This is a genomic window from Aurantiacibacter sp. D1-12 (assembly GCF_028858515.1).
GTDB lineage: Bacteria > Pseudomonadota > Alphaproteobacteria > Sphingomonadales > Sphingomonadaceae > Alteraurantiacibacter.
The window spans coordinates 1-110,757 of record NZ_JAPJZJ010000004.1 but is presented as its reverse complement, the minus strand read 5'-3'; the positions used below and the strand labels follow the sequence as shown (position 1 = coordinate 110,757).

Annotated in this window: 125 protein-coding genes, 2 tRNA genes and 1 pseudogene (1 of these 128 only partly in view); 71 read left to right on the top strand and 57 right to left on the bottom strand. The window is 61.0% G+C overall.

Translation table 11 applies throughout. From position 1 onward, the window contains the following. The 5 genes from OOZ52_RS10465 to OOZ52_RS10445 all read right to left on the bottom strand — a co-directional run. Positions 1-458, bottom strand: the 5' portion of a protein-coding gene (locus tag OOZ52_RS10465) for a gamma carbonic anhydrase family protein (protein ID WP_274698466.1). Its footprint begins 112 nt before the window's first position; only the first 458 of its 570 coding nucleotides appear in the window; its start codon is at positions 456-458; its stop codon lies off the left edge, out of view. Further along, positions 455-2,656: a fused MFS/spermidine synthase gene (locus OOZ52_RS10460; protein WP_274698465.1), complete on the bottom strand. Its 2,202-nt coding sequence runs from the start codon at positions 2,654-2,656 to the stop codon at positions 455-457. The genes OOZ52_RS10465 and OOZ52_RS10460 overlap by 4 nt, the downstream gene beginning before the upstream one ends. Continuing rightward, positions 2,656-3,198 carry a GNAT family N-acetyltransferase gene (locus OOZ52_RS10455; protein ID WP_274698464.1) on the bottom strand — a complete coding sequence of 181 codons (543 nt, stop codon included), beginning with the start codon at positions 3,196-3,198 and terminating at the stop codon, positions 2,656-2,658. The genes OOZ52_RS10460 and OOZ52_RS10455 overlap by 1 nt, the downstream gene beginning before the upstream one ends. Positions 3,199-3,202: 4 nt before the next feature. Then, positions 3,203-4,198, bottom strand: coding sequence for a porphobilinogen synthase (gene hemB / locus OOZ52_RS10450; RefSeq protein WP_274698463.1), 996 nt, complete (start codon positions 4,196-4,198; stop codon positions 3,203-3,205). Between the two features lie 63 nt (positions 4,199-4,261). Beyond that, positions 4,262-5,875, bottom strand: a complete 1,614-nt coding sequence (locus tag OOZ52_RS10445) for a M23 family metallopeptidase (RefSeq protein WP_342454955.1) — start codon at positions 5,873-5,875, stop codon at positions 4,262-4,264. A gap of 176 nt (positions 5,876-6,051) precedes the next feature. Here OOZ52_RS10445 and OOZ52_RS10440 point away from each other — a divergent pair, with 176 nt between their 5' ends. The 6 genes from OOZ52_RS10440 (at position 6,052) to OOZ52_RS10415 (ending at position 11,544) form a co-directional block, all read left to right on the top strand. Continuing rightward, positions 6,052-8,727 carry a helicase-related protein gene (locus OOZ52_RS10440; protein ID WP_446698123.1) on the top strand — a complete coding sequence of 892 codons (2,676 nt, stop codon included), beginning with the start codon at positions 6,052-6,054 and terminating at the stop codon, positions 8,725-8,727. Between the two features lie 7 nt (positions 8,728-8,734). After that, on the top strand, positions 8,735-8,992 hold the full coding sequence (locus OOZ52_RS10435; RefSeq protein ID WP_274698462.1) for a S4 domain-containing protein: 258 nt from the start codon (positions 8,735-8,737) through the stop codon (positions 8,990-8,992). A 57-nt stretch (positions 8,993-9,049) separates the two neighbouring features. Next, positions 9,050-9,388 (top strand): ferredoxin FdxA, encoded by a 339-nt coding sequence (gene fdxA / locus OOZ52_RS10430; protein ID WP_274698461.1) that lies wholly within the window; start codon positions 9,050-9,052, stop codon positions 9,386-9,388. A 278-nt stretch (positions 9,389-9,666) separates the two neighbouring features. Continuing rightward, positions 9,667-10,200 carry a CarD family transcriptional regulator gene (locus OOZ52_RS10425; RefSeq protein ID WP_274698460.1) on the top strand — a complete coding sequence of 178 codons (534 nt, stop codon included), beginning with the start codon at positions 9,667-9,669 and terminating at the stop codon, positions 10,198-10,200. Between the two features lie 161 nt (positions 10,201-10,361). Next, a complete protein-coding gene (locus OOZ52_RS10420; RefSeq protein ID WP_274698459.1) occupies positions 10,362-11,135 on the top strand; it encodes a head GIN domain-containing protein in 774 nt (257 codons plus the stop codon). 145 nt (positions 11,136-11,280) lie between these two features. Further along, positions 11,281-11,544: a hypothetical protein gene (locus tag OOZ52_RS10415; RefSeq protein ID WP_342454953.1), complete on the top strand. Its 264-nt coding sequence runs from the start codon at positions 11,281-11,283 to the stop codon at positions 11,542-11,544. 26 nt (positions 11,545-11,570) lie between these two features. Here OOZ52_RS10415 and OOZ52_RS10410 read toward each other — a convergent pair whose 3' ends face one another. Continuing rightward, positions 11,571-12,530 (bottom strand): L-threonylcarbamoyladenylate synthase, encoded by a 960-nt coding sequence (locus OOZ52_RS10410; protein ID WP_274698457.1) that lies wholly within the window; start codon positions 12,528-12,530, stop codon positions 11,571-11,573. A gap of 22 nt (positions 12,531-12,552) precedes the next feature. Continuing rightward, positions 12,553-14,016 (bottom strand): PQQ-dependent sugar dehydrogenase, encoded by a 1,464-nt coding sequence (locus OOZ52_RS10405; protein ID WP_274698456.1) that lies wholly within the window; start codon positions 14,014-14,016, stop codon positions 12,553-12,555. Positions 14,017-14,092: 76 nt separating this feature from the next. On the opposite strand from OOZ52_RS10405, the gene OOZ52_RS10400 reads away from it, so the two are divergent. Together OOZ52_RS10400 and OOZ52_RS10395 are read left to right on the top strand one after the other, a co-directional pair. Further along, complete coding sequence (locus tag OOZ52_RS10400; protein WP_274698455.1) at positions 14,093-14,572, top strand: GAF domain-containing protein; 480 nt, start codon at positions 14,093-14,095, stop codon at positions 14,570-14,572. A 133-nt stretch (positions 14,573-14,705) separates the two neighbouring features. Then, complete coding sequence (locus tag OOZ52_RS10395; protein WP_274698454.1) at positions 14,706-15,668, top strand: glycine zipper 2TM domain-containing protein; 963 nt, start codon at positions 14,706-14,708, stop codon at positions 15,666-15,668. A 74-nt stretch (positions 15,669-15,742) separates the two neighbouring features. Here OOZ52_RS10395 and OOZ52_RS10390 read toward each other — a convergent pair whose 3' ends face one another. From OOZ52_RS10390 to OOZ52_RS10365, 6 genes are all read right to left on the bottom strand, one after another. After that, positions 15,743-16,702: a ParB/RepB/Spo0J family partition protein gene (locus OOZ52_RS10390; protein ID WP_274698453.1), complete on the bottom strand. Its 960-nt coding sequence runs from the start codon at positions 16,700-16,702 to the stop codon at positions 15,743-15,745. After that, positions 16,699-17,475, bottom strand: coding sequence for a ParA family protein (locus OOZ52_RS10385; protein WP_274698452.1), 777 nt, complete (start codon positions 17,473-17,475; stop codon positions 16,699-16,701). The genes OOZ52_RS10390 and OOZ52_RS10385 overlap by 4 nt, the downstream gene beginning before the upstream one ends. Further along, the gene (gene rsmG, locus OOZ52_RS10380) at positions 17,472-18,095 is read right to left on the bottom strand and encodes a 16S rRNA (guanine(527)-N(7))-methyltransferase RsmG (protein WP_274698451.1); all 624 of its coding nucleotides are present in this window, start codon (positions 18,093-18,095) and stop codon (positions 17,472-17,474) included. The genes OOZ52_RS10385 and rsmG overlap by 4 nt, the downstream gene beginning before the upstream one ends. Beyond that, positions 18,092-19,945 (bottom strand): tRNA uridine-5-carboxymethylaminomethyl(34) synthesis enzyme MnmG, encoded by a 1,854-nt coding sequence (gene mnmG, locus OOZ52_RS10375; protein WP_274698571.1) that lies wholly within the window; start codon positions 19,943-19,945, stop codon positions 18,092-18,094. Before mnmG ends, rsmG begins: the two co-directional genes overlap by 4 nt. 77 nt (positions 19,946-20,022) lie before the next feature. Beyond that, positions 20,023-21,297, bottom strand: a complete 1,275-nt coding sequence (mnmE, locus tag OOZ52_RS10370; protein WP_274698450.1) for a tRNA uridine-5-carboxymethylaminomethyl(34) synthesis GTPase MnmE — start codon at positions 21,295-21,297, stop codon at positions 20,023-20,025. A 10-nt stretch (positions 21,298-21,307) separates the two neighbouring features. After that, entirely contained in the window at positions 21,308-21,571 is a 264-nt protein-coding gene (locus tag OOZ52_RS10365) for a DUF6489 family protein (protein ID WP_274698449.1), read from the bottom strand. A gap of 68 nt (positions 21,572-21,639) precedes the next feature. Here OOZ52_RS10365 and OOZ52_RS10360 point away from each other — a divergent pair, with 68 nt between their 5' ends. The 4 genes from OOZ52_RS10360 (at position 21,640) to OOZ52_RS10345 (ending at position 23,516) form a co-directional block, all read left to right on the top strand. Next, positions 21,640-22,338 (top strand): dienelactone hydrolase family protein, encoded by a 699-nt coding sequence (locus tag OOZ52_RS10360; RefSeq protein ID WP_274698448.1) that lies wholly within the window; start codon positions 21,640-21,642, stop codon positions 22,336-22,338. Continuing rightward, positions 22,335-22,733 (top strand): nuclear transport factor 2 family protein, encoded by a 399-nt coding sequence (locus tag OOZ52_RS10355; protein WP_274698447.1) that lies wholly within the window; start codon positions 22,335-22,337, stop codon positions 22,731-22,733. Before OOZ52_RS10360 ends, OOZ52_RS10355 begins: the two co-directional genes overlap by 4 nt. Before the next feature lie 92 nt (positions 22,734-22,825). Beyond that, on the top strand, positions 22,826-23,074 hold the full coding sequence (locus OOZ52_RS10350; RefSeq protein ID WP_274698446.1) for a hypothetical protein: 249 nt from the start codon (positions 22,826-22,828) through the stop codon (positions 23,072-23,074). Continuing rightward, the gene (locus OOZ52_RS10345; RefSeq protein ID WP_274698445.1) at positions 23,049-23,516 is read left to right on the top strand and encodes a hypothetical protein; all 468 of its coding nucleotides are present in this window, start codon (positions 23,049-23,051) and stop codon (positions 23,514-23,516) included. Before OOZ52_RS10350 ends, OOZ52_RS10345 begins: the two co-directional genes overlap by 26 nt. A gap of 7 nt (positions 23,517-23,523) precedes the next feature. Here the strand turns inward: OOZ52_RS10345 and rho are convergent, their stop codons facing one another. From rho to hemE, 3 genes are all read right to left on the bottom strand, one after another. Next, a complete protein-coding gene (gene rho / locus OOZ52_RS10340; RefSeq protein WP_274698444.1) occupies positions 23,524-24,780 on the bottom strand; it encodes a transcription termination factor Rho in 1,257 nt (418 codons plus the stop codon). A 189-nt stretch (positions 24,781-24,969) separates the two neighbouring features. Next, positions 24,970-25,413, bottom strand: a complete 444-nt coding sequence (locus OOZ52_RS10335) for a CopD family protein (protein WP_274698443.1) — start codon at positions 25,411-25,413, stop codon at positions 24,970-24,972. 12 nt (positions 25,414-25,425) lie between these two features. Continuing rightward, positions 25,426-26,454 (bottom strand): uroporphyrinogen decarboxylase, encoded by a 1,029-nt coding sequence (hemE, locus tag OOZ52_RS10330; protein WP_274698442.1) that lies wholly within the window; start codon positions 26,452-26,454, stop codon positions 25,426-25,428. A gap of 303 nt (positions 26,455-26,757) precedes the next feature. Here hemE and OOZ52_RS10325 point away from each other — a divergent pair, with 303 nt between their 5' ends. From OOZ52_RS10325 to OOZ52_RS10280, 10 genes are all read left to right on the top strand, one after another. Continuing rightward, positions 26,758-27,603, top strand: a complete 846-nt coding sequence (locus OOZ52_RS10325; protein WP_274698441.1) for a pyruvate, water dikinase regulatory protein — start codon at positions 26,758-26,760, stop codon at positions 27,601-27,603. Further along, complete coding sequence (locus OOZ52_RS10320; RefSeq protein ID WP_274698440.1) at positions 27,600-28,178, top strand: Maf family protein; 579 nt, start codon at positions 27,600-27,602, stop codon at positions 28,176-28,178. Before OOZ52_RS10325 ends, OOZ52_RS10320 begins: the two co-directional genes overlap by 4 nt. Next, the gene (gene aroE, locus OOZ52_RS10315) at positions 28,175-29,035 is read left to right on the top strand and encodes a shikimate dehydrogenase (RefSeq protein WP_274698439.1); all 861 of its coding nucleotides are present in this window, start codon (positions 28,175-28,177) and stop codon (positions 29,033-29,035) included. Before OOZ52_RS10320 ends, aroE begins: the two co-directional genes overlap by 4 nt. After that, complete coding sequence (gene coaE, locus OOZ52_RS10310; RefSeq protein WP_274698438.1) at positions 29,032-29,643, top strand: dephospho-CoA kinase; 612 nt, start codon at positions 29,032-29,034, stop codon at positions 29,641-29,643. The genes aroE and coaE overlap by 4 nt, the downstream gene beginning before the upstream one ends. A 24-nt stretch (positions 29,644-29,667) precedes the next feature. Continuing rightward, entirely contained in the window at positions 29,668-30,354 is a 687-nt protein-coding gene (dnaQ, locus tag OOZ52_RS10305; protein WP_274698437.1) for a DNA polymerase III subunit epsilon, read from the top strand. A gap of 55 nt (positions 30,355-30,409) precedes the next feature. Continuing rightward, positions 30,410-30,979, top strand: a complete 570-nt coding sequence (hpf, locus tag OOZ52_RS10300) for a ribosome hibernation-promoting factor, HPF/YfiA family (RefSeq protein ID WP_274698436.1) — start codon at positions 30,410-30,412, stop codon at positions 30,977-30,979. A gap of 116 nt (positions 30,980-31,095) precedes the next feature. Further along, positions 31,096-31,557, top strand: coding sequence for a PTS sugar transporter subunit IIA (locus OOZ52_RS10295; RefSeq protein ID WP_274698435.1), 462 nt, complete (start codon positions 31,096-31,098; stop codon positions 31,555-31,557). Next, positions 31,544-32,017 carry a PaaI family thioesterase gene (locus OOZ52_RS10290; RefSeq protein ID WP_274698434.1) on the top strand — a complete coding sequence of 158 codons (474 nt, stop codon included), beginning with the start codon at positions 31,544-31,546 and terminating at the stop codon, positions 32,015-32,017. The genes OOZ52_RS10295 and OOZ52_RS10290 overlap by 14 nt, the downstream gene beginning before the upstream one ends. 18 nt (positions 32,018-32,035) lie before the next feature. Next, entirely contained in the window at positions 32,036-32,362 is a 327-nt protein-coding gene (locus OOZ52_RS10285) for a DUF1491 family protein (RefSeq protein WP_274698433.1), read from the top strand. Positions 32,363-32,587: 225 nt separating this feature from the next. Then, on the top strand, positions 32,588-33,244 hold the full coding sequence (locus tag OOZ52_RS10280; RefSeq protein ID WP_274698432.1) for a cell wall hydrolase: 657 nt from the start codon (positions 32,588-32,590) through the stop codon (positions 33,242-33,244). Positions 33,245-33,516: 272 nt separating this feature from the next. Here OOZ52_RS10280 and xth read toward each other — a convergent pair whose 3' ends face one another. From xth to OOZ52_RS10265, 3 genes are read right to left on the bottom strand one after another with little or no spacing between them, the layout of a single operon-like run. After that, positions 33,517-34,302 carry an exodeoxyribonuclease III gene (gene xth / locus OOZ52_RS10275; protein ID WP_274698431.1) on the bottom strand — a complete coding sequence of 262 codons (786 nt, stop codon included), beginning with the start codon at positions 34,300-34,302 and terminating at the stop codon, positions 33,517-33,519. Between the two features lie 11 nt (positions 34,303-34,313). Further along, complete coding sequence (locus OOZ52_RS10270; RefSeq protein ID WP_274698430.1) at positions 34,314-34,640, bottom strand: HesB/IscA family protein; 327 nt, start codon at positions 34,638-34,640, stop codon at positions 34,314-34,316. Positions 34,641-34,671: 31 nt separating this feature from the next. Then, on the bottom strand, positions 34,672-35,100 hold the full coding sequence (locus tag OOZ52_RS10265) for a CBS domain-containing protein (protein ID WP_274698429.1): 429 nt from the start codon (positions 35,098-35,100) through the stop codon (positions 34,672-34,674). 113 nt (positions 35,101-35,213) lie between these two features. Between OOZ52_RS10265 and OOZ52_RS10260 the strand changes: the two genes are divergently transcribed. Then, positions 35,214-35,516 carry a hypothetical protein gene (locus OOZ52_RS10260; protein ID WP_274698428.1) on the top strand — a complete coding sequence of 101 codons (303 nt, stop codon included), beginning with the start codon at positions 35,214-35,216 and terminating at the stop codon, positions 35,514-35,516. Here the strand turns inward: OOZ52_RS10260 and OOZ52_RS10255 are convergent. From OOZ52_RS10255 to OOZ52_RS10240, 4 genes are read right to left on the bottom strand one after another with little or no spacing between them, the layout of a single operon-like run. Further along, the gene (locus tag OOZ52_RS10255) at positions 35,513-35,842 is read right to left on the bottom strand and encodes a (2Fe-2S) ferredoxin domain-containing protein (RefSeq protein ID WP_274698427.1); all 330 of its coding nucleotides are present in this window, start codon (positions 35,840-35,842) and stop codon (positions 35,513-35,515) included. The two genes, OOZ52_RS10260 and OOZ52_RS10255, sit on opposite strands and share 4 nt — an antisense overlap. 44 nt (positions 35,843-35,886) lie before the next feature. After that, a complete protein-coding gene (locus OOZ52_RS10250; RefSeq protein WP_274698426.1) occupies positions 35,887-36,360 on the bottom strand; it encodes a DUF2497 domain-containing protein in 474 nt (157 codons plus the stop codon). Continuing rightward, a complete protein-coding gene (locus OOZ52_RS10245; protein WP_274698425.1) occupies positions 36,361-37,764 on the bottom strand; it encodes a TolC family outer membrane protein in 1,404 nt (467 codons plus the stop codon). Positions 37,765-37,808: 44 nt separating this feature from the next. Continuing rightward, on the bottom strand, positions 37,809-38,411 hold the full coding sequence (locus tag OOZ52_RS10240) for a protein-L-isoaspartate O-methyltransferase family protein (protein WP_274698424.1): 603 nt from the start codon (positions 38,409-38,411) through the stop codon (positions 37,809-37,811). Between the two features lie 145 nt (positions 38,412-38,556). Between OOZ52_RS10240 and OOZ52_RS10235 the strand changes: the two genes are divergently transcribed. From OOZ52_RS10235 to OOZ52_RS10225, 3 genes are all read left to right on the top strand, one after another. Further along, complete coding sequence (locus tag OOZ52_RS10235; protein WP_446698125.1) at positions 38,557-40,071, top strand: fumarate hydratase; 1,515 nt, start codon at positions 38,557-38,559, stop codon at positions 40,069-40,071. Between the two features lie 125 nt (positions 40,072-40,196). Beyond that, positions 40,197-41,390, top strand: coding sequence for a sensor histidine kinase (locus OOZ52_RS10230; RefSeq protein ID WP_274698422.1), 1,194 nt, complete (start codon positions 40,197-40,199; stop codon positions 41,388-41,390). Positions 41,391-41,417: 27 nt separating this feature from the next. Next, on the top strand, positions 41,418-42,158 hold the full coding sequence (locus OOZ52_RS10225; protein WP_274698421.1) for a LytR/AlgR family response regulator transcription factor: 741 nt from the start codon (positions 41,418-41,420) through the stop codon (positions 42,156-42,158). Between the two features lie 100 nt (positions 42,159-42,258). Here the strand turns inward: OOZ52_RS10225 and OOZ52_RS10220 are convergent, their stop codons facing one another. Next, on the bottom strand, positions 42,259-42,558 hold the full coding sequence (locus tag OOZ52_RS10220) for a UrcA family protein (RefSeq protein ID WP_274698420.1): 300 nt from the start codon (positions 42,556-42,558) through the stop codon (positions 42,259-42,261). Between the two features lie 235 nt (positions 42,559-42,793). Here OOZ52_RS10220 and OOZ52_RS10215 point away from each other — a divergent pair, with 235 nt between their 5' ends. From OOZ52_RS10215 to OOZ52_RS10205, 3 genes are all read left to right on the top strand, one after another. After that, positions 42,794-43,063: a hypothetical protein gene (locus tag OOZ52_RS10215; RefSeq protein ID WP_274698419.1), complete on the top strand. Its 270-nt coding sequence runs from the start codon at positions 42,794-42,796 to the stop codon at positions 43,061-43,063. 52 nt (positions 43,064-43,115) lie between these two features. Then, positions 43,116-43,973, top strand: a complete 858-nt coding sequence (locus OOZ52_RS10210) for a metallophosphoesterase family protein (RefSeq protein ID WP_274698418.1) — start codon at positions 43,116-43,118, stop codon at positions 43,971-43,973. An 84-nt stretch (positions 43,974-44,057) separates the two neighbouring features. Then, positions 44,058-44,450: a response regulator gene (locus OOZ52_RS10205; RefSeq protein WP_274698417.1), complete on the top strand. Its 393-nt coding sequence runs from the start codon at positions 44,058-44,060 to the stop codon at positions 44,448-44,450. Positions 44,451-44,536: 86 nt separating this feature from the next. Here OOZ52_RS10205 and rpsI read toward each other — a convergent pair whose 3' ends face one another. From rpsI to OOZ52_RS10180, 5 genes are all read right to left on the bottom strand, one after another. Then, positions 44,537-45,061, bottom strand: coding sequence for a 30S ribosomal protein S9 (gene rpsI / locus OOZ52_RS10200; protein WP_274698416.1), 525 nt, complete (start codon positions 45,059-45,061; stop codon positions 44,537-44,539). Further along, positions 45,061-45,540 (bottom strand): 50S ribosomal protein L13, encoded by a 480-nt coding sequence (gene rplM / locus OOZ52_RS10195; RefSeq protein WP_274698415.1) that lies wholly within the window; start codon positions 45,538-45,540, stop codon positions 45,061-45,063. The genes rpsI and rplM overlap by 1 nt, the downstream gene beginning before the upstream one ends. 196 nt (positions 45,541-45,736) lie before the next feature. Continuing rightward, positions 45,737-46,474, bottom strand: a complete 738-nt coding sequence (locus tag OOZ52_RS10190) for a hypothetical protein (RefSeq protein ID WP_274698414.1) — start codon at positions 46,472-46,474, stop codon at positions 45,737-45,739. Positions 46,475-46,476: 2 nt separating this feature from the next. After that, positions 46,477-46,809, bottom strand: coding sequence for a divalent-cation tolerance protein CutA (cutA, locus tag OOZ52_RS10185; RefSeq protein ID WP_274698413.1), 333 nt, complete (start codon positions 46,807-46,809; stop codon positions 46,477-46,479). Then, a complete protein-coding gene (locus tag OOZ52_RS10180; RefSeq protein ID WP_274698412.1) occupies positions 46,806-47,861 on the bottom strand; it encodes a COX15/CtaA family protein in 1,056 nt (351 codons plus the stop codon). Before OOZ52_RS10180 ends, cutA begins: the two co-directional genes overlap by 4 nt. A gap of 117 nt (positions 47,862-47,978) precedes the next feature. Between OOZ52_RS10180 and OOZ52_RS10175 the strand changes: the two genes are divergently transcribed. The 4 genes from OOZ52_RS10175 to OOZ52_RS10165 all read left to right on the top strand — a co-directional run bounded on the left by OOZ52_RS10175 (position 47,979) and on the right by OOZ52_RS10165 (position 50,340). After that, positions 47,979-48,347, top strand: coding sequence for a MerC domain-containing protein (locus OOZ52_RS10175; protein ID WP_274698411.1), 369 nt, complete (start codon positions 47,979-47,981; stop codon positions 48,345-48,347). 21 nt (positions 48,348-48,368) lie between these two features. Next, positions 48,369-48,578 carry a sulfur carrier protein ThiS gene (thiS, locus tag OOZ52_RS12845; RefSeq protein ID WP_446698122.1) on the top strand — a complete coding sequence of 70 codons (210 nt, stop codon included), beginning with the start codon at positions 48,369-48,371 and terminating at the stop codon, positions 48,576-48,578. 54 nt (positions 48,579-48,632) lie between these two features. After that, positions 48,633-49,433, top strand: coding sequence for a bifunctional sulfur carrier protein/thiazole synthase protein (locus OOZ52_RS10170; protein WP_446698121.1), 801 nt, complete (start codon positions 48,633-48,635; stop codon positions 49,431-49,433). A 379-nt stretch (positions 49,434-49,812) separates the two neighbouring features. Further along, a complete protein-coding gene (locus tag OOZ52_RS10165) occupies positions 49,813-50,340 on the top strand; it encodes a hypothetical protein (protein WP_274698410.1) in 528 nt (175 codons plus the stop codon). Here the strand turns inward: OOZ52_RS10165 and OOZ52_RS10160 are convergent. From OOZ52_RS10160 to OOZ52_RS10145, 4 genes are all read right to left on the bottom strand, one after another. Further along, the gene (locus OOZ52_RS10160; protein ID WP_274698409.1) at positions 50,337-51,836 is read right to left on the bottom strand and encodes a hypothetical protein; all 1,500 of its coding nucleotides are present in this window, start codon (positions 51,834-51,836) and stop codon (positions 50,337-50,339) included. The two genes, OOZ52_RS10165 and OOZ52_RS10160, sit on opposite strands and share 4 nt — an antisense overlap. A 156-nt stretch (positions 51,837-51,992) precedes the next feature. Continuing rightward, the gene (locus OOZ52_RS10155) at positions 51,993-53,792 is read right to left on the bottom strand and encodes an AMP-dependent synthetase/ligase (RefSeq protein WP_274698408.1); all 1,800 of its coding nucleotides are present in this window, start codon (positions 53,790-53,792) and stop codon (positions 51,993-51,995) included. A 107-nt stretch (positions 53,793-53,899) separates the two neighbouring features. Next, complete coding sequence (ggt, locus tag OOZ52_RS10150; protein ID WP_274698407.1) at positions 53,900-55,624, bottom strand: gamma-glutamyltransferase; 1,725 nt, start codon at positions 55,622-55,624, stop codon at positions 53,900-53,902. A 10-nt stretch (positions 55,625-55,634) separates the two neighbouring features. Then, on the bottom strand, positions 55,635-56,666 hold the full coding sequence (locus OOZ52_RS10145; protein ID WP_274698406.1) for a quinone-dependent dihydroorotate dehydrogenase: 1,032 nt from the start codon (positions 56,664-56,666) through the stop codon (positions 55,635-55,637). Positions 56,667-56,946: 280 nt separating this feature from the next. Between OOZ52_RS10145 and OOZ52_RS10140 the strand changes: the two genes are divergently transcribed. The 13 genes from OOZ52_RS10140 (at position 56,947) to OOZ52_RS10080 (ending at position 67,049) form a co-directional block, all read left to right on the top strand. Beyond that, a complete protein-coding gene (locus OOZ52_RS10140) occupies positions 56,947-58,761 on the top strand; it encodes a DUF885 domain-containing protein (RefSeq protein ID WP_274698405.1) in 1,815 nt (604 codons plus the stop codon). 154 nt (positions 58,762-58,915) lie between these two features. Then, positions 58,916-59,791, top strand: coding sequence for a helix-turn-helix domain-containing protein (locus OOZ52_RS10135; protein WP_274698404.1), 876 nt, complete (start codon positions 58,916-58,918; stop codon positions 59,789-59,791). A gap of 102 nt (positions 59,792-59,893) precedes the next feature. Beyond that, positions 59,894-60,316, top strand: coding sequence for an SUF system Fe-S cluster assembly regulator (locus OOZ52_RS10130; RefSeq protein ID WP_274698403.1), 423 nt, complete (start codon positions 59,894-59,896; stop codon positions 60,314-60,316). Next, complete coding sequence (gene sufB / locus OOZ52_RS10125) at positions 60,313-61,809, top strand: Fe-S cluster assembly protein SufB (RefSeq protein WP_274698402.1); 1,497 nt, start codon at positions 60,313-60,315, stop codon at positions 61,807-61,809. The genes OOZ52_RS10130 and sufB overlap by 4 nt, the downstream gene beginning before the upstream one ends. Further along, the gene (locus tag OOZ52_RS10120) at positions 61,806-62,003 is read left to right on the top strand and encodes a hypothetical protein (protein ID WP_274698401.1); all 198 of its coding nucleotides are present in this window, start codon (positions 61,806-61,808) and stop codon (positions 62,001-62,003) included. Before sufB ends, OOZ52_RS10120 begins: the two co-directional genes overlap by 4 nt. Next, a complete protein-coding gene (locus tag OOZ52_RS10115; protein ID WP_274698400.1) occupies positions 61,996-62,496 on the top strand; it encodes a DUF559 domain-containing protein in 501 nt (166 codons plus the stop codon). Before OOZ52_RS10120 ends, OOZ52_RS10115 begins: the two co-directional genes overlap by 8 nt. Continuing rightward, entirely contained in the window at positions 62,496-63,245 is a 750-nt protein-coding gene (gene sufC / locus OOZ52_RS10110; RefSeq protein ID WP_274698399.1) for a Fe-S cluster assembly ATPase SufC, read from the top strand. The genes OOZ52_RS10115 and sufC overlap by 1 nt, the downstream gene beginning before the upstream one ends. Then, entirely contained in the window at positions 63,238-63,996 is a 759-nt protein-coding gene (locus OOZ52_RS10105) for a SufD family Fe-S cluster assembly protein (RefSeq protein WP_274698398.1), read from the top strand. The genes sufC and OOZ52_RS10105 overlap by 8 nt, the downstream gene beginning before the upstream one ends. Then, positions 63,993-65,180 carry an aminotransferase class V-fold PLP-dependent enzyme gene (locus OOZ52_RS10100; protein WP_274698397.1) on the top strand — a complete coding sequence of 396 codons (1,188 nt, stop codon included), beginning with the start codon at positions 63,993-63,995 and terminating at the stop codon, positions 65,178-65,180. Before OOZ52_RS10105 ends, OOZ52_RS10100 begins: the two co-directional genes overlap by 4 nt. Continuing rightward, the gene (locus OOZ52_RS10095; protein ID WP_274698396.1) at positions 65,180-65,683 is read left to right on the top strand and encodes an SUF system Fe-S cluster assembly protein; all 504 of its coding nucleotides are present in this window, start codon (positions 65,180-65,182) and stop codon (positions 65,681-65,683) included. Before OOZ52_RS10100 ends, OOZ52_RS10095 begins: the two co-directional genes overlap by 1 nt. Then, on the top strand, positions 65,680-66,180 hold the full coding sequence (locus OOZ52_RS10090; protein ID WP_274698395.1) for a GNAT family N-acetyltransferase: 501 nt from the start codon (positions 65,680-65,682) through the stop codon (positions 66,178-66,180). Before OOZ52_RS10095 ends, OOZ52_RS10090 begins: the two co-directional genes overlap by 4 nt. Continuing rightward, complete coding sequence (locus OOZ52_RS10085) at positions 66,177-66,539, top strand: HesB/IscA family protein (protein WP_274698394.1); 363 nt, start codon at positions 66,177-66,179, stop codon at positions 66,537-66,539. Before OOZ52_RS10090 ends, OOZ52_RS10085 begins: the two co-directional genes overlap by 4 nt. A gap of 66 nt (positions 66,540-66,605) precedes the next feature. After that, positions 66,606-67,049, top strand: a complete 444-nt coding sequence (locus tag OOZ52_RS10080) for a hypothetical protein (protein WP_274698393.1) — start codon at positions 66,606-66,608, stop codon at positions 67,047-67,049. Here OOZ52_RS10080 and OOZ52_RS10075 read toward each other — a convergent pair. The 3 genes from OOZ52_RS10075 to OOZ52_RS10065 form a co-directional block, all read right to left on the bottom strand. Beyond that, positions 67,046-67,990 (bottom strand): hypothetical protein, encoded by a 945-nt coding sequence (locus tag OOZ52_RS10075; protein ID WP_274698392.1) that lies wholly within the window; start codon positions 67,988-67,990, stop codon positions 67,046-67,048. The genes OOZ52_RS10080 and OOZ52_RS10075 overlap by 4 nt on opposite strands. A 78-nt stretch (positions 67,991-68,068) precedes the next feature. Continuing rightward, on the bottom strand, positions 68,069-68,509 hold the full coding sequence (locus tag OOZ52_RS10070) for a hypothetical protein (protein WP_274698391.1): 441 nt from the start codon (positions 68,507-68,509) through the stop codon (positions 68,069-68,071). A 1-nt stretch (position 68,510) separates the two neighbouring features. Further along, positions 68,511-69,218 (bottom strand): EI24 domain-containing protein, encoded by a 708-nt coding sequence (locus OOZ52_RS10065; RefSeq protein ID WP_274698390.1) that lies wholly within the window; start codon positions 69,216-69,218, stop codon positions 68,511-68,513. 92 nt (positions 69,219-69,310) lie between these two features. Between OOZ52_RS10065 and OOZ52_RS10060 the strand changes: the two genes are divergently transcribed. After that, positions 69,311-70,306 carry an adenosine kinase gene (locus OOZ52_RS10060; protein ID WP_274698389.1) on the top strand — a complete coding sequence of 332 codons (996 nt, stop codon included), beginning with the start codon at positions 69,311-69,313 and terminating at the stop codon, positions 70,304-70,306. A gap of 3 nt (positions 70,307-70,309) precedes the next feature. Here the strand turns inward: OOZ52_RS10060 and purD are convergent, their stop codons facing one another. Continuing rightward, the gene (purD, locus tag OOZ52_RS10055) at positions 70,310-71,602 is read right to left on the bottom strand and encodes a phosphoribosylamine--glycine ligase (protein WP_274698388.1); all 1,293 of its coding nucleotides are present in this window, start codon (positions 71,600-71,602) and stop codon (positions 70,310-70,312) included. On the opposite strand from purD, the gene xseA reads away from it, so the two are divergent. From xseA to OOZ52_RS10035, 4 genes are read left to right on the top strand one after another with little or no spacing between them, the layout of a single operon-like run. Continuing rightward, positions 71,601-73,055 (top strand): exodeoxyribonuclease VII large subunit, encoded by a 1,455-nt coding sequence (xseA, locus tag OOZ52_RS10050; RefSeq protein WP_274698387.1) that lies wholly within the window; start codon positions 71,601-71,603, stop codon positions 73,053-73,055. The genes purD and xseA overlap by 2 nt on opposite strands. 60 nt (positions 73,056-73,115) lie before the next feature. Further along, entirely contained in the window at positions 73,116-73,319 is a 204-nt protein-coding gene (locus tag OOZ52_RS10045) for a DUF2093 domain-containing protein (RefSeq protein WP_274698386.1), read from the top strand. Next, on the top strand, positions 73,316-74,242 hold the full coding sequence (locus OOZ52_RS10040) for a M23 family metallopeptidase (RefSeq protein ID WP_274698385.1): 927 nt from the start codon (positions 73,316-73,318) through the stop codon (positions 74,240-74,242). The genes OOZ52_RS10045 and OOZ52_RS10040 overlap by 4 nt, the downstream gene beginning before the upstream one ends. Before the next feature lie 12 nt (positions 74,243-74,254). Beyond that, entirely contained in the window at positions 74,255-75,217 is a 963-nt protein-coding gene (locus OOZ52_RS10035) for an esterase-like activity of phytase family protein (protein ID WP_274698384.1), read from the top strand. Between the two features lie 68 nt (positions 75,218-75,285). Here the strand turns inward: OOZ52_RS10035 and rpmB are convergent, their stop codons facing one another. Beyond that, the gene (gene rpmB / locus OOZ52_RS10030; RefSeq protein ID WP_274698383.1) at positions 75,286-75,576 is read right to left on the bottom strand and encodes a 50S ribosomal protein L28; all 291 of its coding nucleotides are present in this window, start codon (positions 75,574-75,576) and stop codon (positions 75,286-75,288) included. 114 nt (positions 75,577-75,690) lie between these two features. On the opposite strand from rpmB, the gene OOZ52_RS10025 reads away from it, so the two are divergent. Beyond that, entirely contained in the window at positions 75,691-76,146 is a 456-nt protein-coding gene (locus tag OOZ52_RS10025; RefSeq protein ID WP_274698382.1) for a nucleoside deaminase, read from the top strand. Positions 76,147-76,155: 9 nt separating this feature from the next. Here OOZ52_RS10025 and OOZ52_RS10020 read toward each other — a convergent pair whose 3' ends face one another. The 15 genes from OOZ52_RS10020 to OOZ52_RS09950 all read right to left on the bottom strand — a co-directional run bounded on the left by OOZ52_RS10020 (position 76,156) and on the right by OOZ52_RS09950 (position 88,936). Then, positions 76,156-76,740, bottom strand: coding sequence for a hypothetical protein (locus OOZ52_RS10020; protein ID WP_274698381.1), 585 nt, complete (start codon positions 76,738-76,740; stop codon positions 76,156-76,158). A 43-nt stretch (positions 76,741-76,783) separates the two neighbouring features. After that, positions 76,784-77,491, bottom strand: coding sequence for a ribonuclease T2 family protein (locus OOZ52_RS10015; RefSeq protein WP_274698380.1), 708 nt, complete (start codon positions 77,489-77,491; stop codon positions 76,784-76,786). Beyond that, positions 77,488-77,898 (bottom strand): hypothetical protein, encoded by a 411-nt coding sequence (locus tag OOZ52_RS10010; protein WP_274698379.1) that lies wholly within the window; start codon positions 77,896-77,898, stop codon positions 77,488-77,490. The genes OOZ52_RS10015 and OOZ52_RS10010 overlap by 4 nt, the downstream gene beginning before the upstream one ends. A gap of 45 nt (positions 77,899-77,943) precedes the next feature. Then, entirely contained in the window at positions 77,944-78,822 is an 879-nt protein-coding gene (gene nadC / locus OOZ52_RS10005; protein ID WP_274698378.1) for a carboxylating nicotinate-nucleotide diphosphorylase, read from the bottom strand. A 90-nt stretch (positions 78,823-78,912) separates the two neighbouring features. Next, entirely contained in the window at positions 78,913-79,323 is a 411-nt protein-coding gene (locus tag OOZ52_RS10000; RefSeq protein WP_274698377.1) for a DUF3035 domain-containing protein, read from the bottom strand. Between the two features lie 30 nt (positions 79,324-79,353). Next, positions 79,354-79,872 (bottom strand): signal peptidase II, encoded by a 519-nt coding sequence (gene lspA, locus OOZ52_RS09995; RefSeq protein ID WP_274698376.1) that lies wholly within the window; start codon positions 79,870-79,872, stop codon positions 79,354-79,356. Next, positions 79,869-82,670, bottom strand: a complete 2,802-nt coding sequence (gene ileS / locus OOZ52_RS09990) for an isoleucine--tRNA ligase (protein WP_274698375.1) — start codon at positions 82,668-82,670, stop codon at positions 79,869-79,871. Before ileS ends, lspA begins: the two co-directional genes overlap by 4 nt. 60 nt (positions 82,671-82,730) lie before the next feature. After that, a complete protein-coding gene (locus tag OOZ52_RS09985; protein WP_274698374.1) occupies positions 82,731-83,810 on the bottom strand; it encodes a glycerophosphodiester phosphodiesterase family protein in 1,080 nt (359 codons plus the stop codon). After that, positions 83,807-84,733 carry a bifunctional riboflavin kinase/FAD synthetase gene (locus OOZ52_RS09980; protein ID WP_446698124.1) on the bottom strand — a complete coding sequence of 309 codons (927 nt, stop codon included), beginning with the start codon at positions 84,731-84,733 and terminating at the stop codon, positions 83,807-83,809. The genes OOZ52_RS09985 and OOZ52_RS09980 overlap by 4 nt, the downstream gene beginning before the upstream one ends. Continuing rightward, complete coding sequence (locus tag OOZ52_RS09975; protein WP_274698372.1) at positions 84,730-85,914, bottom strand: dipeptidase; 1,185 nt, start codon at positions 85,912-85,914, stop codon at positions 84,730-84,732. The genes OOZ52_RS09980 and OOZ52_RS09975 overlap by 4 nt, the downstream gene beginning before the upstream one ends. Continuing rightward, positions 85,911-86,402 carry a dihydrofolate reductase gene (locus OOZ52_RS09970; protein WP_274698371.1) on the bottom strand — a complete coding sequence of 164 codons (492 nt, stop codon included), beginning with the start codon at positions 86,400-86,402 and terminating at the stop codon, positions 85,911-85,913. The genes OOZ52_RS09975 and OOZ52_RS09970 overlap by 4 nt, the downstream gene beginning before the upstream one ends. Next, positions 86,399-87,457, bottom strand: a complete 1,059-nt coding sequence (locus OOZ52_RS09965) for a 5-(carboxyamino)imidazole ribonucleotide synthase (RefSeq protein ID WP_274698370.1) — start codon at positions 87,455-87,457, stop codon at positions 86,399-86,401. The genes OOZ52_RS09970 and OOZ52_RS09965 overlap by 4 nt, the downstream gene beginning before the upstream one ends. 17 nt (positions 87,458-87,474) lie before the next feature. Next, a complete protein-coding gene (purE, locus tag OOZ52_RS09960) occupies positions 87,475-87,960 on the bottom strand; it encodes a 5-(carboxyamino)imidazole ribonucleotide mutase (protein ID WP_274698369.1) in 486 nt (161 codons plus the stop codon). A gap of 4 nt (positions 87,961-87,964) precedes the next feature. After that, entirely contained in the window at positions 87,965-88,651 is a 687-nt protein-coding gene (gene gpmA / locus OOZ52_RS09955) for a 2,3-diphosphoglycerate-dependent phosphoglycerate mutase (protein ID WP_274698368.1), read from the bottom strand. Positions 88,652-88,696: 45 nt separating this feature from the next. Further along, complete coding sequence (locus OOZ52_RS09950; protein WP_274698579.1) at positions 88,697-88,936, bottom strand: hypothetical protein; 240 nt, start codon at positions 88,934-88,936, stop codon at positions 88,697-88,699. Between the two features lie 136 nt (positions 88,937-89,072). Here OOZ52_RS09950 and OOZ52_RS09945 point away from each other — a divergent pair. From OOZ52_RS09945 to OOZ52_RS09935, 3 genes are all read left to right on the top strand, one after another. Then, positions 89,073-89,147 (top strand) — tRNA-Thr (locus OOZ52_RS09945). A gap of 221 nt (positions 89,148-89,368) precedes the next feature. Beyond that, positions 89,369-89,833, top strand: a complete 465-nt coding sequence (locus OOZ52_RS09940; RefSeq protein ID WP_274698367.1) for a PH domain-containing protein — start codon at positions 89,369-89,371, stop codon at positions 89,831-89,833. Next, positions 89,830-91,437 (top strand): PH domain-containing protein, encoded by a 1,608-nt coding sequence (locus tag OOZ52_RS09935; protein ID WP_274698366.1) that lies wholly within the window; start codon positions 89,830-89,832, stop codon positions 91,435-91,437. The genes OOZ52_RS09940 and OOZ52_RS09935 overlap by 4 nt, the downstream gene beginning before the upstream one ends. A gap of 9 nt (positions 91,438-91,446) precedes the next feature. Here OOZ52_RS09935 and OOZ52_RS09930 read toward each other — a convergent pair whose 3' ends face one another. Then, positions 91,447-91,737 (bottom strand): GNAT family N-acetyltransferase, encoded by a 291-nt coding sequence (locus OOZ52_RS09930; protein ID WP_274698365.1) that lies wholly within the window; start codon positions 91,735-91,737, stop codon positions 91,447-91,449. Positions 91,738-91,787: 50 nt separating this feature from the next. On the opposite strand from OOZ52_RS09930, the gene OOZ52_RS09925 reads away from it, so the two are divergent. Then, positions 91,788-92,783, top strand: a complete 996-nt coding sequence (locus OOZ52_RS09925; protein WP_274698364.1) for a threonine aldolase family protein — start codon at positions 91,788-91,790, stop codon at positions 92,781-92,783. Further along, complete coding sequence (locus OOZ52_RS09920; RefSeq protein WP_274698363.1) at positions 92,780-93,745, top strand: DMT family transporter; 966 nt, start codon at positions 92,780-92,782, stop codon at positions 93,743-93,745. Before OOZ52_RS09925 ends, OOZ52_RS09920 begins: the two co-directional genes overlap by 4 nt. Here the strand turns inward: OOZ52_RS09920 and OOZ52_RS09915 are convergent. Next, positions 93,742-94,518, bottom strand: a complete 777-nt coding sequence (locus tag OOZ52_RS09915) for an SDR family NAD(P)-dependent oxidoreductase (RefSeq protein WP_274698362.1) — start codon at positions 94,516-94,518, stop codon at positions 93,742-93,744. The two genes, OOZ52_RS09920 and OOZ52_RS09915, sit on opposite strands and share 4 nt — an antisense overlap. 52 nt (positions 94,519-94,570) lie before the next feature. Between OOZ52_RS09915 and pepN the strand changes: the two genes are divergently transcribed. The 9 genes from pepN to OOZ52_RS09870 all read left to right on the top strand — a co-directional run bounded on the left by pepN (position 94,571) and on the right by OOZ52_RS09870 (position 104,246). Beyond that, the gene (gene pepN / locus OOZ52_RS09910) at positions 94,571-97,225 is read left to right on the top strand and encodes an aminopeptidase N (RefSeq protein WP_274698361.1); all 2,655 of its coding nucleotides are present in this window, start codon (positions 94,571-94,573) and stop codon (positions 97,223-97,225) included. Further along, complete coding sequence (gene pgeF / locus OOZ52_RS09905; protein WP_274698360.1) at positions 97,218-97,892, top strand: peptidoglycan editing factor PgeF; 675 nt, start codon at positions 97,218-97,220, stop codon at positions 97,890-97,892. Before pepN ends, pgeF begins: the two co-directional genes overlap by 8 nt. A gap of 205 nt (positions 97,893-98,097) precedes the next feature. Then, complete coding sequence (petA, locus tag OOZ52_RS09900) at positions 98,098-98,667, top strand: ubiquinol-cytochrome c reductase iron-sulfur subunit (protein ID WP_274698359.1); 570 nt, start codon at positions 98,098-98,100, stop codon at positions 98,665-98,667. A gap of 18 nt (positions 98,668-98,685) precedes the next feature. Then, the gene (locus tag OOZ52_RS09895) at positions 98,686-99,981 is read left to right on the top strand and encodes a cytochrome b (protein WP_274698358.1); all 1,296 of its coding nucleotides are present in this window, start codon (positions 98,686-98,688) and stop codon (positions 99,979-99,981) included. A 29-nt stretch (positions 99,982-100,010) separates the two neighbouring features. Further along, on the top strand, positions 100,011-100,877 hold the full coding sequence (locus tag OOZ52_RS09890) for a cytochrome c1 (RefSeq protein ID WP_274698357.1): 867 nt from the start codon (positions 100,011-100,013) through the stop codon (positions 100,875-100,877). Positions 100,878-100,884: 7 nt separating this feature from the next. Beyond that, entirely contained in the window at positions 100,885-101,421 is a 537-nt protein-coding gene (locus tag OOZ52_RS09885; RefSeq protein WP_274698356.1) for an adenine phosphoribosyltransferase, read from the top strand. A 95-nt stretch (positions 101,422-101,516) separates the two neighbouring features. Continuing rightward, positions 101,517-103,436 (top strand): cation:proton antiporter, encoded by a 1,920-nt coding sequence (locus OOZ52_RS09880; protein WP_274698355.1) that lies wholly within the window; start codon positions 101,517-101,519, stop codon positions 103,434-103,436. A gap of 17 nt (positions 103,437-103,453) precedes the next feature. Next, positions 103,454-104,104, top strand: coding sequence for an OmpA family protein (locus OOZ52_RS09875; RefSeq protein ID WP_274698354.1), 651 nt, complete (start codon positions 103,454-103,456; stop codon positions 104,102-104,104). 68 nt (positions 104,105-104,172) lie between these two features. After that, positions 104,173-104,246 (top strand) — tRNA-Gly (locus OOZ52_RS09870). A 307-nt stretch (positions 104,247-104,553) separates the two neighbouring features. Here OOZ52_RS09870 and OOZ52_RS09865 read toward each other — a convergent pair. Continuing rightward, positions 104,554-106,032, bottom strand: coding sequence for a DUF4403 family protein (locus OOZ52_RS09865; protein WP_274698353.1), 1,479 nt, complete (start codon positions 106,030-106,032; stop codon positions 104,554-104,556). Beyond that, on the bottom strand, positions 106,032-106,880 hold the full coding sequence (panC, locus tag OOZ52_RS09860) for a pantoate--beta-alanine ligase (RefSeq protein WP_274698352.1): 849 nt from the start codon (positions 106,878-106,880) through the stop codon (positions 106,032-106,034). Before panC ends, OOZ52_RS09865 begins: the two co-directional genes overlap by 1 nt. Before the next feature lie 69 nt (positions 106,881-106,949). Between panC and OOZ52_RS09855 the strand changes: the two genes are divergently transcribed. The 5 genes and pseudogenes from OOZ52_RS09855 to OOZ52_RS09835 all read left to right on the top strand — a co-directional run. Further along, complete coding sequence (locus OOZ52_RS09855; protein ID WP_274698351.1) at positions 106,950-107,786, top strand: division plane positioning ATPase MipZ; 837 nt, start codon at positions 106,950-106,952, stop codon at positions 107,784-107,786. A 2-nt stretch (positions 107,787-107,788) separates the two neighbouring features. Next, the gene (locus OOZ52_RS09850; protein ID WP_274698350.1) at positions 107,789-108,073 is read left to right on the top strand and encodes a J domain-containing protein; all 285 of its coding nucleotides are present in this window, start codon (positions 107,789-107,791) and stop codon (positions 108,071-108,073) included. Between the two features lie 32 nt (positions 108,074-108,105). After that, the gene (gene pgmG, locus OOZ52_RS09845) at positions 108,106-109,533 is read left to right on the top strand and encodes a phosphoglucomutase/phosphomannomutase PgmG (protein ID WP_274698349.1); all 1,428 of its coding nucleotides are present in this window, start codon (positions 108,106-108,108) and stop codon (positions 109,531-109,533) included. 12 nt (positions 109,534-109,545) lie between these two features. Then, positions 109,546-110,412, top strand: coding sequence for a hypothetical protein (locus OOZ52_RS09840; RefSeq protein WP_274698348.1), 867 nt, complete (start codon positions 109,546-109,548; stop codon positions 110,410-110,412). Positions 110,413-110,421: 9 nt separating this feature from the next. Beyond that, positions 110,422-110,757: pseudogene (locus tag OOZ52_RS09835) on the top strand (hypothetical protein); the annotation flags it as partial.

Below are 110,757 nucleotides of genomic sequence, written 5' to 3'. Positions count from 1 at the left end.
TTTGCCGGACGGCCGATCCAGATTTCGCCGGGGCCGATTTTCTTGTTGGGACTGAGCAGGGCTCCGGCGCCCAGCATGCCGCCCTCGGCAATTCGTGAGCCGTCCATCGCGACCGCTCCCATGCCGACGAAAGCGCGGTTTTCCAGCTGGCAACCGTGGACCACGGCCATGTGGCCGATCACACAGTCTTCGCCAACGATTGTTGACTCGCCATCGGTGTCTGGGCGGGGGCCTTCGACGTGGAAGACGCTGCCGTCCTGCACATTGCTGCGTGCGCCGACTTCGATTTTGTGAATGTCTCCGCGCAGCACGCAGTTGTACCAGACGCTCGCTTCGGGCCCTATGGTGACATCGCCAATGATCCGCGCACCGGGTGCGACAAAGACGCTGTCGTGGATCTGCGGGTACACGCCATCGAACTCCATGATCGTGGCACCGGGGAACCTGTCATCGTTCACAGGAAGTTCTCCCAGACGAGGTAGGGCAGGATCGATGCGTAGTCGTCAGTCCAGACGGGGCCTTCGGGGTCCTCCAGCTCGTCCCAGCCGCCTTCGGATGCCAGAGCCTCCACCCGAGCCGGATCGCGTGACAGCGCAACCCAGCTCGATGCGAAGAGCTCGTCCTCCTGCCGCTCTCCATCGCTGCGCAGGCGTGCGGTCAGGCCGCGCGATTCTGCCAAGCGGGCGATCACCGGCTGCAAGCGGATGTAATTGTTGGAGATGTGCATCACCAGCAGCCCGTCATCGGGAATCGCACGCAGATAGATATCGAGCGCCTCAGCGGTCAGCAGATGGAGCGGAATGGCATCAGAGCTGAAAGCATCGATGACCAGCACATCGAAGCTGTCGGCTTGCATTTCTTCCAGCTCAAGCCGCGCATCGCCAATGACAATCGGGCTGTCCGGCGCGCAATCGGAAAGGTAGGTGAACTGGCCGTTGTCCGAATAGTCGAGCACGACCGGATCGATCTCGAAGAAGGTCCAGTCCTGCCCCGGCTGTTTATAGCAAGCGAGCGTTCCGACACCCAGGCCAACGACGCCCACGCGGGCATTCGCGCCGAACATCGTCTCCGCCATCATAAGGCTGCGGCCAACGCCCGAATTGCGCCCGTAATAGGCGGTCGGCATGCGCCGCGCTTCTTCACCCGCGCGCTGCACACCGTGTATGGTCGTGCCGTGCATCAGCAGCGTATCGCCATCGGGCTCCTCACGCAGCGAATAGATCCCGAAATAGCTGCGTTCACGCATGCCCTCCGCGCTTGTCTGCAGGTTGGACAGCCCGCCAAGCGAGAGCAGCATGGCTGCGCAGCCGAGCACGTAAGACCAGCGCCGTGCGGCAAGCAGCATGGCGATCAGCAGCACACCGATGAGCGCCGCCCACTGGCCGGCAGTGAGCTGCGACTGCGACAGGCTCGACTGGAAGATCGCGAGCGAGGCGTTGAACACGATGATCACCGTCACCGCGAGCAGGATCAGCATGATGCGCGGATTGCTGAAGCGGTTGCCCAGCAGCTTGCGCCAGGCCCCCAACGGCAGGAGCGCCGCCGCGCCAAGGATCAACAAGGGATGCTCCCACGTCCAGTCGAACACGACCGGCGCTATGAGGGCGGTGAACAGTCCGCCCAGCGCACCGCCAGCGGACATGATCAGGTAGAACTTGGTCAACTGCGATGGCGGAGGGCGATGCTCGTACAGCTTGGAATGCAGGGCTACAGCGACGACGAAAAGCAGGATGATACTCGCCGCAGCCGCCAGGAGATCGGCGCGACCAGCGGCGAACATCGCGATGCTGCCATCGACCAACAGGATCACCGGGGCAATGAACACGAAAACGCCCGCAATTGCGCGCTTCTCCGCAAAGGCGATGGAGAAGCTGAGCAGATAGAGCCCCAGCGGGATCACCCACAGCAGCGGCATCGCCATAATATCGGTGGTGAGGAAGGTCGTGGTCGAAAGCATCAGGCCCGATGGAATCGCGGCGAGCGCCAACCACAGGCCAATGGTCTTCCAGCTGGTCGAGGCATCGCCTTCCCCCTCGCTTGCAGCGGTTTCTGCCGCAACGGGTGCCTCAACACCACTACGCGCCATGACTGCCGTGATCACCAGGACGATGAGCAAGGCGTATCCGATCGCCCAGTAGAGGCTCTGCTGCCCGATCGAGAAAAGCGGCTCTGCCAGCAGCGGGTAGGTGAGCAAGCCACCAAAACTGCCCAGATTGGATGCCGCGTAGAGCGGATAGGGGTTGCCGGCCTCCGGATGCGCGGCAAACCAGCGTTGGATAAGCGGAGCCTGCGCGGAAATGGCGAAGAAAGCAGGGCCAACCGTCAGCAGGAACAGCCACGGCACCCAGAATGCCTCCAGGCCGGGCGCAGGCGGGGCGATATCGGCCAGCGCCAGCGGCAAGGTCAGTCCGCCGAGAGCAAGCACGATCACGTGCACTATACCCTGTGTCCTCAAGGAGAAGCGCCCGATAAAGTGGGCATAGGCATAGCCGCCCAAAAGCAGCGCCTGATAGACGAGCATCGCGCTGTTCCAGACGTTGGGCGCGCCACCCAATCGCGGCAGCGCCATGCGCGCCACCATCGGCTGCACCAGAAACAGCAGGAAACTGCCCGCCAAAATGGTGATCGTGAACAGCCAGCGGCGCGAAGAGGCCATCAATTCATTTCCTTCACATATACGACGTGCGGCCTGAGGGGATCACCTTCTGCCACATGGCTGTGCTCGAAATCGAGAGCCGGGCAATGCTCCATCCCGATCCGCGTCATCAAGGCGCGACTGGCGGTATTGGTTTCAGCCGTAATCGCGACAATACGCTCCCCGGGCTTGTGATCGCGCGCCCAGCTGACACATGCCTCTGCCGCTTCAGTAGCGTATCCTGCGCCCCAACAATCACTCGCCAGGCGCCAACCGATTTCCAGTTCGCCGACAATCGTGCCTTCATAGCCGCGATCAAGCCCGCAGAAACCGATGACGCGGCCATCCTCCTTGCGCTCGACAGCCCAATAGGTGTGCCCTCCATTGCGCTTCGCCCGGTTTTGGAGGTCTGTGATGAGGTTGGTGGTATAGTCCATGTCGCGCAACGGCCCGAGCGTTGCCATGACCTGTGGATCGCAATGCAACCGGTGGAAGTCCTGTGCATCACTCTCGCGCCAGTCGCGCAGCACCAGCCGCTCGGTTTCATGTCGAAACTCGGTCATCGGCTCAGCCACCAAGCAGTTTCGCGGCCAGAGGCGCATGATAGGTCAGCACGCCCGAGCAACCCGCACGTTTGAACGCCACCAGCTTTTCCATCAGCAACGCATCGCGATCACCCACGCCGGCGGCTGCGCCTGCTTCGATCAGGGCATACTCGCCGCTCACCTGATAGGCATATACCGGCACGTCGAACCGCTGCTTCACGCGCCAGATGATATCGAGATAGGCGAGACCCGGCTTCACCATCACACTGTCCGCACCTTCAGCGATGTCGAGCGCGACCTCGGCCAACGCCTCGTCTCCATTGGCCGCATCCATCTGGTAGGTCTTCTTATCGCCGACCAGCCGTCCACCACTGCCCACGGCATCGCGGAACGGACCGTAGAGGGCAGAGGCATATTTTGCCGAGTAGGCCATGATCTGCACGTTGGGATGGTTGCCCATCTCCAGCGCCATGCGAATGGCGTGGACACGGCCATCCATCATGTCTGATGGCGCGACAATGTCCGCGCCAGCTTCTGCCTGGTTGAGCGCCTGGTCGACCAGCACCGCGACGGTGTCGTCATTGGTGACATAGCCGGAGGCATCCACCAGCCCGTCCTGCCCGTGCGAGGTATAGGGATCGAGCGCGACATCGGTCAGCACGCCGACATCGTCTCCGCAGGCATCCTTCACCGCCTTGATCGCTCGGCACATTAGGTTGTCGGGATTGAGCGCTTCGGCCCCGTCATCGCTGCGCTTGTCGGCTTGCGTGTTGGGGAACAGCGCAATGCAAGGAATGCCGAGGTCGACCGCTTCCTTCGCGCGCTTCGCAATGCCGTTCACCGACCAGCGCGATACACCGGGCAGGCTTGCTACGGGATCTTCGACCCCTTCACCTTCGGTCACGAAAAGCGGCCAGATTAGGTCGGCCGGCGTCAGCACGGTTTCGCGCACCATCGCGCGGCTCCACGTAGTGGCGCGGGTGCGGCGCAATCTGGTGTTGGGGTAATGCCTGTTCATGGGCGCTGGTCCTGCCGGAATTCTGCCATGTGGGCAATGCGCAACCTGTGCCGTCCAGCCCGCCTAGTCGATTCTCTGACGGTTCTCGATACGGTCAATCTCGCGCACCGGCTCTTCACGCGTTGAGGAGTCGGGCGGAAGATCGGCAAGGGCGGCTCCCGCCTCGACCATCTGCAGACGCACCAGCTGTTCACGGAAATTGGCGAGCTGCGCGCCCGAAAGCTGCGCGCGAGTGACAAAGCGCACGCTCAGCGGATCGATATTCTGACCGTTGCGGTACATCTCGTAATGCAGGTGCGGCCCAGTCGAGAGGCCCGTCGAACCGATATAGCCGATCACCTGCCCACGCGTGACGCTTTCACCGTTGCGAACGGCAATCCGGCTCATATGCGCATAGCCTGTCGAAAGCCCGCCCGCGTGGCGAATTCGGACAAAGTTGCCGAGGCCGCCGTTGCGTCCGGCATAGTTCACCGTGCCATCGGTCGCGGCATAGATCGGGGTGCCATGACGTCCGCGGAAATCGACACCGGCGTGCATGCGGCGATAGCCGAGGATCGGATGGCGGCGCATGCCGTAGCGGCTGGAGATCGCACCCGGCACCGGAGCAATCAGCCCTTCGCGCATCGTGCCTTCGCCTGCCGCGTCATAGAAGCGGCCTTCGCGGCCAAAGCGCATCAGCTGCACGCGTGGGCGGTCTTCACGAATGATCGCAGCGTAAAGCAGGTCGCCGACTTCGATCTCACCCGTAGCGGCGCGGCGATAGTCGACGATCATGTCAAATTCGTCATTCGCGCCGATATTGCGGTCGAGATCGTATTCCTGGCCAATGGTGCGGAGGAATTCCTGCACCGAGCTGGGCGGCGCACCCGCAGCGCGAGCCGAGCGGTACAGGCTGTCGCCCACGCGGCCACGCACGCGCAGCGGCGTCGCATCGACCATGATCGGGCGCGGATCGATGACCAGCTGGCCATCGCGGCGGGAAACGTTGAGCTGCAGATCGAACCGCGCGCGGAAGGACAGCGCCTCTACCGGGCGCGGCACATCGGGGTTGGCGCGGCGTCCGAGTGTGATGTCGATCTGCGTGCCAGACGTAATGTCGTCCAGCGGCATCGCCCCGTTGACGAGGCGCGTAATCTGGGCCGCCTCTTCCGCGCTGATGCCGGCGCGACGCAGCATGCGATCGAATCCGTCGCCTTGCGTTAGCGTGGCGACCAGATCAAGGCGCGGGCGCTCGGGAGCGCTTTCCAGCTCTGCCACGGCAAAGGTCGCGCCCATACGGCGGCCGCTATCGGCGCCAAGAGCCAGCGGCATGATCATCTGGCTGCGGAATTCATCGCGCACCGCATCGTCAATCCGCATCGAAGGAGCGGCTTCGACCGAGGAAAACCCCGGCCAGGCGGCAAGCGCTATAGCCGAGAGTCCGACAAGCGTGACAACACCGCGCAACCAGCGGCGCGAACCGATGTCATCGGCCAGGTCAGGCGCAAGATCGGCAGAGGCGAGGGCATCGGAAGCGCGGGCGCGCCATCCCTCATAGCGGTCAGCAAGCGAGTTTCCGCGGGCAATCCGGCGCGGACGGGAGGAACTGCCGGACCCGGCCATTTGCGCAGACGACAAATCGGCTGGCGGATAATCGCCATCCGGTTTGTGATCCTGGCCTTCTGGGTCCTTGAACAACGCGCCCTCCTTAGTGGCTCGCGCGAAAACAGCTTTCCAGCCGGAAGCGGCGCGACCCGGTTCCGACTGTGCGTAATTGCGACAAAGAGTGGCTGCATAAAGTAAATTTCGCTTTAACGTCGACCAGCCGAGTCTGGCGCGCGATGAGGCGTTTGGCCGACTAAGGGATTGCCCTGATGCTTGCACGCAGCGCTCTGAATCGGCATGGCGAGCCCATTGTGACGCTTCCCCACGCCGACAGCCGAATCCGCGCCGTGCTCGGCCCCACCAATACCGGCAAAACGCATCTCGCGATCGAGCGGATGTGCGGCCATTCCTCCGGGATGATCGGCTTTCCGCTGCGGCTGCTGGCGCGCGAGGTTTACGACAAGGTCTGCGCGATCAAGGGCGAGAGTGCCTGCGCACTGATCACCGGCGAGGAGCGGATCGAACCTCCCAACGCGCGCTATTTCCTTTGCACGGCAGAGGCGATGCCGCGCGATGGTGGTGGAAAGGCTTTTGTCGCGCTCGACGAGGCGCAGATCGGCGCGGATCGCGAACGCGGGCATATCTTCACCGACCGGCTGCTGCATGCGCGCGGGCGTGAAGAGACCATGCTACTGGGTTCCGCGACGCTGGAGCCGATGGTCCGTCAGCTCGTTCCCCAAGCCAGCATCGAGGAACGGCCGCGCTTCTCCATCCTGAGCCATGCGGGATCGTGCAAGCTTTCCCGCTTGCCACCGCGCAGTGCCGTGGTCGCTTTCTCGGTCGAGCAAGTTTACCAGGTCGCCGAATTGCTGCGCCGATTCCGTGGTGGTGCGGCGGTGGTGATGGGGGCACTCAGCCCGCAGACGCGCAACCGCCAGGTCGAGCTCTTCCAGTCGGGCGAGGTCGACTACATCGTTGCCACCGATGCCATCGGCATGGGCCTCAACCTTGACGTGCATCACGTCGCCTTTGCCAGCCTCAGGAAATTTGACGGCGTTCGCCAGCGTCGCCTGTCCCCGGCGGAGATGGCGCAGATCGCGGGGCGTGCGGGGCGTCACCAGACCGATGGTACTTTCGGAACGATGGCCGGCGCTCATGGTGGGCGGGGACGCAAGCAACCGATCGAATTCTCCGAAGAAGAGATCTACGCAATCGAGAATCACCAATTCGCGCCGGTCGCCAAGCTGTTCTGGCGCGAGCCGCAGCCGCGCTTCGACACGCTCGATGTGCTGATCGGTGATCTCGAAACCAAGCCGCAGGAAGAAGGCCTCGCACCTGGTCCTGAGGCAATCGATCTGGCTGTCCTCAAGCGGCTCGCTGAGCAGGACGAGATGGCGGCAAGCGTCACGACGTCAGGTCAGGTGCGTCGTTTCTGGGAGGCTTGCCAGCTTCCCGACTTCCGCCAGCAGGGTGCAGACCATCATGCACGCTTTGTCGCCCGGCTCTGGACGGACCTGCAGCACGGCCATATTGGCGCGGACTTCGTTGCGCGGCGGATTGGCGAACTCGGCAATGTGTCGGGCGATATCGACACGCTGCAGGGCCGGCTCGCCGCGATACGCAGCTGGGCCTATATTTGCCAGCGTCCTGACTGGGTCTTGGCGCGCGATGAAATGGCAGCACGAGCTCGAGCGGCGGAAGCCAAGCTTTCCGACGCGCTGCACCAGAAATTGACCGAGCGTTTCGTCAATCGCCGAACCGCTGTATTGATGCGCGGAATGGGAAAGGATGCAGGACTTTTGCGAGTAAATCTGGAAGACGATGGCCGGGTAACGGTCGAAGGCCAGCCGATCGGCCATCTCGATGGCTTCCGCTTCGTGGTCGATCCCGATGCGAGTCATGAGGATCGCAAGTTGATGCTCGCCGCGGCGGAAAAGCACATGGCCGCTCTGCTGGCGCAGAAGGCGAGCAAGCTGGTGGCAGACGAGTTGGGGGAGCTGGACGTTGCTGATGGCGCGATCATGCGCGATGGCAAGCCGGTTGCTACGCTCGAACGCAGCAAAAACATTACCGCACCGCGCATCGTCATGGCGAAGGAACTGGGCCAGCTCGATCCTGCACAGAAGAACCGTCTGGAAGAAGCATTGCAGGTCTGGTTGGGCGAAAAGCTTGCGCCGCTCGCTCCGCTTGCTGCGCTGGAAGAGGCGGCAGAAGATCCCGAAGCGGGGAGCGAAGTGCGCGCGCTCCTTCTGACACTTGCAGATCGCAATGGTACCGTCTGGCGTGAAGATGCAGGATTGCGGCATGTACCCAAGGAGAAACGCCCTTTCCTGCGCCGTCTTGGCGTCAACATCGGTTCGCTTGATGTCTATGTGCCCGCGCTGCTCAAGCCCGCGCCCCGCGCGCTGCTCAAGGCGCTGGGTGTCGATCCGCGTCCCATTCATGAATCGATGGCTGCGGTGATCGACAGCGCCAAGCCCATGCCCGCAGGCTATCGCCGAGCGGGCAAGCAAGCGATCCGTGTCGACATGGCCGAGAAGCTGTTCCGTACCGCGCATGAACAGCGCGCCAAGGCGCAGGTTGCGGGCGACAAGGGCGCGAAAGGGTTCCCCATCGATGTCGCGCTCGCCACCAGCATGGGTCTTTCCGAAGAGAATTTCCGCAGCCTGATGAAGGATGCCGGGTTCCGCCAGGGTCAGCAGGAAGCCCTGGCGGAGGGCATGTATGGCCCAGAACGCCCAGTGCCGTGGACATGGCGCGCACCGCGCAAGGATTCTGCACCCTCACGGTCACAGCACAGCAGAGGGCCTGCACCTAAGGGCAAGGGGGGCAAACGCCCTGACAAGCGCGGGACGAAGGGCAATCGCCCCACCCACAGGCAGCCGGCAAACCAGCCTGCAACGGGCAAGGCGCTCGCAGGCCTCGCCGATCTGTTGAAGAAGTAAACAGACTTTGCGGCTCGATCTGCTCTTGGTGCGCCTGCGCTTCGCCAAGAGCCGCAGCGTGGCGCAGCACTGGATCGAGGAAGCGCACATGCGCTGTAATGGAGAGCGGGTCACGCGCGCCGACCTGCCTGTTGCAACAGGTGACGTGCTCACGCTGCCCATCGGCTACACCGTCCGCGTGATCGCCATTGAATCCCTTCCTGCAAGACGCGGCCCCGCGGCCGAAGCGCGCTCGCATTACCGTGAGCTTGATCGCAATGCTTGACGCGTTCGTTTCAATCGCCATAGGACTTCGGCAGCAACCACAAGGGATATTCGCCACATGACCTATGTCGTCACCGACGCCTGCATCAAATGCAAATACACCGACTGCGTCGAGGTCTGCCCGGTAGATTGTTTCTACGAAGGCGAGAACATGCTCGTCATCAACCCCAGCGAATGCATCGATTGCGGCGTGTGTGAGCCCGAATGCCCCGCCGAAGCGATCCTGCCCGATACCGAAGACGGCCTCGAAAAATGGCTGGAGATCAACACCAAGTTCTCTGCCGAATGGCCCAACATCACCGAGAAGAAGGATCCGCCTGCCGACGCAGACGATCACAAGGGCGCAGAGGGCAAGTTCGAGAAGTTCTTCAGCGAAGAGCCCGGCGAAGGTGACTAAAGTGCAGGCTTTTCTTGCAGGCTGACCGCTCGGCCCCTGCCGAAAACAGTCCCGATAAAGAACAGCTGCGCGCCACTTCGGTGGCAAAGCGCAACGGGGTGGCAATTATGTCACGAATCTGTTATATACTTGCCCAACTGGCGGTTCTTTGTGGCCCCAGGCGGTTAGGAAGGCAGGTCCCCGCTTTTAGCAACATGATGCAATGACTGGCCGCTGCATGTCAGCGGAGGGGCTTTGTGACATTGTTTTCGCGGGACGTGCGACAGAAAGGAATTTGTATGGCTGCGAATGCTCTCGCCTTCGAAGTCGGCGACTACGTTGTCTACCCCAAGCACGGTGTGGGCCGTGTGATCGAACTCCAGAATGAAGAAATCGCCGGCATGCAGCTGGAGCTGTATGTGTTGCGTTTCGAGAAGGAGCGCATGACGCTCCGCGTACCGACCAACAAGGTCGAATCCATCGGCATGCGCAAGCTTTCCAGCGACAAGACACTGAAGGAAGCGATGGAAACGCTGAAGGGCAAGCCCAAGGTGAAGCGCACCATGTGGAGCCGCCGTGCGCAGGAATATGAAGCGAAGATCAACTCTGGTGAGATTGTCCTTATCGCTGAAGTGACGCGCGACCTGTTCCGCCCGGAAGACCAGCCCGAGCAGAGCTATTCGGAGCGTCAGATCTTTGAAGCAGCAAGCTCGCGTCTCGCACGCGAACTGGCCGCAATGGAAAAGACCGACGAGCCCACCGCTCTCGAGAAGATCCTCGACGTGCTGAAAGAGCATGCTCCGCAGTATTACGAGAACACCGAAGACGCCTAAGCGCGCCTGAAAGTGTTTGAAGGGCCGTTCACCACGTGTGAGCGGCCCTTTTTTGTGCCTGAGCCGCGTCTGCCAGCGTCATCGCAGGCTCGACGAGCGGCTTTGCATGCATGTGCGTGCTTGTGTATTAGGATGGCAACACACAGTTGGAGGACTGAGACATGAATTTTGCCAAACTGGCTCGCCGCGTTGCTCCTATCGCAGCCCTGGCCGCCGCCACCGCACTTTCGGGCTGCGGCGATATGGATATCACGATCAACGGCGAAGAAGGTGTTCCGCTTTCCGAGCTCGACATGAGCGGTGATGCACCGACAGGCGTCGCGATGGGTGGTTCGGACAGTGTGGTCATCACCACCGGCGATGAATTCACTATCGATGTCGATGGCAGTGATGAAGCAGTCGAGCGCATGCGCTTTGTCCTGAGCGAGGGCTCCCTCGCAATCCTTCGCGACAATGAAAGCTCAAGCGGGGGTGGTAGTGCGACTGTGCTGATCACCATGCCTGCACCATCAATGCTGATCATGGGTGGGTCCGGTTCGATCGAAGCAGATACCATGGCAAGCAGTGCAGAGATTGTGGTCGGTGGATCAGGCTCGGTTTCTGTAACAAGCATCGAGGCAGATTCGCTTGAAGTCATGATCGGCGGCAGCGGTTCGGCCACAACATCGGGCACGGCAGATCGCCTCGAAGTGACCATTGGCGGCAACGGTTCGGCCAATATGGCGGACTTGCAGGTTGAACGTGCCGAAGTGAACATCGGCGGATCGGGAAGCGCGCGCTTTGCTTCGGATGGACGGGTCGAGGCCAATATCGGCGGCTCGGGCACTGTCTATGTGACGGGCTCCGCCTCTTGCGAAGCGAACACCATCGGTTCGGGAAGCCTCGTTTGCGAGGAAGCTGCCGAGACCGAAGAGGCTGTCGAAGAAGGCGCCTGACCGCAAATCCGTTGATTGACGAGCGTGGCGGGTTCACAAGGGGCAGGTTACCGCCTTCCCCGGAGAGCCCGCCATGTTTCGTTTTGCCCTTATTGCCACCCCCGCGTGCGCATTGCTGCTTAGCGGCTGCGTGGCAAAAAACCTAGTGGACGTCGCAACCCTACCTGTGCGCGGCGCAGCACAGGCGGCCGACTGGGCCACAACCAGCCAGGACGAGGCAGACCGCAATCGCGGTCGCGAACTGCGCGAACGTGAAGAGCGTATCGGAGAGCTATCTCGCGACTACGAGAAGCTCGCCGAAGACTGCAATGATGGTGATGACGATGCGTGCCGCGAAGCGGTGACGGTCCGGCGCGAGATGGACGAACTTATCGAATCGCTCCCCTCCGACCTTCCCGAAGACGACTAGGCAGCAAGAAGTTGCGCCAGACGACTTCAGGCTGCAGCGCGCTTCAGACGATCATTGATAGCGCGGCCGATCCCCTTTTCAGGAATAGGCGCAACCGCAATGCGCGGCTTGTCTGACTGTGCGGCAAGATGGAGCGCTTCGTAGATGCGCGCTGCTGCCAGATTGATGTCGGCGGCTTCGGACAGGTTGTACTGCCCCCCGATTTCCGCAAATCCGATCATGAACTCGTCGAATTCAGGCGCGCGGGCATTCAGACGCACAGGCTTGCCGGGTGAATAGTGGCTTTCGAGTTGCCCGGGTGCCTCGATCGTTGATCCGGTATACGGGATCGGTCGCGGCTTGCTCGTATCATCGTACCACACATCGTGCTGGTTCTGCAGATCGAAAGGACCGGGACGAAGCTCGACCCATTGCCTGTCTGGCCGTACCGCAACAATCGTCGATTCAACCCCGCGTGCGCAGGTCCCTCCATCAAGGATCAGATCGAGCCGCCCTGCTAGCGATTCCAGGACGTGGCCTGGATGGGTCGGGCTAATAAAGCCGCTGCGGTTGGCTGAGGGGGCAGCAAGCGGAAAGTCTATCAACGAGAGCAACTGGCGCATCACAGGGTGTTTCGGGACGCGTAAAGCAACGGTCGATAGGCCAGCGGTGACCGCAGCTGTGATCTGCGCATCCGGCTGTAACGGGAGAACAAGCGTCAACGGGCCGGGCCACCCGAAATCTGCCAGCAATCTGGCGTCCACCGTGTCGAATTTTGCAATCCCCTCGGCCTGTTCGATATCACGCACATGCACGATCAGCGGATTGAAGTCAGGGCGACCTTTGGCGGCATAGATCCTGGCCACCGCCTCTGCACTGTCGGCGCGCGCAGCAAGACCATACACCGTCTCGGTCGGCACGGCGACGAGCCCGCCGCCACGCAGGATTTCTGCGGCGCGCGCGATGCCATCGGCATCGGCCAGGATCGTCTCGGTTGTGTTGCCCATCTTAAGCCGCACTGGCCCCTGGCTACATAATGTCGGCAGGGTTGATCGCGCCTTCCTCGAACGCACGAGACGGATCACCCTGAAGCTGACGACGCGGCGGCAGACGCTCGCCCGAATTCCGGTCGATCGCCGGTGCGCCTTCAGACTGCGGATCGGTAACGCGCCAAATGATGTTGGCGGTATCATCGCTGATCAACAGAGCGCCGGTGCGATCCCACGCCACCCAGGTCGGGCGGCCTTTGGTTTCGCCATCGCCGACCAGGAAGCTCTCTAGCACGGGCTGTGGCAGCCCTTCAGGATTGCCGCGCTCGTCAAAGGCGACAAACACCACGTCATATCCCGAGGCTGGCTGGCGATTCCACGATCCGTGTCGCGCGATAAAGGCACCCCGCCCGAAGCGTTCGCTCAGGCGATCACCTTCAGCGGTAAAGACCATACCGAGCGGCGCGGTATGCGCGCCCAAGGCATATTGCGGAGTGCGCGTGTATTCGGTGAGGAATTGCGGCATGGGCGCTTCCACCCGCTCGTCGAAAACGTCGTTGAAGTACACCCAGGGCCATCCGTAATGCACGCCGATGGGCACGTTAGTCATGTAATCGGGCACCAGGTCAGAGCCGAGCATGTCGCGCTCGTTGACCACCGTCCAGAGTTCACCGGTCCATGGGTTCCAGTCCATGCCGTTGGCGTTGCGGATGCCCGCGCCGAAGATGCGTGAGGAGCCGGATTCAAGATTGAATTCGTGGATGGCCGCGCGGCCTTCCTCGATCTCCATCCCCTGCTCGCCGATATTGGAGGCCGAGCCGACCGCGACATAGAGCCGCGTGCCCTCTTCGTTGAGAACGATGTTGCGCATCCAGTGGTTTCCGGCAGCAGGAAGCGTGCCGATCTGCTCGGCTTCGCCCCCTACCGACGGGGCGCCCAGTTCATAGTCGAAACGCAGCACCTCGTCGTGGTTGGCGATGTAAAGATTGCCATCATGCCAGGCGATGCCCGAGGGGGAGTCGAGATCTTCCTCGCGCAAGACGATCGTTTCCTCGGCCGTGCCGTCCTCGTCCGCATCGCGCAGCAGGACAAGCTGGTTGGGCGAAGGAACGGCAGCGCCGGCCTTTCTGAAGAGATAGTCCATGACCATCTGCACCAGCCAGTTGGTCTCTCCATCGGTTTCGGGCCGGTTCGTGAGCGTCACCAGCACATCACCATTGGGCAGCGTGTAGAGCACGCGGGGATGCTCGATCCCTTCGGCAAAACGGTTGACCACCAGGCCTTCTGCCGCGGTCGGTGCTTCGCCTTCCTCCCAGCCGATAGGCGTGTTGATCCCGACAGTGGGGATGGTCTGCGCATCGGGCTCCACCAGCACCGGATCGGGACCCGAGGTATCATCGAGCGATCTTTCGGAGATGTCCGGGCGAGCCAGCAGCCAAAGGATTCCGGCCGCGAGCAGAATAATAATAACGAGGGCGATGAGGATCTTTTTGAGAATTCGCATAAGGGCTGGATAAGCGAGGCGCGGCGGCTCGGCAATGGGGCTTTGCGCGCTGCTTCACGGTGCCTATATGGTGGCGATGTTCGATTTCACTCCCGATCCTGATGCCCCCAAGGCCGATCTCTACGCAACTCTCAACGAAGCCGCCGATGCTCTGACGCGTGACGAGCCGGACGGCGTTGCCAATATGGCCAACGTAGCAGCGCTGATGGGGGAATTCATCAGCGATACCAACTGGGTGGGCTTCTACCGCATGGTCGATGGCGGACTGGTGCTCGGGCCCTTTGTCGGGCGCCCTGCCTGTATTCGTATCCCGGTGGGAGTGGGTGTCTGCGGTGCCGCCGCCAAGGGTGAAACGCAGCTGGTAAAGGATGTACACGCCTTCCCCGGCCACATCGCCTGCGACGCGCGCAGCCAGTCCGAACTGGTCGTGCCGATCAAGCGTGATGGCGAAGTTGTGGCGGTGATCGACCTCGATAGCCCTTCGATCGGTCGTTTCGATGACGAGGATCGCGCCGGGATCGAGGCGCTCGCTACGCTGCTTTCGGACCGCATTTAGGCCCCTCTTCGCCCAACCCGTGATGCCCCGTAGTGGGACAAGCGGCGCGGCTCCCTTGGATTTCTGCGGATTACCTTGGTAAATATGGAGTTAACTGGGCTGCCGGCCCGACTCCGTATGAGGGATTACCGTAATGCCGATCCGTTCCACCCTGCTTCTGGCCAGCGCTGCTGCTTTGGGCCTATCGACACCCGCCATGGCGCAAGATGACCGCTATGCCGAAGCTCACACAGAGCATCATACCGGCGATCATGGTGGACACCATTCCGAGCATCATGGGAGCGAAACCACCTCAGTCGATGGCCGCTATGACGGAAACTGGGAAGGTAGCTGGGAAGACGAATCCACCTGGCACGGCGAATGGCGGGGCACCTATACCGACGAGTACGGCCAGGCCGTCGAAGCCGAATATCAGGGCGTGTGGGTGGGCGATGCCCATTTCATCAGCGACGATGGCCATGTTCTGCGCCACGATGGCAACAACTGGCACGCGCGCCACGGCAGCGGGCATCACGGCGGACGCTATCGTAACGCCCACGCACCGGGACTCGGCTACACGACCGAAGAACGCAACCGCTGGCTCGCCGAATGCCGCTATGTGATGGCAGGTGATGACTATTACGACGACGGTCGTCGTCGCGGACCCGATGGTGCGCTGATCGGCGGACTGCTGGGTGCCGTGGCTGGCGGCGTTGCTGGCAACCGTATCGCAGACGATAATCGCCTGCTTGGCACCGTTGTTGGCGCTGGCCTTGGAGGACTTGCCGGTGCGGCTATCGGTGATGCCATCGATGGTGACGGCGATAGCGACTATTACGAAGGCATGAACCGCGAGGAATTGTGGGCCGCGCGCTATTGCGAGGCCTATCTCGCGCGGCACGAAATGGGTGCCGGTTACGGATACGGCTACGGGCAGCCGATGATGATGGTGCCGGTTCGCGTGAGCGGTCACGGGCATCGCGCTCGCAACTGCCGTCGCTGCGAAGGCGAAACGGTGATCATTGAGGAAGAGATCATCGAGGTAGAACGTCGCCCTGCCCGCCGAGCGGTGCCTGCACCCCGCCCGCGCGGAGACAAGCGCACACCGATCAACTGATCGAGAAACGCCTCTTTAGCGGAGAGAAACTTGCGCCGCGCAACTTTTTGCGCGGCGTTTGTGTTGTTGGCTTATCAGATCCCGCCGCCAGTAAGTCTCTGACAGATAAGGTCTAATTGATCGAGTGTGCGGAATCGCACTGTGACCTGGCCCGACCTTGGGTCTTCATCGGTGGCGATCTTCACCGGTAGTCCTAGAAACTCCTCGAGATGGTTCTCGACCGCAGCAATATCGGCATCCTGCGCTGGATCGCGCGGTGGGCGCGCCTGGCGGCGTGTCGATGCTTCGCTGCCCGCGCGGCTTTTGCGAGCCAGTTTCTCGACCTCGCGGACCGAAAGGCGCTTAGAGACGGCCTCCTCGGCGATCTCTGCAGCCTTCTCTAGCCCGATCAGCGCACGGCCATGCCCCATATCGAGCCTTCCGGCTTCGAGATGATCGAGAACCGACGCCGGAAGCGACAGCAAACGCTGGAGGTTCGCCACATGGCTGCGCGATTTCTCGACCAGCGTGGCGATCTCGGCCTGTGTCATCTCCTCGAATTCAGCCAGGCGTGCATAGGCACGCGCTTCCTCGACCGGGTTCAGGTCTTCACGCTGGATATTCTCGATAAGCGCCAGCGCCATGACGTCGCGATCACCCAAGTCACGAACAATTGCTGGAATTTCATGGAGTTGTGCCTTCTGCGAGGCACGCCAGCGACGCTCACCCGCCACCAGCTGATATTTGCCCTTGCCCACCGGGCGGACAATCACGGGCTGGATCACACCGCGGGTCGAGATCGAGGCAGCCAGCTCCGAAAGCGCATCTTCGTCGAAATGACGGCGCGGCTGATCAGGGTGCGGCTCGATATCGGCGATAGCCAGGGTGGCGAGGCCATCTGCCGCTGTATCAGGCGTACTGCCCGAGCTGTCGTCATTACCGGGTGAAGGACGCTTCGTTGCTACCAAGGGCTCCTCGCGGCGTGCTTCGCCCAAAAGTGCGCCCAATCCCTTGCCGAGCTTGCGTTTGCGCGTTGAGGTCTCTTTCTCGCTCATGCTGCAACCCTTTCCTGCGGCAGGCGGCCAATCAGTTCGCGCGCCAGATCCATATAGGCCCTGCTCCCCATACATGCGTGGTCGTAAACCAGCGCAGGCAATCCGTGGCTTGGCGCCTCTGACAGGCGAACATTGCGCGGAATTACCGCTTCGAACACCAGATCACCCAGGCATTCGCGCACATCATCTGCCACCTGGTCGGTCAGGCGATTGCGGCGGTCAAACATGGTCAGGGCGATGCCAATGATGCCCAGATCGGGATTGAAACGCTGCTGAACCTGCTCAACCGTCTGCAAAAGCTGGCTGAGGCCCTCCAGAGCGAAGAATTCGCACTGCAGCGGCACCATCAGCGTATCTGCGGCACACAACGCGTTGAGTGTCAGCAGGCCCAACGAAGGCGGACAGTCGATAAAGCATATATCGTGCGCATCATGCTCTGCGAGAGCATCGCGAAGGCGGAAAGAACGCGCTTCGGCGCCAACCAGCTCTACTTCCGCCCCACTCAGGTCAACCGTTGCCGGAATCAGGTCGAGGCCCGGGATGGAGGAGGCAACGGTGCATTCCTCCACCGGAACCTCGTCAACCAGCAGATCATAGCTTGAGACATCACGCTGCGCTGCTGCTAGGCCCACGCCGGTCGAGGCATTACCCTGCGGATCCAAGTCGATCAGAAGCGTGCGCCAGCCACTCGCCGCCATTGCCGTCGCGATATTGATGGCGGTGGTAGTCTTGCCCACGCCGCCCTTCTGATTGGCTATGGCGATCACGATCATGGCGCTGGCTTCCCCTTCCCGACTAAAATGGCCGCCTCTGCATCCGTCTGCGATTGTTCCACGTGGAACATTTGCCTGGTTGCATGAGGTTGCTCCGACAATTCTTGCGCTGCCGAACGCCCTTTGGGCAACAGCCAAATGGTCGAGCGTGTGGAAAAACGGGCGGATAACCTGAGGAGTTTATCAAGCGGAGCGAAGGCGCGCGCAGTGATTACGCCAGTTTCACAGCTATCCACATGTTCGAGCCGCTTTCCGTGCACAGTGCAGTTCGATAGCCCGAATTCGCCCTTCACCTGCTCCAGCCACTCGAATCGTTTGCGGCGTGATTCGACCAGGCCGATGGGCATGTTTGGGCGCGCCAGAGCAAGGACGAGGCCGGGTAAACCTGGGCCCGAGCCAAGATCGAGCCAAGGCCCGACGCCATCCCCCGCGTAGTCAAGTAATTGCAGGCTGTCCGCCATATGGCGCTGCCACACGGTTTCGAGGCTAGCAGCCGACACAAGGTTCTGACGCGCATTCTCTTCTGCGAGCATCCCGGCAAAACGCTCGATACGCGCCATACCGTCTGCATCGCAGCGCGCTGCGCAAAATGCCCTCGCCTCTTCTTCGTTGGTGATCATGCCGCTCGATTACGACGCTTCGCGTGTACCAACAATGCCGCAAGTGCTGCCGGTGTAATTCCGCGAACCCGACCCGCCGCCGCCAGCGTCTCGGGCTTGGCTGCAGAAAGGCGTTCAACCATCTCGTTGGAGAGGCCAGGAACGTCGCCAAAGGGGAAATCGTCACCCAATGCCAAAGCCTCGCTGCTGCGCAGGTCGCGCAGTTCGGCTTCCTGCCGCGCGAGATACGGCGCATAAGCGGCGTCTTCGGCAAGCTCAGCCGCCAACGCGCTGTGCGGGTCGCAATCATCGGGGAGCCAAGGGGAAAGGACATCGAGCGGCAGATCGGGGAATGCCAGCCACTCCCGAACCGTCTTCTTCCCTGCGTCACGCTTTACGGGGAGTCCCGCGTCATTGAGATCCACTGCGGAGATTTCGGCATCAAGTGCCGTGTTCCACGTGGAACACTTATCCAAACGCTCGGCAAACCAGCGCGAGCGCTCCTCACCCACGCACTGCATTTCCAGAGCAATGGGTGTGAGCCGTGTTGACGCATTGTTGGCGCGGAGGCGAAGTCGATACTCTGCGCGGGCCGTGAGCATCCGATACGGCTCACTTACCCCATGCAGAGTGAGGTCGTCCATCATCACCGCCATGTATGAATTGGCGCGATCCAGAGCAGGTGCAGATACGTCTTTCACTGACGCTGCGGTATACATGCCTGCAAGAAGCCCTTGCGCAGCAGCCTCCTCGTATCCGGTCGTACCATTGATCTGCCCGGCACAGTAAAGCCCGGGGATTGCCTTTAGCTGTAGGTCCGTGCCAAGGGCACGAGGGTCGATATGGTCGTACTCGACTGCATAGCCGGGCACTTCCATCTCAACCTGCTCAAGCCCCTCCATGGCGCGCAACATGTTCAGTTGCACATCAACGGGGAGCGAAGTGCTGATCCCGTTGGGATAAACAAGGTGCGTGTCCAGCCCTTCTGGCTCGAGGAAGATCTGGTGCCCGTCCCTGTCTGCAAAGCGATGAATCTTGTCTTCGATCGAGGGGCAGTATCGCGGTCCTGCGGCATCGATTGCGCCGGTAAACAGAGGCGAGCGGTGGAGGCTCTCTGCGATAACCTCATGCGCCCGCGGGTTGGTGCGGGTGATCGCACAGAAGATCTGCGGATTGAGCCGCTCACGCGTCAGTGGAGACATGGTCCAATGGTCAGCGTCAGAAGGCTGCTCCTGCAACTGCGCCCAGTCGATGGTGCGCCCGTCGAGCCTTGGCGGCGTACCGGTCTTGAGACGCGCCATTGGCAAATCCGCTGCACGCAGCTGTTGCGCGAGTTTCTGTGCCGATTCCTCTCCGATACGCCCGCCTTCGAAGCGCTCCTCACCCCTGAAAAGCGTGCCGCCGAGAAAAGTACCGGTGCAGAGGATTACCGCCGCCCCGCGCACTTCACTGCCATCACCCAGCCGAATGCCAGCGGCGCGGCCATTCTCAAGGATGAGCTCCGCAGCCTCGCCCTCGATCACAGTCAGATTTTCCTGCGCAGCAAGCATTGATTGAACCGAGGCGCGGAACAGCTTTCGGTCGGCCTGAATGCGCGGACCATGGACTGCGCTGCCCTTCGACCGGTTGAGCATGCGGTAATGGATTGCCGCCGCATCGGCTGCGCGCCCGATCAAGCCATCGAAAGCATCAACCTCGCGAACCAGGTGTCCCTTGCCAAGACCACCAATCGCGGGGTTGCAGCTCATCGCACCAAGCTTCACGGCATCGAAAGTCACCAGCGCCGAGCGCACACCCATGCGCGCCGCAACCGCCGCAGCCTCGCAACCGGCGTGCCCGCCGCCAATAGTGATGACATCGAAATGCGTCATGCGTTGCCCGATACTGGCCATCATGGTTTGGGTCAAAAGACTTGTGGCGGGTCGAGATGTTCCACGTGGAACAACCCCTACTTCCCGATGCAGAATCGCCCGAATAGAGCGTCGAGGACATCTTCGGTCGAGGTCCGGCCAACAAGCGCATCTAACGCACGGCGTGCCTGCCGAAGATGCTCTCCCACCAGAAGTGGATCTGAAACTGAATCAAGCCGGTTAAGCGCCTCAACCACTTCTGCCAGTCGATCCCGCTGCCGCGCATTGAGAGCAGTAACACCGGGCTTCGGCATAGCTAATCGCGCTGCATCGATCAGGGCTTGCCGCAAGTCGCCCATGCCCTTGCCGCTCTTCGCCGAAATGCGATGGCGGGGTTTGGACTTGTGGTGACGATGGTCACGGTCACACTGCGCCTCAATCTCCCATGCGCCGTCAGGCCCCTCACCCTCCGCGCCGAGCCATAGCGTAAGATCGGCTTTCGCGATCTCAGCCGATGCACGCTCGATACCGATAGCTTCGATTGTGTCCTCACCCGGAGCACGCAGGCCGGCCATGTCGACGAATGTGAACGGTATTCCCGCCAGCGCCACCGATTGCGTAAGCACATCCCGCGTGGTGCCTGCGATTTCTGCAGTAATCGCCGCCTCACTCTCCACTAAAGCATTGAACAGAGTAGACTTTCCTGCATTTGGTGGTCCTGCCAGGGCAACGCGATAGCCCTCCTTGAGCGTTTCGGCGTGTGGGGCATCGAGCGCTGCGCGAATCTCTCCCGCCAATGCCGCAACCTCGGTGGCGAACGCCTCAGGCAAGGCCGCAACGTCATCCTCATCGTCGAAATCGAGCACTGCCTCGACCTGCGCCGACAGGACAAGAATCCGCTCACGCCAGCTCTCGACCTGTTGCGAGAACACGCCGCTCGCCATCTGCATGGCGCTGCGCCGCTGAATCTCGGTCTCTGCGGAAAGCAGGTCGGCGAGTCCCTCCGCTTCTGACAGATCGATCCGCCCATTGCCGAAGGCGCGGCGGGTAAATTCGCCCGGTTCCGCCTTACGGCACCCTTCGATCTTGCCGAGCGCTGCCTCGACCGCCGCAACCACTGCTCTGCCGCCGTGACAATGCAATTCACCCAGATCTTCCCCTGTCACGGACCTGGGTCCCGCAAAGAAGATGACCAGTCCATCGTCGAGCGTTTCACCGGAAGCATCTCGAAACATCGCCCGTTTCACCACCCGCGGCGCGGGTACTGATCCGGTCAGCGTCTCCAGCGCAGCGCGTGTCTGCGGCCCGGTAATACGGATAACGCCGATCCCCGCGGGCGGCGCGCCGCTCGACAATGCGAAAATCGTGTCCATCGTTTTGGTGCTAGTCGCCCTTGGCTTTCTTGCCCGATGCGGCGCCGGCATTCTTGCTGACACCTTCCATAAAGCTCTGGAACATCTGCATGCCCATTTGCCCCATCGGTGCAAGCTGCTTGGCATATTGCTCGAGCTGTTCGGTGCTGGAGGCGCCCTGCATCGCCTTCGTGACGCTTTCGATATAGATCGCATTGGCCTGCTCGACATCGGGCAGCCCCATAAATTCGCGCGCCTCAGCGGGCGTGCATTCGATCTCGATGTTCACTTTCATATTCGGACACCTTTTCTGCGCGGCTGCATCCTGTAGCATAGCCAGGCGAATTTGCAGCGAGAGACTATATGAGCGAGACAGCGAGCATTTCCACCCTTTCGGGCGACAACACCTTCAGCGCCTACGTCGCGCGTCCTGATGGCCAGGCCAAGGCAGCAGTGATCGTCATTCAGGAAATTTTCGGCGTGAACGCGGGTATCCGCCAGAAATGCGACAAACTGGCAGCCAATGGCTATATTGCGATTGCTCCCGACCTCTTCTGGCGCTTGCAGCCCGGGATCGAGCTCGATCCCGACGTAGAGACAGAGTTCCAACAAGCGCTTGGATGGATGGGAAAGTTCAATCAGGATCAGGGTGTCCGTGATATCCAGGCGACAATCAACTTTGCGCGCGAACAATCGCGCGGAAAGAAGGTTGGCGCGGTGGGCTACTGCCTTGGCGGTCGCCTTGCGTTTATGACTGCGGCGCGCACCGATATTGATGCCAGCGTCGGCTACTATGCCGTGGGTGTGGATGGCTTGCTGGGTGAGAAGGAGGCTATCGCCAACCCGCTAATGCTGCACATTCCGACCGAAGACGGCTTTGTTCCTGCTGAAGTGCAGAAAGTCATGCATGACGCGCTGGACGATCACACCAAGGTCACACTGCATGACTACGAAGGTCTCGATCACGGATTCGCAACCGAGATCGGCCAGCGCCGCGATGAGACAGCTGCCAATCTCGCCGACAGCCGCACCTCTGCTTTCTTTGCCGAGCATCTGGCATGAGCCGCGCAGTCCCCGAAGCGATCGCCACGCTTCATGCCGTGGTTGAAGGCAAGGCCGAGCCAATGGCGCTGGCGGAATGGATCGCTGATGACGCCGTGTTTCACTCCCCCGTCATGCATACGCCGCAGGAGGGTAAGTTTCTTGTGATGCAGTATCTAGGCGCCGCCCTGCAGATGTTCGCCCCGCACGGCTTTACCTATCGGCGTGATGTCATCGACGGCTCCAACTGCGTGCTCGAATTCACCGTGGAGATGGACGGCGTGCACGTGAACGGCGTTGACATCATCACGCTCAATGATGATGGAAAAATCAGTGAATTCAAGGTGATGATCCGCCCACTCAAGGCGATCGAGAAGGTGCGCGAGACGATGTTAGCGATGCTTCCATCGCGGTGAAATATAATTTCATGATTCGAATCGGATCGATTCGAACTTTGAAATGGAATCTTCGAGTCGTGTAGTGTAGTCTATCGGTGGAGGATCGAGAGATGCGCGATCAATCGGAAGCAAACTACCGTTGGTTCAAATCCAACCTAACCAAGCTCTTGGCCAATCACAGAGGTGAGCATGCCCTCCTGCATGACGAATCTGTCGACGAGTTTTTCGCGACAAGTTTGGAAGCAATTATGGCTGGAATGAAGCGCTACGGAGAAGGCAACTTCTCAGTAGAGCCCGTTGATGATGCCGTCGAAGATCTCGGATTCTACTCGCATGTTAGTTCAGCACTGCGAGCTTGATCAACATCGGCTAATTCTGCCTACAAATATCACAAAACCATTGCTTACCAACGGTGCCCTAGTAGCGGGCTATTCGAAGCAACAATACCGAGCGCTGATCGATACTGGCGCGCAAAGAACTGTGCTTTCGCGGAGCGTGATTGCGAACGAAGAACTCGTGCGAATTGGTCACATGGAGTTTGCTGGCCTCCATGGCCCACGAACTCACACCCGATATCTCGCCTCGATAGGGCTATGGGCAACCAGAGTAGAAGGTGGCGCTACCACTCACCCAAACAATCCCAGCGAACTAACACTCTTCCAGCTCGAGACGCCATTTGAGGTCGTCGACATGGAGGACAATCAGAACTTCGACCTAATTCTGGGCTTCGACGTTCTCAAACTCTTCAGCTTCAGTTTCAAACATGAAACTAAGCAGTTCGAGATCACGCTCAAACCCTAGCCCAATCCTACTGGTTCATCGTCTCGAAGAAGTCTTCGTTGGTCTTCGAATCCTTCATCTTGTCGAGCAGGAATTCCATCGCATCGACCGTCCCCATCTGCATCAGGATACGGCGCAGGACGTACATCTTGCTGAGCGTTGCCTGATCCACCAGCAGCTCTTCCTTGCGGGTGCCGGACTTGCCGACATCGAGCGCCGGGAAGATGCGCTTGTCCGAGACCTTGCGGTCGAGGACGATTTCGCTGTTACCCGTACCCTTGAACTCTTCGAAGATCACTTCGTCCATGCGGCTGCCGGTATCGATCAGCGCGGTAGCGATGATGGAGAGCGATCCGCCCTCTTCGATGTTACGCGCGGCACCGAAGAAACGCTTCGGACGCTGGAGCGCATTGGCATCGACACCACCCGTCAGCACCTTGCCCGAGCTCGGGACAACGGTGTTGTAGGCGCGGCCGAGGCGTGTGATCGAGTCGAGCAGGATCACAACATCCTTCTTGTGCTCGACCAGACGTTTGGCCTTTTCGATCACCATTTCAGCAACTTGCACGTGACGCGAAGCAGGCTCGTCAAAAGTCGAGCTGATCACTTCACCGTTCACGCTGCGCTGCATGTCGGTGACTTCTTCCGGACGCTCGTCAACGAGCAGAACCAGCAGGAAGACTTCTGGATGGTTGTCGGTAATCGCCTTGGCGATGTTCTGCAGCAGTACCGTTTTACCCGTGCGCGGCGGAGCAACGATCAGCGCGCGCTGACCCTTACCCTGCGGCGAAATCAGATCGATCACGCGCGCCGACTTGTCTTTGACCGTCGGGTCTTTGGTATCGAGGTTGAGCCGCTCGTCCGGATAGAGCGGGGTGAGATTGTCGAAGTTGGTGCGGTGGCGCACAGCATCGGGATCTTCGTAGTTGACCGCCTTGAGCTTGGTCAGCGCGAAGTAGCGCTCGCCATCCTTGGGCGCGCGAATTTCACCTTCGACAGTGTCACCCGTGCGCAGGCCCATTTTGCGGACCTGGTTGGGCGAGACGTAGATATCGTCCGGTCCGGCGAGGTAGTTCGCTTCGGGCGAACGCAGGAAGCCGAAGCCGTCCTGCAGCACTTCGATCGTGCCGATGCCGAGGATTTCCTCGCCCTCTTCAGCGACCTCTTTGAGGATCGCGAACATCAGATCCTGGCGGCGCATGGTCGATGCGCCTTCGACGCCCATATCTTCGGCCATCGAGACAAGCTCTGCCGGCGTCCGCTCTTTCAGTTCTTTCAAATGCATAGTGTATTTTCCGTATTCGGTGGGCCGATTGGCCTTTGGGGAAGCCGGCAGGTCATCGTGGGCTTGGAGAAAGCAGACCCTGCTCGCCTGTGTTCAGCGAGTCTGTTGCCGGTAATGGAGACCGCAATATGCCTGCGCGGCAAAGCGGTCAATTCGTGATTTGCAACTGGCGCGCCGGTGAACCGGAAATCAGAACGGTTTGACGACAACCAGGATAACAATGATCGCGAGCAGCACGCCCGGGATCTCGCCAAACAGGCGCAATTGCTTCTCGGTCAGCGGGCGCTCGCCACGCAGCATCGCCTTCGCCTTTGCCACCATCCAGCCATGATAGCCGGTGAGCAACAGGACAAAGAGCAACTTGGCGTGGAACCAGCCTTGCGTGTGTGCACCGATGGCGGACATGAGCGCGAGACCCAATACCCAAACCACGATCAGGCTGGGCGTCAGGATAATCTTGCGCAACTTGCCCATCCGGTCTGCCCATTGCACATGTTCGGGCGTATCCACCCCATAGGAATGCAGATAGATCATCTGGCGTGGCAGAATGAACAGACCCGCCATCCAGAACACCATGAAAATGATGTGTCCGGCCTTCAGCCACGCGTAGATTGTTAAGAGATATTCCTGCATCGCCAGTGCGCTTTACGCGCTCTCTTGCCCACGAACAACCGCCAGTAGGCGATCGACGTTCTCGATAGGCGTGGTCTTGTCGATTCCGTGACCGAGATTGAACACATGGGGTCGCTCGCTGAAAGCGTCAAGGATGGCCCTGGCATGGGTATCCAGGGCCTCCCCCCCCGCCAGCAGCTGCATCGGGTCACAATTGCCCTGTACAGGCATGTCAGCAGGCAATTGCGCGTTGATCCACACCGGGTCGGTGGTTTCATCAATACCGACCGCATCGACGCCCGTCTCGCGCGCATAGGCTGGCAGCTTGGCTCCCGCCCCTTTCGGAAAGCCGATGACGGGAATGCCCGGTCGCGCTTCATGGATGGCTGCGGCCAGCCGCGCGTTGGGGGCGATGACCCATTTCTCGAACTGCGCGGGGCTGAGTGAACCCGCCCAGCTGTCAAACAACTGCACCGCTTCAGCGCCCGCATCGATCTGTCCGATGAGATATTCCAGGCTCGCCGCCTCGATCGCATCGATCAGCGACTGGAACGCTGCCGGATCGCGATAGGCCAGCGATCGGGTCGCGCCGTGATCCTTCGATCCCTGCCCCGCCACCATATAGGTCGCCACAGTCCAGGGTGAGCCGATAAAGCCGAGCATGGTGACATGATCATCAAGCTGCGCCTTGCACAGCTCCACCGTTTTCCAGACCGGCTCGAAATGGTGATAAGCCTTCTCGAGGCTCTGCCATGCGCCATCGACGAGCGGTGGTGCTAGCCGCGGACCTTCGCCTGCTTCGAACCACAGGTTCTGCCCCAGCGCGTGCGGCACGATCAAAATGTCGGAGAACAGGATGGCCCCATCAAAGTCGAAACGGCGCAAAGGCTGCAAGGTGACCTCTGCTGCCGCCTCGCTATCATAGACCAGCTCGAGGAAACCGCCCTTGCTCGCCCGCAGCTCACGATACTCGGGCAGATAGCGGCCTGCTTGCCGCATCAGCCAGACCGGACGCCTTTCGGTTCGCGTTCCGCGCAGGTTTTCAAGCAGTGATCCGGGCATCCTGGAAGGGTCCAATCCAATAAATAAATATATTAATAGAAGGATTCTGATGTTTGTTGGGCCTGTGGATTGCGGGGAAATCGCGCAATCACCGGAATCCTTCCATGAGACTGTGGTGGAATCCGCGCATCGACTCGTTGGTCTTCCGCGTCAAGCAAAGCTTCTCCCCGTTACTCACAGCCTGCGGAAAGAATCCGGCTTGTGCGGATTTCCCTGCGCGCGAATCAGCCGGGAGCGGGGGTGGAATTGCATCACCATCTTGTCCGCAATTCTCTCCCGTGGTTTATGCAGCCACATATCCACATGGCCAAGCTGCACCTCCACCTCCTGTCCGACTCCACCGGTGAAACGCTGGAGATGATCGCCAAGGCTGCGCTCGCGCAGTTCGACGATAGCGATATCAAGCGTCATTTCTGGCCGATGGTGCGCTCGCGCCAGCACCTTGACCGAACAATCGACGAGTTCAAGGCCAATCCCGGATTGGTTCTGTATACACTGGTGAATGCCGATATCCGCGAGCAGTTGGAAGAGCGATGCCGGGCTTTGGGCATCGACCATGCCGATGCACTGGAGACGATTACCGAAGCGCTCGAAAAGCAGCTAGGCCAAGCCGCCAAAGGTCGTCCGGGTCGCCAGCACAAGATGGACGCAGCCTATTTTGCTCGCGTCGATGCCATCCAATTTACTATCGCGCATGATGACGGGATTGGGTGGGAGAACTGGGAAGAGGCCGACATTGTCCTCGCGGGCGTATCGCGCACATCGAAGACGCCGACCAGCATCTATCTCGCCAACCGTGGTTTCAAAGTGGCCAACATCCCCCTGGTCGTAGAAAGCCCGCCGCCTGATACGCTCTACCGTCTCAAGCACCCGATGGTTGTCGGCCTTACCACGGCGCCGCAGCGGCTGGTGCAGATTCGTCGCAACCGGCTGCTCTCGCTGAATGAGAACACCGAGACATCCTATGTCGATGAAGAGCGGGTGAAGAACGAGGTGGCTTTTGCCCGCCGCATGTTTGCCGACAACAGCTGGCCGGTGATCGACGTAACACGCCGCTCTATTGAGGAAACGGCGGCGGCGGTCATCCGTATCTATCAGGAGCGTGAAGGTCGCGATGTCCCGCCAGCCGTGGGACCCAAGCCGATATGATCGTGCTCGCATCCAAGTCCGCTTCTCGGCAGACGATGCTGCGTGATGCAGGCATCGCCTTTGAAGCCCGCCCCGCCGATCTCGATGAACGCGCGATCGAGGCCTCGCTGGAAGGTGCAGCGCCGGGAGACATCGCGCTCGCACTGGCAGAGGCCAAGTCGCTCGCGGTGGACGAGCCGCTCGTGCCGGTGCTGGGCTCGGATTCGCTGGTTGTCGTTGACGGCAAGCGGTTCGACAAACCGACCGACAAGGACAATGCCGCCGAACATCTGCGCTTCTTTTCGGGCAAGGTGATGGAGCTACATTCTGCTGCTGCCCTGGCGCGCGGTGGAGAAGTGGTGTGGAACCATGCCGCGCTTGCTCGCTTGCATGTGCGCGAACTTTCGGAAGGCTTCATCGAAAGCTACCTTGAGCGCGAGTGGCCGGAAGTCGGCTACTGCGTTGGCGTCTTTCGGATCGAGGCGCTGGGCGTCCAATTGTTCGAGCGGATCGAAGGCGACAATTTCACCGTGCTGGGCATGCCCCTGCTCCCCGTGCTGGGCGCGCTGCGTGATATGGATGAGCTGCCGAAATGAGCCAGCCCTACGCAGAGGTGATCGGTGATCCGATTGCACAATCGAAATCGCCGCTCATCCATAAGTACTGGCTGGAAAAGCTCGGGCTCGACGCCGACTACCGCGCGCACCATGTGACGCCGGAAGAACTCGCCGACTACATCGCTGCACGGCGCGAGGATCCTGACTGGCGTGGGTGTAATGTCACGATGCCGCACAAGCAGGCGGTAGTGGAACATCTCGACCGGCTGGAAATTGGCGCCGAGCTAGTGGGGGCGGTGAACACGGTGACGCGGCGCCACAATGGTGCACTGATCGGGACGAACACCGATGTTGAGGGTTTCCTCGAGCCGCTGCGCGAGCGGCTGGCAGACAAGCACTACTTCCGCATGGCGCGCATTCTCGGCACGGGCGGCGCGGCCAGAGCGATTGCTGCGGGGCTGGCCGAACAGGGCTTCACGCTGGTTATCGCCGGACGGAGCGTTGGCAAGGCGCGCGCTTTGCTCGAGGCGATTGATCCCGAGGGCCAGCATCACGCCGCACCGCTCCAGCACTTTGCCGAGCCGACCGATTTTGCCTTCGATGATCGCGAGGGCTGTCTCGATCTGGTGGTCAACGCGACTTCGCTTGGCATGGAAGGGCACGAACCACTTGCATTCGACATGTCCCATGCGCCGCCGGGAAGCGTCTTTTATGACGCTGTCTATCATCCGCTCGAAACGGACTTGCTGAAACGCGCTGCGGAAGCGGGTTTTGGCACAATCGATGGCTTGTCGATGCTCATCGGACAGGCTGCCATCGCGTTCGAGCGCTTCTTTGGTGCGTGCCCTCCACGCGAAGACAGTGACGCGGAACTGCGCCGGATACTGACGTCATGACCGCACCGGATCGTCCTTTCATTCTCGGCCTCACCGGCTCCATTGCGATGGGCAAGAGCACCGTTGCGGCGATGTTCGCCGACTGCGGTGTGCCGGTATTTGATGCCGACGCCGAAGTCCGCGCGATGCAGAGCCCCGGCGGCGAGCTGCTGCCGGCAATCGAAGCGGCGTTTCCCGGCTCGACCGGGCCCGATGGGCTCGACCGGGCTATGCTTGGTTCGATCGTGTTTGCCGACAAAGATGCCCTGGCACGGCTCGAAGCTATTGTGCATCCTGCTGTCGCCAAACGCCGGGAAGCGTTCCTGGCTGACCATTCGGAAGCGCCGATTGTGCTGTTCGACATCCCGTTGCTGTTCGAAAAGACCGGAGAGGACACGGTCGACGCGGTAGTAGTCGTGTCTGCTCCCGAAGACATCCAGCGAAAGCGCGCTCTTGCTCGTGAAGGCATGACGGCGGAAAAGTTCGAAGGCATTCTTGCCAGCCAATTGCCCGACGCTGCCAAGCGTGCCCGCGCCGACCATGTCATCGACACCGGCACTACGCTCGCCGAAACGCAAAAGGCAGTGGAGGACCTGGTGGACAAGCTCTCAGAGGACTTGCGCGATTAGCCCAGCGCGCGCGATAGACTACCCATGCGCGAGATCATCTTCGATACCGAAACCACCGGTCTTGATCCCAAGACCGGAGATCGCATGGTCGAAATCGGTTGCATCGAGATGGTCAACCGGGTGCTCACGGGCGAAAGTTTCCACGCCTATTACAATCCGGAACGCGACATGCCGGCGGAAGCCGAGAAGGTGCACGGCCTTTCTGCGAGCTTCCTGTCCGACAAGCCGCTGTTCAAAGACGGTGCGCAGGACCTTCTGGCGTTTCTTGGTGATGCCCCGTTGGTGGCGCACAATGCGCAGTTCGACTTTGGCTTCCTCAACTACGAGCTGGAGACGCTGGGGCTGGAGCCGGTCAGCCATGATCGCATGGTGGACACACTAGCGATCGCCCGTCGCCGTCATCCGGGGGCCAAGCATTCGCTCGATGCGCTGTGTTCGCGTTATGGCGTGGATCGCTCGCACCGCGTGTTGCACGGGGCGCTGCTGGATGCCGAACTGCTGGCGCAGGTCTATGTCGAGCTTATGGGCGGACGCCAGATCGGCCTTCAGCTCGCGGCCGACAACACTCAGGAAGAGCGTGTTGAAACCGCCGTGTTCGCTCCGAAAACGGGCGAGTACCGCGCCCCGCGTCCACACGCTGCCAACAAAGAAGAACTTGCGCGACATGCCGCATTTCTGGAATCTTTGGATTCTCCGCTCTGGACCTCGTGAGTCGCACTCCCCACATAGAGCGGAACTAGGAAGCTTACCCAGGAGAACCCCCCTTATGGATATTCGCGTGTCGGGACATCAAGTCGATACCGGTGTAGCGCTGCAAGAGCATGCATCAGACCGCCTCAACGGCATCGTCGACAAACATTTCAGCCGCGCGATTTCATCCTCGGTTACCTTCGGAAAGGCGCCGGCGAGCGCTTTTGCCGCCGATATCGTTCTGCATGTGAATCATGGCCTTATCCTGAAAAGCCACGGTCAGGCACATGATGCGCACGTTGCGTTTGACCAGGCAGCGGACAAGATTGAGAAACAGCTTCGTCGCTACAAGCGTCGCCTGAAAGACCGGCACGAACAGGCTGCCCATGCGGTGGCGGAAGAAGAAGCTGCCTATACGATCTTCGCGGGCGAAGAGCCCGAGAGCGAAGCGGTTGTCGAAAACGATTCGCCACCGATCATCGCTGAAACACGCATCGATGTACCCGAAGTCAGCGTGTCAGACGCGGTGATGCTGCTCGATTTGCGCCACACAAATGCGCTGTTTTTCAAAAATGCTGGCACTGGCAGACATAATATGGTCTACCGCCGCGACGATGGATCGATCGGATGGGTCGAACCGTCCTGATTTTCGCCGCATTATAGCGTTAGCGGAAAGCAAACCAGAAACTTCAACCGTTCCTGCTCGCTGAGCGCCCAGAAGGGTCGCGGAGGCATTAGCAGGGATGTGAAACGATAAGAGCAATGAATTCCAATTTTGTTTTGAAGCCTGAATCGGTTGCTTTGACGAGTGCCGAAACAAAGCGTGAAATTCTCGAACTGGTTGCGCAGACCTTTGCCAAGGCGTGGGATCTCGACGCATCACTGGTGCTTGAACATCTTGAAGAGCGTGAGAACCTTGGCAGTACCGGATTTGGCCGCGGTGTTGCCATCCCGCATGCGCGTTTTCCTGGCATCAATCGTCCGATTGCAACTGTCATCAAGCTCGAAAAGCCGGTCGACTTCAATGCGGCAGACGGATTGCCTGTCGATCTGGTGTTCGGGCTCCTGTCTCCGGAAAGCTGCGGCGCAACCCATCTCCACGCACTGGCAGCGGTTTCGCGCCTGATGCGTGATGAGCGGATGCACGATGCGCTATCGGATGCACCCACGGCTGAGGCGCTTTACAGCCTCGTCAATAATGTGACGGACCGTGACGCCGCCTGATACTGGCGGTGATGGCGGGCAAACGGCCCATTTTCGCGCGCTGGAGCAGCTCTATGCTTCTGCGCCGATTAACGCATTGTTTGAATCGCGGCTGGAAATAGCCGAGCCTGGTCGCTCGCGCATTACCTTCACTGCGAGTGAGAAGCATTTCCACGCTGCTGGTGCGGCGCACGGCACGCTTTATTTCAAGATGCTTGATGATGCTGCTTTTTACGCGGCAAACTCGCTGGTGTCGGACCGATTTCTACTCACGACGGGCTTCAATCTCCATTTCACCAAGCCTATTCGTGGCGGAACCGTGATTGCGGAGGGGCGCTGGGTCAGCGGGAAACGCCGTGTCTTTATCGCAGAAGCGCATCTGATGGATGAAGAGGGCGACGAGATTGGGCGTGGGACAGGTACTTTCATGCGCTCCCACATCGCGCTCTCGGGTCTGCCCGGATATCACCAACCGGAGTGATTCCCTTGGATGTCAAAAATGGATGATCGCATCCCCGTCCATCTGGAGGTGACTGGCCTTATCCGCGCCGTGCAGGCCGAAGGCGGCTTTGCAACGGTGCTGGCAAAGGGTGAACCCGACGCCGGGACATTAATGATTATATGTTGCGAAAATGGAACAAAATTGCGCGCTTACGAAAGAATGCCGCAACTCGATGGCACGCGAACCTGGTCGCTCTCAAAAGAGCAAGATACTGATAATAAGTCAGATTTTAGTGATTTTATGGCCCGTAGGCAACGGCAGGATAGCGACCTCTGGATTCTTGAGCTGGATGTCGCAAATCCAGAACGTTTCATCGGAAACTAACTTCACAATAATTGACACTCAACAGTTTGTCGCTATCTGGCCCGCGACCTTCCGGAAAGCGTATGTTGTTTAGTCACCGCAATGCGGCGGTGCCTTGCAGCGCGCAGACGGGGAGTTGACCTGCAGGTCCCCATTGGGATGGGCAGCGGTATAGAGACGGCACCAGGAAGTTCGCCGCAACCGCAGATCTGCTTTGGTCGCTCACCGCCGTGAGTTAAGGGATCGATGAAGATTACTTGGAAACGGGCTGGGGCCCTCGCCCTGGTCAGCACTGTGATTGCGAGCAGTTTCGGTACCGCCACCAGCGGCGCCATCGCACAAGACCAGACCGTTCCGGCAGCTGCCGAACAGGTCGCAACAGATTTTGAAGCACCGCAAGACGCCGCCGAACCGCAAGTCCGGTTTGTTGCCAGCGAAGTGGTGCAGGATGTTCCGGAAGAGCCGGAAGTCCAAACCGTTGACGCAGCATCGCTCCGCGATCTCGTCGCAACCGTCGACACATCGGGTGAAATGTCGCGCGAAGTGATGTGCCTGGCACAGGCCGTCTACTTTGAATCGCGCGGTGAACCCCTTGATGGCCAGCTGGCCGTGGCGCGCGTGATCATCAACCGTGCGGAAAGTAACCGCTTCCCGGACGATTATTGCTCGGTCGTGACCCAACGTTCGCAGTTCTCCTTCGTGCGCAACGGTCACATTCCTACCCCGAACGCAGGTTCATCGGCATGGGGCCGCGCCAAAGCGATCGCCCGCATTGCACACCGCGACATGTGGGAAAGCGAGGCCGACGACGCGCTTTATTTCCACGCTACGCATGTGCGCCCAAGCTGGGCCCGCCGCATGACGACGCGTGCGCGCATCGATAATCATATTTTCTATCGGTAGTTTGTTTTGCGAAAGCGCCTCCGCGCTTTCGTCCTCGCTAGATGCGCAGGCAAGCTGCGCCCGCTGCGGGCGGGCAGTCGCCCTTACCCTCGGCTAAGCGCCGAGCGAGCTCCGCGACATGGTAGCTGGCGTGGAATGGTATCGGGCGCGACTAGCGACCGACAGAGCCCGACCGGGCGACCGCAGGTGCCGCGCACCCTGAGCTTGCCGAAGGGTGAGCGAATAGCACCGAGGACGAAGCTGCGGATGCAGCTTCATGAGACAAACAGCTCCTAATCTCTAATCTCTACCCAGATTGGCGCGTGATCGCTGGCCTTTTCCCGGCCGCGATGGTCCTTGTCGACGCCAGCTGCGACCAGCCGGTCTGCGGTCTGGGGTGACAGGAGTAGGTGATCGATGCGGAAGCCGTGATCGCGCTGCCACGCACCGGCTTGATAGTCCCAATAGGTCCAGACCCCACCACGTGGGTTCAATGTGCCTAGTGCATCGGTCCAGCCATCGTTGAGAATACGCGAGTAAGCTTCGCGCGACTCAGGCTGCATCAACGCATCGCTCGCCATCGCTTGCACCGACCAGACATCATTATCGCGCGGAATTACATTGAAGTCGCCCACAACGACCGTCGGAATTTCCTGCTCGAGCAATTCGCGCATGCGCGCTCGCAGCAACTCCATCCACGCTAGCTTGTAATCGAACTTTGGCCCGGGACGTGGATTGCCATTGGGCAGGTAGAGATTGACAACGCGCACGCCGTTCACATCGGCCTCGAGATAGCGCGCCTGCTCGCCTTCGCCTTCCTTCGGGCCATCAATGCCAAGGCCGCGCTTGACCTCAACAGGTTCCTGGCCATCGACCAGGATAGCTACACCGTTGAAGCTCTTCTGCCCGTGCCAGATAGCCTTGTAACCGAGCTCTTCGAATTCGGATGCCGGGAAGTTCTCGTCTTGTGACTTGATCTCCTGCAGGCAGGCAACCGTTGGCCTCGTCTCCGCAAGCCATTCCTTCAGGCGCGGCAGACGCGCCTTGATACCGTTGATATTGAAACTGGCGATCTTCATCGCCGCTGACTTTAGATGCCGAAGCTGGAACCGCAACCGCAACCGGCAGCGGCATTCGGATTTTCCACCCGGAAAGCCGCACCGCCGGGTGATTCGACGAAATCTACGACGCTTCCGGCAACCAGGTCGAGGCTCACGGGATCGACTACCAGTTTCACGCCTGAGGTCTCGCTTACCGAGTCATCATCTTCGGGCTCGCCAAGATCGAACTTGTACTGGAAGCCGGAGCAACCCCCTCCTTCAACCGAAAGGCGCAGGATAGCAGGTCTACCCTGCTTCTCGGCGATAGCGGCAACGCGTGCTGCAGCATTTTCGCTCAAGGTAAGTCCGGATGTCATGGGTGCGATGTAGGGAGCCTGCGCCCCGGCCTCAAGCCGAAGTGATATATTCGCGCATCTGTTCGGCTTCCGCCTCGATCATATCCATCCGGTATTTCACCAGATCTCCAATCGAAACGAACGCGATCATCCGCTCGCCTTCTACTACGGGCAGGTGGCGAATCCGGCGCTTTGTCATCATGGACAGCGCTTTCAGAACATTGGCGCCGGGATCGATGGTGATGGCAGGTGATGTCATCACTTCACCTACTGCCTGATGCAGCACATCTGCTCCATCGCGCGCTACGCAATAGAGCAGATCGCGCTCCGAGAAGATTCCGACGACGCTCTCCCCTTGCATCACGGGCAATGCGCCGATGCGCTTCTCGGCAAGCAACCCTGCAGCATGCTGGACACTGTCCATGGGTGTGCAGGACAATACCGCTTCATTGCGATTGGCGATGAGGTTGGCGATGGTCATGGCTGCGCTCCTTGGTCCCTATGCGATGAATATGACACGAAAGGCGGGCAACCGCCAGATCGGGACTATTCGCTGCATTGCATCGACCGCGCGCAAGGGGCATGAGCGCGGCCATGATACGCAAATCGCCTTTGGATGATCCCGAAACCGCAGCCCATGCATGGGCGCGATACCGGCGACTGATGCGCTTCATGATGGGGCTGACGCTGGGTGTCGTCATCATTGCGCTGGCCATCATCTACAAGCAGGTCGAGGACGTATCGCCCCACGTCTTTATTGCGGCCGCGCTGGGCATCGGATTTTCAATGCTTCTGATGAGTGCGCTGATGGGTCTGGTATTTCTTTCGAACGGTACCGGGCACGACGAATCCGTCGACAACTCGCTGGACGATCTCGATCCCAACAATCGTCGCTAAACAGGCGGGTTCAGCATGAACTGCTCGACCGGCTTTCCGCCGATCAGGTGCTCCTGAATGATTCGCTCGAGCACTTCTTCGGTACAGGAGTGGTACCAGACGCCATCGGGCTGGACGACGGCAACCGGGCCGGCTGCGCAGACCTGCAGACAATCGGCCTTGGTCCGCTGGACGCCGCCGCCGCAGACGAGACCGAGCTCTTTCAAGCGCCGTTTGAGATATTTCCAGGCGCGCTCACCAACCTCTCGCTGGCAGCATTTCTGCTTTTCGGACATCGCGCAGATGAAAATATGGCGCTCGGCACTGACCGCGCCGACCTTTGTCAACGCAGCTTCGGCTCTCGCGATTTCTTCTAGGGAATGAGGCAGGGTTAGCGCTTTTTGCCCGCGATCCGGGCGATTTCGGCCTTCACGAGCTGCTCCACCATGTCGGGCAGGTTGGCATCGAGCCATTGCGCAAGCATCGGGCGAAGCATTTCACGCACCATGCCTTCGAGCGAGGTTTCACCCGACCGGACAATCTGCGGCTTGGCAGGCGGTTCGGACAGCATCGAAAGCGCGGCGAGCGATTTGCGCATGGCATCGGCCGCCTGATCATTGGTCAGCGAAGCATCGACTTCCGCAGCTTCCTCTTCCTCGATTGGTGCACCGGCTTCGCTGAGGTCGAGAATTTCGTCCGCGTCATCATCCGCAGAATCGAGCGCAAAAGCGCTGCGTTCAAGCGGCGACACAACCGGCGATTTGCGCGGCGAAGGAGACTTTTCCTCCTTCACCGAATCGCGATCAATCACTCGCTTGATCGATTCGAGGATTTCCTCGACCGACGGTTCGCCTTCCTGACGCATCTAGTCCCCCGATGGTTCGTTAACCGATATCTCACCATGTTGCGCCGGGATGTCAACGGTGCGTGAGCTTGTGGCAACGGGCTGCGGGTCACGCTGCCAATCCCAGATGATCCCGCGCACGCGATCGTAATTGTCGATGGGATTGTATAGCGGACCTTCGTCCTCCAGCCCCAGATCGCGCGCTTCGGCACGCCCCATTGCAGCAAGCAGTGTAAAGCCGGCGACATAGGCGTTGCGTCGTGCGGTGACGAGCTGGACCTGTGCGTTGAGCAGTTCCTGCTGCGCATCGAGAATGTCGAGAATGGTACGATTACCGACGGTATTTTCGGCGCGCACGCCCTCAAGGCTCAGCTCGGCGGCATCGACAGCAGCTTCACTCGATACGATAACAGCATTGGCCGCACGCCAGCTTGAAAAAGCCGCACGGACCTGCGCGATCACGTTTCGCTCGACGGCAATGGCGTTTTCGAGGGCGGCGCGCTCAAATGCGCTCGCCTGGCGTTGCTGGGCGGCGGGACGGCCGCCCTGGAAAAGCGGAATGGAGACTTGCGCGCCAACGGTCAGGTCAGTCCCGGAATTGCTACCACTGGGAAGCGTGCCAAGAAAATTCTGATAGTCGGTCGACGCGAACAGGCTCAGCCGCGGCAGACGGCCCGATCCGGCAACTTCGGTGTCAAATCCTGCCGCTTCTGCCGCTTCGCGCGCGGCAATCAGGTCGGGGTTGTGTTCCAGCGCAACATCAACCGCATCGTCGGGGGTGGCTGGCAGACCGGGCAGCGGAGGCGGGGCCTGCAGATCAACCGGGGGAAGGCCTGTGAGTGCCAGATACTGCTCGCGCGCATTTACCAGATTGGCCTGCGCATTCTGCAGATTGCCCTGTGCAACTGCGAGACGGCTTTGCGATTGCGCCACGTCTGTGCGCGTCAGATCGCCGATCTCGAACCTGTCGGACGTTGCCTGCAAGTTGATATCGAGAACTTCGACATTGTTGGCCGAGAGATCCACCAGAGCTTCGTTGAGGATCACGTCCATGTAGGCGGCGACAACCTGCGAGAAAATGAAGCTCTCGGTCCCGCGCAAGTCGGCGCGCCCGGCTTCGACCCGGTTCTCTGCAGCCAGAATGCCGTTGCGCACCGCACCACCCTGATAGACAGGCACGTTCAAACTTACATTGCCGCGCACCAGCCTTTGCGGCGAAACAACCGCGGGTGTGCTCTGCCGCACGAGTTCGGAGAAACTGCCGCTTGCATCGACGCCCGGCAGACCGGACGCGCGCTGGATAACCACCGTCTCGTCGGTCGCACGCAACTGCGCACGTGCCGCAGCGAGAGACGGGTTGTCGTTATAGGTGCGGACCAGCGCCTCTTTCAGCGTTTCGGCCGAGACCGGGGTAGTCAGCATCATGCTCCCGGCGAGCAGGCCAGCTATAATTCGCCGGGTGCGCATGATTAGAAGCTCCAGCCTTTGGGTTTGTCGAATGCGGCGATCTGCGGCATGCCGATATCGTGGACCGGCAGCAGCGAAACGCCGCTGTCGCTCTTGCGCCCTACGGCAATGCGGGTGACGCCATTGGTGGTGAGGCCGGTGACAATGCGCGCACCTTCGGCAAGGCGATTGGCGAGCTTGGTGGGCACTTCTTCAACAGCGCCGTCGATCAGCAGCAGGCTAGCACCCTTGCCTTTGCGCCCGGACTTGAGCGCATCTTCGGGCGAGATAACGGTCATTTCGGCAACCAGCGGACCCACCAGTTCGGGAAGGTAGCCCGAGCCGTTATCGACGATGAGCACGTGCTCATCCGCCTGCGGCTCGGCTTCCTGCAGCATCATGCCGTGAACCAGCGGAGATGCGAGCGCGCCGCCATCCAGGCGAATGGCGCGGTCCATATAGGCTGCGCTCTGCTTGGTGGCGGGAACATGCTTCTCGCGCGGCACAACACTCATGCGCTTCAGCACGAATTCGGCGTTGACGCCGCTGGTGCGCAGTTGGCTTTCGATCATCGCACGGCGAGCGCGGGCGAAAGTGTCGGTTTCTGTCATTTCGGCAGTGGTCACGTAGTCAATTCCCGTGGCAAATTCTTGTCTCGTCAACTCGTTGGTGCCTTAGGACTTGCTAGCCCCGTCGCCAAGGGCTTTGACCTTTTGGGCGGGGAATGCCTAAGGGGTCTCGACCAACTGGAGTGACAAAACGATGAGCGACATGATTTCCATTACCGAGGAAGACCTGATCGAAACGATCCAGGATGCGCTCCAATACATCTCCTATTACCATCCGATGGACTACATTCAGGCGCTGGGTGAGGCCTATAAGGTGGAGAAAGGCCCGGCGGCCAAGGATGCCATCGCGCAGATCCTGACCAACAGCCGCATGTGCGCCGAAGGGCACCGCCCGATCTGCCAGGACACCGGCATCGTCAACGTCTTCCTGAAATGGGGCCAGAACTGTCGCCTCGTCTCCGACAAGAGCCTGCAGGACGTGGTCGATGAAGGCGTACGCCGCGCCTATAATTTTGAGAAGAACAAGCTCCGCGCGTCTATTCTGGCCGATCCGGCATTCACTCGCCGGAACACACGCGACAATACGCCATGCGTGCTGAGCGTGGAGATGGTGCCGGGCGACACGGTGGAAGTCGATGTTGCGGCAAAGGGCGGCGGCAGCGAGAACAAAAGCAAGTTCAAGATGATGAACCCAAGCGATAATATCGTCGATTGGGTGCTCGAACAGATCCCCAGCATGGGCGCGGGCTGGTGCCCGCCGGGGATGCTCGGCATCGGTATCGGCGGCACGGCAGAGCATTGCATGAAGCTCGCCAAGCAATCGCTGATGGATCCCATTGATATGGCGCAGCTAAAGGAGCGCGGCGCACAGACCGATATCGAGCAGCTACGCATCGATATCTTTAATGCAGTGAATGCTCAGGGCGTTGGCGCGCAGGGTCTTGGTGGCCTTTCCACCGTGCTTGATGTGAAAATCCTCGACTGGCCGTGTCATGCCGCAGGCAAGCCCGTCGCGATGATTCCCAATTGCGCAGCCACCCGCCATGCGCATGTCACGATGGACGGTTCCGGCCCTGCCTATATCCCGCAGCCCGATCTTGATGCCTGGCCGGATGTGCAATGGGAGCCGGATGCGGAAGCCAAACGCGTCGATCTCGACAATCTGACGCCGGAGGAAGTCGCAAGTTGGAAGCATGGCGACCGACTTCTCCTGAGCGGCGCGATGCTCACGGGGCGCGATGCGGCACACAAGCGCATTCACGACATGATGCAGAAGGGCGAAGAGCTGCCCGTCGAGTTCAAGGGCCGTGCGATCTATTATGTTGGCCCGGTTGATCCGGTGATGGGCGAAGTTGTCGGCCCTGCCGGACCGACCACGGCCACGCGGATGGACAAGTTTACCGAAATGATGCTCGATCTCGGCCTGCTCGCCATGATTGGCAAGGCCGAACGCGGGCATGATGCGGTTGAAGTCATCAGTCGCTTCAAGGTCGCCTATCTAATGGCCACGGGGGGCGCGGCCTACCTTGTGGCGCGGGCGATCAAAGAAGCGAAAGTGGTCGCTTTCGAGGATCTTGGCATGGAAGCGATCTACGAGTTCACTGTGAAAGACATGCCAGTGACGGTCGCGGTCGATAGCGAGGGCAACAACGTTCACACGCTCGCCCCGTTGCACTGGCGCGAAAAAATCCGCGAAGAGGGGCTTTTGAAGGCGTGATTCTGTTCGGAATCGCGCTTTTCACCACCAAAAACCCTTCGTTTCATCGACCAGCGTTGCTCTTGTTTCGATAGAAACCACCTCGCGGGGTGGGGATTTATACCTGGGGCAGCTAAACGGGCAAAATGGAAATGGTAGAATCCAAAAAGGCCGTGGCGCGTGTTCCGTTCAAGATCGTGCTGGCCTCTGTTGTCGGACTTTGGGCGACATACCTCGCGCTTATGACGCTGCGCGCGGAAATGCTTGGCATGGACAATGCCGGACTGATGTTCGAGCGGCGACTGATCACCTGTTCGGCTGGCGTCATAATTACGCTCGGACTGTGGGTCGTGTTGCGCCCGTTTGATGCGCGTCCGCTATGGGCCAAGATCGCTGCCGCGCTGGTTTTTGCTCTTCCCGCGGCCTTGCTCAGCATGCAGGCAAACCGCCTCGTTTTTGCCGATCTGCAGTCGCAGTTGAACGAGAAGGTCCTGCAGGAACTGGTGGAAACCAGCGGCGCAGCTGATGCTGCCGAGGTTGATGAAGAACGGCTCGAAGGCATCAGCCAGTTTATGCAGCGCGGCAATGTCCAGTACATCGTCGAGATTACCTTTAGCCGCTATTTCATGATGCTGGCGTGGTGTGCGCTCTATCTGGCGCTGCTTTCGGGTGAGCGCGCGCGCGTGGCTGAGCGGCGGGAACAGCAGTTCCGCAATGCGGCCAAGGCGGCAGAGCTGAAATCGCTGCGTTATCAGGTCAATCCGCACTTCCTCTTTAACACGCTCAATTCGCTCTCCGCCCTGGTGCTTACGAGCAAGACGCAGGCAGCGGAGAAGATGATCCAGATGATCAGCACGTTTTATCGTCGCAGTCTGGCGGACGACACGACAGCCGATGTACCGCTGCGCGAAGAAGTCGCCCAGCAGAAGCTCTATCTGGATATCGAGTCGGTGCGCTTTCCCATGCGACTGGTGGCCGAATACGATATTCCTGAAGAGCTGGAGAGCGCGCTTATTCCCGGCATGATTCTGCAGCCGCTGGTGGAAAATTCGGTGAAGCATGCAGTGGCTCCTTCTACGGGGCAGGTGACCATCACGCTTTCTGCGCGCGAGGAATATGGGCGACTGGTCGTGACCGTGTCGGACAATGGCACCTCGGCTGCGCAGAACGAAGAAGTGCGGCCCGGCTTTGGCATTGGCCTCAACAATGTTCGTGAGCGGTTGGAAGCGCGCTTCGGCAACGAAGCGACGGTTGTTTCCGGCCATGCGCCCGAAGGCTTCACCACCCATATCCGTCTGCCGCTGAAACGCATCAAAGAGCGTGAAAAGGTTGCCGCATGACGCTTCGACAAGCTCGGGACAATCGGTATGAATGATAATCCGCCCACTCTACGCACGCTGATCGTTGATGATGAACCGCTCGCGATCGAGCGGATGCAGGTACTGTGTGCCGAGATGCCGCAACTGACGGTTGTCGGCACCGCCAATGATGGCGAATCCGCACTTCGCTTGGCGGAAAAGCTGTCACCAGACCTGTTGCTGCTCGATATGACCATGCCCGGCATGGACGGTCTGCAGGTGGCCAAGGCGGCGAAGGATCAAGACACCAATCCGGCGGTTATCTTCGTGACTGCGCACGAGAATTTCGCTGTTGAAGCTTTCGACCTCGAAGCGATCGACTACGTTCTCAAACCTGTCGCGTCAGACCGTCTCGAACGTGCTATCGAGCGCGCGCTAAATCGCCGCGGCGAGAGCGGAGAAGCGGAAGATGACGATCAGTGGCTTTCCGAATTCTGGGTGCCGCACCGCTCTGAACTGCTGCGCATCGAGGCGGCCGAAGTTTTCCGCATTGATGCCGAGCGCGACTATGTCCGCCTGCATGTCGGTGACACGAGCTACCTGCTGTTGCAGACCATTGCGGGCCTTGAAGAGAAGCTCGACCCGGAAAAGTTCATCCGCATCCACCGTTCAACCATTCTGCGCCGCGACTTTATCCGCGGATTGAAGCATGAAGGGCTGGGTGTCTGGTGTGCCGAACTGGAAGATGGTGAGGAGCTGCGCATCGGGCGCACCTATCTCAAGCGCGTAAAGGCCATGGCCGGGCGCTGATACTCGCGCGCCCTGTAATCAACTCCCAAAACTGTGATCTCCAAGGAAAAGGGCGCCTCCGGGGGGGAAGGCGCCCTTTAGGGGGTCTTGCTTGGCAAGGTTATTCGCCGAACACGACCACCAGGTTATCTTCGACGCGTTCGCGCGCCTCGGTCACACATTGGCGTGTTTCCTGGCTGCGAATGCGCGTGCCGGTCTCATGCTCATTGAAGCCACAGATCTGCCGTGCGGCGCGCTCGATCCGGAAGTTGAGCGTTTCAACGCCTTCATCGGTCGATAGGTCGAGGTCGGCGTACGATACGCTTGTAGTACGGCCCTGGTCCTGGGCTTCAGCGATGGCGGGTGAAAGCACTATGCCAGACGTGGCGACGGCAAGTGCCAAAGCAGAAAGTCGTTTCATTGGGGGGTCTCCATCCTTCCTCCTCTGTCCCGGAAGGAGGGTCGCACCGCAGCCGGTGGGACTGGAACGGCTGCGGTGCGATTTGGGGTATATGCCGGGCTACAGATGTAATCTTCCCGGACTCGATATGCGGGGATGCGGTTTCGACGAGCGATTCCAGCGTCCGACCAACGACATTTTACACCCGACCAAGTGCGCATTGCCCTTTCACGGAGACTGCGGCAGAATCACGCTCATGGTTTTCATCATCGTTACCCTTCTTCTCGGCATGGGAAACTTTGCCTGGCACCGTGCCGTTCTTGAAAGCGGCCACCGGATGGTGAGCGATATGCCACCTGAATCGCGACGCACGTTTCGTTTGTTCAGCCTTGCACTGGAGTTCTTGCTGTTGTGCGGCGCCCTTTATGCCGTGCGGCTGGGCCATACGCATTGGTTGTGGGCCTATCTGGGTTATTCCGCGATCAATGCCGGGGCTGCATGGTTGATCCTCAAGCGCAAGATCTGATGCCATTTGGCACTGGCGATGGCGGGGCACATGCTGCTAGCGCGGCTGCACCATGACCGCGCCCAAGCTCCTCTTTCATCTCTCCGATATCCATTTCGGGCTGGAGGACAACGAAGCGCTCGACTGGGTCGAACGGGAAATAGCGTCGCGCCAGCCTGATGCGGTGGCCATCACTGGCGATCTGACGATGCGTGCACGGCACCATGAATTTGCTGCAGCAGAGAAATGGATCCACTCCTTGCCCGTCCCGGTAACGGTTGAGCCGGGCAATCACGATTTGCCTGCCTATTACCTTCCCGAACGATATTTTCGTCCGCTCAACCGTTTCGAAGCCTTTCGCGATGTTGTGGAGCGGCGGATCGAACTTCCAGGTCTCGCTCTTGTCCCGCTCAACACCAATGTTCCCGCACAGCCGCGGCTCAACTGGTCCAAGGGGCGGGTGACTAAGGCAGCGCTGGCGGATTGCCTGCGCCAGGTGGACGCCCTGCCTGATGGCATGCGTGCGCTGGTGACGGTCCATCACCCACTGCGCGAGACGGGCACACGAGGCACCGCGCTGACGCGCAACGGCAGTCTTGCCCTGGAGGAGCTCGCGAAGCGCAATGTGCTCGGCGTGATGTCGGGCCATGTCCACGATCCGTTCGATATCATGGAAGACACACCGCACGGCCCCGTCCGGATGATTGGAGCAGGCACATTGTCGCAGCGCATACGCTCGACTCCGCCCAGCTTCAACGAGCTGACCTGGGACGGCGAAGAGCTCGATGTGCGTGTGCGCACACTGGGCGATATCGACACGGCTGACATGCAGATTGACGATGTCCCACCTGACGCCATGCCGCCACGCGAGCCGGGAGAACCGGTAGCGCCGGTCGGCAATGTGCCGCGAACGGACCCTCCGGTGCACTAGACTGGCTCAGTTTGCCCCTGTTTGATGGCATTTGGGCGCAATCGTCGGGAACGCACGCCTGACCTACGGCATTTTACATAGGTCATGACGAAGGTGCTGATTGTCGAAGACGACTTGTTGAACCGCATGTTCTACGAGGCGGTCTTCCAGCAGCGCGGCTATCAGCTGATGGTCGTGGACGATGGCGCACATGTGCTCGATGCGGTCGATCGGTTTGAGCCTGACCTCATCACGATGGACATCCACTTGCCACATGTCTCGGGCCGCAAGCTGATCCGCCAGATCAAGCGCAATCCTGATACCAAGCATATTCCGATTATCGCGATCACTGCCTATGCTGGCCAGCGTGACGAGCAAGAAATTCGCCGAGCTGGGGCGAGCAGCTATCTGGCGAAGCCTCTCGGGATCGATCAGCTCACGCGCGAAGTGGATGGGCTGCTGGCGGGCGCGGACGAAGAGGCCGAAACGCATCACTGAATGCAAAAAGGGCGACCCTTCGTGGGGGCCGCCCTTCGCATTTTCCTCCGTCGAGGAAACTGGTGAGAGGCTTTCGCCTCCGAAACTTAACGCTTCGAGAACTGGAAGCTACGACGTGCTTTCGCGCGGCCATACTTCTTGCGCTCAACCACGCGGCTGTCGCGGGTGAGGAAGCCAGCGGCCTTGATCGTGGCACGCAGAGCCGGTTCGTAGCGGGTCAGTGCCTGGCTGATGCCGTGCTTGACTGCGCCGGCCTGGCCCGAGAGGCCGCCTCCGGTCACGGTTGCAACAACGTCATACTGGCCTTCACGCTCCGAAATAGCGAACGGCTGGTTGATCACGAGGCGCAGCGTCGGACGTGCGAAATACACTTCCTGATCCTTGCCGTTCACGGTGACCTTGCCGGTGCCGGGCTTCAGCCAAACGCGTGCGGTAGCGTCCTTACGACGACCGGTTGCATAGGCGCGGCCCTGTGCGTCGATTTCCTGCTCACGCAGCGGCGTGCTGGGAACTTCGACATTGGCCTCAACTGCGTCGGCTGCAGGAGCGTCACCAACGACTTCCTTCAGATCGGACAGATCCGAAGCGGTGTTCTTCTCTTCGGTAGCCATTATGCGGACACCTTGTTCTTGCGGTTCATCGAGGCAACGTCGAGCACTTCAGGCTTCTGGCCTTCATGCGGGTGCTCGGTGCCGTTGTAGAGGTGCAGGTTCTTCATCTGCGCACGGCCCAGCGGGCCGGTCGGGATCATGCGCTGCACAGCCTTCTCAAGCACGCGCTCCGGGAAGCGACCTTCGAGAACCTTCTCGGCAGTCGTTTCCTTCAGGCCACCCGGGTAACCGGTGTGCTTGTAGTAAACCTTCTTGGCAGCCTTGTTGCCGGTGAACTTCACCTTGTCGGCGTTGAGAACGATGACATGGTCACCGCAATCGACGTGCGGAGTGAAGCTCGGCTTGTGCTTGCCGCGCAGAATGTTGGCGATGATCGTTGCGAGACGGCCTACGACGAGACCTTCGGCATCAACGATGTGCCACTTTTTCTCGACCTCGGCCGGCTTGATTGACCGGGTGGTCTTGCTCAGAGCCTTCATGGCTTGTGATTCCTGTTATTCGTGTGCGAACTTTGTCGTGGCTTTGGTCCGGCAATATCCTGCGAACAGAATCATGTTGGTCCGGAGCCAGCGAAGGCGCGCATTTGTCGCTTTACCCCCGCGAAGTCAAGCAAATCCGCGCTATTGCGGAGAGGTAAAATGATACCGTATGCGGAAAGCAGTTGCTATTCCCCCGTCAAACCGGGGTCAACGACCATTCCTCGCGGGTGGTTCTTTCGCTGCCGTCGACTGCCGTGACAATCTCCCGCACGGCGGTAGACATCAGCCCGGTTTGCGGATCAAGCTGACCATCGAACAACGTTTCCACGCGTCCAGCAGCACCGTCAGGCAAAGCGATGACCTGCTGCGTACGGCGGGGCAGACTGGCGGGAGCAAACAGATCATGCGGCATGTGCGCCGTAATCCCCTGTCCGGTATTGTGCAGAGCGGCGACGAACAACCGCGCCTGCTCGCGCTCGTCTTCAGGCATGGGCAATCGTGCGATGGCGGACAGAGCCTGCTCTACAGCTGCCTCTATCTGTTCCTCTCCCAGACGATCCGAGTTGACTGATTGAATCTGTCCGAATGGGTTGAGCTCAAGGGGAAACAGCCCGCTTTCATCGCGCTGCTGTTCCAGCTCGGCAAAGCTGCTTAGCGCATCCGGTGCGTTGACCGAAACATCGCTCTGCCGTCCGGAAATCAGGTAGCCTTCGGCAATCTGGCTGAACTCAACCGTAAAGCCGCGCGAGACGCGAAAGCTTTGGCCATCCACCAGATCGCGCTCCACGATGCGACAAAACCGCATCGGACGCGTCGGTGGAGCGATACGACTGCCGGTGTCGATCTGACTTGCGCTGACCTTGGTCGATAGGATGGCGGCGAGTGCACTGGCAATCGCGAGGCGTATAGAACCGCGGCGGTCCATCCTGCTCATAGCTACTCCCCTCCCCGTATCTGATCTGCCAACCAGCCCAGAGTCGCCGGCGGCGCGGCATCTACGGGCCAACCCATAATGGCGGGGGTATCGTAAGTATGCAATTGCTCAAGTCGTGCCACGGCTTTTTCGAGACAGGCGTGTGTCGTCTTGAATAGCACGCCTACTTCCTGACCGCTTTGCACAGCGCCTTCCCAATGAAACACCGCCATCACATGCGGGAGAATGTTGGCGCAGGCGATCAGCCGTTCTGACAGTAATGTCTCCGCCACTTCTCGCGCGGACGCCTCATCGCCAAACGGACACCATATCAGTGCTGCACCAGCTTCACTCATACACGCCTGCCTAGCACATGGGCACCCCAGGCGAATGCGCCGACCAGCAGGGCGCCGACCACCTGATGTGCCACGGCTATCCATAGCTCCACCCCGGTCATAACGGTTGCAATACCGAGTAGGATCTGGGTTCCGAAAGCCGAATGGATAGCAATGGAAGCCCGTCGAACAATCGACCTTACCTTGCGCGCCATGACGGTCAACGCCACGACTGCGACCCAGGCCCACCAGCGATGAACGAAGTGAATCCAGAAAGGATCGTAGAGGGATGCCCAGATAATTCCATTTGTCCAGTTGGCTTCGGGAACTATGCGCCCCTGCATAAGCGGCCAGGTATCGGACACCAGCCCGGCGTTCAGCCCCGCGACCCATGCTCCAAACAGCAACTGCACAAACAATATCACGCCCGCGATCCATGCCAATGGCGTCAATGTGGCGGGCCGCGTGTTGCCCTTTGCCCATTGTCGCAGATCGAGCGCAGTCCAGATCAGCCCTCCGAAAGTGAAGAAGGCCGTGAGGAGGTGGATCGACAGCCAGAAATGCGAAACATCAGTCATCTCGGTGGAGAGGCCTGATCGAACCATGAACCAGCCGAAGGCACCTTGCAGTCCGCCAAGCGCGAGCAGCGCGAGCAGGCGCGGCTTGTACCCGGCGGGGATGGCCTGCTTGATCCAGAACCACGCGAGCGGTAGCGCGAAAGCGAGGCCGATTAGCCGTCCGAGAAGACGGTGGAACCATTCCCAGAAATAGATGAACTTGAACGCCGCCAGATCCATTCCTGCGGGGCCGGTAACGTTCTGATATTCGCCCGTGGCTTTATAGAGGTCGAACTCTGATTGCCAGTCGGCTTCGTTTAGCGGGGGCAGCGCGCCGGTTACCGGTTTCCACTCGGTAATCGAAAGGCCGCTTTCAGTGAGGCGCGTAATCCCGCCGACAGCCACCATAATCAGCACAAGTATTGCGACACAAAAAAGCCAGTTGGCAATCGCGAGGGGGCGAAGAGTCGGGAACTTTGCCGACTCGGTACTGTGCGAAAGGGAAGTTGCATTCATGGGCGGCCATTTGCGCGCTCCACGGCGGATTCGCAAGCCGCACCAACGGGCAGGTGCAAAGCCCACACGGGTGATTCCGCCCTTGCGCAATGATACAGCATAACATACATAGCGATCATGGCTCAGTTCGCACCATGGATTCGCGGCAAGATGGACCGTGTCGGCATCTTTTTGTCGGCGCTTTGCCTCTTGCACTGCGTGGCCGGACTGGTGCTCGTCGCCGGATTGGGCCTGGGCGCGACTTTCCTGCTCGATCCGGCGATTCATCGCTTTGGCCTGCTGCTCGCCACTCTTGTTGCTGGCGTTGCAATCGGGCTTGGTGCGGTACGTCACCGGCGCCGGACGCCATTCGTGGTGGCGATGACCGGGCTGTCTTTCATGGGCGGTGCACTGGCCGTGGGCCACGGCACTGAAGAGGCGGTGCTCACGATGATTGGTGTGGGCCTCGTTGCCGCCGGCCACATCCTGAACTTGCGCAAGGCCTGACAGGCCCTATCTGCATTGCTGATGGCTCAGCAGATTACTCTCACTGTGAACGGCGATGCGCGGAAGACGGCCGCTGCAACGATTGCCGACTTTGTGCGAGAGCTTGGGCTTGAGCCGCAGAAGGTCGCGGTCGAGCACAACGGTGAGATTTCACCGCGCTCCGGGCTTGAAGCTGCTGCGCTAACCGATGGCGACCATCTGGAAATCGTACACTTCGTTGGTGGCGGCTGAGTCCCGGCCTCGAGAGCCTTGCAACGCAAAGGACAGCCCATTACCGCCGCGCGCATGAGCGAAGCAGAAACGAATCCGAACAATACCGATGACAGCTGGGAAGTCGCTGGGCAGCGCTTCAACAGCCGCCTGATCGTGGGCACCGGCAAATACAAGGACTTTGCGCAGAACGCTGCAGCCGTCGAGGCATCAGGCGCAGAAATCGTCACCGTGGCGGTTCGCCGGGTGAATATTTCCGATCCCAGCCAACCCGTGCTGATGGACTACATCGACCCCAAGAAGACAACCTATCTGCCGAATACGGCGGGGTGCTTCACAGCAGACGATGCGATCCGTACGCTGCGGCTGGCACGTGAGGCTGGCGGCTGGGACCTCGTTAAGCTCGAAGTGCTGGGCGAAGCGCGCACGCTCTACCCCAACATGGTCGAGACGATCCGCGCATGCGAAGTGCTCGCCAATGAAGGCTTCAAGCCGATGGTCTATTGCGTCGACGATCCGATCGCCGCGCAGCAGCTCGAAGAAGCGGGTGCAGTAGCGATCATGCCCCTGGGTGCACCCATCGGCTCGGGTCTCGGAATCCAGAACCAGGTTACGATCCGGCTCATCGTTGAAGGTGCGAAAGTGCCGGTCTTGGTCGATGCCGGAGTTGGCACGGCTTCTGATGCCGCGGTGGCTATGGAGCTCGGCTGCGACGGCGTGTTGATGAACACCGCCATTGCCGAGGCCAAAGACCCGATCCGCATGGCTCGCGCAATGAAGCTCTCGGTCGAAGCAGGGCGCGAAGCCTACCTTGCGGGCCGTATGGGGCGCAGAAAGTATGCCGATCCGAGTTCGCCGTTGGCGGGTTTGATCTAGTTTGTTTTTTGCATCGACCTCCGTCGATGCGTCCTCGCTAGATGCGCAGGCAAGCTGCGCCCGCTGCGGGCGGGCGGTCGCCCTTGCGCTCGGCATTCGCCGAGCGAGCTCCGCGACACGGTAAGCAATTCGCACCCGGTTCTTGGCGCGATTTATCAGCGTTGTACTGGCATCGGGCGCGACTAGCGCACGACAGAGCCCGACCGGGCGACCGCAGGTGCCGCGTAGCGGAGCGAAGCGAACAGCACCGAGGACGAACCCGCGGAGGCGGCTTCGAAAAACAAACATAGCGCTTTCAAACAGTCACCCAGCCCTCTCCTCACACCATATATTAACCATAGTGCGCGATTGTCGGCCTCCAACCATTGGAGAGCCTGTCATGGCCAAAGCGCAAACCGCTTCGATGACAATTGCCGAAATGCGCGAATTCGCGAGCTTCACGGAGCACGAGCGTGCGTTTATTGAGCGTGGGCTCGACATTGCGCTTGGCCGCGGCGATGCTTTCAAGGTGTGGAGCCGCAGTGCCGCCGATCAGCGCGCTATCCGCTCGCAATACCTCGCCTATCGCGAGCTGCGCCAGCTGCGCGACGCCGTGCCCGCCGGTGCCGGATACGATGGTATCGATGCCTTCATGGGCGCGGTGATCCGCATTTCGGCACAGGATCTGGCGCAGAACCAGATCGACAGCTTCTCGGCCTACCGTTTCCTCTACGAACGCCTCTTGGGTGCCGCTGCACGGCCCTTCCTGCCCGGCACGTTTTGCGGAGCCGCGGCCTTGCCGCAGATCCAGCCGTGCCGCCGCAAGATGCTGCTGCAAAGCCTAAGCGAATCCGCCGCCACGGCCCCTGCATGGAGCCCGCGCGAACCCGGCTTTTTCCCTGAGAAGGTAGACGCCGAAGCGGCTTAGAACGCCACTTGCGCCCCTGCGACAATCACATTGGTATCGACATCCGGGTCAGACCAGGTGCTGCCGTCAGGGAAGTTTCCGCCCGACAGGAAGTTGAGCGGCACGAACCCATCAACATGCACGAATTCGCCGAACAGGTTTACGTTGGGCAGCGGTTGCCATGAAAGGCCCGCGACCATCTGGTTCTGGCGGCGCCACGGCGCTCCTTGGGGTCCGGCAAGGAAGCGCGAGAATTCGAGCGAGAGATGCAGCGGCCGTGCGCCGGTATTAAGTCGCTGGCCAAATCCGTACCGCGCACCTAGCGTCAGCGCACTCGGGGCAAAAGCTTCGAAAACGCTAAGCGGGTTGGTCGGATCGGGAACCTGCGTTCCCGCCCAGACCTGAGTGGTTTGCGCATATTCTGCCAGCAGGTCGAGATCGCCGTACTCCAGTCTGGCGTAGGCAGCGATGCCCGGATTGTTGTCTGCGCACGGGTTGAAGTGCACGACCGGATAACCCTGGCAATAGGCGGTGCCATGCAGATAGCTCGCGCCAACCATGATCTGGTTGCCATAGCCCCCCAGATCGAGCGTGTAGCGCGCATCGACGGCAAAGTTGTTGAGCCGCGATGGTGTCGAGCTGCCCTGTACAGGAACATTGGCGGAGCGGAACTGGGACCCGCCTTGCACTGCCATCGCGCGGATATGGAAGCCATCGGAAACGAAGCCCACCTGTGCGCCATATGCCAGCGCAGCAAAGGCGTGCCAGTTGGTCGAATTGGTGAATGGGTTGACCGAATCGTTCAATCCGAAAGGCACGTCCATCTTGCCTACGAGCGCATAGACCGGGGTCGCATCGAGATCGCCATACATCACCCACCCGCGGCGCAGCTGCACCTGGTTGCGCGTGAGCGAGGTGATTGTTCCGCGACCAAAGCTCTGCTGCGGATCGTACAGCAATTCGGCATAGGCCGTGACCCGCGGCGCGACTTCAGCGGTCACTGCCAGCGACGCGGAATGCAGTACGGCTTCGGAAACATTGTCACCCAGCTGGTTGGCGCTTGTGGGGTGACGCATCAGGTAGCCGAATTTGTCGTCCGTATCGGTCCACTGGTAATTGGCGATGGCCGTAACCTGTCCGGAGAATGTGACTCGGCTGTCCAGCAAGCCATCTTGCTGCGCCTCCAGCTGAACCAGCGGACGCGTGGTGATGTTTTCGGTATGATCGAGCATGGCGAATGCATATTCGCTGCTGATTCCGACCAGATCGCGCTCTCCCTCGTGATTCGCATTGCTCCGGCTATTCGCCGAAGCGGGAAGAGCGGGTGGGGGTGGCGGCACTGCTGCCTGAGTACTTTCCTGCCGTTCGACTTCGGCCCGCAGTTCGCGATTTTCGCTTTCAAGCTGGTTCAGCCGCGCTTCGAGCGCTGCAAGACGATCATCGACCGTACCATCCTGCGCCAATGCGTGAGAAGGCAGGCCCGCCATTGCCGATCCAGCAAGGAGGAGGGCGGCCATGGCACCTGCGCGCGGTCGTTTGGCCAACGAGTGAAACAGCATTGAATTCCCCTGCAATAACAATGCCGTGTGGCACCTGTGTGCTCACGGCTAGTCGCATAAGCAGGGCTATCTGTCAGAGCAGGGTAAAAATCGCGTTAGGGCACCTTCTTCGCTTTAATAGAGCGCTTCCAGCCGTTCCCCGTAGGCGTCCATGATGAACGGGCGCCGGATCTTCATCGTTGGCGTCATCTGGTCATTATCGACCGAGAACGGTTCGTCCGCGAGCTCGAACTTGCGCACCTTCTCAATCACCGAAAGGTCCTTGTTGGTACGGTCGATTGCGGCCTTGATCGCGCTTTTGAACGCAGGGAGATGCTGCAATTCCTTCATATCGAAGGGAATATCGTTGGCGCTTGCCCATTGCAGGGCCCATTCGGCATCGGGCACGATCAGCGCGACCATATAGGGCTTCTTGTCGCCCATGATCATCGCCTGACTGATTTCGGGCTGCAGTGTCAGCATGCCTTCGAGCTTTTGCGGCGCGACATTGTCGCCCTTGTCGTTGACGATGATGTCTTTCTTGCGGTCGGTAATCTTGATCCGGCCTTTCTCGTCGAGATGGCCGACATCGCCGGTATGGAGCCAGCCGCCTTCAAGCGTCTTTTCCGTATCCTCGGGCCGCTGCCAGTAACCCGCCATGATCAGTTCGCCGCGAACCAGAATCTCGCCATCATCGGCAATCTTCACTTCGACACCGCGCATTGGTGGGCCCACGGTGTCCATCTTGAGGCCCGCCTTGGGCCGGTTGCAGCTAACTACCGGCCCGCTTTCGGTTTGGCCGTAGCCCTGCAGCATGGTGAGACCCATCGCTTCGAAGAAATTGCCGACTTCGGGATTGAGCGGCGCGCCGCCGGAAACCATTGCCTTCATCCGCCCGCCGAACTTCTGCCGGATTTTGGGGCGCAGGGTGCGCTCCAGAATCAAATCCATTGGAATGTCGATGAGGCGTTTGCTGCCGCGTTCGCTCGCGTGACCTGCAATGTTCAGCGCGCGGTCCATCAGGTAATTCGCGACCTTACCCTGCTTTTCGATCTGCTTCATGATGCGCGTGCGCAGCACTTCGAACAGACGCGGCACCACCACCATAAAGGTTGGGCGGGTTTCCTCGATATTGCTGGCGAGCTTTTCCAGCCCTTCCGAATAGTAGATTTCCGCGCCGACACTGATCGGCAGGAACTGGCCGCCGGTGTGCTCATAGGAATGGCTGAGCGGGAGGAAGGACAGGAAGCGTTCTTCGCCTACTCCGAAATCCTCCATCAGAATGTCCGCTGCCCCGGCGATATTGCACAGGATGGCCCCATGCGGTTGCAGTACCCCGCGCGGCGCTCCGCTGGTGCCGCTGGTGTATATGATGCAGGCGGTATCGCTGCGTTTGATATCGGCAATCCGCGCTTCGACAGCGGCCCGCGCGGCAACCGCGTCGCCCGTCAGCATGTCATCCATGTGATGCAGATCGAAAGAGCCAGACTGCGAGGAGGGGATCGGCTCGATTGCAATAACGTGGCGCGCCTTGCCCGTCTTCATGATGGCCGGGAACAGCACGCTTGCAAGCTTCTGGTTGGATACCACAACTGCGCTCGCGCCCGAATCGTCCAGAATATGGCAGTGATCGCGTTCTGTATTGGTGGTGTAGGCGGGGGTTGAGATGCAGCCGGCTGCCATAATCGCCAGATCGGCAATGCACCATTCGGGGCGGTTTTCGGAAACGATTACCACCCGGTCACCATCGCGTAGCCCCAGTTCGCGCAGCTTCTCTGCCAGCAGGCACACCCGTTCGGCTACTTCGGCGTAGGAGATGGTCTGCCAGGCTCCATCCCTCTTTGCGCCAAGGAAAGGCGCATCACCTTTTTGATCGGCCCGTTTCAGAAACAGGTCGACCAGGTTCTTAGCATTGTCGATATCGTCTAGCTGCACGCGCTGTCTCTCCTGCTGCCGATCTTCGCCGGCTGAAATTGTGTTACACGCGAATTAGGCTCGGTTGGGCATCGGGGCAAGTTTGCCCCGCGCTTCTGCAATCAAGCCTATTGGGTAACAGATGTTCCCTCGCTGCGCGGATCGGCGGCACCGATCCAGTGATCGCCTACCCATTCGACAGCATTGGCTTTGAGCGGGAGGCTGGTTGTGCGAACGTTGTGACCCATCGCTTCAAGCGCTTCCTGCAGACCGGGAACCGCATTGTCCTCTTCGATCGCAATTGTGTCGCCGGGCGAATAGAGCATGGGCAGGGCGATGGCCTCCTGCGCTGTCATGCCCCAGTCGAGATAGCCCATCAGCGCTTTTGCCACCTGTACCGGGATCGTGCTGCCGCCTGCCGCGCCGATGGCGAGCACTGGATTACCGTCAATGTCGAAAACAATGGTTGGTGACATGGAGCTGCGCGGACGCTTGCCGCCCTCAACGCGATTGGCGACCGGGGCACCATCCCGCTCGGGACGGAAGCTGAAATCGGTCAATTCGTTGTTGAGGTAGAAGCCGCCAAACATCAGGCCGGAGCCAAAGGCGCCTTCGATGGTGGAGGTCCATGAAACGACATTGCCCGCGCTATCGACGACTGCAAAATGGCTGGTGCCGTTCTCGACCGGCTCGTCTCCGTCCGCAAAGGCATGGACCACTCCGTCCGGTACACCTGCTTGTGGTTCATCGATGCGACTGTCAGGCGAGATCAACTGGCTGCGCATGGCGAGATAGTCCGGGTCGACCAGCCCGCGCGCCGGGACCGAGACAAAATCGCTATCCGCCAGGTAGAGCTCGCGGTCGGCATAGACGAGGCGCTGGCTTTCGGCGAACAGGTGCCACGCTACGGGCGATTCCGGCCCCATCGCCGCCATATCGAACCGCTCGAGCTGGCCGAGGATGGAGAGCACCGTCGTCGCGCCGGACGACGGCGGACCCATGCTGCAGATTCGGAATTCGCGATAGGTCCCGCACAAGGCATCGCGCTCCATCGCTTCGTAAGATGTCACGTCTGCTGTGATCATGCCCGCATCGCCCGGCGTGTTGGCGCTGACGTGCGCGGCCAGATCTTCGGCGATAGTGTCGTAAAAATAGTCCGGACCATGCTCGGCAATGTTTTCCAGAGTTCCGGCGAGAGTACGGTTGGTCAGCCAAGTCCCAGCTGGCAGTGGTTCACCATCGGCATCGTAGAAAAGGGCACGACCTTCTTCTTGGAAATCGGCACGCCCGCGTGAGCGATCAAGGAAGCTGGCGCTGCGCGGGCTGAGCTCCCACCCTTCGCTGGCCAGCCTAATGGCGGGCGCGAACAGCTGCGCCCATTCGAGCCGCCCGTAGCGCCGGTGCGCCTCCGCGGCGAGCGCGATATTGCCCGGCACACCCACCGAGCGTCCGCTGATCACTGCATCGCGATACCTCAGCGGTTCGCCATTGGTATCGAGGAACCAGTCCGGCCCCGCTTGCGAGGGTGCGGTCTCGCGTCCGTCGAGTGTTACGATCTGCGCGCCATCGGCATGGTTTTCGGACCGCACGAAGAAGCCGCCGCCACCGATGCCGGAGCTTTGCGGTTCGACCACGGTCAATGCCAGCATGGTGGCAATCGCTGCATCGGTGGCGCTGCCGCCCTGGCGCAGGATCTCTGCCCCGGCCTCTGCAGCCCGCGGATCGGCAGCACTCACAACCCCGGGAATCATGGGCGTGGTCGCGGCGATGACGGGCGCTTCTGCCACACCGGACTGGCAGGCAGCGAGCGAGATAAGTGCGGGGACGGCGAGGAAGATACGGAACAAGGTCATGCCGTGCTTGCTATTCGCTTCCGACTGCCTCGGCAATGGAAGACACGCCATCGCGCTTCATCAGCGCCTCCAGCCCGGCCGTCACGGCGCGTGCAATCCTTGGCCCGGCATAGGTCATTGCACTGTATAGCTGCACCAGACTGGCGCCCGCCCGAATGCGCTCCCATGCATCTTCCGCCGTGGCGATCCCGCCCACACCGACAAGCGGGATTGCGCCGCCTGTCGCTTTGCGGAAATCGCGCAATCTGGTGAGGGCCTTGGTCTTGACCGGAGCGCCTGAAAGCCCGCCGGCTTCACCTTTGTCGGGCGACTGCAGCGGCGGCCTGTCGATGGTGGTGTTGGAAACGACCAGCGCGCCGAGCTTCTTGTCGATTGCGATGCGCGAGATGGCATCGACGTCGGCGGGTTCGAGATCGGGCGCGACTTTGAGGAAGACCGGCGGACCCTCGCCGCCGCGGGCTTCGAGAACCGCAGCGAGCAGTTCGACCAAGGCACTTTCATCCTGCAATGCGCGCAGGCCGGGCGTATTGGGGCTGGAGATATTGACGGTGAGATAGGTTGCGAGCGGGGCCATGATCCGTGCCATCGCGGCGTAGTCAGCGATGCGATCCTCGCTATCCTTGTTCGCACCGATATTGATGCCCAAAATGCCCGAGCTCGGCGCGCGGCTTTCGATCCGCAATTTCGCCAATTCGGCCCCGCCATTGTTAAATCCCATGCGATTGATCACCGCTCGGTCTTCCGTCAGGCGAAACAGGCGCGGCTTCGGATTGCCCATCTGCGGGCGCGGCGTGATCGAGCCGACCTCGACATGGCCGAAGCCAAGGCCGAAAAGTGCGTCGGGCACTTCGGCATCCTTGTCGAAACCCGCAGCCATGCCGAGCGGATTGGCAAAGGCGATGCCCGCTACCGTCGTTTCCAGCGGCCCGCCGTGCGCGGGTGGCTTGCCTTCCGGCCCAAGTTTGAGCGCGGTGATCGCAAGGCGATGCGCACGCTCTGGATCGAGTTTGAAAATGGCGGGGCGGAGGAGGCTATAGAGCATGCCGCCCCATTGGCAGCATAGCGCATTGATGCGCAAGCCCGGCGCAAAATTGCCGGATAGTAATCCTCACCAGAGCTTTGGTGTCGCCTTCTTACAATCAGCTGTAACACGACTCGTGTAGCAGGTTCTTGCGACCCGAAGGGCTCGGCACGCTGGGCGTAACGAGTTCTCCACTTTAAGGGCGGCGATCTGCTGATTGCCGCCCCTTTTTTTGGCACTCTTTGCGGATCCGATACTTTCTTATACGTGCATGGCACGCAAAGAGAGGATCACGACCACCATGACAGCCAAGTTCCTGCGCAATGCCGCGCTTGCCACCAGCGCTTTCGCGCTCGCCGCCTGCGCCACCAATCAGGTCGAAACCGCAGCGGCTCCTGCGGATACCAGTCCTGCAGTTCAGGTGCCTGCTGATATAAATGATTTCTTCGAGCTCTACGATGCTGCCTCGCTGGAGCTGTCTCCGCAGACCAAGGCCTACCGCGGCATTCGTGATGAGGATTACGGACTGTGGAATGATCCTTCCGAAGAAGCCGATGCGGCGCAGCGATCAATGCGTATGGCCTATCTTTCGCGGATGCGCGCGGGATATGATCTTGGCGAGCTGGGCGGGCAGGATGCGCTTTCCTACCGTCTGTTCGAAGCAACCAATGCGCGTTCGGAATTGCTCTGGCCTTACCGTGATTACGGCTACATCTTTGACCAGATGAACGGTGCACAAAGCGGCATTCCGGCCTTCCTGATCAACAATCATGTGGTGCAGAATGCTTCCCACGCGCAATCCTACATTGAGCGTATCGAGGGTATTGGGCCGCTGCTGGATACCCTGATCGCACAATCGGCCGAACGCGCCGACAACGGCGTAATGCCGCCGGACTGGGTCTATCCCTATGTCCTTAATGACATCGAGAACCTGCTCTCGGCAGGCATGGACAATGCCGTGCTTGAGGATTTCCGCAGCGAAGTCGCTGTGCTTGATTTGGGCGAGGACCAGAGCGGTAGCCTGGTCACCGATGCCGAAGTGGCCTGGGCGCAAAGCGCCGCGCCCGCTTTCGCGCGCCTGCGTGCCGAAATGCAGCGCCAGCAGGCAATGGCCCCGACTGACGATGGCATCTGGCGCTTTGATCGTGGTGCCGAATATTATGACGCTCTCTTGTCATACTACACGACGACCGACCTCACGGCTGACGAAGTGCACCAGATCGGTTTGCGCGAAGTTGCCCGCATCCACGGAGAAATGCGCGCCATCATGGAGCAGGTCGGCTTCGAAGGCACTTTGCAGGAGTTCTTCCAGCACACCCGCAATGGCGACCAGTTCTTCCACACCAGCCGCGAGGATTACCTCGCCGAAGTGGACGAGGTGCTGGCGGCGATGGACGAACGCCTGCCCCAATTCTTCATCACGCTTCCCGAATTCGAATTGCAGGTGAAGCCGGTCGAAGCCTTCCGCGAACAAAGCGCGGGCAAGGCATTCTACCAGAGCCCTGCACCTGATGGCTCACGCCCCGGCACCTATTACGTGAACCTCTACAATCTGCGTGATATGAGCCGCAACGAACTGGAAGCGCTCGCCTATCATGAGGCTTCGCCCGGCCACCATATGCAGCGTTCGATCCAGACCGGTCTGGGCGATCTGCCACCGTTCCGCCGGTTTGGCGGGTTTACCGCCTACACCGAAGGCTGGGGACTTTATTCCGAGGAGCTCGGCAAGGACATGGGCTTCTACACCGATCCCTATTCCGACTTTGGCCGGTTGGGCATGGAGTTGTGGCGCGCGTGCCGCCTCGTCGTTGATACCGGCATGCACCACCACCGCTGGAGCCGCGAGGAAGGTATTGCCTACCTCACTGAAAATACGCCCAACCCCGATGGCGACATCCGCAAGGCGATCGAACGCTACCTAGTCTATCCCGGCCAGGCGACGGCATACATGATCGGCAAGCTCAAGATTATGGAGCTGCGAGAACGCGCGCGGACGCAGTTGGGCGATGATTTCGACATCCGCATGTTCCATGAGGTTGTGCTGACCAACGGGCCGGTTCCGCTCGATATTCTCGAAGAGCAGGTCGACGCGTGGATCGCTTCTGAGGTGCAGTAATGCGATGAGCCGAGCCGTGATGTCGCTCTTGTACAATGTGATTTGGTGGGCCTGCGCTATGTCGCGCTCCAGAGGTTGCAAGGATGGTGATCGCCTGCCGATCACCCTTCCGGCATGCGGAGCGGCGTGGCACACGGGTCGCAACTAGTGCGCTATGTCGCTCCCATTCTCTCTCACCTATTATGATCCGCCAGAGCATCTTCGGCGGCACCTGACGGTGTTGTTCCACTGGTCGACTGAAGTGCCAGTGGTCAAAGACCGCCATTCGGGAGCTTTGGGGCAACTCAACATTTTCCCTTTGGGCAAGGGGGAAATGGCTTTTGAGAATTACACGCAGAAGGTCGAGGCCAAGGCGAATCTGACCAGCGGTTGTTCCTATGCCCCGAAATTCACAATGTACGGGCCGTGGCATTCGATCGGCGCGACCCTAACCCCGCTCGGCTGGGCTTCGCTTACCCGGGTCCCTGCCAGCGACCACGTTGATCGTTACTTTCCGGCCGCCGAATTGTTGGGTGAAGACATTGACGCTTTCGCCGATAACCTGTCGCGTGACTACAACGCGGGAGTGCTTCCGCAAGATCAGGCATGCTTCATGCTCGGCGACTGGATTGCAGAGCGCTTGCAGAGCGTGCCTGCCCAGCATGAACTGCTAATCGAGCGCACGATTGGCTGGCTGGGCGGAGCGCTCAATCCTGATCTTGAACAACTCTTCGATCTTCTGCCCTATTCCCGCAGGCAGGCCGAACGACTGGTGGAGCGTTATTTCGGCTTCCCTCCTGCTGCGGTCGCGCGCAAGTATCGCGCTGTTCGCGCGGCAGCTCTGCTCTCGCAGGAGGATCTCACCGATCAGGAGGAGGCAGCGATTGCCGATGCCTTCTACGATCAGCCTCACATGGTGAAAGAAATAGCGCGGTATTGCGGATATACGCCTTCGCGCCTGGGGGGCGAAGGGCAGACAATCATGACGACGCTCATGCAGATGAAAAACTTTGATCGCCTGCAAGCCTTCCGCGCCCGCACAGGCGAATAGCTGCTAACGACTCGCAACAAGGCGAATTGGCTTGATTCCGCCATTTTTCCGCATAGATGGCTAATCGGAACAATTCAGTCCGATTACTGTCTGCCGAGTCTTATGCGCCTGTCCAATCTTGCTGACTATGCTGTCGTTACCATGAGTGCGGCCGCGCGCCATTGTGGTGGCGGGCGCACCAGTGCGGCCGAATTGGCGAGCGAGACGGGTCTTCCTGTGCCGACGGTGCAGAAGGTTGTCAGCAAGCTCTCTGCGGCAGGCTTGCTGCGCTCGACCCGCGGCGCGGGCGGCGGACTGCAGCTTGCGCGTCCGGCGGCGGCGATCAGTGTGGCGGACATAGTCGAAGCGGTTGAAGGGCCGATCGCGCTCGCCGCCTGCGTGAGCGGAGATGATTGCGCGGTTGAACAGAATTGCGCGGTGAAGCCGCACTGGCCGGTGGTCAATGCCGCCCTGCGCGGTGCGCTCGCCGATATCTCGCTGGTGCAGCTCGCCCGTGCCGAAACACACGAACAGGAAGTCGTATGACCGACCAGATCGACCTCAAGGATCGTTCCGAGATGGACCAGGATGCGAAAGACGCGGCGGCCAAGGCAGCCGAGTACGAGCATGGCTGGTCATCCGATATCGACACCGAATTCGCCGAGAAGGGCCTCACCGAAGATACGGTGCGCTTCATTTCGGCGAAGAAGGGTGAACCGGAATGGATGCTCGAATGGCGGCTCAAGGCCTTCCGCCTGTGGCAGACTATGGAAGAGCCTGACTGGGCGAAACTCGGCTATCCCGAAATCGATTATCAGGACGCCTATTATTACGCCGCGCCGAAGAAGAAGCCCGAGCTGGAATCGCTCGATGAGCTCGATCCGGCGATCCGCGAAACCTATGAAAAGCTGGGCATTCCCATCGCCGAGCAGGAAGTGCTTGCTGGCGTAAAGGGTGCGCGCAAGGTTGCGGTGGATGCGGTGTTCGACAGTGTTTCGGTCGCCACGACGTTCCGTGAGGAGTTGAAGAAGGCGGGGGTGATCTTCCTATCGATTTCGGAAGCGATCAAGGAGTATCCCGAGCTGGTGAAGAAGTGGCTCGGCAAGGTCGTGCCGCAGAAGGACAATTTCTTTGCAACATTGAACTGTGCTGTCTTCTCGGACGGGACCTTTGTCTACATTCCGGAAGGCGTGCGCTGCCCGATGGAGCTTAGCACCTATTTCCGCATCAATGCCGAGAACACGGGCCAATTCGAGCGCACACTCATCGTCGCCGAGAAGGGGTCTTACGTCTCCTACCTCGAAGGTTGTACCGCGCCGATGCGTGATGAGAACCAGCTGCACGCCGCCGTGGTCGAACTGGTCGCGATGGAAGATGCCGAAATCAAGTATTCGACCGTGCAGAACTGGTATCCCGGCGACGAGAACGGCAAGGGCGGGATCTACAACTTCGTGACCAAGCGCGGGCTGTGCCAGGGCGCGCGTTCGAAGATTTCGTGGACGCAGGTCGAAACCGGTTCAGCCGTGACGTGGAAGTACCCTTCGTGCGTGCTCAATGGCGAGGATAGCGTCGGCGAGTTCTACTCGGTTGCGGTGACCAACAACTACCAGCAGGCCGATACCGGCACCAAGATGATCCACAACGCCAAGGGCTCGCGCTCGACGATCATCTCCAAGGGAATCTCTGCGGGGAAGAGCAACAATACGTACCGTGGGCTGGTGCGCGTGGCGGCGAATGCCGATGGCGTGCGCAACTTCACCCAGTGTGACAGCCTGCTGCTCGGCTCCACCTGCGGCGCGCATACCGTGCCCTATATCGAGGTGAAGAACCCCGGAGCCCAGATCGAGCACGAAGCGACCACCAGCAAGATCTCCGACGACCAGCTGTTCTACGCGATGCAACGCGGCCTGGGCGAGGAAGAGGCCGTGGCGCTGATCGTGAATGGCTTCGCGAAAGAAGTGCTCAAAGAACTGCCGATGGAGTTTGCGGTGGAAGCGCAAAAGCTGCTGGCGATTTCGCTGGAAGGGAGTGTGGGGTGAAAGACCATTCTATTGGAAAAAATCCCGCCTTCGCTTGGGCGATGCTTGCGGTATCGATCTACTTCGCTTGGCAAGCAGTAAGCGCCTTCAGTGCCGAAGACGGCTCGCTGCTTGGAATCAGTCTTGGTGGGGCAGTTGTTTTCTTCCTGCTGGCAGCTCGAAAGTTCTGGGAGCTTCGGAGAAACAATGACTGAACGCAAAACCCTCAAGGTCCGCGACACGGCGGACAGCGAAGCACCCGAGCTCAAGAAAAAGGGCCGCGGCTGGGAAATCTCCGAGAAGCGGCTTGATGCGCTGCATGATCGGGCGCGCGAGATGAAGCGGTTTGCTTCGCCCGCGCACAAGGCGCTCGCCGAACGGTTCGCCAAGGCGGATCTGGGCAAGTACACCTTCAAACGGTTTGCCGTGGTCGGCAGCGCGATTGTCGATTTCAATTGTCACAATCTCGGCATGGCCATCGTGATTGACGAGGAAGGCGATGACGAGAAATTGAACCGCCGCCGTGACAAGAGCCTCGAAAGCGTCGGCATCAAGGTGATGCACCTGAAGGCCGCGGATATCCTCGAGAACATGGATGATGTGTTGAAGCGCATCACTGCGGGCATGCGCCTGCGCATCGCCGACCGCGCCGAGGCGCGGCGCGAGCATTTTGCCCAGCGCAAGAACGGACAGAAAGAACGCGACTAATGCTGAAAATCGAAAACCTCTCCGCCGAAATTGACGGCAAGCAAATCCTCAACGGTTTGACACTCGAAGTGGCGGCGGGCGAGGTGCACGCAATCATGGGGCCGAACGGTGCGGGCAAATCGACGCTGGCCTATGTGCTCGGCGGCCGCCCGGGTTATGAAGTGACCGGCGGCTCGGTGACTTTCAACGGCGAAGATCTGCTCGACATGGACCCGCATGAACGCGCCGCAGCCGGCATGTTCCTCGGCTTCCAATACCCGGTCGAAATCCCGGGCGTCTCCAACGTGCAATTCCTGCGCGAAGCATTGAATGCCCAGCGCAAGGCGCGCGGTGAAGAGCCGCTGTCGGGCGGCGATTTCCTCAGGCTTGCCAAGGAAAAGGCAGGGTTGCTCAAGCTCGACATGGACATGCTCAAGCGCAACGTGAACGTCGGCTTTTCGGGCGGTGAGAAGAAGCGCAACGAGATGGTCCAGATGGGAATTCTTGACCCGCAGTTCGCGGTGCTCGACGAGACCGATTCCGGCCTCGATATCGATGCGCTGCGTGTGGTGGGCGAGGGGATCAATGCGATCATGCGCGACCCTGCCAAGGGCGTGCTGCTGATCACCCACTACCAGCGCCTGCTCGACGTGGTGCAGCCCGACAAGGTCTCTGTCCTTGCCAAGGGCCGTATCGTCCAAACGGGTGGCCCCGAACTCGCGCTGCGGCTTGAGGAAGAGGGTTATGATGCGGTGATGGCGGATGCCTGAAGCAGCCACCCTTACGCACCCCACCAACCGTGACGAGGACTGGCGCTATTCGGATGGCGCGTGGCTCGCTTCGGCGGAGCCCGAGCGGGTGCATGCCTGGCGGACGCTGACGGTTGGCGCTGGCGAGACCGTACGCGAATTGGTCGGCAGCGAGGGCGATGCGCTCGATAGACTGCGCGTCCATGTCGGCGCTGGCGGCCGCTTCGAAGCGTTCGGTGTGCTTGATACCGGCGACTATCGGCGTGTCGAGGTCGAGGTGACATTGGAAGACGGCGCGCATTTCGAATTCGGCGGCGTGACGATTGGCGGCGGCACGAGCACGCGCGAGTTCGTCACTCGAACGATCCATGCGGAGCCGAATGCGACATCGAACCAAATTGTGCGCGCGGTGCAGTGGGGCAAATCGACGGGCAATTTCCTCGGCCGCATCGAAGTCGTGCGCGATGCGCAGAAGACCGATGCGGCGCAGAACTTCCGGGCGATCCTGCTGGAAAAGGGTGCCACCGCCAACACCAAGCCCGAACTCGAAATTTTCGCTGACGATGTGCTTTGTGCCCACGGCGCAGCCATTGGCCAGCTTGACGAAATGGCAGCTTACTACATGGCGAGCCGCGGCCTGCCGCCCGCTGTTGCGCGTAAACTGCTGGTGCAGGCATTCATCGGCGATGCTTTCGTCGAATGCAGCGATGATGACGTGCGCGAGCGGATGATGGAACAGGCGCTGGCCAAGCTGGACGAGGCGACGCTTTGACCGAGACGCTGACCTTCTCGCGCAAGGCTGACTTTCCCGGCCTCGTTACGGCAGATGGCGCACAGTGGCACTATCTGGATAGTGCTGCGACTGCGCAGAAACCGCAGGCGGTGATCGATGCGATGACACGCGCGATTGGTGCGGATTACGCAACCGTGCACCGCGGTGTCTATTCGCGCTCCGCCGAGATGACGCTCGCCTATGAAGAGGCGCGGCGAAAGGTCGCAGGCCTGATCGGCGCGAGCGATAGCGAAGTTGCCTTTACACGCGGTGCGACCGAGGCGATCAACCTTGCCGCCTACTCCTACCCGAGCAAGGGCCGCGTGCTGCTCAGCGAGTTGGAGCACCACTCGAATATCGTGCCATGGCAGCTTGCTGGTTGGCAGGTTGACGTCTGTCCGATCACCGAAGATGGACAGATCGATCTCGACGCTGCCGAGACGATGCTGACCCGCGAGCACACAATGGTGAGTTTCGCGCATGTCTCCAACGTGCTCGGCTCGGTGCTCGATGCGAAGCGCGCTGCTGATCTGGCGCATTCGGTCGGGGCAAAGCTCCTGCTCGATGGTTGTCAGGCCGTGCCGCGCCTGCCTGTTGATGTCGCGGCAATCGATTGCGATTTCTACGCCTTTTCCTCGCACAAGCTTTATGGCCCGACCGGTATCGGCGCGCTCTGGGGCAGGGCGGAGCTGCTCGATGCCATGCCGCCTTGGCAAGGCGGCGGCGCGATGATCGACAAGGTGGCATTCATCGGGACGACCTTCGCTCCCGCACCGCAGCGGTTCGAAGCAGGGACGCCCGCCATCGTCGAAGCAGTCGCCTTTGGCGCTGCCTGTGACTATGTTTCCAGCGTGGGTCTTGAAGCAATCCACGCCCACGAAGCACGGCTGGTCGCGCAGACACGCGATGCACTGGGTGCGATGAATGACGTGACGCTATTCGGCCCCGCCGACAGCGCCGGGATCGTCAGTTTCCTGATTGACGGTATTCACCCGCACGATCTCGGCACTATACTTGATGAAGAGAACGTGGCGATCCGCGCCGGGCATCACTGCGCCCAGCCGTTGATGGAGAAGCTTGGTATTCCCGCCACCGCGCGTGCCAGCTTCGGTATTTATTCGGATGAAGACGATGTTGCCGCACTGATCCGCGGCATCGAACGCACCAAGAGGATTTTCGGCTGATGGACAACCAGACCGACAAGAAGGATTACGTTGCGGCTCCTGCGCCAAACGAAGATGTGGTGGCCAAACCGCCGCGTGCACGCGTGGAAGATGCGCCGCTGCCCGAGGAAACCGCGGGAGAGAAGCTGGAGCGCAAGCGGGACTATCTCGAAGGCTTCCTCGCGAAGAAACCTGAAGGGGTTGCACCTGGCGAGCCCGGCGGCGAACTGCACCAGAGCGTGATCGATGCTCTCAAGGACATCTACGATCCGGAAATCCCGGTGAATATTTATGACCTTGGCCTGATCTACAACGTCGAGGTGGCCGAGGACGCGGATGTCGTGGTCACCATGACGCTCACCACGCCGCATTGTCCCGTTGCCGAAACGATGCCGCAGGAAATCGAGATGCGCGTCATGGGCCTGCCCGGCGTGCGCGATGCCGAGGTCGTGGTGACATGGGACCCGCCGTGGGATCCCTCCAAGATGAGTGACGAAGCGCGGCTTGAACTGGGGATGTTGTGAGCACGGCTGCGCCCGGACTGACCATTACCATCGCCGACTATGGCGATGCTGCTGATGCTGCTGCTGTTGTGTCCCTGCTCGACGCCTATGCGCGTGATCCCATGGGTGGCGGCGAGCCGCTTTCGGATGATGTGCGCGATACTCTGGTGGATGCGCTCGCATCCGTGCCTGGCGCTTTCTCATTGATTGCGCGGCTTGATGATATGCCCGTGGGCCTGGCGAATTGCTTCACCGGCTTTTCGACATTCGCCGCGGCACCTCTCGTCAATATCCACGACATGGCGGTTATGCCGGGGCATCGCGGGGCAGGTATTGGCCGCGCCTTGATGGAGGCCGTAGAGGTCGAGGCCTTGAAGCGCGGGGCATGCAAGGTCACACTGGAGGTCCTGAGTGGCAATGGCCGGGCGAAGAGCCTGTATGAAAGCTGCGGCTATGGTGACTACCAGCTCGATCCCGCAGAAGGGCATGCGCTATTTTGGCAGAAGAAGTTAATATGACCGATACGACCACAACCCGTCCCGCCCCCAAAGCCGCCGTCAAGCTGACGCCCGCTGCCGAACAGCGCGTTGCCGATTTGATGGCCAAGGCGCCCGAAGGCGCTATCGGCGTCAAACTCTCGACCCCGCGCCGTGGCTGCTCGGGCCTCGCCTATTCGGTCGACTATGTGACCGAGGAAGTCGCATTCGACGAAAAGATCGAAACGCCGGGCGGCGTGTTCTACATCGACGGGGCGAGCGTGCTCTATCTCGTCGGCAGCACGATGGACTGGGTGGAAGACGACTTCACCGCCGGCTTCGTGTTCGAAAACCCCAATGCCAAGGGCGCCTGTGGCTGTGGCGAAAGCTTTATGGTCTGACGACCGTTTTTCGCTGCGCTTCCAGTCCTATGGATTTCGGTGTGTTATTAGGGTATAGCGCCTTGCATGTCGAACTCCGAACGCAACTACAAGAAGAGGCTCGACGACCTGTTGCGCAATGCTCCGAAGCGACTGAGCGCACACAATCGTGAGCAATTCAGGCAGGAAGCCATCAGGCAAAATGCGGCGCATCTGGCCACGAACGCGCTTGATGTTGCTGCTCGGCGTGCTGACGGAAAGATTGTCCGGCTGCTTGATTTGAGCATTCAGGAAAACATGGCCAAGCTAAGCAGGCTGACAGCTCGTCGAGACCGTGACGAGCGGATAATGCTCAAGGCCGAGCTGGCATGGCTGCGCGATGCGAAGAATTTCTTCAAAAAGCCGAACTTGAAACCGCGCCGCAAGCCGCCTGAAAGCGGGCTTGCCGTACCGGTCGAACCGCCCAAAGGCCCAAAGCCGAAACTGGGCGGGGCCGAGGCACCGCTCGATTTCGACGATAGCCGCGCTTAGGCTTGTTGGCCCGCTTCCTCGGCGATGAAGTCGAGGAGGGCCTTGTCGTACTCATCTACCTTGCCGTTCACTTCGATCTGGCCGTCGAGCCAGCTCTTTTCTGACGAGGTCACCTCTGCATCCTCGGCAATCCGCTCCTCACGGGTCGGGCCTGCATCACGCTTGCCAAACACCACGCCGAACACGTTCGGTGCGGCCACTGCCATTTCGCCCATAAACCGGCCGACGCTGGCCTTGTTGTCGGCGATGAAGGCATCAAGCTCCATCTGGCGTTGGCGGGAGATCTGGCCCGATGCGGCGGAGAAGCCCGCCAGGTAATTGCCCACGCCCTGGACAAACAGGCGCTTGAATTCGGGCGCATTGGCGGCGTGCTCGGTCGCATCCTTGATACGGAACAGCATCTCTGCCTCGCTGCGGCTGACGGCGGCAGGGCGATCGCCTGCCTGACCGAAAATCACGCGGCGGATCAGTTTGCACTCGGCTTCGGAGACATGCGTATCGGAAAGTTCGCCGCCATCGCGGGTGGGGCCGGTGCCCTCCATCACTTCAGATTCGAGCACTTCGAGCACGTAATTCTTGAGCGATGCGGGCACATTCTGGCCCTTCTCGATAATGCAGGTGAGCGCTTCCAGCTCGGTCATCGAGCAGACTTTGTCGTCCGCCTTGACCTGCGAAATTAGCCATGCGGCCTCTTCCTCACTCGCATAACCGCGCGGTTCACTGCCTTCGAGGACATGCTGCTGGATCGCTTCGACGAAAAAGTCGCTCCATTCCGCGCTCGGGTTGGAGGTGGCATGCTGCGCAGTGAACACGGCTTCGGCCTCTTCACGCGTCATCTTGCCATCAGCCCACCCGGCGCGGCGCATGTCGAGAATTTCCTCGGCCGAAATGCCACCGTCGGCGGCGGCCTGCTGTGCGATATTGGCGAAGTGCATGCTCATAATTGGCAAAGTTCCCTTGTTTGGGACTGCTTTGACAGAACAGGCTTAAATTCGGGTTACCAATGCCCTTGGCGAGCGTCAGCCGCGGGCGGAAAGCGCCTGGATACAGGCGAGTCGGTCGACATTGGCACCGTCCGATGAACGGCGTGCCTCGACCCAGGTGGCGACGGGTTCTGCACCCGGAGCGAGCGGATAGAGGAAAATGTCGAGCACGCAGGCTTGCCCGGTAAACTGCAGCTTGCGCATGTCGCCTTCACTCACGTCTAGGCGCGGCTGGCCGAAACGGCGGGTCAGCACGGTGGCGGGTTCGCGGATGATGCCGCCCAGGCCCGGCCCTTCCATGATCTGCGGTGCTGGCACACCGGCAATGGGGCGCGGCTCCACCGGGCGGGATGGTGGCACCTGTGTGGTCCCTTCCACCGGCCGCGGCGGCGGGGGCACGTCCTGCACCGGGACGCCGGGCGCTGTCATGCAGCCGGAGAGCAGGCCCAGGGCCAGGATGGAGAGGCTCAAACGCATATCAGATCGCCCTTTGCGCGTTGCGTGTACGGTGCACAAGGTGCGTAGCACTCGCTGCCCCCAGAACCGGTGCGAAAAGGTTGGCAAAGGGCATGGCGAGCAGTCCTGCAATGGTCCCGCCAAGCAGAAAGCGGTCGGCCTTGCCCAGCGGTGCAATCTCTGCGCGATCTTGCTGGTGGCGCAGCCACACCATGTCCTGTAGCTCGCGCCCGATCAGCACGGCATTGACGAACCAGAACACCGCAAATGTTCCGATCCCGGTGAACAGCAGGATAATCGCAATCGGAGCCGCAAGAAGGTTGAACAACAAGGTTCGCCCCGCCGCGCGCAAGGCATTGCCGGCTTGTTCGCCAAAGCCCAGTTCGCGCGCCATGCTCGCTTCCTGCGGGTAGTGCTTGCGCTCGACCGCGATCACCACCTCGTCGGCGAAGAACTGGACTACTGCCATCGCGACGACGCGCCACACCAGCCAAAGGCCGATGATTGCCATGATCAGCGCCAGAGCCTCGCGCATCGCACCTGCGCCGGCAAAGGCTTCGTCCTCCATGCCACCGCTCAGCAGAGCCCAATCGAGCACATACCAGCCCACTGTGGCCACGATCAGGAACACGATCAGAGTCACGGCAAGGCTCTTCAGCAACACACGCAGCACCGCGCCGTCGAACAACTGCCCGAAGCCCAGCGCCAGAGATTTGCCGATTGCACTCATCACCGCTTGCGATTGCGCGGCCCTTCCGCCAAGTCAACGCCCACACGGCCAATCGCGCCGAATATTCGATTATTGCCTGATTAGGAGTTTTCATGACCGACCCCCGTTACGACGTTATCGCCATCGGCAATGCCGTGGTGGACGTGATTGCCAGCTGCGAAGACGAATTGGTTGAGGAGCTGGGCCTCAATCGCGGCGGAATGACGCTGATCGACGAGGACCGCGCCAAGGAGCTTTACGATGCCATGCCTCCGGCGCGCGAGCTGTCCGGTGGATCCGCCGCGAACACGCTGGCAGGGCTTTCCACGCTCGGCCTGCAGTGTGCATTTATCGGGCAGGTCGCTGCAGACCAGTTGGGCGATGTCTTCCGCCACGACATGCGCGCCACAGGTATCGATTTCGATACGCCGGCGCGCGAAGGCGAACCAGCCACGGGCCGGGTGATGATCTTTGTCACCCCTGATGGCGAGCGCACTATGAACACCTTTCTTGGCGCGGGCCAATTCCTGCCCGCAGAAGCACTGGACGAAGACCTGATCGCCAGCGGCGCGATCCTCTATCTCGAAGGCTATCTGTGGGATCCGGAAGAGCCGCGCCGTGCCATGCGCCGTGCCATCGATGTGGCCAAAGCCGCCGGACGCAAAGTCGCCTTCACCGCTAGCGAGAGCTTTGTGATCGATCGCCACGGCGATGATTTCCGCGCCATGATTGATGACGGGGTAATCGATATCTTGTTCGTCAACGAGCACGAGCTTGTAAGCCTTACCGGCGAAAGCGACTTCGATGCAGGCCTCGCTGCGATCCAGGACAAGGTGCCCGTACTCGTCGCCACACGCAGTGCTGATGGGGCCGTGTGTGTCGCCAATGGCGAACGCTTCGAAACCGCAGCCGAGCCTATCGACAAGGTCGTCGACACGACTGGGGCAGGCGACCAGTTCGCTGCCGGTTTCCTCTCCGGCCACGCAAAGGGTCAGCCGATCGATGAATGTCTGAAGCGCGGCGCTGTTGCCGCTGCTGAAGTCATCAGCCACTACGGCCCGCGTCCTGAAGTCGATATGAAGGCTCTGATGGCAGAAAAGCTGGGCTAAGGTTCAGCCCTGCTCCAACTCGCGCCCGATCTCCCTATGGCCGATATCGGTGCGGTAGAAGCCACTCGGAAATTCCACGGCTGACACAGCGGCGTAGGTGGCATCGCGTGCGGCTTTGGTGTCGCGGCCCATAGCGGTGACGTTGAGTACGCGGCCGCCACTGGCGACGAGCTGTTCGCCGTCCATCGTAGTGCCCGCGTGGAAGACTTTTGCGCCGCTTGCTTCGGAATGGCCGAGGTGGATCGCCCCGCCTTTTTCTGGTGTGCCGGGATAGCCTTTCGCCGCCATCACCACGGTCATCGCGGTGTCATCGGCGAACTCGGGTTCGGGCATGTCGGCCAGCGACCCCTTCGCACAGGCGAGCATATACTCGGCGAGATCGCCTTTCAGGCGCATCATCAGCACCTGGCATTCGGGATCGCCGAAACGTGCGTTGTATTCGACCAGCTTCACGCCTTCGTTGGTCAGCATCAGCCCGGCGTAGAGCACGCCTTTGTATGGGTGCCCGTGCTTGCGCATCTGGCGCACGGTGGGGAAGACAATCCGCTCGAGCGTTTCGGCCACCAGCGTCTCGTCCAGCACGCGTGCGGGGCTATATGCGCCCATGCCGCCGGTGTTGGGCCCGGTATCGCCATCGCCCACGCGCTTGTGATCCTGCGCGGTGCCAAAGGGGACAACGGTTTCGCCATCGGTCAGCGCGAAGAAGCTCGCTTCCTCTCCGTGCATGAATTCCTCGATCACGACTTCGGCGCCAGCCTCGCCAAACTTCCCGCCGAACATATCTTCGAGCGCTTCTTTGGCATGATCACTGCTTTCGGCGATGACCACGCCCTTGCCCGCCGCTAGACCATCGGCCTTGAGCACAAAGGGCGGCGCAAAGGTGCTTAGCGCCTGTTTCGCCTGTTCGAGCGTGGTGCAACGGACATAGCCTGCAGTCGGGATATTGGCGCGGTCGCACATTTCCTTGGTGAAAGCCTTGGAGCCTTCGAGCTGTGCGGCTTCCTTGCCAGGACCGAACACGGGAATGTTGGCGGCGGAGAGCGTGTCTCCCAGGCCATCAACCAGCGGCGCTTCCGGCCCGATCACGACGAGGCCAATGGCGCGCTCCTTGCAGAACGCCACCACGGCAGCGTGATCGCTCGCATCCAATGTCACCAGCGTTGCGCATTCGGCCATGCCGGGATTGCCCGGAGCCGCGAACAGCGTTCCCCCCTGTTCCTGTATCGCCGCGGATTGCGCCAGCTTCCAGCACAGGGCATGTTCGCGTCCGCCCGAACCCAGGACAAGGATATTCATGGCTGGCAACTCTCCAATCGACGATTCCGGTGATGGCGGACTGGTAGCGAAGGGGCGCGACGGCGACAATGCCGCGCCGCTTTCGATTACCGAAATATCGCAGGCACTGAAGCGGACGGTAGAAGACCGGTTCGGCTTTGTGCGGCTGCGCGGAGAGCTTTCGGGCGTGAAGCGCGCTGCATCGGGCCATCTCTATATGAGCCTGAAAGACGAGAAGAGTGTGCTCGATGCGGTCATGTGGCGCGGTCAGGTAGGGCGCTTGCCGTTCCAACCGGAAGACGGGCTGGAGGTTATCGCGAGCGGCAAGCTGACAACCTATCCCGGGCGCTCGAAGTACCAGATCGTCGTCGAACGGATGGAGATAGCGGGCGAAGGCGCGCTGCTCGCCTTGCTCGAGAAGAACCGCAAGAAGTTCGAGGCAGAGGGGCTGTTCGGCAACATTCGCCGCCTGCCGTTCGCGCCGGAGGTTATTGGCGTCGTGACGTCACCCACAGGTGCGGTGATCCGCGATATCCTCCACCGGCTGGAAGATCGCTTCCCGACGCATGTGATTGTCTGGCCAGTGTTGGTGCAGGGGCAGGGTGCAGCCGAGCAGGTGGCGAGCGCGGTGCGCGGTTTCGGAGCGCTTGAGCCGGGCGGCTTGGTGCCACGGCCTGACTTGCTGATCGTCGCGCGAGGGGGCGGTTCGATCGAGGACCTGTGGGCCTTCAACGAAGAGCCAGTCGTGCGCGCTGTCGCCGAATCGCCGATCCCGGTGATCAGCGCGGTGGGGCACGAGACAGACACGACGCTGTGCGATTTCGCCGCCGACAAGCGTGCGCCGACGCCAACGGCAGCGGCGGAAATGGCGGTGCCGGTGAAGCGCGAGCTGGAAGCGACACTCGATGATCTCGCGCTGCGCCAGCGCAAGGTGGTTATGCGGCCCGTCGATCTGGGTCGCGAACGGCTCGAAGCGCGGGTGCAGCGGCTTCCAGGCGCGAATCAGCTGCTTCAACCGCAGGCGCAGAAGCTGGATGAGCTGGGTGAACGTTTGCGACGCGGGCTGATCGACCGCGCGAGCAAGGGCCGCGAACGTTTGGCCGAAGCGCGGCTCTCACCTGCGATTCTGCGCAGCGCATGGCGCGATGCGGCGCAGCGGCTAACGTCGGCAAGGCTCGCTCCGCAGCTCGTCACACGCCCGATTATCGAACGTCGCCAGCAGCTTGACGCCCTCGCGCGACTTGCCGAGCAGTTGCACCCGGAAAAGCCGCTCTCGCGCGGTTATGCGATGGTGAAAGGCGCGGACGGAAAGGCGGTGACCAGTGCAGCTGCGGCTGGAAGCGAGTCTCTGCTCGGGATCAAATTTGCTGACGGAGAGATACAGGCCACTCCCGGCGACACGCCCCGCAAGCCGCGCAAAGCGGCCAAGCCGAAGGCAAAGGGAGCCGATACGGGGCAGGCCGAGCTCTTCTAGGCCTTAAGGTCCGGTAGAGACCAAATTGCTTTGCGGCCAAGCTGCGCCTAAATAGGGGCCATGCTTATGAACTCGTCAGACAATCCCGCCACTCTGCTTTACGGCCCTAACGGCTTCCGTGTGATCAAACCCGGCCATTTTGTGGTCTGCGCTGTGAGCGGCGTACCGATTTCGCTTGAAGAACTGCGCTACTGGAGCGTGGACCGGCAGGAGGCCTATGCCACTGCACAGCTTGCCACCCAGCGCGCGACGGAAGACGAATGATCGCCTTTCGTGCGATGGCCGTTGGCGCTGCGGTGTTGCTCGCCGGATGCGCCGTTGTGCCGCAAGTGGAACAGGCCCCCGAGAGTGTCGAGGTCGTGCAGCCGGTTGCAACCCAAGCGCCTGCGCCCGCTCCGGCACCAACGCCTACTCCAACTCCGACGGGGCCGGGCACTTTCCTGTTCAATGGCGAGCTGACGCAGGGTGGCTGGATACGCGGGCAAGCACCTGGCGGGACCGTAACGGCACGGCTTGGCGATCAGGAACTCGCGCTTGATGATGAAGGGCGTTTCTTTGCCGCTTTTGACCGCGATGCAGGCGGCAGTGCCGAACTGGTCGCCCGTCTCGAAGACGGGCGCGAGATTCGCAGTCCTATCACCGTCTCCCCGCGCGCGTGGGATATCGAGCACATTAACGCCGCGCGTAGGCCCGGCGGTTCGAGCGAGGCCTTCATGCGGCGCCGCCAGCCAGAGCTCGATGCGATCTGGGACGCGCGCACGGCCAATTCGGATAGTGATGGCTGGCAGCAGGACTTTATCTGGCCGGTCACGGGCCGCATTTCGGGCCGCTTCGGTTCGCAGCGTGTCTATCGCGGAGAGCCGGGAAGCTATCACTCGGGCCTCGATATCGCGCCTGGTGCGGGGGTGCCTTTTGTCGCTCCGGCAGATGGCGTGGTGACGCTTGCCGCCTATGATCCGTTCAGCCTTGAAGGCCATTTGATCATTATCGATCACGGCGCGGGGCTGAACAGCGCTTTCCTGCATGCCTCGCAAATCTTCGTAACCGAGGGGCAGCGCGTGGAGCAGGGTGATCGCCTTGGTCTGATCGGTGCCACCGGTCGCGCAACTGGGCCGCACCTGCACTGGAGCATCAAATGGCACCTTGCGCGACTCGATCCGCTCCTGTTCCTCGGCCCGATGCCATAGCGCGCGACGGGCGTGCTTTCCGTAGTCAGAAATAACAGGCGCGCAGCCATCGCAGTGATTGTCGCGGCGGTGATGCTGGCACTTAGCTGGTGGCGCAGTCCGGTATCGCACCGCCCTTCGACCGCGTTCACTGTGAGTGCTGTGGCGATTCCGGTGCCTGAAGCTGCATCGCCCGTCACAGTCACGGACATATGGGACATCGACGGATCGGGCGCCGGCTTCGGCGGCTTCTCTGCCCTCATCGCCATGCCAGGTGGCCAGCTTCGCAGCTTCTCCGATCGCGGCTGGCGCTTTACCTTTGTTCTGTCCGAACAGGGCCCGCAGGACTTCGCGACCGCGCAGGTCATCCCCGCTGATGGATACAGCTCGCGCCTGTTCGATATCGAGTCCGCCACGCCGTCACCCGACGGAGAGGCCTATTGGCTGAGCTACGAAGCAACCCACGCCGTGCATCGATTTGGCGCGGATGATGTACCGCAAGAGGTGCGTGACCTGTCCGATGATATGGATTGGCCCGACAATAGCGGGATCGAGGCCATGGTGCGATTTGCGGACGGGCGCTTCCTTGTCTTTCCCGAAGTGGGGCCGCTCGGTCACGTGTTCGCAAGTGACCCGACCGAAGGTTCGGCCATACGCCCGTTTCGTGTTGACTGGCCGGAGGAAGGCTACAGCCCCACCGACGCCGCGCAATTGCCCGACGGGCGCGTGCTCGTGCTGCTCCGCCGCTTTTCAATGACGCCGCTGCCGACGTTCGAGAGCCTGATCGTGATCGGCGAGGTGCCGCAGCCGGGGCAAGTATGGGAGCCGGAAGTGTTTGCGCAGCTGGACGAGTTGCTTCCACCCGAGAACTATGAAGGTCTTGCCGTGCGCCCGCTTGCTGATGGCTCAAGCGAACTGTGGCTTATCTCGGATGACAATTTTTCCGCCTTCCAGCGCACATTGCTCGCACGCCTGATCTACGCGCCAGAAGGATAGCGCGCACGAAAAAGCGCGCGAAGGTCAGCCCCGCGCGCGCTTTTTCGAATTCGGACTTGGCGAGTGCTCTAAGCGGCTTCGCTCATCGCTTTCTTCAGCTCACGCTTCACCTTGAGGGCGCGGCTCGAGAGCTTCTCGTCACGAGTCTTGAGCAGCCAGTTGTCGAGGCCACCGTTGTGCTCCACGCTGCGCAGGCCCTGCGTCGAAACGCGGAACTTGAACGCACGGTCGAGCTTTTCGCTCAGCAGCGTAACGTTCTGCAGGTTGGGCAGGAATACCCGCTTGGTCTTGTTGTTGGCGTGGCTAACATTGTTGCCGACCTGACGGCCCTTGCCGGTAAGTTCGCAGATGCGCGACATGGCGAAATCTCTCGCTAATTTGTGATTCGGTTACAGCTTTAAGCTGGGAAAGGCGCGCGCATAGCGGTGGGGGCTGCTTGCGTCAAGCGACTCCGGGCCTTAGCGAAAGGTGCGATGCCCCGTTGGCCCACCCCCGAAGCGATGACCCGCGCGCTGGAACTGGCGCGTGAAGCCGCGCGCGTGGGCGAAGTGCCCGTGGGCGCGGTGGTGGTCAAGGACGGGGTGATCATTGGCGAAGGCTACAATCTCACCCGCTCGTGCCCGGATCCCACCGCGCACGCCGAGATCGAAGCGATTCGCCGTGCTGCCAAGCATCTGGGCGACGAACGCCTGACCGGCTGCGACCTGTTCGTGACACTGGAGCCCTGCGCCATGTGCGCCGGCGCTATAAGCCACGCACGGATCGCGAGGCTTTACTACGCCGCGAGCGATCCCAAGGGCGGCGCGGTGGACCACGGCGCGCGCGTGTTCGAACAGGAGCAATGCCTGCACAAGCCCGAGGTCTATTCGGGGATGAGCGAGGGTGAAGCGGGCGAAATCCTACGCGAGTTCTTCAGAGAGCGGCGGTAGCTCTCAGCCTTATTCCGATTCTGCTTCGCTTCCCCGGCAATTGCTGTCGCCGTAAGCGTCACTGTAGGTCTCTTCCCAGCAGTGATCGAATGCCTGCAGCACGTTCATATTGGGTGGCCATGACATCGTAACGACCGTTCCATCAGGCATGGTTGCCGTCAAATCATCAGGTTCAGGGACTTCAGCAAGTCGCTCCATCGCCAGGGCAAGCCTTTCGCGATCACGCCGCAGGAAAGCAATCGTACCATCGACGTAGTGGTTCCACCCGAAGTCTGCGTCCAGGTCTGCGGGTTTGTATGTCAGCGCGAAGAGAGCCAGCGCTTCATCTGTTTGACCGGCGAAGGCGCGCATCTGCCCTTCGTGCCAGTAGAGGATCGAATTGTGCGCGCGCTTTTCATAGCGCCATTCGCGGATGAGCTCGGCCGCTTCAGCATGGCAGCCCTGCATTGAAAGCGGACGCCAACCACCATCCAAATCCTGATCGAATGTATCGAGATCAAGCGCGAGCATCTCTTCGAGGTCGTACGAGCAATCGACTTCGGTCGGCTGCGGCTCTTGTGGCGTGGAGGCCAGAAGGAGAATTGAGAATAGCATAGTGGTTAGCTTCTTTCACTCAGGCGAATTGCCCTGTGATGAATTACATCCCCCGCCAGATCCGCACTCCATCATCCTCGCCCGGCCCGAAGCGTCGGCGGTCGCAGGCTATCGGCATGAAGTCCCGCCCGTAGCAAATCCGCACTTCCTCCAGCCAACCGCGCTGGTTAACGTCGAGACCTATGGCGCTTGCGGGCAGGCCGGGATTGGCATCGGACAGCCGTGTGCGGATCATTCCGGCGGTGAGGTTGCGGTTGCGCGATAGGCGGTCAAAATCGGGCCAGCGCAGGCTGTTGAACAGAATTCGGGTCACGCGCAGGTAGGTGTCGGCATCGCGGGTCATGCAGCTGCCGTGTTTCTCCCATTGCCGTGCGATCAGGTTCAGATCGGGTTGCATGCAGAGCGAGGCGTTGACCTCGCGCGAGGAGGGCTCGTCACGCGTCGGGCACCACTGCGGCCAGCTGCCATTGGGTCCCTCCGGCCAAAGCCCGTGCACGATGAAGGCGAAGCGCCCGTCATCGCCCGAACATTGCCGCGAGTGGCGGCGCGAATCCTCGCGCAGGCGGCAGAATTCGGGGCTCCAGCTGAGCGCCAGCGTATATCCGGTGACGCGTGTCTGGCGAACCTCACCGTTGCGTTCGACATCGGGCAGCGACACCCGGCCTGTCGGGATCCGGCATTGATAGGCTTGTGCGGCGGCCTGAGCGGGCAGTGCCAGCACAGCAAGTGCCCAGATCACTTTCGTGATCACTCGCCCTTTTCGGCGAACCATTCTTTGGCGTCCGGTCGGAACAGGAAATACACCGCTATCCCGCGCAGCAGCAGCGTGATTAGTCCGGCGATACTGAGTGATCCGAAGCCGCTGCCGAGCGCTGAAACTACGCCGAACAGCATGAATGCAACGAACACTACCAGCACCCATTTCACCCAGCTCTGGCGCTTGCGCGACGCCAGATACCACAGCAGCATGTTCACAAGGATGCCGACAATGCTCGATCCGACGACAAACGCCGAAGAGGAATCTCCCATGCCCAACGGCTCCCACTGTGCAGTAAGCGCGGCAACCTGCGCGTCGTGACTCAGGAAGCTACTGACGGCTCCCATTGCCACGCTGGCGAGGAAGAATAGATCGAATTTACGGATTGAATCAGGACGCACGGCAACCCTCCCTAGGCTGTGCTGAACGGCAAAGATGGCAGATGCTTAGAGCGGGGTAAAGTCGAGACCAATATCGGCAGCGGGTGCGCTCTGTGTGAGGCGGCCGACCGAGACGAACTCCACGCCGGTTGCCGCCTTGGCCTTGATGGTGTCGAGATTGATCCCGCCCGACGCTTCTGTCGGTACGCGCCCGGCGACCAGGGCGACGGCTTCGCGCAAAGTGTCGGGCTCCATATTATCGAGCAGCAGGCGCGTGGCACCGGCGGCAAGCGCGGGTTCGATCTGGTCGATCCGGTCTACCTCGCAAATGATATCCTCTACACCGGCGTCGCGCGCGCGGCGGACCGCTTCGCCGACATTGCCTGCGACGAGGATATGGTTGTCCTTGATCATTGCTGCATCCCACAGGCCCATGCGGTGGTTGCTGCCGCTGCCCATGCGCACCGCGTATTTCTCAAGATGGCGCAGGCCGGGAATAGTCTTGCGCGTATCGAGCAGGGTGCAATCGGGATTGTCCATCGTATCGACATACTGCCGCACCATCGTGGCGATGCCGGAGAGGTGTTGTACGGTATTCAATGCGCTGCGCTCTGCGGTCAGCATGGCGCGGGCATTGCCGGACAGGCGCATCAGATCGGTGCCGGGCGTGACCGCCGCACCTTCCTCCACCAGGATATCGATCTGCATGTCGGGATCCAGCGCGCGGAAGAAGGCTGCGGCAACAGGCAGGCCGGCAACGCGGATCGCATCGCGGCTGTCCATCACGCCGGTAAAGCGCGCATTGGCGGGGATCACGCTTTCGGCGGTAACGTCTCGCCCGCCGCCGGGCAGTCCTTCGCCAAGGTCTTCCGCGAGGGTTTCCGAAACGAAGCGGTCCAGATCAAAGCCGGCCAAATCAAAACAAGGAAGTTCAAATGTGCTCATGGCCGCATGTCATGGCGCAGAGCGCGCGCAGCCTCAAGCGGCAAGCGCAGGCTCACCGGTTTGCAGACAGGTTTTGGCACTGAAAAGGGCTTAGCCCGGGATCACCGACTGTGCCGACTGGCCGTTACCCTCGGGTGCAGCGAGGATCGTGCGCACATCGGTGCCCTTGTCGACCGTGTAGGTCTCTGCATCGCCGACGATGGTGCGAATGCCGGGCTCTGCGACGCCGGCCGCTTCGAGCGCGCTGGTTTCGACAGCGCTGCGCGGGGCAGGGCCGCCAAACAGGGCTTCAAGCGCCTGCTCGGATGCGGTGCCTTCAGCGGGGCGCGGCGCGCCGGGTGCCGGCGGCACAAGGTGGAAATCGGGCGGCACCACCAGCGGAGCCTGCCGCTGCACGGCAAATTCATCCGGGCGTTCGCGATTGCCAAGGTTCACACCTCCGCAAGCCGACAGGCCGGATGCGGCTGCTGCCAGAACGATAATGCGGGTGAATTTTGCCATGTGTACTTCTCTCTAATCGAATGCGGCGCGTTATTCTGCGACTGCGTCCTGCTCGTCTTCGGGTTTCTCGCGCATGAACAGGGCCCGCGCAAGGATAATCACCACGCCGATGGTGATTGCGGCATCGGCAATATTGAAAATCAGGAACGGGCGAAAGTCCCCGATGTGGAAATCGGCATAGTCGATGACATAGCCGTAGAGCGCCCGGTCGCGGATATTGCCCGCCGCACCGCCCAGGATCAGGCCGAGCGCGAAGATATCGCCGAACAGCTTCTCGCGCATCATCCACACGAGCACGACGAGTGCGATGGCCGCGGTTACACCTACCAAAATCCAGCGCATTTCGACACTCGTCGCCTCGAACATACCGAGCGAGACGCCGTAATTGTTCGCGCGGGTGAAATCGAAAAAGGGAAGCAGCGGATAGTTCTCGCCGATCTGGTCGAGGCCCAACTCGTCTACGACGAAGACCTTCACCCATTGATCGATGAAGAATGTGACGGCGGCAATCAGCAGCCCGATCAGACGAAATTTGGCAAGCTGGCTCATGATGCAGCATCCATAGCGGAAACGACGCTGTCGCAGCGGTTGCAGAGGTCGCCATCTTCCGGAACTTCGGGAAGGAGACGCCAGCAGCGGCCGCATTTGGCATCGGTGGACTTGGTGACGCTCACGCTGTCCCCATCGCCCAGTGTGACTGTGCCGGTGATGAACAACTCGGCGAGATCCGCAGCGGAGAAGCCTTCAGGCACGGCGCTTGCTGGCACAGTGACTTCGGCTTCGAGGCCTGAGCGGATTGTTTTCTCACGGCGCAGTGGCTCGATAGCTTCGGTCACGCGTTCGCGCAGAGCTCGCAGCGCTTCCCAGCGTGCAGTGTCCGCATCAGCTTTGGGCAGCTTTTCCAGCTCGAGCATATGCACGCTGCCGCCGTCAGAGTAGCGGGTGCCCCATACCTCTTCGCTGGTGAACACGAGCACCGGTGCGGCGTAGCGGATCAGCGCGTGGAACAGCGTGTCTAGCACGGTGCGGTAGGCGCGGCGTTCGACACCGTCGGGCGCATCGCAATAGAGGCGGTCTTTGCGGATATCGAAGAAGAAGGCTGAGAGGTCTTCATTCATGAAGTCCACCAGCGCGCGGGTATAGGTATTGAAGTCGTAGTCCTCGATCGCGCGGCGCATCTTGGCGTCGAGCTCGCCCAGCAGGCTGAGCATGTAGCGCTCAAGCTCGGGCATATCGGCCACGTCAACGCGCTCTGCCTCGTCGAAGCCCTGCAGCGCGCCGAGCATATAGCGGAAGGTGTTGCGCAGCTTGCGGTATTGGTCGGCAACGCCTTTCAGGATTTCCGGCCCGATGCGGTGGTCTTCGGTGTAATCGACGCTCAGAGCCCACAGGCGGATGATGTCGGCACCGTATTCCTGCATCACCTTGAGCGGATCGACGGTGTTGCCCTTGCTCTTGGACATCTTGGTGCCGTCACCCGCCATGGTGAAGCCGTGGGTCAGCACGCCTTTGTATGGTGCGCGACCGCGTGTGGCGCAGCTTTCGACGAGTGAAGACTGGAACCACCCGCGGTGCTGGTCACTGCCTTCAAGGTAGAGATCGGCGGGAACCTGCAAGTCCGGCCAACGCCCACTTTCGAGCACGAAGGCGTGGGTGCAGCCCGAATCGAACCAGACATCGAGGATGTCGGTGATCATCTCGAAGTCGTCGACATTGTAATCGTTGCCGAGGATGGCCTGCGCATTCTCCTCGCACCAGCCATCAACGCCTTCGGTGTTCACCGCCTCGATGATGCGTGCATTGACCGCTGTGTCGACGAGATACTCGCCGCTCTTGCGGTCAACGAACAGCGTGATCGGCACGCCCCAGGCGCGCTGGCGCGAAAGGACCCAGTCAGGCTTACCTTCGACCATTGAACCGATACGGTTCTTTCCCTTGGCTGGAACGAACTGCGTTTGTTCAATCTCTAAAAGCGCAACGGTGCGCAGCGTCTCGCCATGCTGCTCGCCCATGGGCTTGTCCATCGGCACAAACCACTGCGGTGTGCAGCGATAGATAACCTTGGCCTTGGAGCGCCACGAGTGCGGGTAGCTGTGCTCGTAGTCAGCAGAAGCCGAGAGCAGCGCACCCGCTTCACGGAGATCCGAACAGATCGGCCCATCGGGCGCGTTGAATTTGGGGTTGATGACGCTGCCATTGCGCTCATCGGTGCGCGGCAGCCAGAGCCAGTCCTCGCGATAGCGCCCGTCGGCATCGACCACGAACTTGGGATTGATCCCGTGCGCCTTGCACAGCTCGAAATCGTCCTCGCCATGATCGGGCGCCATGTGGACGAGGCCGGTGCCGCTGTCGGTGGTGACGAAATCGCCCGGCAACAGCGGACGCGGTTCGGCAAAGAACCCGCCGAGATCGTGCATCGGGTGACGGCAGATGGTGCCGGCGAGGTCGGAGCCTTTGAACATTCCAACTTCGAGCAAAGTTTTGCTCGCGCGCTCAGAAAATGCGTTTTGGAGGAGAGGGGACATCAAATATCTGATACCGCCTTCGCCCTCGTAGAGACCGTAGCTCACATCAGGCCCATAGGCGAGCGCCTGGTTCACCGGAATCGTCCAAGGCGTGGTCGTCCAGATCACCGCATGCGCGCCGACCAGTTCCGGAATCGGGCTTTCGACAACCTCAAAAGCAACATCGATCTGCGTCGAGGTGATATCCTCGTACTCAACCTCGGCCTCAGCCAACGCGGTCTTTTCCACCGGGCTCCACATCACCGGCTTCGCGCCGCGATAGAGCTGGCCGCTTTCGGCGAACTTGAGCAGTTCGGCAACGATGCCCGCCTCGGCCTCGGGAGCCATCGTCAGGTAGGGATCGTCCCACTCGCCGGTGACGCCTAGGCGCTTGAACTGTTCGCGCTGCACGTCGACCCACTTCGCAGCATAGTCGCGGCATTCCTGGCGGAATTCGCGCGGCGGGACTTCGTCCTTGTTGCGCTTCTTCTTGCGGTAGAGCTCCTCGACCTTCCATTCGATGGGCAAGCCGTGGCAGTCCCAGCCGGGCACGTAGGGCGCATCCTTGCCGAGCAGGCTCTGCGTGCGCACCACCGCATCCTTCAGCACCTTGTTCAGCGCGTGGCCGATATGGATATCGCCGTTGGCATAGGGCGGGCCATCGTGCAGCACGAACTTCTCGCGTCCCGCACGTGCCTCGCGCAGCTTCTCGTAGAAGCCTTCCTCTTCCCAGCGCGCCAGAATGCCCGGTTCCTTCTGCGGAAGGCCGGCCTTCATGGGAAAATCGGTCTTCGGCAGGAAGACAGTGTCCCGGTAATCGCGCTTGGTAGATTCTTCGCTCATAAGACGGCGGCACCTAAGGCCAAACGCGCCCTTGGGCAACAGGCCATCGCATGTGCCAAGCTAGTCGAGACCAAGACGCGCACGGCGACTATCGAGTGCATCGAGCGCCCGCTCGCGATCTTCGGCGCGACGGCGATCTTGCGAAGGGCGCAATGCGGGGCCGATTGTCCAGATATCCTCGACCACCACAAAGCCGTTATAGCTATCGGGGATCTCGCCCAGCTGCTCAGGCAGAACGATCCCGCGCGGGTGGTTCTCCACGTCGAGCGGGCCGACCACCAGAATGCGGCCGCCGACCGATTTCATCCGGGCAATCGCGCGGTTGGGCCAGCCCCAGATCGGCCATTGCTTATCGAGCGGAACGATAAGCGTGCCATTGCGGCAGCTATCCGGCATGAAGCCAGTCCACGCCATTGCCACATAGTCGCGCGTGCAAGCTTCGGCATCCTCGGCGCTGAAGGCCCAGGCATCGGGATAGTGTTCGCGAATACGGGCGATCACATCGGGGTGGCCGTAGAAGGCATCGCCCGCCTGCTCGACCCGTCGCCGCGCTGCGTTGAGGTGCTCGGCCAGCAGGTCGGCCTCTGCGGGGTCGGCGGACTTGAAGTTGAACATGATCGGCCGACGACCAATCATCTGTAGCGCTTCCTCCAGCGTGGGAATGCGATTGGCGGGATTGCCGCGCAGCGGGAAGGTCTCGCCGCCATCTGCCGTGTAGCGATAGCCTGCGTCGAGCGCCTGCAGCTCCTCCATCGTCGCATCGCGCACATCGCCCGTGCCATTGGTGCGGCAATCGAGCGTCCAGTCGTGGAACACCGCGATCTGGCCATCAGCCGTTGGCGCAATGTCGATCTCGATCATCTGTGCGCCAACATTGTGGAAGGTCTCGCGCATGCTCGGGATCGTGTTCTCGATGTAGGGATGCACCGGCTCCTCGATCCGGTCGGCGGTGCAGGTGTCGCGCCCCACGCCTTCCTGGTCATAGACCTGAGCGACACCGCGATGCGCGATCAGCTTGGGGCTGCCCTGCGGTGTGGGCGCGAGCCAGCTGGCGTTGACCACGGTCAGGATGAGGAACAGCACTGCGAGCACCATGCCGATCCGATAGAGCCAGACTTTCTTGCGGGGAGTAAGTGTCATGCGAGGAGTGATCTTGCCTTTGCACAGTCCCGATCAATCTGCGCCACCAGCGCATCGAGATCGTCAAACTTCGCCTCCGGACGGAGGAAGTGATAGAAGGAAACGTCGATGACTTCGCCATAGAGGTCGCCATCGAAATCAAAGAAATGCGGTTCGAGTAGCTCCTTGGGTGGATCGAACTGCGGGCGAATGCCAAGGTTTGCGGCACCCGTCAGCTCCTGCCCGGTCGAGAGCACCTTGCCGCGCACGGCGTAGACCCCGAAACGCGGGCGCAAATAGCTTTCCATGTCGATATTGGCGGTGGGATAGCCTAGTTCGCGTCCGCGCTTGTCTCCGTGGATCACCGTTCCGCGCACGGTGAATGGGCGGGTGAGAAGCTCTGCCGCCACGTCGCATTCGCCTGCCTTCAGCGCGTCACGGATGCGGCTGGAGGATACCGTCTGGCCCGCCGCACCCACCGGACCGATCGCGCGTGCTTCCACACCGCAGCTTTGCCCGATATCGCGCAGCACTTGCGTGTTTCCCCCGCGCCCTTTGCCGAAGGTGAAGTCCTCTCCCGTCACCACGCCGCCTGCGCCCAGATGTGCGCCGAGCAGTTCGCGCACGAAGCTCTCTGCCTCCATCGCCGCAAGACCATCGCCAAAATCGAACACGAGCATCGCATCCGCACCCGCTTCGGCAAACAGCTCCTCGCGCTGGTCGAGGCTGGTCAAACGGAACGGTGGCACATGCGGCGCGAAATGGCGCACCGGATGCGGATCGAACGTGGCGACGATGGCAGGGCGGCCTTCGCGCTTTGCCCATTGCACCGCCTCGGCCACGACATGCTGGTGGCCGAGATGGAAGCCATCGAAATTTCCCAGCGCAATCACCGCGCCGCGCAGGTCTTCGGGCATCGTATCGCTGTGCGAGAGGCGCATCAGTTCGCGTGTCCCATGGGCGCTATCCCCGTGCGGAGAACCCGCAGTGCATTCAGTCCCATGATCGCGCGGATATCCTCTTCGGAGAACCCTGCGTCCATCAGCGCCTGCGTCACATGCACCACATTGGCGGTGTCGAAGCCGACGGCAACCGATCCGTCGTAATCGCTCCCCAGCGCGACATGTTCTACACCCACCAGGTCGACAATATGCTGCATGGCGGCGACGATGGAGGCGGGCGAGGTGTCGCATACAGCGCCGTCGAAGTAGCCTACGCCGATGACCCCGCCCGTTGCCGCGACGCCGCGAATCTCATCATCGGTAAGGTTGCGGTTGACCGGGCAGGTCGCCTGCACGCCGCCGTGGCTGGAAACCACGGGGCGGCGCGCCATAGCCAGCACTTCGCTGACGCACTGGTGTGAGCAGTGCGCAATATCGACAATGATGCCGAGCTCTTCCATCTCTCGCACCATTTCGCGCCCAAAGTCGGTCAGTCCGCCCTTTTCCTCGCCGTGCATCGACCCGGCGAGCTCGTTGTCGAAGAAATGGGTGATGCCTGCCATGCGCATGCCATCATCGTAAAGGCGCTGGAGGTTTTCCGCGCGCCCTTCCAGATTGTGCAGCCCTTCGACCGAGAACATGCCACCGATGGGGCGACCGGTGACATTGCGCGCCGCCAGCAGTGCGTCCACGTCCGCCGGAGAGCGGATCGTTCGCAGCGCGTCGGGCGCTTCATTGGCCGCCAGTTCCAGCCGCGAGGCGTGCCAGCGTGATCGTTCGAGTAGTGACCCCCATGTCGGGTAAGGCTGTAACTGGCCGATTGCCATCAACGTCATATTGTCGCGCGCGTCGGCGGAATTCTCGTCGAAATTGAGGCCCGCGGGTGACTTGGTGACACTGGAGAAGACCTGAAGCGTGACGTTGCCATCGATCAGGCGCGGGAGGTCAACGTGGCCGCGGTCTGCGCGTTCGAGCGGGTTTCGCTTCCACATCAGGGTGTCCGAATGCAGGTCAACAATGGTCAGCGTCGCATGCAGCGCGAGCGCTTCTTCGGTCACTTCGGGCAGCCCGGTGCCTTCGATCTGGTTCATGCTGCGCTCGGCAATGCCGGGCCCGAACACGAAGAAAATCGCCAGCGCGAGCGCGAGCACGAGAAGGGCAATGCGGATGATGCGCATTTTCATCGGCGTCGCTCGAAAGTGACGAAATCGAAAGGAGGGAAGCCTTCTACCGTACGGGGAACGCGCGCCACTTCGTGCCAGGTGGGATCATCGCCGGGTCCGGGCATGGTGACATCGCCTTGGGTGTCCTCATGCACCTCGGTCAGCTCGAAGCGGGTGCCGTAATCGCGCAGCAGGTGGAAAATCTCCGCCCCGCCGATCACCGCGAAGTCACCGTCGCCCACCAGCGCGAGCGCCTCGTCTACACCTGCGGCTGTTTCGGCCCCCTCCGCCTGCCAGTCGGCTTGCCGCGTCAGCACAATATGCCGACGTCCGGGGAGCAGCCCGGGCAGGCTTTCAAATGTCTTGCGCCCCATGACCATCGGCTTGCCCATTGTCAGCGCCTTGAACCGCTTGAGGTCTTCGGAAATCGCCCATGGCACCTGTCCGTCGCGCGCGATCACGCCATTGGTGGCGCGGGCGACGATGAACAGGACTTCGTGCCTCCTCACCCCTCACCCACCCGCGTGATATGGCCCATCTTGCGCCCTTCGCGGGCTTCGGCCTTGCCATAGAGGTGGAGGTGGGCGCGCGTGTCGGAAAGGTGGTTGACCACTTCAAGAGCGGTCTCGCCGATCAGGTTGTCCATGACGATCCGCTCGGCAACGCTGGCCGTGTCACCCAGCGGCAAGCCGGCAATCGCACGCACGTGGTTTTCAAACTGGCTGGTGACCGCGCCTTCGATGGTCCAGTGGCCAGAATTGTGCACCCGCGGCGCCATTTCGTTGAACACCGGGCCATCGGCTGTCGCGAAGAATTCGCACGTCAGCACGCCGACATAGCCGAGCGCTTCCGCCACTTTCTGCGCCAGTGCGCGCGCTTCGGCGACTTGCTCGCCAACGATAGCGGGAGCAGGCAATTCGGAATGGGCAAGGATGCCATGTTCGTGTGTGTTGTGGGTTGAATCCCAGAACCGCACCTCACCGTCACGAGCGCGCACCAGAATGACCGAGAACTCGCAGTCGAAGTGGACCATGCCTTCATAGACACTGCCGCTTTGCGGCACGCGAATGCCCTGTGCGTCATGCGCCTGCGCGAGGCGCCACTGGCCTTTACCATCGTAACCGTCGCGGCGGGTCTTGAGGATGCCGGGCGCACCGACGCGCTCTACGGCATCGGCCAGCTCGCTATCGTGATCGACCGCAGCGAAAGGCGCGGGCCTACCGCCAACATCCTCGACAAAGCGTTTCTCTCGCACCCTGTCCTGCGCAATTTCGAGCGCCTTGGTGCCGGGGGCGAGCAAGTCTGCCGGAATGGCAGAGAGCGGTTCAACAGGCACGTTCTCGAATTCGTAGGTCACGACATCGCAAGCAGCGGCAAAGGTGGCGAGCGCCTCGCGGTCGTACCACGGCGCGCAGGTGAACTCGGCGCTGACTTCGGCGGCCACACTGTCCTGTTCGGGAGCGTAGATATGGCAGCGATAGCCGATCTGCGCGGCAGCGATAGCCATCATGCGGCCGAGCTGGCCACCACCGAGTATGCCGATTGTCGCGCCCGGTTTAAGCACTTGCCCCCGCGCCTCGATCAGAGATCAGACGGCGTTTCCGCCACCTTACCGGTCTGCGCCGCGCGGTATTCTTGCAGGCGGGAAGACAGCGCCTCATCCCCCAGCGCCAGGATCGATGCCGCCATAATGCCCGCATTGGTCGCGCCCGCCTCGCCAATCGCCAGCGTGCCCGTGGGGACACCGGCGGGCATCTGTACGATGGAGAGCAGGCTGTCCATGCCGCTCAATGCCTTCGATTGCACCGGAACACCAAGCACCGGCAGATGCGTGAGCGCGGCGACCATGCCAGGCAGGTGAGCTGCTCCACCTGCGCCGGCGATCACGACTTTGAAGCCTTCGTCCGCCGCGCCCTTGCCAAAGGCGTGCAACCGGTCGGGCGTACGGTGAGCCGAAACGATGCGCGCTTCATAGGATACGCCCAGTTCATCGAGCACCTTGGCGGCGCATTGCATAGTCGGCCAGTCGGACTGGCTGCCCATGATGATGGCAACTTGTGCGCTCATGAAATCACGAATCCTTCAGGTAATAGCGTTCGCCAGGCTGCATGTTCTCATCAAAGTCATAGATGATCGGCTGGCCGGTGGGAATCTCGAGCCCGGTGATATCATCATCCGAAATGCCCGAGAGGTGCTTGACCAGCGCGCGCAAGCTGTTGCCGTGCGCAGAAATGATCACCGTTTCACCCTTCTTCAGCTCGGGCAGGATCGTGCTTTCCCAGTAAGGAAGCACGCGCTCGATGGTAAGCTTCAGGCTTTCGGTTTGCGGTACGTCGATGCCGTCATAACGTGGATCGTTGCCGGGATCGTACTTGTCGCCCTTTTCCATCGGCGGCGGCGGCACGTCGAAGCTGCGGCGCCAGATGTGGACCTGCTCGTCACCATGCTTTTCGCGGGTTTCCTGCTTGTTGAGGCCAGTAAGGCCGCCATAGTGCCGTTCGTTGAGCTGCCAGTTTTTGATCTCGGGTATCCAGATGCGGCCGGCCTCTTCCAGCGCCAGATGCAGCGTCTTGATCGCGCGCTTCTGCACGCTGGTGAAGGCGAGTGTGGGCAGCACGCCCTTTTCCTTCATCAGGCGCCCTGCTTCGCGTGCTTCTTCGACGCCTTTTTCGGTGACATCGACATCCCACCAGCCGGTGAACCGGTTGGCGAGGTTCCATTCACTCTGGCCGTGGCGGACAAGGATCAGTTTGGGCACGTTTGGGTCGCTCCTGATTGGGCGGTGTTGACGAGAGAAGGCGCGTTAGCTGTCCTTGCTCTCTTTGGAAAGGGAATCGGGCTTGTCTTTCGCGAGGACCTCCGTCCTCGCGTCCTCGCTAGGCACGCAGCAAGCTGCGTCCGCTGCGGGCGGGCGGTCGCCCTTGCGAGCCTGCGGCTCGTTTGCATTGCTATCCGACATCGCCTTGGCTTGCGATTTGCGGCGGCGCAGGTTCTCGCGCAGTTTGGCGGCGAGGCGTTCTTCTCGGGTCTCGTCTTTGCTCATGGCATGGTCTATTGCCGTAAGGCGCGTTTCGTCTCAAGCTTGGCTTGACATTCGCGGCGCACATGACAATAGCGCGCGCCTGCCTGACGGGTAATGAAACGCACGGTGATTCTGGTCACCGGCCCGCAGGATCGGAGCCGCGGTAGCTCAGTGGTAGAGCGCACCCTTGGTAAGGGTGAGGCCGAGAGTTCAATTCTCTCTCGTGGCACCATTTTTATGGATGTTTGTTTTTCGCATCGACCTCCGTCGATGCGTCCTCGCTAGATGCGCAGGCAAGCTGCGTCCGCTGCGGGCGGGCAGTCGCCCTTGCGGCCCTTTGGGCCGTACTCTGCGACGCGGTAGAGAGTGCGCCAGGCCCCAGGCGCGAAAAACAAGACGTCTCGCTCTTTCGCCTCTTCCCAAACGGGCTGTGTTATTCCTATACATCACCGCATGGACGATACCGAACTTACCCAGCTTGACCCTTCATACACCACTGTCATGCGGATCGAGGGGCTGCTGGCCACTCTTCCCTTTGTTATTGGCGCGGCGGTGCTTTCTATTGCCGAGGTTGTTCCCGCCTGGGTGCCGGGCGTGCCGGTGCTCATCCTTGCCATAATCCTGATCGGCATCTTGCCGCTCAAGCGCTATCGCACGCGCGGATACGATATGAGCAGCGACCGGCTACGCGTGGTGAAAGGGGTGCTGTTCCATTCGGATACTGTCGTGCCGTTTAGCCGGGTGCAGCATCTTGACGTTGAGCAGGGGCCGCTGGAGCGGATGTTCGGCATCGCGCGGTTGATCCTGCATACTGCGGGCACGCACAATTCTTCAGTGACGCTGCCGGGTCTGAGGCACGAGATTGCCACCACCATGCGCGAAGATATTCGCCAGCATGTGAAGCGGGAATCGATGTGAGCGAGGTCGAGGTAGCCTCCGCAGGCGAGGAGATCGAGGTCGGCGAATGGCGGCGCGTATCAGGGCTGTCAATCGTGGTTCAGGGCGTACGTACGCTCGGCAGCGCGATTATCCCGGCAGCCTTCATTCTGTTTGGTGCGGCCAGCAGCGAAGACATGCTGGGCAAAGTCGCACCTTATGCCATTCCGATCCTGCTCTTCATTATTGTGGTGAACATCGTGCCCGCGTGGCTCACCTGGTACCGTCTGCGCTACAAGATCGGTGCGAACGATGTGCGGCTGGAGCAGGGCATTCTCAGCCGTTCGGCCCGCTCGGTTCCCTATGACCGCATCCAGGATGTTAGCCTCGAACAGAAGCTGATCCCGCGCCTGCTGGGCCTTGTCGAAGTGAAGTTTGAAACCGGCGCCGGAGGCAAAGACGAGCTCAAGCTTTCCTATGTCAGCGAAGACGAGGGCGAGCGCCTGCGTGAAGTGGTGCGTGAGCTGGTAGAGGGTGCTGATGAGGCAGCTATGGCCCCGGCCGCGCTCGAGCAGGGCGAAAAGCCGCAGGCCGTGGCGAAAGACACCGCCAGTACCCTGCTGTTCGATATGCCGCCGAAGCGCCTCTTCACCTTCGGGATGTTCAGCTTCTCGCTGGTGATCTTCGCAGTCATCATGGGTGTGGCGCAGCAATTCGAAATGTTCCTGCCCTGGGGTATCGAGGACTTGGTCGACCGCGTTGTCGAAGATGAACAGATCCGTGAAGCGACCGGCTATTTCAGCAGTCTCGGCTTCGCGGCGAAAGTGATGGCAGTGATCTATGCTTTGGTGACGATCATTGTGGTCGGCGTGGCTAGCGGCGTGGCCAAGACCTTTGTGCGTGACTGGGAATTCCGGCTGGAGCGGACAGGCAAGGGCTTTCGTCGCCGCCGTGGCTTGCTGACCAAGACCGACGTGGTGATGCCCGTCCACCGCGTGCAGGCGCTTGTCGTTTCGACCGGCTGGCTTCGTCGCCGCTTTGGCTGGCACGGACTATCGTTCATTTCGCTCGCGCAGGACTCGGGCAAGGCCAACCACGATGTCGCGCCTTTTGCGAAGATGCATGAGATCGCACCGATTGCTCAGGAAGCTGGCTTCTCGCTGCCCGATGGCGATGAGGAATGGCGGCGGCCCAGCTCTGCGTTCTATTTCGACCGGGGGCTGATCCAGGCGCTGTTTGTTGCGGTGATCGGGATCGCGGTGCTGACCATTGCCGCTGTCGAGGCCTCCGGCATGGTGCCGGGGCTGTTCGTCATCGGCGGGATCGTTCTGGCCATCATCGCCTTTATCGCGGCACGGCAATACTATCTCTGGCATTATGATCGCCACGCCCTCGACCCCGCACAAATCCTTTCACGTCGCGGCTGGCTTGCCCCGCGCACGCAGATTGCCAACCGCGTGAAATTGCACTCGGTGGAAATCGAGCAGGGACCGCTCGGCCGCTGGCACGGCTACTGCGACCTCGTGTTCGGAATGGCAGGTGGCAGCTTTGCTTTCAGAGGGCTGAGCGTGGACAACGCGAAGCAGTTGCGTGCCGCCGTGCTCGACAGCATCGCCTCGGTCGATTTCGCCAATCTGCCCAGATAGCCGTAGCGCCTAAGCGCGCAGGTCTGCCCAGTCAGGTTGCTTGTCGAACTGCGCCGCGACATAGGGGCAGCTCGGGTTCACTTTGAAACCTTGCTCGCGCGCATCGGCAATCAGCGCTTCGACCAGTTTGAAGGCAATTCCCTTGCCGCGCGCCTGCGGCGGGGTGAAGGTGTGGTTGGCATTGCGTATGCCATTGCGCTCAACCCAGGTCAGTTCGGCCTTTACGTCCGTTCCTTCGACATCAGCGTAATAGGCGCCCTTGGCTTCCTCGATCACGCGGGTGATTTCTATAGCGGCCATAAGTTTCTCCTTCTTGCGCCAAACGGGCCGTGGGGCCATGGCGTTCCACTATGCAGTTTCTTTCAGATAATGCCGCTCCCGTGCATCCCAAGGTCTGGCAAGCCATGCGGGCTGCCGACGCGCCCGATACGCCGTACGATACCGATGCACTGAGCCGCGAGCTCGATGCGCGTTTCTCCGCGCTGTTCGGGCGCGAATGCGCGGCGCTGTGGGTGGCCACAGGCACGGCGGCCAATTGCCTCGCGCTGGCGACGATGGTGGAGCCGCACGGTGGTGTCGTCTGCCACGAAGAGGCACATGTCGAAATGGACGAATGCGGGGCAGCAGGGTTCTACCTCCACGGTGCAAAGCTGCTGCTGGCCGAGGGTGAGGGCGCTAAGCTGACGCCTGCGGATATCGAGCACGTGCTCGCCGGGATTACGCGCGGCGTGCATCAGGTGCCCGCGCATGCCGTGTCGATTACGCAGGCGAGCGAATATGGCCTTGTCTACCGTCCGGAAGAACTGGCGGCGGTTGGCATGTTAGCCAATGATAGCGGCCTTGGCTTGCACATGGACGGCGCGCGCTTTGCCAATGCGGCGGCCTTTCTGGACTGCGCACCGGCAGAGGCGGTTGGCCCTGCACAGGCGCTGAGCTTTGGCTGCGTCAAGAACGGCGCGATGAATGCCGAGGCCATCGTGTTCTTCGATCCCGAGAGGGCCGAGCTGGTCCGCTGGCGACGCAAACGCGCGGGCCATCTGCAAAGCAAGGGCCGCTTTATGGCGGCGCAGGTGCTCGCAATGCTCGACAATGATCTGTGGCTGGACAATGCGCGTGCTGCAAACACCGTCGCGGGCGTGATCGCAGAGGGCGCGGGTGACCGGCTTGTCCATCCGCACGAGATCAACGAGCTATTCGTTCGCATGACACAGGAAGAGCGCAAGGCACTGCGCGACCAGGGCTTTGCCTTCTACGACTGGGACGACGCGTGCGTGCGGCTGGTGACCAGCTGGGCGACCGATCCCGATCATGCCGCCGCACTGGCCAAGGCGATATCCGCGTTATGAGCACACAGCAGGCCAGCATGCTCAGCTGGCGCGTCATTGTCCCGTTCCTGCTGACCGGCACGATCTGGGGTTCGACCTGGTATGTGATCACCGGACAGATCGACGGTGTGCCCGCCGCTTGGTCAGTGGCCTATCGCTTTGCGATTGCGACCCCGGCGTTGTTCCTCGTCGCCATGCTGATGAAGCGACGGCTTCGCTTGACGCGGCCCGAGCATCTGCTTGCGGCGCTGGTCGGGCTCTTCCAGTTCGCCGGCAACTTCCTCTTCGTCTATCACGCCGAGCTCTATGTCACCTCCGGCATCGTCGCGATGATGTTCGCGCTGCTGATGGTTCCCAACGCGATATTCGGGCGGATATTCCTGGGTGAGAGGGTGCAAGGCGGCTTCGTGATCGGGAGCATGGTGGCGATTGTCGGCGTCTCCTTCCTGCTCTGGCACGAATGGCAGGCCAACCCCGATGCGGGTGTGATAGGCGGCAATGTCGGGCTGGGCATTTTTCTCGCCTTGCTCGGAATTTTGGCAGCCTCATTTGCCAATGTGGTGCAGGCCAACCCGACCGGGCGCGCGGTACCGATGGTCAGCTTGCTTGCTTGGGCGATGGTCTACGGCACTTTGTTCGACATCGTCTTTGCTTTCGTTACCACAGGGCCGCCGCCGCTGCCTTCGCGTCCCGAATACTGGATGGGGATCGTCTATCTCGCGCTGATCGGCACGGTGATCACCTTCCCGCTACACTACAATCTGGTGCGAGAGATCGGGGCTGGGCGGACGGCCTATAATTCCATCGTCACAATCTCGGTCGCCATGCTGCTGTCGACGCTACTTGAAGGCTATCAGTGGACCGTGACGACGGCGCTCGGGATGGTGCTTGCGGTGGTGGGAATGGTGCTGGCATTGCGGGCGAGGCGGCAGAAGAGCGTGCAGGTCCAGCAATCCGGTAGCCTGCGGCACGACGCGGACTAGAGCAAACTTCTGAGACCTTTGCGGTAGGTAGGAAACTGCGGCTGCCAGCCGAGCACGCGCTTCGCCTTGCCGTTCGCAACGCGGCGGTTCTCGGCATAGAAACCGCGCGCCATTTCGGAGAGGCCTGCCTCCTCCATCGTTTGCAGCGGTGGGGGTTCTTGCCCGAGAAGCGCGCAGGCATGTTCGATCAGCTCGTTCTGGCTGCACGGCAGATCATCGCCGAGGTTGTAGGCCCCCGAAGGTGCATCGCTACTCATCGCCGCGGCCACGCCGCTGGCAATGTCTTCCACGTGCACGCGGCTGAACACCTGTCCTGGCAAGTCGATGCGATGGGCCTTGCCGCTTCGTATTCGGTCGAAAGCGCTCCGGCCCGGCCCGTAGATGCCCGGCAAGCGGAACACATGCGCGCGGCGTTCCAGCCACAGCGCATCGCACTCCGCGCGCGCAGTGCGTCGGCCCGTTCCCGTTGGCGAGCCTTCATCGACCCACGCTCCGCCGGCATCGCCATAGACGCCAGTGGAGGAGAGATAGCCGAGCCGTTTGCCAGCCAGCGCATGGCCGTAAGTGCTTAGTACCGGGTCGGCCTCATCGCGCGGTGGGACCGAGGACAGTACGTATTCTGCGCTCTTCAGAGCTGACGTCACGGCGGTATTGTCAGTAAAGTCCACATCACCATCACTGCCGGTGGCGGACACTTTCCAGCCAAGAGCCACGGCCTGCGCCTTGACGCGTTTCGCGGTGTAACCGAGGCCAAATATGAACAGATTTGCCATGTCGAGCGTTTAGCCACTCGACACGCCCAAGAGAAAGCCCCAGTTTCGCCTTATGGATATTGCACGCACCCCCTCCGCCCCCGATGGCAACCCCGAAATGGCTGACGCTGCGCCCACGCCGCAGGAACCGGTCGAGATCAGGCGAGAGGATTACAAGCCCTTCCCCTGGCTGGTGCCCGAAATTGCGCTGGAGTTTGATCTGGGGCTGGAGGCAACGCGCGTTGTTTCTACGCTCACCGTCACACGCAATGCCAAGGCGGACGCGTCACCCACCATCCGCCTGAACGGCGATACGCTTGAGCCGCTTTCGGTGCAGGTCGATGGCGAGATGGCGAGTGACTGGTCAATGGACGGCGATGATCTGATCATTCCGCTGGCTGGCGAGACGCACGAGCTCCGCATCACAACACAGATCAATCCGTCTGAGAACACAACGCTGATGGGGCTCTATGCCTCTGAAGGCATGCTCTGCACCCAATGCGAGGCGGAGGGCTTCCGCCGCATCACCTTCTTCCCTGATCGTCCTGACGTTCTCTCGACCTACCGCGTGCGGATGAGTGGGTCGAAGGCGCAGTTCCCTGTCCTTCTGTGCAACGGCAATCTCGAAGCGCAGGGCGAAGGAGAGGATGGCATGCACTGGGCCGAGTGGCACGACCCTTGGCCCAAGCCCTCCTATCTGTTTGCATTGGTTGCGGGCGATCTTGTCGCCAATTCGGATAGCTTCACCACTTGTGGCGGCCGTGAAGTCGCGCTCAACATCTATGTCCGTGAAGGCGATCTTGAGCGGACCGGCCACGCGATGGAATCGCTCAAGAAATCTATGCGTTGGGATGAGGAGGTGTTCGGCCGCGAATACGATCTCGACCTGTTCAACATTGTCGCGGTGAGCGATTTCAACATGGGAGCGATGGAGAACAAGGGCCTCAACGTCTTCAACACGAAATATGTGCTCGCCGATCCCGAAACCGCCACCGATGGCGATTTTGACGGGGTCGAAGGCGTGATCGCGCACGAATACTTCCACAACTGGTCGGGCAACCGCGTGACTTGCCGCGACTGGTTCCAGCTGAGCCTGAAGGAAGGCTTCACCGTGCTGCGCGACCAGCTGTTCAGCCAGGACATGGGCAGCGCGCCGGTCAAGCGGATTGAGGATGTGCGCGTGCTGCGCGGGGCGCAATTTCCCGAAGATGGGGGTCCGCTGGCGCACCCGATCCGCCCGGACAGCTACCGCGAGATATCCAACTTCTACACCGCCACGGTCTACAACAAGGGTGCCGAAGTCATCCGCATGATGCGGTCCATGTGCGGTGAAGGGCGGTTCCGTGCGGGCACGGACCTCTATTTCGACCGCCACGATGGCGAGGCGGCGACGTGCGAGGACTTCATCAAGGCGATGGAAGACGGTGCTGGGCTCGACCTCTCGCAATTCCGCCTCTGGTACAGCCAGGCGGGCACGCCAAAGGTCTCTGTCAAGCTCGAACATGCGGGCGATACCGCCACTTTGCACCTGTCGCAGGAGGTCCCGCCTACCCCTGGCCAACCAGACAAGCAGCCGATGCCGATTCCGCTACGAGTCGCGCTCTATGATGTTGATTCCCAAAAACATAACGGCGAACAGCTAGTTACGTTAAACGAATCTCAAGAGAGCTTCAGCTTTTCTGGATATTCCAAGACTCCGATACTATCGATCAATCGCGGCTTCACCGCGCCAGTGGTGATCGAACGCGAGGTTTCGCAGAGCGATCTGGTGTTCCTCGCGGCGCATGATGACGATCCGTTCGCTCGCTACGAAGCGCTACAGGATCTGATCGTCGGTCACCTCAAGGCGGCGGTCGCTGGCGACCTGAGTGATACGGCCAAACGCGCCGGTGAAGAGGCCATCACCGGCGCGGTGGCTGCGATTCTGGCTGACGACGCGCTTGATGACTTGATGCGCGGCGAATTGCTGGTGCTGCCAAGCGAAGGCTACCTTGCTGAAACCATGCTGGTGGCAGACCCGGCTGCCATCCACGCCGAACGCAGCGCCCTGCGCGCTGCCATTGCGAGTGCACTGGAAGACGACTTCGTCGCGCTCCACCAACGCGCGAGTGCGGTGGCCTATGACCTTTCGGCAGAGGCACGCGGGGCGCGCAAGGTGAAGACGCAGGCGCTGATCTATCTCGCCGCGGGCAATCCCGATCGCGCGAAGGCTATTGCTGCCGAGCAATACAAGAACGCGGACAACATGACCGACCGGCAGGGTGCGCTGATGGTGCTCGCAGGGCTCGACGGGTTCGAGCGGACAAGCGCACTTATGGATTTCTACAACCGCTACCAAGGCAATGCGCTGGTGATCGACAAGTGGTTCAGTCTGCAGAGCATGTCCATGCATCCCGATGCGCTGGAGCATGTGAAGGCGTTGGCCGAGCATCCGCAATTTACGCTCAAGAACCCCAACCGCGTGCGGGCGCTCTATATGGGCTTTGCGGTCAACCCGCAGGCCTTCCATGCAGAGAGCGGCGAAGGCTATCGCATGATCGCTGATCTGATCCTCGCGCTCGATCCGATCAATCCGCAAACGGCGGCGCGCTTTGTCACCCCTCTGGGCCGTTGGCGGCGGATCGAGCCCAAGCGTTCGGCACTGATGAAGGCGGAGCTTGAGCGGATCGCGGCTGCGGGCAACTTGTCGCGCGACACAAGCGAGCAGGTGAGCCGTAGCCTTGGCTGATATCATCCGCTCCGCCGCACTGCGCGTACCGCATGGCTTTCTCACTGCCGCGCAAAGCGATGCAGGGCATATGCATCTGGCGGTTGGCGACATGCCAGTCGCCCGGGTGAAGCAGGTCCATTCCGCCGTGGCGCTTGGGCTGGTGCGCCCTTTCCCGGATTGCGATCGGCCGGAGGCAGACGCGATGGTGATCGACAACGCGCGCTGTGCGCTGGCAATCGTGACGGCGGACTGCGCGCCGGTGCTTTTTGCCGATGAGCAAGCGGGTGTGATTGCCGCTGCCCACGCCGGGTGGCGCGGGGCGCAGGCCGGGATCATCGCCAACACCGTTCGCCAGATGGAGGCGCAAGGTGCAAGGCGAAGCCGGATCGTGGCCGCCATTGGTCCCTGCATTGCCCAGGCGAACTATGAGGTTGGCGCCGATATGCGCGATTGCTTCACCAAAGAAGATGCGCGCTTCTTTACCGAAGGGACGAATAACAAGTGGCAGTTCGATCTTGCCGGCTACGTTGCCAGCAAGCTGGAGCAGGCAGAGGTCGGTGAAATCGATGCCTTGCGAATCGACACCTACGCGGGGGAAAGCGGTTTTCATTCCTATCGCCGGGCCACGCATCGAGGGGGACCGACCGATGGCCGGCAGTTCAGCCTGATTGCGCTTCCGGATTGATCGCCAGCCTGACCGAATGCGCCCCGCGCAACGGCTCTTGCGAAATTACCCGCAAAAGGCGGGTTGGCATGGCCGATTTGCTCGTCTATCAGCCGCGCCAAGCTGCCGCTCCACGCATGCATTTCTTGCAAGCTGCGGCAAAAAGGGTTTCTTAGCGAGCTGACGGCGCTCTGCCGTCAACAGGTTCGACACGTAAGGCAGGGATATGGCAACCACCACTGGCAATCCTGAAACGAGCGAAGCGGGCACCGAAGAAGGTGTCCGTCGCCGTGACTTTATTGAAATAGCAGCGGTTTCGGCCGCCGGCATCGGCGGACTGGCGATGGTCTATCCGCTGGTCAGCCAGATGTCGCCGTCGGCAGACGTGCTTGCGGCCAGCACGACAGAGCTCGACATCAGCGAGCTGCAGGTCGGTCAGGCCGTAAAGGCTTCGTTCCGCAAGCAGCCGGTTTTCGTCCGCCGCCTGACGCAGGGCGAGATCGATGAAGCCAACGCGGTTGCCACAGATTCGCTACGTGATCCTGAATCGCTCGAAGATCGCACCCAGCCCGGCCATGAAGATGTGCTGGTGGTAATGGGCGTGTGTACGCACCTCGGCTGTGTGCCGCTGGGCGCTGCCACGGGTGAGAACAAGGGCGAATACAACGGCTATTTCTGCCCGTGCCACGGTTCGCATTACGATACCGCAGCGCGCATCCGCAAAGGTCCGGCGCCGACCAACCTTGTGGTCCCCGACTATACTTTCACTTCCGACACGACGATCGTGATCGGGTAAGGCGAGGAAGAGACAACCATGAGCTTTCCCTGGGCCAAGGAATACACGCCGCAAAACGGCTTCACCAAGTTCCTCGACGAACGGCTGCCGCTTCCGCGCCTTGTCTACAATGCGGTAGGCGCTGGCTATCCGGTTCCGCGCAACCTTTCCTACTTCTGGAATTTCGGTGTGCTGGCAGGCTTCTGCCTAGTGCTGCAGATCGTTACAGGCGTTGTGCTGGCGATGCATTATGCGGCCGATGCAGGCGTGGCCTTCGCTTCGGTCGAGCACATCATGCGCGACGTCAACTGGGGCTGGCTGATGCGTTATGCGCACGCCAATGGCGCCAGCTTCTTCTTCCTCGTGATCTACATCCACATCTTCCGCGGCTTTTTCTACGCTTCGTACAAGCCGCCGCGCGAAATGATCTGGCTGATCGGCGTGGTCATCTTCCTGCTGATGATGGCGACTGCCTTCATGGGCTACGTGCTACCGTGGGGCCAGATGAGCTTCTGGGGCGCGCAGGTTATCACCGGCCTGTTCGAAGCCATCCCGCTGGTGGGTGAAAGTATCAAGGTGTGGCTGCTGGGCGGTTATGCGCCGGACAATGCCGCGCTGAACCGCTTCTTCAGCTTGCACTATCTGCTGCCGTTCGTGATCGCCGGCTGTGTGATCCTGCACATCTGGGCGCTGCACATTCCTGGTTCGAGCAACCCGACCGGTGTGGAAGTAAAGCAGGAAAGCGATACCCTGCCGTTCCACCCGTACTACACGGCGAAGGACGGTTTCGGCCTCGGCGTATTCCTGCTGATCTACTTCGCGTTCGTGTTCTTCCTGCCGAACGTGCTGGGGCACCCGGATAACTACATCGAAGCGAACCCGCTTTCGACTCCGGCGCATATCGTTCCGGAATGGTATTTCTATCCGTTCTACGCGATCCTGCGTGCCTTCACTTTCGACTTCATCCTTCCGGCGAAGCTGTGGGGTGTGCTGGCGATGTTCGCGGCTATCCTGGTATGGTTCTTCCTGCCGTGGCTGGACAAGGGTCCGGTGCGCAGCGGCCACTACCGCCCGCTGTTCCGCAAGTTCTTCTGGTTCGGTCTGATCCCTTGCATGGCGGTGCTGTTCGTCTGCGGGGGTGCGCCGGCGGAAGAGCCCTATGTGATGATCAGCCAGATCGCGACCGCATACTACTTCCTGCACTTCCTGGTGATCCTGCCGATCGTCTCCTCAATCGAGCGTCCGGATCCGCTGCCGTACTCGATTACCGAAGCGGTCCTTGGATCGGACAAGAAGGCTGTGCTTGGCGAAAACGCCGAGCCGGCAGGCGCCTGAAGCAACCGGCATAGAGGAAAGATAATATCATGATCCGTCTTGTTGGCATGCTCATTGGTCTTGGCTTCACCTTCGTGGTGCTGCTTGCTTTCGGCGTTGGCGCCTATACCGCTGCAACCGAAGAGGTGGAGCCGCAAGCTGGCTATGCCTTCCACGCCGAACCCCACGCTCCAGAAGGCGGCTTTGCTTCTGATGGCCCGTTCGGCCGTTGGGATCAGGCCCAGCTGCAGCGCGGCTATCAGGTCTACAAGGAAGCCTGCGCCGCCTGTCACTCGCTGGGCTATGTCGCTTTCCGTAACCTTGCCGATCTCGGCTACTCGGATGCGCAGATCAAGGCAGAGGCAGAGAGCTACCAGATCCCGCATTATGATCCGAGCACCGGTGAAGTCACGCGCTCGGCAGGTCTGCCAACCGACAATTTCCCGCCCGTGGCCTATGCTGGCCTCGGCTCGCCGCCTGACCTGTCACTGATCACCAAGGCACGCGGTGATGGCACCAATTATGTCTATTCGCTGCTGACCGGTTATGAAGACATGGCCACCTACGCAAATGAAGATGGCGAGCTGCTGACCGAGGAATTCCCCGAATTCCAGGTAGGCGAGGGTCTGCACTTCAATCCGTACTTTGAAGGTCTGGCGATTGCCATGCCGGCACCTCTGCAGGATGGTCAGGTGACCTATGCGGTGGACGAGAACGGCGTGGCGCCCGAAGCGACTGTCGACCAGATGTCGCAGGACGTTGCCGCGTTCCTGACCTGGACGGCCGAGCCGAAGATGATGGAGCGCAAGCGCACCGGTTGGTGGATCCTCGCATTCACGCTGTTCGCCACGATCCTCGCCTGGTTCGCCAAGAAGTCGGTCTGGTCCGCAGTTAAGCCGAAGCGCGAAGACGACTGATTGCCCGTTGGATCAGTCGCAGCTTAAAGGGCTGATCCGCACGGTCCCGGACTTTCCGAAGTCCGGCATCCAGTTTCGTGACATTACTACCCTCCTTGCCCATGGCGAGGGATTGTCGGCGAGCGTGCAAGCGCTCGCCGATATTGCTTCCGGGCTAGAGGCCGATGCGGTGGCCGGTATCGAGGCGCGCGGCTTTATCTTCGGCACTGCGCTGGCGCTTGAACTGGGCAAGGGCTTCATACCGTTGCGCAAGGCCGGGAAGCTGCCTGTCGAGACGTTAGGCGAGGACTATGCGCTCGAATATGGCACCGCGCGGTTGGAGCTCGATCCGACGCTGATCGAGGAAGGCCAGCGCGTGCTGGTGGTTGACGATCTGCTCGCTACCGGCGGCACGGCGATTGCCGGAACGCGCCTTCTCCGCCGCGCGGGTGCGGTTGTGACTGACGCTCTGTTCGTCATCGATTTGCCCGTACTCGGCGGCAAGGAGGCGCTGGCGGCAGAGGAGCTTGCCACCCATGCTGTCGTCTCGTTCGAGGGACATTAGCCGACCTCGCAAGATTTTACGGAAAGAATCACTTCTTCACGCATTGATCTGCTAACAAAGCAGCGGGTTAGGTGGGCCTCGGCCCGGGGAGTTTCATGGAATCACAGGCGCTCACTATCGCGCTCGTCGGCGTGCTTGGCATTGGCGCCCAGTGGCTCGCGTGGCGAACGGGCTGGCCCGCTATCGTCCTGATGCTGGCGGCCGGTTTTATTGCCGGGCCGGTGTGCGGCTATTTCGGATATCGCCTGCTCGACCCCGTGGGTGCCTTTGGCGACCTGCTCGAACCGATGGTGGGCATCGGTGTTGCCCTGATTCTGTTCGAAGGCGGGCTGAGCCTCGATTTCCGCGAACTTCGCAAATACGGCGGCGGCGTTGGGCGACTGGTGCTGATAGGCGCGCCTGTTGGCTGGTTGCTCGGCTCGCTTGCGGCCTATTACGTGGCCGGGCTGGTGTGGCCGGTGGCCATTCTGTTTGCGGGTATCCTGATCGTGACAGGGCCCACAGTGGTGATCCCGCTGTTGCGCCAGTCATCGGTGCAGCAGCGGCCCGCGGCGCTCCTCAAATGGGAAGCGATCGTCAACGATCCCATAGGCGCGCTGTGCGCCGTGCTGGCCTACGAATATTTCCGCACCACCGCGCAGGATGGCGGCACGGCGTTTGAAGTCATCCCCTGGATCGGCTTCGTCGCAATCGTCTCTGCGGTCATCGGCTGGGCGGCGGCCAAACTGATCGCGTGGAGCTTCCCGCGCGGCCACGTGCCCGAATTCCTCAAGGTGCCCGTGCTGCTTGTCGTGGTCGTTGGCATATTCGTGGCCTGCAACAAGATCGAGCACGAGGCCGGCCTTGTGGCTGTGACCGTGATGGGCATTGCGCTGGCGAACATGCACGTGTCGAGCCTGCGCAGCATCCATCCGTTCAAACAGAACATTGCGGTCCTGCTGGTCTCGGGCATCTTTATCCTGCTCGCCGCTTCGCTCGACCTGACCGAGCTGACCTATCTGAACCCGTTCGAGGTTTCGGGGCTACGGCTGTATCTCTTCCTGCTCGCGCTGCTGTTCTTTGTGCGACCGGCGACCATCCTCATTTCGCTGCTGGGTAGTTCGATCCCTTGGAACGAGCGGTTCTTCCTCGCGTGGATTGCCCCGCGCGGAATCGTGCTGGTGGCGATTAGCGGCCTGTTCGCGCTGCGCATGAACGAGCTCGGCTATGGTGACGGCTCGATCCTGATCGGGCTCAGCTTCGCGGTGGTTGTGGCCACGATTGTTGCGCACGGTTTTACCGTCAATCTCGTCGCGCGGCTGCTCGGCGTCAAAGGCGCGACGCGGCCGGGGTTGCTGATTGCGGGGGCCACGCCGTGGACCATCGCGCTGGCGGAGCGGCTGCACAAGCTGGATACGCCAGTGATGATCGTCGATTCTTCGTGGCAACGGTTGAAGCCAGCGCGGAGTCTCGGCCTGCCGACTTATCATGGCGAAATCCTGAACGAGGCGACCGAGCACAATCTCGATCTCGCCCCGTTCCAGTCGCTCGTAGCAGCGACCGATAACGAGGCGTACAATGCGCTTGTCTGCTCCGAATTCGCGCCCGAGATCGGTACTGACAAGGTCTATCAGCTGGGCGAGGGTGCCGACGATGATGATCACCGCGCCATCCCTGCCTCGCTTCGCGGCCGCGCACTGTTTGCCTCTGGCTGGGGTGTCGACGATGTGCAGCAACGCTCAAGAGAGGGCTGGGTTTTCCGCCGCACCAAGCTTTCCGAACAGTTCGACATCAACGATGCGCGCGAAACTCTGCCCGAAGCGGCGAACATGCTGCTACTGGTCAAACCGAGCGGCGAACTGGTGTTCTTCACCCATGCCGGCGCACCCGAACCGCAGCCGGGCGATTCGATCATTTCCTACTCGCCCCCGCGCGAGATTTCCGAAGAGAGGGTTGCCAAGCAGAGCGCAAAGGCAGCAGAAGCAAACGATGAAGAGGGCGATGCGGACGGAAGCCCCGATCCGCAACCCGCATGATGATTTGGACAAGTGATATGGCAAACCGCCTCATAAACCCTGCAAGCCGCGCACTGGCTATTTTAACGCTCGCCGTGGCGCTATCCGCGTGCGAAGTGCGCCGCGATGGTGCGGATGGTGAACCCGCCGCCGGGCAAACCGCCGAAGCGACGGACGCGGCAGAGCCGACACCTTCGCCTGCCCCTACCGAGACAGGATCAATCATCCGCGAGGACATCGCGCCTGAAGAGGAGGCGGCAGAAGAACCTGCGGAGCCTTTCACGGCGACCATTCCTTTCCCTGATGGTCCGGAGCTTACGCGGGCGGGCGAACGCTTGTTGGTCAGCGCACTTTCAAGCGATGCGATGGACGAGGACTGGCCGATCATCCTTGGCGGCCACACCGATTCGAGCGGCAATGACCAGGCGAACCTTCGCTCTTCCCGCGCCCGCGCCGAAGCGGTGGCTGCATGGCTGGTGGAATATGGCGTGGATGACGAGCGGATCGAGGTGATCGCTTTCGGCGAGCAGAACCCCGTCGCACCCAATGCTCGCCCCGATGGTACGCCGAACGAAGCGGGCCGCCGCCAGAACCGCCGTGTGGAGCTGAGCATCGCTCCGCCCCGCCGTGCAACGAGCCCGTCACCGCGCGCGACAAGCACATCAGGCAGCGCAAACCGCAGCGATTGATTTACTTGCTTGACGTAGGGGGCATGCTGGTGGCAATCGGCCTTCCGGCCTGACAGGCCCATTCGGGTGCGGGTATAGCATAGTGGTAATGCTCTAGCCTTCCAAGCTAGCTAGAGGGGTTCGATTCCCCTTACCCGCTCCAAAATCCCCTTCGGTTATTTAGGAATCCTTGTTTTTCGAAAGCGCCTCCGCGCTTTCGTCCTCGGTGCTATTCTCTCCACTCGGCTGATGCCTTCGTTTCGAGGCACCTGCGGTCGCCCAGTCGGGCTCTGTCGAGCGCTAGTCGCGCCCGATTTCAGCGCAAGGCTGACAGATTGTTCCAAGAACCGGGAGTAAGCCAACTACCGTGTTGCGGAGCACGGCCCGCCAGGGCGAACGCCGGCGCTTGAGGTTAAGCAAATAGTCTAGCGAGGACGCACTGACGGAGGTCGGGGCGAAAAACAAAGATCCTACAAACTAACGCGCAACCTTCCACTGCCGGTCACTTCTACCGGCAGGAACAACCCCGCGCCCGTTGCGCGAACGCGCCCGTGACGCACTTCGTCGATCTCGAGGTTCAGTGTGACGGGGCCACTTTCCAGCTCGCTCACCGCTTCGCGCGCATCGCCGATGATTCGTTCGTAATCCGCGCTGAAATCGCCGACCAGAGCCGCTTCGATGGTTGCGCGGACCTGCTCGTCACCCAGCAATGCGATCAGCAGGTCGACGGTGTTGCGATCGGTATCGCCGTGGATGGCGAGATTGCGGATAGCGATCACGGCGCTGTCGGGCGCGTTGTACGGCTCTCCAGTCAGCCACACCTGTCCGTCCGCCTCGCCATAGCGCGCCGCCACACCTTCGCGCGGGGTTACGGTCGCGGTGATCCCCACGGCTAGCCTGCGATCCTGCGTCGCGTAGATCTCGACGGCTGAAAACTCGGCATCGACCATGCCCACGCGTGGCAGGGTAATCCCGTCTTTCGCGAACTCGCGCAATTCGCGCAGAAGCACCGGTTCCAGCTGGGCATAATCGACCAGCACGGGCACTGCGACCTGAATGCCGCTTCCGGCGAAATCGCGTGCCAGCGTAGGCAGCGGTCCGGGTTGGGCGGGGTCGGGACGCTCGCCAATCATTGTTTCTGTGCGTGCTTCCAGCGCCACGTTCACCGTCAGATTGCGTCCGCGCACATTGTATCCGGTAACGCCGAGCCGTTGCGGTGTGATACGTAGCCAAGCGGGCGGGTTCTCCGCGTTGAGCGAGACGGTGGTAAAGCCCTTTTGCCATGCGTCCTCCACCAGCGGGCGCGCAGAAATGCGCGCGAGGGTTCGCTCCAGCTCGCGTTCGATATCGCGGATGATGCTGTCGAGCTCCTCATCGACCCTGCTGGTAAAGTTGATGCGCTGGCCCAGGAAATCGATGCCCGGCTCCTCAGACCATGCGTAGTCGAGATCGAGATCGGCGCGCAGGCCCCAGTTTTCGGTCATGGAAAGGCGGGCATTGAGCACGACATCGGCCGATGCATCGGCCGTTTCGCCGCTGATGATGTCGCCAATATCCTCGGCGCGCACGGTGGCATTAATGGGCAACCGGATCGTCAGCCGGTCGCCGCTTCCGGACAAGCGGATGCTGCCGCGCCTTGCCTCTCCGATGATCGTGCAGGCGATATTGGGTGTGACGTTGAACTCAAGGCCGAGCGGGCGCACGCGGGTGGCGGGAATGCAGTCACTACGGCGCTCGTTCATCCGCCAAAGCCGCCGCGGAGTGCGTTGTTCGAGCGCGCGCTGGACCTCGTCCAGCGAGATCTCGAGCGGCACCTGCATGGTCGACATCTGATCACCGAAGACCGGAGGGTCCTCGACACGCGGCGGTGGCTCCACCTCGACCTCGTTTGCGCAGGCCGATAGCATCAGCGCGGCCAGAACAGCGATGATTGTGCCGCCGCGCATCATTATACGACCGCCATATTGTCGATCAGCCGAGGCTTGCCAATCCGCGCCGCTACGAACAGGCGGGCGTTACCGTTGTTCGCGTGGAGCAGCTCGACCGAATCCGCGTCGCGTAACTCGGCATAGTCGATGGAGGCAAAGCCCGCGCCCAGCAATTCGTCCTCCAGCATGGCGAGCGTGGGCGCGACCTCCTGCCCTTCGACAATCCGCGCAATCGCCTCTTTCATCGCGCGCGGCAGGGTTCCGGCGGCTTCGCGCTCTTCCGGCGAAAGGTAGGCGTTGCGGCTGCTCATCGCGAGGCCATCTGCCTCGCGCACGGTGGGAACACCGTGGATCGCATCGACGTGGGGCAAGCTCAGATCAAGATCACGCGCCATGCGGCGGATCACTGCAAGTTGCTGCCAGTCTTTTTCACCGAAGAAAGCCATATCGGGGCGGACCTGATTGAACAGTTTGCACACCACTGTCGCCACGCCATCGAAGTGGCCAGGGCGATCACCGCCGCACAGCCCTGCTGACACGCCGCTGACGCTCACGTTGGTGGAATAGCCCTGCGGATACATCGCCTCGACCGTGGGATGCCACAGCAGCGCAACGCCCTCGCCCTCCAGCTTGGCCGAATCCTCGGCAAGCTGGCGTGGATAGGCGTCGAGGTCCTCATTAGGTCCAAACTGGCGTGGATTGACGAAGATCGATGCGACCACGTGATCGGCATGCTTCGCCGCTTCGCGCATCAGCGTCAGGTGCCCGTCGTGCAGCGCGCCCATCGTTGGCACGAGCGCGACGCTTCTACGACTACGCAATTCATCCACAGCTTCCCTAAGATTAACAATTGTCGAGACGGTTTGCATGGGTGCATGCCTTGGCTAGATTGATTGCGCGCAGGCTAGCCGCGCATCGCTGCAAGAGAAAGAGCCGAAGTGACCACGCCTCATCGTATTGTCTTTGCCAACGAAAAAGGCGGAACGGGCAAGTCGACCACGGCAGTGCACGTCGCGGTGGCGCTCGCCTATCAGGGTGCGAAGGTCGCGGCGCTCGATCTCGATACGCGGCAGGCAACGTTCTTCCGTTATTGCGAAAACCGCGCGGAAACGCAGAAGCGGCGCAATGCTACTCTGCCGGGCCCTGTTTTCGACAGGTGTCATGGCGACACCATTGAAGCGCTGGAGGAAGAGGCGGCGCGCATTGGTGAGGGCATGGACTTCCTCGTCTTCGATACGCCGGGGCGCGATGATCCCTTCGCTCGCCACGTCGCCGCCAGCGCTGATACGCTCGTCACTCCGATGAACGACAGCTTCGTCGATTTTGACCTGATCGGTCAGGTCGATGCCGAGAGCTTCAAGGTGCGCAAGCTGTCCTTCTATGCCGAGCTCATCTGGGAAGCGCGGATCAAACGCAGCCGCGCGCAGCTGGAAGAGCACAAGCGTGAGATGGACTGGGTCGTGGTGCGCAACCGCACGGGCTACACCGATGCGCGTAACCAGCGGCGTATCGACCAGGCGCTGACCGAACTTTCCAAGCGCGTAGGTTTCCGCCCCGTGCAGGGCATGAGCGAGCGCGTGATCTATCGCGAGCTGTTTCCAAGCGGACTGACGCTGCTCGACAAGGGGCACCTGGGTGAACTGGGCACCAGCCACCTTGTCGCGCGTCAGGAGCTGCGCAATCTGGTGCAAAACCTGCGCTTGCCGATGCCGTTTACGGGCGAGATCAAGAAGGATGCGCTGCCTGCAACCGAAGCGGCGAAGGAGCCTGCCTGAAAATGATGCGGTTTGCCGTCCTGATCGGTGTGGGACTGTTGCTGTTCCGCTGGATTATGGGGCGTTGGCCGTGGGAACCGAAGGTTTCGACCCGCAATCAGGCGATCTTCCGCGCGCGGCGCCTGCTGGGCGTGGAGGCAAATGCAAACAGGCAGGAAATTGTGGAAGCGCACAAGCGGCTGATAGCCATGGTTCATCCGGATCGCGGCGGATCGAATGATCAGGTTCACGAAGCCAACGCCGCGCGCGATTTGCTGTTAGACGAGTTGCCCCACGAAGTGCGGTAAGCTAGCGCGGAACCAAAGAAAGGTTCCTCTCAATGGCTTACAACTTCCACCCCACTGTCCTGCGTGAATACGACATCCGTGGCATTATCGGCGAAACGCTAGGGCCCGATGATGCGCGCGCGATTGGTCGCGGTTTCGGCACGCTGCTGGTCCGGGACATTGGCGATAGGCGCGTACCGCTCGTGGCGGTGGGATATGATGGCCGCGTCAGCTCTCCCATGCTCGAACATGCGCTGGTCGAAGGGCTTACCTCCGCCGGCTGCAACGTCCGTTGCATCGGCATGGGGGCGACCCCGATGCTCTATTACGCGGAAGCCTCAGCCGAAGAAGTGGACGGCGGCATTCAGATAACTGGCAGCCACAATCCCGCCAATTACAACGGCTTCAAAATGGTATTTCGTGGCCGCCCGTTCTTCGGCGGTGACATCCAGACGCTCGGGAAAATGGCCGCCGCCGGCGATTGGGTCGACGGGGCCGGAACGGTCGAGAAAGTCGAGATCCTGGACGAGTATGTCGACCGCATGCTCGGCGCGCTTGCCGGAATCGACGCGGGCGCGCTGTCCAGCCTCAAGGTCGGCTGGGATGCGGGCAACGGCGCTGCCGGTCCCGCGCTCGAAAAGCTCGCGGCGAAGCTGCCGGGTGAGCATCACTTGCTCTACACTGATGTCGACGGAAACTTTCCCAACCATCACCCTGATCCCACTGTTGAGGCGAACCTGGAAGACCTGAAGGCCCTGGTCGCCGAGAAGTCGCTCGACTTCGGAATTGCCTTTGACGGCGATGGCGACCGGATCGGCGCGATCGACGGTGAAGGCCGCGTTATCTGGGGTGATCAACTACTGATGATTTACGCCGAGGACCTCCTCGGGAAACTACCTAATGCGACGATTATCGCCGATGTGAAGGCCAGCCGCGCGCTGTTCGATCACGTAAAAGAGCATGGAGGTCAGCCACTTATGTGGAAGACGGGCCACTCGCTGATTAAGTCCAAAATGAAGGAGACTTCTTCTCCGCTAGCCGGCGAGATGAGCGGCCACGTATTCTTTGCCGACACCTATTATGGCTTTGATGATGCGCTTTATGCTGGCGTGCGCCTGATCGCGGCCTCGGCACGGCTGGGCAAATCGGTGAGCCAGCTTCGCGGCGAAATGCCCCCCATGCTCAACACGCCGGAAATGCGCTTCCAGGTCGACGAAAGCCGCAAATTTGCCGCGATTGATGAGGTGAAGGCGCGCATGACGGGGGGCGGTGTGCCCGATCACTTCGAAGTCAATTCCACCGATGGTGTGCGCGTCAACACACCCGACGGCTGGTGGCTGCTGCGCGCTTCGAACACGCAGGACGTGCTGGTGGCGCGTGCGGAAAGTGATACAGAAGAGGGGCTTGAACGGCTGATGGGTCAGATCGACGAACAGCTGGCGCTGAGTGGCCTCGAGCGCGGCGAAAGCGTGGGGCACTAGAGGGTCTGGACTATGACAAATTGGCTGACGAGTGCCGGTGCCGCCGTGGCGCTGGCCTGCATGTGTGTGCCTGCCGCCGCGCAGGACGAAGCCGATGTCGAAGCGGCGACGGTAGAAGCGATGGCGATGGAAGGCTTCGTGGGCAACGAATTAATCTTCGAGGTCGAACCGCTAACGCCTGAACAGGAAGCACGTCTCCCGGCCGCCACACGTCTGGTCGACATCGTGATGCAGGATGGTGGCACCGACAGCGTGCCGATGGGAATTCTGAGCGGACTGTTGGGTAGCGAAGCGGACTACCCGGCCCCGAATGCCTTGGACTCGCTGCATGACGCACTGGGCTATGCCTATTACAACGACGATCTGGCCCCTTCCAAGGCCGAGCGGGCAGTTGCGATCCTCGATCCGCAATGGCGCGAACGGCACGAGGTACAGGCTGTGGCCATGCGCGACTACATTGCGCAAATGAGAGCGGCGATGGCACCTGCCATGCGGCAGGCGCTGGCTGAAATCTACGCTATCCGTTTCACCGATGAACAGCTCGGCGATATCGAGGCCTTTCTCCGCACAGATTCAGGGATTGCCTACGCGCGAGAATCGACTTCGATTTCAAATGATCCGCGGATCTACAATGCCATGATGAGCTCTCCATGGTTCACGGGCGAGGCTGCGGAGGTCGATTTCGCCGCGATGCAGGAAGAACTCGAAGCGCTACCTCAGCGCCCCACGTTCGAACAGCTTGCGGAGCGTGATCGGGCGCTGGTTTCGGCACTTCTGGGCCTCGAAGACGGCCAGCTCGAGGCAATGATGTCCGGCGCCATGGTGGATGCGATGGAGGCAGCTGCGGAAGCCGAAGCCATCATGGAAGAAGTGGACTAGCGGAAAACGTTGACCACAGGGGACGCATCCATCTGGCCATGGTCCGCGCTCGGCATAGCGCCGACTGCGGATAAGGATGCGATCCGCGCGGCCTATGAAGTGGCGCGGGCCAATCTCGATGCCAGCGCTTCGATCTCTGCCTATGCTGATCTGACTGCGGCGCAGGGCAAGGCGCTGTTCCTGGCCGCCGAAATGCAGCGCGAGGCTGCGCGCAGCGGCGACCCTACTGTTGACACGCCGCCTTCCCCGCCGGAGCCACCTGCCGAACCCGAACCCGAACCCGAACCCGAACCCGAACCCGAACCCGAACCCGAACCCGAACCCGAACCCGAACCCGAACCCGAA

Coding starts and splice junctions, on each gene's coding strand:
- sufB (WP_274698402.1), top strand. CDS start 60,313: ATGACCGACCAGATCGACCTCAAGGATCGTTCCGAGATGGACCAGGAT.
- OOZ52_RS10455 (WP_274698464.1), bottom strand. CDS start 3,198: ATGACCGAGTTTCGACATGAAACCGAGCGGCTGGTGCTGCGCGACTGG.
- rplM (WP_274698415.1), bottom strand. CDS start 45,540: ATGAAGGCTCTGAGCAAGACCACCCGGTCAATCAAGCCGGCCGAGGTC.
- OOZ52_RS10285 (WP_274698433.1), top strand. CDS start 32,036: ATGGATGATCGCATCCCCGTCCATCTGGAGGTGACTGGCCTTATCCGC.
- OOZ52_RS09920 (WP_274698363.1), top strand. CDS start 92,780: ATGAGCACACAGCAGGCCAGCATGCTCAGCTGGCGCGTCATTGTCCCG.
- fdxA (WP_274698461.1), top strand. CDS start 9,050: ATGACCTATGTCGTCACCGACGCCTGCATCAAATGCAAATACACCGAC.
- dnaQ (WP_274698437.1), top strand. CDS start 29,668: ATGCGCGAGATCATCTTCGATACCGAAACCACCGGTCTTGATCCCAAG.
- OOZ52_RS09950 (WP_274698579.1), bottom strand. CDS start 88,936: ATGAGCAAAGACGAGACCCGAGAAGAACGCCTCGCCGCCAAACTGCGC.
- xseA (WP_274698387.1), top strand. CDS start 71,601: ATGGCTGGCAACTCTCCAATCGACGATTCCGGTGATGGCGGACTGGTA.
- OOZ52_RS10245 (WP_274698425.1), bottom strand. CDS start 37,764: ATGATGCTGACTACCCCGGTCTCGGCCGAAACGCTGAAAGAGGCGCTG.
- sufC (WP_274698399.1), top strand. CDS start 62,496: ATGCTGAAAATCGAAAACCTCTCCGCCGAAATTGACGGCAAGCAAATC.
- OOZ52_RS10025 (WP_274698382.1), top strand. CDS start 75,691: ATGCCCCGTTGGCCCACCCCCGAAGCGATGACCCGCGCGCTGGAACTG.
- OOZ52_RS10395 (WP_274698454.1), top strand. CDS start 14,706: ATGCCGATCCGTTCCACCCTGCTTCTGGCCAGCGCTGCTGCTTTGGGC.
- OOZ52_RS10420 (WP_274698459.1), top strand. CDS start 10,362: ATGAATTTTGCCAAACTGGCTCGCCGCGTTGCTCCTATCGCAGCCCTG.
- xth (WP_274698431.1), bottom strand. CDS start 34,302: ATGAAGATCGCCAGTTTCAATATCAACGGTATCAAGGCGCGTCTGCCG.
- OOZ52_RS10295 (WP_274698435.1), top strand. CDS start 31,096: ATGAATTCCAATTTTGTTTTGAAGCCTGAATCGGTTGCTTTGACGAGT.
- hpf (WP_274698436.1), top strand. CDS start 30,410: ATGGATATTCGCGTGTCGGGACATCAAGTCGATACCGGTGTAGCGCTG.
- OOZ52_RS10220 (WP_274698420.1), bottom strand. CDS start 42,558: ATGAAACGACTTTCTGCTTTGGCACTTGCCGTCGCCACGTCTGGCATA.
- OOZ52_RS10115 (WP_274698400.1), top strand. CDS start 61,996: ATGACTGAACGCAAAACCCTCAAGGTCCGCGACACGGCGGACAGCGAA.
- OOZ52_RS10080 (WP_274698393.1), top strand. CDS start 66,606: ATGTCGAACTCCGAACGCAACTACAAGAAGAGGCTCGACGACCTGTTG.
- OOZ52_RS10140 (WP_274698405.1), top strand. CDS start 56,947: ATGACAGCCAAGTTCCTGCGCAATGCCGCGCTTGCCACCAGCGCTTTC.
- hemB (WP_274698463.1), bottom strand. CDS start 4,198: ATGAACAGGCATTACCCCAACACCAGATTGCGCCGCACCCGCGCCACT.
- OOZ52_RS10045 (WP_274698386.1), top strand. CDS start 73,116: ATGCTTATGAACTCGTCAGACAATCCCGCCACTCTGCTTTACGGCCCT.
- OOZ52_RS10230 (WP_274698422.1), top strand. CDS start 40,197: ATGGAAATGGTAGAATCCAAAAAGGCCGTGGCGCGTGTTCCGTTCAAG.
- OOZ52_RS10180 (WP_274698412.1), bottom strand. CDS start 47,861: ATGAATGCAACTTCCCTTTCGCACAGTACCGAGTCGGCAAAGTTCCCG.
- OOZ52_RS10060 (WP_274698389.1), top strand. CDS start 69,311: ATGACCGACCCCCGTTACGACGTTATCGCCATCGGCAATGCCGTGGTG.
- mnmE (WP_274698450.1), bottom strand. CDS start 21,297: ATGGACACGATTTTCGCATTGTCGAGCGGCGCGCCGCCCGCGGGGATC.
- OOZ52_RS10460 (WP_274698465.1), bottom strand. CDS start 2,656: ATGGCCTCTTCGCGCCGCTGGCTGTTCACGATCACCATTTTGGCGGGC.
- coaE (WP_274698438.1), top strand. CDS start 29,032: ATGACCGCACCGGATCGTCCTTTCATTCTCGGCCTCACCGGCTCCATT.
- OOZ52_RS09925 (WP_274698364.1), top strand. CDS start 91,788: ATGCAGTTTCTTTCAGATAATGCCGCTCCCGTGCATCCCAAGGTCTGG.
- OOZ52_RS10350 (WP_274698446.1), top strand. CDS start 22,826: ATGCGCGATCAATCGGAAGCAAACTACCGTTGGTTCAAATCCAACCTA.
- OOZ52_RS10405 (WP_274698456.1), bottom strand. CDS start 14,016: ATGCGAATTCTCAAAAAGATCCTCATCGCCCTCGTTATTATTATTCTG.
- OOZ52_RS10000 (WP_274698377.1), bottom strand. CDS start 79,323: ATGGCAAAATTCACCCGCATTATCGTTCTGGCAGCAGCCGCATCCGGC.
- OOZ52_RS10040 (WP_274698385.1), top strand. CDS start 73,316: ATGATCGCCTTTCGTGCGATGGCCGTTGGCGCTGCGGTGTTGCTCGCC.
- OOZ52_RS09840 (WP_274698348.1), top strand. CDS start 109,546: ATGACAAATTGGCTGACGAGTGCCGGTGCCGCCGTGGCGCTGGCCTGC.
- OOZ52_RS10250 (WP_274698426.1), bottom strand. CDS start 36,360: ATGCGTCAGGAAGGCGAACCGTCGGTCGAGGAAATCCTCGAATCGATC.
- rsmG (WP_274698451.1), bottom strand. CDS start 18,095: ATGATCACCAACGAAGAAGAGGCGAGGGCATTTTGCGCAGCGCGCTGC.
- rho (WP_274698444.1), bottom strand. CDS start 24,780: ATGCATTTGAAAGAACTGAAAGAGCGGACGCCGGCAGAGCTTGTCTCG.
- OOZ52_RS09850 (WP_274698350.1), top strand. CDS start 107,789: ATGATGCGGTTTGCCGTCCTGATCGGTGTGGGACTGTTGCTGTTCCGC.
- OOZ52_RS10265 (WP_274698429.1), bottom strand. CDS start 35,100: ATGACCATCGCCAACCTCATCGCCAATCGCAATGAAGCGGTATTGTCC.
- cutA (WP_274698413.1), bottom strand. CDS start 46,809: ATGAGTGAAGCTGGTGCAGCACTGATATGGTGTCCGTTTGGCGATGAG.
- OOZ52_RS10320 (WP_274698440.1), top strand. CDS start 27,600: ATGATCGTGCTCGCATCCAAGTCCGCTTCTCGGCAGACGATGCTGCGT.
- OOZ52_RS10175 (WP_274698411.1), top strand. CDS start 47,979: ATGGCTCAGTTCGCACCATGGATTCGCGGCAAGATGGACCGTGTCGGC.
- hemE (WP_274698442.1), bottom strand. CDS start 26,454: ATGCCCGGATCACTGCTTGAAAACCTGCGCGGAACGCGAACCGAAAGG.
- rpsI (WP_274698416.1), bottom strand. CDS start 45,061: ATGGCTACCGAAGAGAAGAACACCGCTTCGGATCTGTCCGATCTGAAG.
- lspA (WP_274698376.1), bottom strand. CDS start 79,872: ATGAGCCAGCTTGCCAAATTTCGTCTGATCGGGCTGCTGATTGCCGCC.
- OOZ52_RS10280 (WP_274698432.1), top strand. CDS start 32,588: ATGAAGATTACTTGGAAACGGGCTGGGGCCCTCGCCCTGGTCAGCACT.
- OOZ52_RS10425 (WP_274698460.1), top strand. CDS start 9,667: ATGGCTGCGAATGCTCTCGCCTTCGAAGTCGGCGACTACGTTGTCTAC.
- OOZ52_RS09915 (WP_274698362.1), bottom strand. CDS start 94,518: ATGGCAAATCTGTTCATATTTGGCCTCGGTTACACCGCGAAACGCGTC.
- OOZ52_RS10440 (WP_446698123.1), top strand. CDS start 6,052: ATGCTTGCACGCAGCGCTCTGAATCGGCATGGCGAGCCCATTGTGACG.
- OOZ52_RS10075 (WP_274698392.1), bottom strand. CDS start 67,990: ATGAGCATGCACTTCGCCAATATCGCACAGCAGGCCGCCGCCGACGGT.
- OOZ52_RS10135 (WP_274698404.1), top strand. CDS start 58,916: ATGTCGCTCCCATTCTCTCTCACCTATTATGATCCGCCAGAGCATCTT.
- OOZ52_RS10235 (WP_446698125.1), top strand. CDS start 38,557: ATGATTTCCATTACCGAGGAAGACCTGATCGAAACGATCCAGGATGCG.
- OOZ52_RS09875 (WP_274698354.1), top strand. CDS start 103,454: ATGGCAAACCGCCTCATAAACCCTGCAAGCCGCGCACTGGCTATTTTA.
- pepN (WP_274698361.1), top strand. CDS start 94,571: ATGGATATTGCACGCACCCCCTCCGCCCCCGATGGCAACCCCGAAATG.
- mnmG (WP_274698571.1), bottom strand. CDS start 19,945: ATGACGCATTTCGATGTCATCACTATTGGCGGCGGGCACGCCGGTTGC.
- OOZ52_RS10410 (WP_274698457.1), bottom strand. CDS start 12,530: ATGGGCAACACAACCGAGACGATCCTGGCCGATGCCGATGGCATCGCG.
- OOZ52_RS10020 (WP_274698381.1), bottom strand. CDS start 76,740: ATGCTATTCTCAATTCTCCTTCTGGCCTCCACGCCACAAGAGCCGCAG.
- OOZ52_RS10400 (WP_274698455.1), top strand. CDS start 14,093: ATGTTCGATTTCACTCCCGATCCTGATGCCCCCAAGGCCGATCTCTAC.
- OOZ52_RS09940 (WP_274698367.1), top strand. CDS start 89,369: ATGGACGATACCGAACTTACCCAGCTTGACCCTTCATACACCACTGTC.
- petA (WP_274698359.1), top strand. CDS start 98,098: ATGGCAACCACCACTGGCAATCCTGAAACGAGCGAAGCGGGCACCGAA.
- OOZ52_RS10215 (WP_274698419.1), top strand. CDS start 42,794: ATGGTTTTCATCATCGTTACCCTTCTTCTCGGCATGGGAAACTTTGCC.
- OOZ52_RS09930 (WP_274698365.1), bottom strand. CDS start 91,737: ATGGCCGCTATAGAAATCACCCGCGTGATCGAGGAAGCCAAGGGCGCC.
- OOZ52_RS10105 (WP_274698398.1), top strand. CDS start 63,238: ATGCCTGAAGCAGCCACCCTTACGCACCCCACCAACCGTGACGAGGAC.
- OOZ52_RS10270 (WP_274698430.1), bottom strand. CDS start 34,640: ATGACATCCGGACTTACCTTGAGCGAAAATGCTGCAGCACGCGTTGCC.
- OOZ52_RS09985 (WP_274698374.1), bottom strand. CDS start 83,810: ATGACACTTACTCCCCGCAAGAAAGTCTGGCTCTATCGGATCGGCATG.
- aroE (WP_274698439.1), top strand. CDS start 28,175: ATGAGCCAGCCCTACGCAGAGGTGATCGGTGATCCGATTGCACAATCG.
- thiS (WP_446698122.1), top strand. CDS start 48,369: ATGGCTCAGCAGATTACTCTCACTGTGAACGGCGATGCGCGGAAGACG.
- OOZ52_RS09975 (WP_274698372.1), bottom strand. CDS start 85,914: ATGAAAATGCGCATCATCCGCATTGCCCTTCTCGTGCTCGCGCTCGCG.
- OOZ52_RS10345 (WP_274698445.1), top strand. CDS start 23,049: ATGTTAGTTCAGCACTGCGAGCTTGATCAACATCGGCTAATTCTGCCT.
- OOZ52_RS10130 (WP_274698403.1), top strand. CDS start 59,894: ATGCGCCTGTCCAATCTTGCTGACTATGCTGTCGTTACCATGAGTGCG.
- OOZ52_RS09890 (WP_274698357.1), top strand. CDS start 100,011: ATGATCCGTCTTGTTGGCATGCTCATTGGTCTTGGCTTCACCTTCGTG.
- panC (WP_274698352.1), bottom strand. CDS start 106,880: ATGCAAACCGTCTCGACAATTGTTAATCTTAGGGAAGCTGTGGATGAA.
- OOZ52_RS10165 (WP_274698410.1), top strand. CDS start 49,813: ATGGCCAAAGCGCAAACCGCTTCGATGACAATTGCCGAAATGCGCGAA.
- OOZ52_RS10225 (WP_274698421.1), top strand. CDS start 41,418: ATGAATGATAATCCGCCCACTCTACGCACGCTGATCGTTGATGATGAA.
- OOZ52_RS10190 (WP_274698414.1), bottom strand. CDS start 46,474: ATGAGCAGGATGGACCGCCGCGGTTCTATACGCCTCGCGATTGCCAGT.
- OOZ52_RS10065 (WP_274698390.1), bottom strand. CDS start 69,218: ATGAGTGCAATCGGCAAATCTCTGGCGCTGGGCTTCGGGCAGTTGTTC.
- OOZ52_RS10085 (WP_274698394.1), top strand. CDS start 66,177: ATGACCGATACGACCACAACCCGTCCCGCCCCCAAAGCCGCCGTCAAG.
- OOZ52_RS10210 (WP_274698418.1), top strand. CDS start 43,116: ATGACCGCGCCCAAGCTCCTCTTTCATCTCTCCGATATCCATTTCGGG.
- OOZ52_RS09865 (WP_274698353.1), bottom strand. CDS start 106,032: ATGATGCGCGGCGGCACAATCATCGCTGTTCTGGCCGCGCTGATGCTA.
- OOZ52_RS10360 (WP_274698448.1), top strand. CDS start 21,640: ATGAGCGAGACAGCGAGCATTTCCACCCTTTCGGGCGACAACACCTTC.
- nadC (WP_274698378.1), bottom strand. CDS start 78,822: ATGAGCACATTTGAACTTCCTTGTTTTGATTTGGCCGGCTTTGATCTG.
- purD (WP_274698388.1), bottom strand. CDS start 71,602: ATGAATATCCTTGTCCTGGGTTCGGGCGGACGCGAACATGCCCTGTGC.
- OOZ52_RS10205 (WP_274698417.1), top strand. CDS start 44,058: ATGACGAAGGTGCTGATTGTCGAAGACGACTTGTTGAACCGCATGTTC.
- pgmG (WP_274698349.1), top strand. CDS start 108,106: ATGGCTTACAACTTCCACCCCACTGTCCTGCGTGAATACGACATCCGT.
- OOZ52_RS10145 (WP_274698406.1), bottom strand. CDS start 56,666: ATGCTCTATAGCCTCCTCCGCCCCGCCATTTTCAAACTCGATCCAGAG.
- OOZ52_RS10170 (WP_446698121.1), top strand. CDS start 48,633: ATGAGCGAAGCAGAAACGAATCCGAACAATACCGATGACAGCTGGGAA.
- rpmB (WP_274698383.1), bottom strand. CDS start 75,576: ATGTCGCGCATCTGCGAACTTACCGGCAAGGGCCGTCAGGTCGGCAAC.
- OOZ52_RS10160 (WP_274698409.1), bottom strand. CDS start 51,836: ATGGCCGCCCTCCTCCTTGCTGGATCGGCAATGGCGGGCCTGCCTTCT.
- OOZ52_RS10385 (WP_274698452.1), bottom strand. CDS start 17,475: ATGATCGTGATCGCCATAGCCAATCAGAAGGGCGGCGTGGGCAAGACT.
- OOZ52_RS10365 (WP_274698449.1), bottom strand. CDS start 21,571: ATGAAAGTGAACATCGAGATCGAATGCACGCCCGCTGAGGCGCGCGAA.
- OOZ52_RS10260 (WP_274698428.1), top strand. CDS start 35,214: ATGATACGCAAATCGCCTTTGGATGATCCCGAAACCGCAGCCCATGCA.
- OOZ52_RS10095 (WP_274698396.1), top strand. CDS start 65,180: ATGGACAACCAGACCGACAAGAAGGATTACGTTGCGGCTCCTGCGCCA.
- purE (WP_274698369.1), bottom strand. CDS start 87,960: ATGAGCGCACAAGTTGCCATCATCATGGGCAGCCAGTCCGACTGGCCG.
- OOZ52_RS10070 (WP_274698391.1), bottom strand. CDS start 68,509: ATGCGTTTGAGCCTCTCCATCCTGGCCCTGGGCCTGCTCTCCGGCTGC.
- OOZ52_RS09880 (WP_274698355.1), top strand. CDS start 101,517: ATGGAATCACAGGCGCTCACTATCGCGCTCGTCGGCGTGCTTGGCATT.
- OOZ52_RS10335 (WP_274698443.1), bottom strand. CDS start 25,413: ATGCAGGAATATCTCTTAACAATCTACGCGTGGCTGAAGGCCGGACAC.
- OOZ52_RS10390 (WP_274698453.1), bottom strand. CDS start 16,702: ATGAGCGAGAAAGAGACCTCAACGCGCAAACGCAAGCTCGGCAAGGGA.
- ggt (WP_274698407.1), bottom strand. CDS start 55,624: ATGACCTTGTTCCGTATCTTCCTCGCCGTCCCCGCACTTATCTCGCTC.
- OOZ52_RS10325 (WP_274698441.1), top strand. CDS start 26,758: ATGGCCAAGCTGCACCTCCACCTCCTGTCCGACTCCACCGGTGAAACG.
- OOZ52_RS09895 (WP_274698358.1), top strand. CDS start 98,686: ATGAGCTTTCCCTGGGCCAAGGAATACACGCCGCAAAACGGCTTCACC.
- OOZ52_RS10355 (WP_274698447.1), top strand. CDS start 22,335: ATGAGCCGCGCAGTCCCCGAAGCGATCGCCACGCTTCATGCCGTGGTT.
- ileS (WP_274698375.1), bottom strand. CDS start 82,670: ATGAGCGAAGAATCTACCAAGCGCGATTACCGGGACACTGTCTTCCTG.